Genomic DNA, 111,918 nt, shown 5'->3' on the forward strand with positions numbered 1-111,918 from the left:
AACGTCGTGCTCGAGAAGAAGTGGGGCGCTCCCACCATCACCAACGATGGTGTGAGCATCGCCAAGGAGATCGAGCTCGAGGACCCGTACGAGAAGATCGGCGCCGAGCTGGTCAAGGAGGTCGCGAAGAAGACCGACGACGTCGCCGGTGACGGCACGACGACGGCGACCGTCCTGGCCCAGGCCCTGGTCCGCGAGGGCCTGCGCAACGTGGCCGCCGGTGCCAACCCGATGGCCCTGAAGCGGGGCATCGAGGCCGCGGTCGCGAGCGTCTCGGAGGAGCTGCTGAAGCTCGCCAAGGACGTCGAGACCAAGGAGCAGATCGCCTCCACCGCCTCCATCTCCGCTGGTGACACCAGCGTCGGCGAGATCATCGCCGAGGCGATGGACAAGGTCGGCAAGGAAGGCGTCATCACCGTCGAGGAGAGCAACACCTTCGGCCTGGAGCTGGAGCTCACCGAGGGTATGCGCTTCGACAAGGGCTACGTGTCGGCCTACTTCATGACCGACCCGGAGCGGATGGAGGCCGTCTTCGACGACCCCTACATCCTGATCGTCAACAGCAAGATCTCCTCGGTGAAGGACCTGCTCCCGATCCTGGAGAAGGTCATGCAGTCGGGCAAGCCGCTACTGATCATCGCCGAGGACATCGAGGGCGAGGCCCTGGCGACCCTGGTCGTCAACAAGGTCCGCGGCACCTTCAAGTCGGTCGCCGTCAAGGCGCCGGGCTTCGGTGACCGCCGCAAGGCCATGCTCGCCGACATCGCCATCCTCACCGGTGGCCAGGTCATCAGCGAGGAGGTCGGCCTCAAGCTCGACGCCGTCGGCCTCGACATGCTGGGCCGCGCCCGTAAGGTCGTGGTGACCAAGGACGAGACCACCATCGTCGACGGTGCCGGCGACGCCGAGCAGATCCAGGGCCGGGTCAACCAGATCCGGGCCGAGATCGAGAAGAGCGACTCCGACTACGACCGCGAGAAGCTGCAGGAGCGCCTGGCCAAGCTGGCCGGCGGTGTCGCGGTGATCAAGGTCGGCGCGGCCACCGAGGTCGAGCTGAAGGAGCGCAAGCACCGCATCGAGGACGCCGTCCGCAACGCGAAGGCCGCCGTCGAGGAGGGCATCGTCCCGGGTGGTGGCGTCGCGCTGGTGCAGGCCGGCAAGACCGCCTTCGACAAGCTGGACCTGACCGGTGACGAGGCGACCGGCGCCCAGATCGTCAAGATCGCGCTGGACGCCCCGCTGCGGCAGATCGCCGTCAACGCCGGCCTCGAGGGTGGCGTCGTCGTCGAGCACGTCCGCAACATCGAGGCGGGTCACGGCCTCAACGCCGCGACCGGCGAGTACGTGGACCTGCTGGCCGCGGGCATCATCGACCCGGCCAAGGTCACCCGGTCGGCGCTGCAGAACGCGTCGTCGATCGCGGCGCTCTTCCTCACCACCGAGGCCGTCGTGGCGGACAAGCCGGAGAAGACCCCGGCTGCCCCGGCCGGCCCGGGCGGCGGGGACATGGACTTCTGAGTCCAGGCTCCACGAGACCGGGAGGGGCGGGCCGCGTCAGCGGTCCGCCCCTCTTCGTCATGTCGGCAACGGCCGTTGGTTGCGCCGCTTCTGCGCCCGGTCGTACGGCTGTGGCACCTGGACCGGCTCGTCCACCACCGTCGCCGGCTCGTCCGCCGGGGAGTCGTCGATGCCCTCCATCTCCGCCCGCTGTTCCGCGTCGCCGTAGTCGAGGCGGTCGAAGGGCAGTGGGCCGGGGCGTTCGTCGTCCGTGGTCATGGCGCCTCCTCTACCGAAACGGTAGGGGGCATCGATGGGCGACGGGGGCGAATGACGCTATCAGGTGATCTATCCTATTCGCCCGTTATCGATCCGCGAGTGTCCTCCGGTACAGGAAGAAGACCCGCTCGATCCGGGCACCCGCGCTGCCCGAGTAGAACCGGACCGGCCCCACCCAGCCGATCTGCGCCGCCGTGAACCCCGCCGCCCGCTGGTCGGCCAGGCAGCGGCGCAGCAGCACCCCGCCGATGCCGGTCCCCTCGGCCGCCGGCGCCGTGCCCATCGGCCCGAACCAGCTCGGCCGGGACGAGCCCCACGCGGCGAACCCGAGCACCTCGCCGTCGCGCTCCGCCAGGTGACAGCCCGCCAGCGCCCGGCCGACCGAGCCGGCCAGCTCCGCGTCCCAGGTGCCGCCGAACACCGACCGGGCGAAGGCCGCCAGCGCCGGCAGGTCCGCCGGCTCCGCGCGCCGCACGGTGACGCCCTGGCCGGCCAGCCGCTCCTCCGCCGGCACCGTCGAGCGCAGGGCGGGGCTGCCGTCGTACGACAGGTCGGCGGTCATGTTCCAGGCCGTGCGGTCCTGGGTGTAGCCGAGCGCCTGGGCCGCGCAGACCGCCGGCGTGTAGCGCACGTCGATGCCCGGCCAGGCGTAGTACGGCGGGTTGCCGGCCAGCAGCACCTCCACCGCGCCGAGCCCGGCGAGCTTCTCCTCGGCGTACGACAGCAGCGCCCGCCCGACGCCGCGCCGCCGGTGCCCGGGGTCCACCGCCACCAGGTCGACGTGTCCCTGCGTGCCGTCCCGTCCGGAGAGCGAGCCGATGAGCGCGCCGGTGAGGCGGCCGTCCCGGTAGGCGCCGAGCGCGACCACCGGCCGGTCGGCGGTGGCCCGGGGCCAGAGTACGTCCACGATGGCCGGTGCCTCGGCGGCGTCCTCCGGCAGGTCCAGCGACCGGCCGCACAACTCCACCACGGCGGCCCGCCGGTCCGGGCCCAACTCGACGATGTCGACCTCCATGGACGCCGACCCTAGGTCACCCGAGCGATTCTGTTAAGAAGGGGCCCTTTTACTACGCGAGGCGTTAAGAGGGGGCCCTTCCTTACCGCTGGGCGGCGCGGACGGCGGCGTACGCGTCGACGAGGCCGGCGCCGGTCACGTTCCGCTGGTCGCCGCACGTGTCGTTGCCGGGCACGGCCGGCGCCGCGGTCTCGGTCAGGATCCGCCGGGTCCGGGGGAGGTCACCGACCAGCGTCGGGTTCGCCGACCACATCAGCGCCGCCACACCCGCCACCTGCGGGGTCGCCATGGACGTGCCGCTCAGTTCGGCGTACCCGCCACCGGGCATCGCCGAGAGCACCTTGTCGCCGGGCGCCACCAGGTCGGGCTTGGCCGCTCCGCCGGGAGCCGGGCCGCGCGAGGAGAACTGCGCCACCCGCCGTTGCCGGTCGACCGCACCGACGGTCAGCACGTCGTCGTACGGGGCCGGCGGGTCGTCGACCGAGCGGCAGTGGGGCCCGGTGTTGCCGGCGGCGGCGACCGTCAGGATGCCGGCGGCGTCCAGGGCGGCGGTGGCCGGCCGCAGCGCACGCGGGTCGCAGCCCTCGATCGCCGGGCAGCCCCACGAGTTGGTGAGGATGTCGGGAGCGCGGTCCGGGCGGCCGTCGGTGAACGGATCCCCGCCGGCCGGGAAGGGCGCCAGCATGAACTGGAGGCAGCCCAGGTAGTAGGCGGGGTTGCCGAGGTTGCGGTCCAGGTTGACGCAGCCGGTCCAGGAGGCGCCGGGAGCCACTCCGACGCCGTTGCGGCCGACGGCGCTGCCCAGCGTGTGGGTCCCGTGCCCGCCCTGGTCGGTCGGGGTGGCGGTGGCGTCCCAGGGGTCGTACCAGGAATCGCCGCCGCCCCGGAAGCCGCCGGCGAGCGCCGGGTGCGCGCCGTCCACCCCGGAATCGGAGCTGCCCACCGTCACGCCCGCACCGGTGACGCCCAGCTCGGACCAGACCCGGTCGGCGCCGATCAGCCGGACGTTCCAGGTGGGACCGCCGGGTGCGGGGGCGCCGCCGCGGGCGGGGGCGGCCGGCGCGGGCAGCGGACGGATCCGCTGGCTGACCAGGACCCGGTCCACCTCGGAGCGGCTGGCGAGCCAGGCCCGCACCGCCGGCCCCCCGTCGACCTCGATCGCGTTGACCAGGTAGTACGGGGTGTGGTCCAGCCGGACGCGGCGCAGGTCGCGGCGCAGGTCGGCCTGCGTACGCTCGGCCGTCTCGACGAGCCGCCGGTAGACCTCCCGGGCCCGGGCGTCGCGGCCGGCGCGGCCGGTCGTGGTCGGTACGTCGCTCAGGTCGGCCTGCTCCCGCAGCACCACGAAGAGCCGCTCGCCGTGCAGGCCGGGCTGTCCCGGCCCCACGGCCACGAGCCCCGCCGTGAGCAGCAGGACGGCGGCGGCCACCGCGGCCACGGCCCGCCGGGGCGTGGCGGCGTGCCGCCGGGCGAGCAGGACGCCGTACCCGACGGCGAGCAGGACCGCGACGGCGAGCCCGGCGCCGGCGGCGACCGACACCCAGAACGGCACGTCGCGGGTGGCCGCCAGGACGACGCTGATCTCCTCGTCGTCGGTCCAGGCGAGTGGGCCGAACACGGCGAGCCCGACCAACCAGGCGGTCGCGGCCCCGCCGCCGGCCGCCGTGCGCCGCCCCGCCGCGGCCAGGGCCGCCAGCGCGAATCCGGCCGGGGGAAGGGTCAGCAGGAGCGGCAGTTGCGCGCCGGACTGCCCGACGCCCGCGCCGAGCGGCAGCAGTGCGACGCCGGCGACCAGGCCGCCGACCAGGACCAGGCGGGCCGGTCGCGGCGGTGTGCCGACGGCGAACCGGGACCAGAAGGCGTCGCCGAGCAACGCGGCGGCCAGTACGCCGACCGCCGCGGCGGCGAGCCCGGCGAGCAGCGTCTCCAGCAGCCCGCCGAGCGCACCGATCCACACCCAGGGCAGCAGCAGCGCGAGGCCGCCCGCGAACCCGAGCATCGTCACCGCAGCGGGACGCGACACCCGTCCCTGGGCCCAGGGCCGGTGCTCGTCCGCCCCGCCGTCGCTGCCGGCCGCCGGCCCTAATGCCGGCGGGGGTCCGTCCGGGGCGTTCGGTGCGGTCGGGGGTCCGGTCGCGACGCCCGGTGCGGCCGGCCGGCCCGGGGCAGCCGCGGTGGGTCCGCCCGGCGGCGCGGCGACGGGGGTGACCGCCGCCCGCCGGCGCAGCCGCCGCACGACGAGTGCGGCCAGCGCGGCCGTGGCGGCCAGCGCGGCCAGGTACGCCTCGTGGTGCACCGGCGGTAGCGCCCGGAGCAGGACGAACGCGCCGAACGCGAGCAGCCCGCCCAGCCAGACGCGACCGGTGGTGCGGACGGCGGCGGAGCGGGGCGCCAGGGCCAGGGCCAGGGCGGGTGTACCGGCCAGGAGCACGACGGCGACGGCCACCACGGGCCAGAGCCAGACCGCCCGGTCCAGCCCGGAGGCCAGCAGGATCTGGTCGGCCAGCCAGCCACCGAACTGGGACAGCACGACGAGCCCGACGATCCACAGCCCGGTGGCCACGGCGGCCACCACCGCCCAGGGGCTTCCCGGCTCTGCGCCGTGCGGAGTCGGAGCGAGATGTCCCGGGCGTTCAGGCTGCACGGGCAAACAGTACGTCGCCGTCACAAAGTCGGCAGGGGTGGCGGCCCGATCCGTGCCCGGGATGGGATCGTGGAAAGGAACGGCCCCGCGATGGGCCGAAAACTTGCAAGATCCCGAAGCGTCTCCGGGCGGGCGTCGTGGACGCCGCCGGCGTGGGCCGAGCGGTTACGGTGGAGGCGTGCGCGACCCCAACGTCTCCCGAGCGGCCGCCGGCCAGCTCTCCCCGCAGCGGCGGGCCGCCGACCTGCGCCGCCTGGCCGCGGAGCGCTTCGACGTCCTGGTGATCGGCGGCGGGGCGACCGGCGCGGGCGCCGCGCTGGACGCCGCCTCGCGTGGCCTCAAGGTCGCCCTGGTCGAGGCGCGCGACTACGCCGCGGGCACGTCCAGCCGGTCCAGCAAGCTGATCCACGGCGGCCTGCGCTACCTGGAGCAGCTCGAGTTCCACCTGGTCCACGAGGCGCTCACCGAGCGGGGGCTGCTCGCCACCCGCCTCGCGCCGCATCTGGTCCGGCCGGTGCCGTTCCTGGTGCCGCTCCCGGCCGGGCAGGGCCTGCGTGACCTGCCCGCCCGCGTCTTCCGTCGCTCCTACTACGGGGCCGGTGTGGCGACGTACGACATTTTCGCCGGGATCTTCGGCGGCGGCCGGGGGATGCCCCTGCACCGGCACCTGACCCGGGAGGGCGCCCGCCGGACCTTCCCCAGCCTCAAGGCGGAGGGCCTGGCCGGCGCCATCCGGTACTACGACGGCCAGGTCGACGACGCCCGCCTGGTGGTCACCCTCGCCCGGACCGCCGCCAGCCTCGGCGCGACCGTGGTGACCAGTGCCCGCGCCGTCGGTCTCATCCGGCAGGCGCGCGAGGTCACCGGGGTCCGTGTCCGCGACCTGGAGGCGCCGGCCGGCTCCCCGGACGCCGAGTTCGAGGTACGCGCCCGGACCGTCATCGCCGCCACCGGCGTGTGGAGCGACGACATGTCGCGGATGCTCAACGACGTCGGGCTGCGCCCCGGCCTCCGGGTCCGTGCCTCCAAGGGCGTACACCTGGTGGTGCCCCGGTCGGCGATCACCGGCGAGACCGGGCTGATCCTGCGTACCGCGACGAGTGTGCTCTTCGTCATTCCGTGGGGCGGGCACTGGATCATCGGGACCACCGACACCGACTGGCGGCTCGACCGGTCCCACCCGGCCGCCTCCGCGCGCGACATCGAGTACCTGCTGACGCAGGTCAACACCGTGCTGGACCGGCCGCTCACCACCGCCGACATCGAGGGCGTGTACGCGGGCCTGCGACCGCTGCTGGCCGGCGAGGCGGACTCCACGTCGAAGCTGTCCCGGGAGCACGCGGTTTTCGAGCCGATGCTCGGCCTGCTGCTGGTGGCCGGCGGGAAGTACACGACCTACCGGGTGATGGCCTCGGACGTGGTCGACCGGGCCGCCCACCGGATGGGGTCGGTGCGTCCGTCGCGCACCGCCGACCTTCCGCTGCTCGGCGCCGACGGGTACGCGGCGATGTGGCGGGACCGGGCCGACCTGGCCCGCCGGCACGCTGTTCCGGTCGGCGTGGTGGAGCACCTGCTGGAGCGGTACGGCACGCTCACCCTGGAACTGCTCGCCCTGGTCGACGTGGACCCGCTGCTTGCCTCACCGCTGGCCGGCGCGCCCGAGTACCTGGCCGCCGAGGTGACCTACGCGGCCCGCGCCGAGGGAGCGCTGCACCTGGAGGACGTGCTGACCCGGCGTACCCGGATCTCCATCGAGACCGCCCACCGCGGCCTGGAGTCCGCCGAGCACGCCGCGGAGCTGATGGGTGCGGTGCTCGGCTGGGACGCCGAGGTGCGGGCGCGGGAGATCGCGCACTACCGGGCGCGGGTGGAGGCCGAGCGGAACTCCCAGCTCATGCCGGACGACGCGACCGCCGACGCGGCCCGGCTCGGCGCGCCGGACGTCCGGGGCTTCGCCGCGGACCGCGGCGGGGACGGCGACTCGGTTGAACTTCCGTCCTCGTCCCGCTGACCGATCCACCCGGGGAACGTCCATCATCGATGCCCGACCGGTCGGCGGGTTACGTGCGCTACCTACGGTGGGGTAAGTTTCGGCGCGTGCTTTCCGCATCCTGGTCGCGTCCGGTTCAGCTCTCCGTCGCCACGCTGCTGGCAGTCGTGCTCGCCGGCTGCTCCGGAGCCGATGCGGGAGGCTCGCCGAGCCCGGACCCGTCGGCGCCGCCCCAGCAGCAACTCGGTAACGCGGCCACCATCAGCGAGGGCCGGGTCAGCCTGCTGCAGAAGCTGGGCGAGTCGGGGCCGCTGCGGACACTCAATGTGGAGGTCGACGGCCGGTGGGAGTGCGTGGACTGCGCCGGCGACGGGGTGACGTCGGCGGGCGCGCTCACCGCGGAGCAGCTCGCCCGCCTCCAGAGGTTGCTCGCCGACCCGGGTCTGGCGAAGGAAACCGATCAGGCCCGTCAGTACCGGGTCACCTGCATCGACGCGTTGACCTCCAGCCTGCTCACCGCGTCCGGCCTGATCACCTCCCAGGACTGCCCGGGCGAGGAGAAGCCGCCGATCGCCCACGAGATCCTGCTGCTGCTGACCCAGGCCACCCCGGCCGAGCCGACCTCCTGAAGCCGGCGCTGGACGGTACCCGGGTGGCGCGTCCGACGCGCGGGCCGGCGGGTCAGAGGACCTTGCCGGGGTTGAGCAGGCCGGTCGGGTCGAGCGCGGCCTTGATCGCCTGGTGCACCCGTACGCCGACCGGGCCGATCTCGCGGGCCAGCCAGTCCTTCTTGAGCAGGCCGACGCCGTGCTCGCCGGTGCAGGTGCCGCCCAGGTCGAGCCCCAGCCGCATGATCTCGTCGAAGGCCCGGCGGCCGCGTTCCAGGCTGGCCGGGTCCGCCCGGTCCACCACGATGTTGGGGTGCAGGTTGCCGTCGCCGGCGTGACCCACGACGCCGATCGGCACGTCGCACTCGGCGGCGATCCGCGCCACCCCGTCGAGCATGGCGGCCAGCGCCCCGCGGGGCACCGCCACGTCGTCGATGACCAGCCCGCCGTTGCCGGCCGGGTACGTGTCGGCGGCGAACTTTTCCATCGCCGGGTGCGCCAGCCGCCGCGCCTGGAGCAGCGCCGCCGCCTCCACCGCGTCGGTGGCCGCGTACACCTCGTCGGCGCCGGCCGCCTCGCAGACCGCCGCGAGGCCGGCCAGGTCCTCGGTGGCCCGCGAGCCGGTGTCCACGGCGGCCAGCAGGAGCGCCTGCGCGTCCGTCCGCAGCCCCATCGGGCGGTACGCCTCGATCGCCCGCAGGTGCGTCTGGTCGAGCAGCTCCAGCAGGCTGGGGGAGAGCCCCTGGGCGGCGATCTCCGCCACGGCGGCGCCGGCGGCGGTGGTGGAGGGGAAGACCGCGACCATGGTCAGCGACTCCGCCGGGGCGGGACGCAGCGCGACGGTCACCTCGGTGATCACGCCGAGGGTGCCCTCGGAGCCGACGAAGAGCCGGGTCAGGTCGTACCCGGCCACGCCCTTGGCGGTCCGCCGGCCGGTGCGCAGCACCTCGCCGGAGGCGAGCACCACCTCCAGGCCGAGCACGTACTCGGTGGTGACGCCGTACTTGACGCAGCACATGCCGCCGGCGTTGGTGGCGACGTTCCCGCCGATGGTCGACGACTCCCAGGAGCCGGGGTCGGGCGGGTACCACAGGCCGTGCTTGGCGACGGCGGCGGCGAGCGTCGCGTTGACCACCCCGGGCTGCACCACGGCGATCCGGCTGACCGGGTCGATCTCCAGGATCGCGTCCAGCGCCGCCGTGCTGATCACCACGGCGCCGTCGACCGCGTTCGCCGCGCCGGCCAGCCCGGTGCGAGCTCCCTGCGGCACCACGGGTACGCCGTGCCGGGCCGCCGTCCGGACGGCAGCCGCCACCTGGGCGGTGTCACGCGGACGGGTGACCACGAGGGGCGTGCCGGAGGCGCAGAGGTCCGCCTCGTCCCGTTCGTGCATCCGGAGCAGGTCCGGATCGGTCAGCACCGCGTCGACGCCGAGCGCGGCACGCAGTTCGTCGAGGAGGGGACCCATGCGCCGAGGCTACGACCCGGGTCAACTGATCATCAACCCGCTCCCCACCCTCACGATCTTGTACTTCCGGCCCCCAGATCCCCTCCTGACGACCTCGCCAGCGGTCGAGGAGACCGGTCCCGCCGGCGAGTCCGCCGCGTACCCTGAACGGGGACGCTTCGGATACCGCGGGGATTGGGACGGCTCGGCACGGGTAGTACCCGCCGTGGCCCGGAACGACCGACCCTCGATGGCGCAACGGTTCGGGTTGCGCGGGGGCGGCGTGGACGTCGACGGCGCGCGGATCGCCGAGGCGGTGAACCAGCTGCACCACCGTGGGAAGGCGACCCTGCACGACCGCCTGCACCGCGTCCGCATGGCGATGGGCCTCGCCGTCCAGGCCGGACTCGCCGCCGGGCTGTCCTGGCTCGCGGCGCACGAGCTGCTCGGCAACCCGCAGCCCGTCTTCGCGCCGATCTCGGCGGTCGGCACCCTGGCCGTCTCGGTGGGCCAGCGGTTCCGGCGGACGGTCGAGCTGATCGTCGGGGTGGCGGTCGGGGTGGCTCTCGGCGACCTCCTCATCTACCTGCTGGGCACCGGCGCCTGGCAGCTCGGTCTCGTCGTGACCTCGGCGATCATCCTGACCGTCTTCGCCGGGGCCAGCGTGGCCATCGTCATCCAGGCGGCGGCCACCGCCGTGCTGATCGTGACGCTCAGCCCGCAGACGGAGAACCTGGAGATACCCCGGTTCGTCGACGCGTTCGTCGGCGGTGGCATCGCCCTGCTGGTCACCGCGTTGCTGCTGCCGCTCAACCCGCTGCGGGTGCTCAACCGGGCCGCCCGCCCCGCGCTGGACCTGCTCGCCGCGCAGCTCGACGGCGCCGCCGACGGGCTGCGCGAACGGGACCGGGACAAGGTCCAGCGGGCGTTGGAACGGCTGCGCGACAACAAGGAGGAGCTGGCCGCGTTCGGCGAGGCGATCGAGGGCGCCAAGGAGACCGCCATGCTGTCGCCGGCGCGCTGGCACCGGCGCAACGAACTCGCGCACTACTCGGAGGCGGCCGAGCCGATCGACCGCGCGATGCGCAACAGCGGCACCCTGATCCGGCGCGCCGTCACGCTCATCGAGGACGAGGAGCCGATCCCCGCCCCGATGCCGGACGCGGTTGCTCACCTCGCCGAGTCGGTGCGGCTGCTCAAGCACGAGTTCGCCGTCGGGGAGGAGGCCGAGAAGGCCCGCGAGCGGTCACTGCGCGCGGTCAGCGAGGCCGGCCGCGCGTACGCGGAGGGCGTGGGCTTCTCCGGCAGCGTGGTGGTCGCGCAGGTGCGTACCACCGCGAGCGACCTGCTGGTCGCCTCCGGCATCAACCAGGAGGAGGCGAACCGCTGGATCCGTAGGGCCTTCGGCGAGCTGGAGCAGTCGCCGGGGCGGCCGGCCGAACCGGCGGAGGGCGGCCCGAAGCCGCCCACCGCCCCGCCGATCGGCTGACCGGAGGGTTCAGCCCAGCGTGGCGAGCGCGGCGAGCAGCGCGTCCACGTGCTCCTCGGTGCTGCCCAGGCCGATGCTGGCCCGGAGCGCCGTCGGCGGCAGGTCACGCCGGCCGCTGCGCCCGGCCGCCTCGGTGAGCAGGCGGCGGGCGAGCGGGTGGGCGCAGAACAGGCCGTCGCGTACCCCGATGTCGTGATGCGCGGCGAGGTGGGCCGCGACCTCGGCCGAGTCCCGGCCGGCCACCACGAACGAGGCGATCCCCACCCGCGGCGCGTCCGGGCCGAAGGTGCGCAGCTCCACCACGTGCGGCAGCGCCGCGATGCCGTCGCGCAGCCGGGCCAGCAGCGCCTGCTCGGCGTCGTGGAGCGCGGCGCGGTCGGCTCCGCTGAGCGCGGCGCACACCGCGGCGAGGGCCACCGCGCCGAGGAGGTTCGGGGTGCCGGCCTCGTGCCGGGCCGGCCCGGTCGCCCACCGGACGTCGTGGGTGGCCGCCCCGACGTGGCTGGTCGCCCCGCCACCCGCCAGGTACGGCGGTGCCGCGTCCAGCCAGTCGGCCCGCCCGACGAGGACGCCCGCGCCGAACGGCGCGTACAGCTTGTGGCCGGAGACGGCCAGGTAGTCGACGTCGAGAACGTGGAGGTCGACGGGGGCGTGCGGGGCGAGCTGGGCGGCGTCCACCGCGATCCGGGCCCGGTGCCGGCGGGCCACCCGGGCCAGCTCGGCGACCGGCCACCGCTCGCCGGTCACGTTGCTCGCCCCGGTCACCGCGACCAGCACCGGCAGGTCCCGGTCGGGGGTGGTGCCCCGGCGCAGCTCGCCGAGGGCGGCGTCGAGCGCGCGGACCGCCCCGGCGGGGTCCTCCGGCACCGGCAGCCGTACCGAGCCGCGCGGCCAGGGCAGCAGGTTGGCGTGGTGTTCCCCGCCGAACGTCACCACCGTGGCCCCGGGCGGCAGCGCCCGGGCCAGCAGGTTGAGCGCGTCCGTGGTGTTCCGGGTGAAGACCACGTGGTCGTCCGCCCGGGCGCCGACGAAGTCGCCGACCGTCTGCCGGGCCCGCTCGTAGGCCAGCGTGCAGCGCCGCGACAGCGCCCCGGCGCCCCGGTGCACGCTCGCGTACCAGGGCAGCAGCTCCGCCACCGCGTCGGCCGCGGCCCGCGCGCAGGGCGCGGTGGCCGCGTAGTCGAGGTTGATCTGACCGGGTACGCCGAGCACGTCGAGCGGCCCGGCCGCCGCCCGCGACGGCACCGGCGGGGGTACGAGAGTGAGGGTCATGCGGCACCTCCGGGTCCAGGGACCCCGGGTGGGCACACGGGCGGGGTCCGCGCTTGCCCAGCACACGGATCGGGCCGGGCCCGGTCATCACCCGGGGCACCCCACCGCGAACCTCGACGAGGGTTGCCGGCCAGCAAGCCGGGGCTTGACGCTGGCGCTCGTGACCTGCAGGCAGCATAGCGGTCCCCGGTGCGGCCGGTCCGGCCGGCCGGCGGTCCGGCCGGCCGGCGGTGCGGCCGGTCCGGCGGGCCGGCGGTGACTACGCTGACGGCATGGCCGACACCCCGCCCGGCGCGGCCCCGCCGCCGCCGACCGCCGCCCCTGTCCCCCCGCCGGCCGAGGGCCTGACGAAGGCCCCCCGGCGTCGGGTCAGCTGGGTACGCGCCCTGGTGCTGGCCGTGGTGATCCTCTTCATCGCCGGCTGTGCGGTCTTCATGGTCTGGACCCTCGGCGAGAGCCTCGGCGGCGAGGCGCTGCTGATCGGGGTCATCGCGGCGGTCCTGCCGGTTCCGGTGCTGGTGTCCTGCTTCCTCTGGCTCGACCGGTACGAGCCGGAGCCACTGAAGTACCTGATCTTCTGCTTCGCCTGGGGGGCGTTCGTCTCCACCGCCGCCTCCCTGACGGTGAACAACTTCGCCGCCGACTCGTTCGAGCGGCTGAACCTCCCGACCACGCTCACCGCGGTGCTGGTCGCGCCGTTCATCGAGGAGTTGACCAAGGCGCTCGGGCCGATCCTCCTGCTGATCTTCCGGCGCCGGGAGTTCTCCGGCATCACCGACGCCCTGGTCTACTGCGGGCTCTCCGCGATCGGCTTCGCCATGGTGGAGAACATCCTGTACCTCGGCGGCTACGGGTACGCGACCGGTGTGGAACGGTACGGCCCGGCAACCGGGACGCAGCAGGTCATCGCGATCTTCATCGTGCGGATCCTGCTCTTCGGGTTCGCCCACCCACTCTTCACGTCGATGACCGGCGTGGGCCTCGGCATCGCCGCCCGTGCGGCCGACCGGCGGGTACGGGTGCTCGCACCGGTCGCCGGCCTGCTGCTGGCGATGATGCTGCACGGCGCCTGGAACCTGCTGCCCACCCTCACCCAGGCCACCGGCCAGCCGCTGATCCTGCTGTACGGCTTCATCGGCGTGATGGTGCCGATCTTCTTCGGCATGGTGGGGCTCGCCGTCTGGCTACGGTCCTGGGAGGGGCGGCTCACCGAGCGCACCCTGCCGGACTACGTCCGGGCCGGCTGGCTCACCCCGCCGGAGGTGGCGGCGCTCAGCAGCCTCGGGCGCCGGCACGCGGCCCGGGTGTGGGCCAAGCGGGTGGGCGGCGACGCGGGCCTGAAGGCGATGCGCGGGTACCAGTTCGCGGCGACCCGGCTCGCGCTGCTCCGCGACGAGATGCGCCGCGGTCTGGACCGCCGGCCCGTCGACCGGGAGCGGGCGGCCGCGGAGGAGCGGCACCTGCTCCAGGCGATCGCCGGCTACCGGGCGTACTTCGTGGGCCGGGATCCGCAGGCGCCGGTCGGCGTCTGGGACGGGCACCGGTACCACCTGCGCTTCCCGGACGGCTCCCAGCGACCCGTGGACGCCCCGGACGAGCCGGTCGTCCCGATTCCCGTCGTACTGGCCCCGCCACCCCCCGCTTTCCCGCCCGGCTACGGCCCGCCGCCCGGCTGGTACGGCGTCCGCCCGCCGGCTCCGTGGCCGCACACCGGTCACTGAGCCGCCCGGGGCGGAGCGCCGGCGCTCAGGTCATCAGGCTGGTGAGGAAGTCCCCGAAACCCTGGAAGATCGCTACCAGGCCGGCGCCGATCGCCTTGAACATCTCCGCCGCGCCCTCGGGCCGGAACGCCATGAAATAGATCAAGAACGCGATGAAGCCCCAGAACAGCAATTTCTTGATCAACTCCGGCATCGTCCCTCCCCAGGGCCGCTGGTGCGGCTGGCTTCCCGGGAAGGAGCAGCGCAAACGGCCCCGGGGCCGGGTCGGCGTCCCGGCCGGCCCGCGGGACCGGCTCGACCGGGGACCTCGACGCAGGCTTCAGAGGTAGAGGCCGGTCGAGTCCGGTTCGACGCGTTCGGCGGCGACGGCGTGCACGTCCCGCTCGCGGAGCAGCACGTAACCGCGGCCGTGCAGCTCGACCTCCGAGCGGTCGTCCGGGTCGAAGAGCACCCGGTCACCGGAGACGATCGAACGGACGTTCGGCCCCACGCCGACGGCGGTGGCCCAGGCCAGGCGCTTGCCGACCGCGGCGGTCGCCGGGATCACGATGCCGGCGGTCGAGCGGCGCTCACCCTCGCCGCCCTCCATGCGCACCAGCACGCGATCGTGCAGCAGCCGGATCGGCAGGCCGGAGTCGAGATCCTTGTCGGCGGTCACGTCGCAGACGCTACCGTGTGCCGCCCGGCCGGCTCCGGCGTGGTTACGCGGCGGTGGGCGGGGGCAATGTGTGGCGGATCTGCCCTACGGTGGCAGGGTCGGACGTATCCTGTCCGACCTGACGCCCCGGCCGGTGACGGCTTCTCCCCAGGAGGTGCGCTTGAGCCGCTTCGAGCGGATGCGCGGACAGCTCCGCCGCGCGTACCAGTCGGGCCGGGAGTCGGTGCGCACCCGGCGCGCGGCAGCCGAGGCCCGCCGTACGCAGGACGTGCCCGAGCCGGCCGGCACCGCCTCGCCGGCCTCGCCGGGCCCGGTGGCGCCTCCGGCGGCGACCGTCGTCGGTACCGAACAGCCGGCCGCGCTGCACAACTCGACGACCAGCCGCGACGACGCGGACGTGCCGCACGGGCTGCGCATCGCCGCCGCCTGGTCGTGGCGGCTGATCGTGATCGGCATCGTCGCGTGGGCACTGCTGAGGATCGTCGGCCAGATCCGGATCGTCATCATTCCGCTGGCCATCGCCCTGCTCCTGTCGGCGCTGCTCGCGCCGGCGGTGGGCTGGCTGCTGCGGGCGCGACTGCCGAGGTCCCTGGCGACCGCCGTGGTGCTGGTGGGCGGGCTCGCCGGGGTGATCGGCACGCTGACCCTGGTGGTCAACGAGTTCATCCAGGGCGTGCCGAAGCTGAGCGAGAAGTCCTCCCAGGGCGTACGGCAGATCCAGGACTGGCTGAAGACCGGGCCGCTGCACCTCTCGGACGGCCAGTTGGACGCCTACATCGACGAGGCCGAGGCCTGGGTCGAGAGCAACACCCAGACCTTCACCAGCGGGGCGCTCTCCACCGCCGCCACCCTCGCCGAGGTGCTGACCGGCACCGTGCTGGTCCTCTTCGCGACGTTCTTCTTCCTCCGCGACGGCAACCGGATCTGGCGCTTCCTGGTGCGGCTGCTGCCGGTGGGTGCCCGCTGGAAGGTCGACGACGCCGGCCGCGCGTCCTGGCAGACGCTCGGCGCGTACGTCCGCGCCACCGTGCTGGTCGCCTTCATCGACGCGGTCGGCATCGGGATCTTCCTGGTCGTCTTCGACATCCCGTTCGCGTTCCCGCTCGCCGCGCTGGTCTTCCTCGCCTCGTTCATCCCGATCGTCGGCGCCACGCTGTCGGGCGGCGTCGCGGTGCTCGTCGCCCTGGTGGACAGCGGCCTGATCACCGCGTTGATCATCCTCGGCGCGGTGATCGGCGTGCAGCAGCTCGAGGGGCACGTGCTCCAGCCGCTGATCATGGGGCGGGCGGTGGCCATCCACCCCCTCGCGGTGATCGTCGGCATCGCCGCCGGTGTGGTGCTGGCCGGGATCACCGGTGCGCTGGTCGCCGTTCCGCTGATCGCCGTGCTGAACACGGCCGTCCGCCGGCTCGCCGCCCGTACCGTCCCGGACACCCCACCCGACGCCGTCGTGGTGGCGAGCCAGGCCCCCTGACCGGGGGCGCGGCCGGTCAGGACCTCGCGAGGCGTTCCAGGGCGCCGCGGGCCACGTCGGGGCGGGTCGTGTACCAGAACGGGGGCAGGGACCGGCGCAGGAACGGGCCGTACCCCCGGGCGGTCTCCAGCCGGGAATCGAGCACCGCGACGACGCCCCGGTCGGCGGTGGCCCGGATGAGCCGGCCAACCCCCTGCGCGAGCCGGACGGCGGCGATCGGCACGCTCACCGCCGCGAACCCCGACCCGCCGGTCGCGTCCACCGCCGCGGCGCGGGCGGCGGCGAGCGGCTCGTCCGGCCGGGGGAAGGGCAGCCGGTCGATGACCACCAGCTGGCAGGAGTCGCCGGGCACGTCCACCCCCTGCCAGAGCGACATCACCCCGAACAGGCAGCTCGCCCGCTCCTCGCGGAACCGGCGGACCAGCAGCGGCAGCGCCTCCTCGCCCTGGAGCAGCACCGGCAGGTCGGTGCGCGCGCGCAGCAGCTCCGCCGCCTGCTGGGCGGCCCGCCGGGAGGAGAAGAGCCCGAGCGTACGCCCACCGAGCGCCTCGACCAGCCCGAGCAGCTCCTCGCCGGCGGCGTCCGGCAGCCCGGAGGCGCTGGGCCGGGGCAGGTGTGCCGCGACGTACAGGATGCCCTGCCGGGCGTAGTCGAACGGGGAGCCCACGTCGAGCGACCGCCAGCCGGGCCCGGAGGTGACCGGCGCGGCCGGCTCGGCGGCGCGTCCCCCGCGGGCGGCGGTCGCGAGCGCGGCGGCGGCCGGTGAGGGCGGTGTGGTGGGAACGTCCAGGCCGAGTGCCCGGGCCACGGTGTCGAAGCGCCCGCCCAGGGTCAGGGTCGCGGAGGTGGCGACGACGGTGCGCTCCTCGTACAGGTGGGTGGCGAGGGTGCCGGCCACCGAGAGCGGGGCGACCACCAGCGCCCGCCGCCCGCCGGCGTCGTTCCGCTCCACCCACGCCACGTCGTGGTCGGCCTCCTCCAGCAGCCGCTGCGCCGTGGTCGACAGCTCGTCGAGCGCCGCCTTGGCCTGCTGCTTGCGGACCGGGTCCGGGTCGTCGGCCTTGACGTCCCCGATCGCGTCGAGCGCGGCCCGGGTGGCGGCGTCGAGCAGCGTGCACGCCTCCCGCAGCGGGCCCGGCAGCCCGGCGGTGAGCCGCCCGGCCGGCGCCTCGGCCAGCCCGACCGCCAGCGCGTCGCCGGCGGCGGTGAGCGCGTCGGCGGTCTCCGGCCGCAACAGCGGCCGCGCCCGCCGGGTGGACCGGTCGATCAGCTCGGGCACCAGCTCCGCCTGGGCGGCGGAGGAGACCCGGTCGGCCAGCTCGTGCGCCTCGTCCACGACGAGCAGCTTGTGCGGCGGCACGATCTGCCGTCCGGCCAGCATGTCCACCGCGAGCAGGCTGTGGTTGGTCACCACGACGTCGGCCTCGCGGGCCCGGGCCCGGGACGCCTCGGCGAAGCACTCGGCGCCGAACGGACAGCGGGCGGCGCCCACGCACTCCCGCGCCGGCATCGACACCAGCCGCCAGGCCTGGTCGTCGACGCCCGGATCCAGCTCGTCGCGGTCACCGGTGTCGGTCTTCTCGGCCCAGTCGCGCAGCCGCTGGACCTGCTTGCCGAGCCGGCCCGCCTCGCCGAGCCACTTGGTGCCCCCGGCGGGCCGGGGCGCGTCGAAGAGGGTGTCGCCGGGGTCCTCCTCGGTGGAGCTGTCCAGGCGGGCCAGGCAGAGGTAGTGGTGGCGCCCCTTCAGCACGGCGAAGGTGGGGCGCCGGCCCAGCAGCGGCTCGACCGCGTCGGCCAGCCGGGGCAGGTCGTGGTCGACGAGCTGGGACTGGAGCGCCAGGGTCGCGGTCGAGATGACCACCGGGCCGTCGACCGTCAGCGCGGGCGCCAGGTACGCCAGCGACTTGCCGGTGCCGGTGCCGGCCTGCACCAGGAGGTGCTCGCGGGCCGCCACGGCCGCCTCGATCGCCGTGGTCATCTCCTGCTGGCCGGGTCGCGCGGCGCCGCCCGGGACCGCGCCGACCGCCGCCGCGAGCAGCTCCGCAGCGGTCGCCCGGGCACCCGACCGCCGGCCACCGGAACGGGACGAGGGGCTGGCGGGGCCGGTGGCGGTGCGGGGCGGGGTCACCGTGCGACGGTACCCGTCGCCGCCGACAGGCGGCGTCCGCCGGGGCGGCGTGGCGTCGTCACGGTACGGCCGTGCCCGGTTACTTCCCTCCCGCGTCCGTTGAGCCGAATCGGCTAGGGTGCCAGACATGCCGAGCGACGTGGTCCGCGTGATCTACCGCAAGTACGACGGCAGCGCTCACCGTGACTACCCGGCCCGCCGGCTGACCGAGGACGACCTCGGCGTCTGGCTCGGGGTGACGGCCGGCACCCCCTCGGTCTACCACGGCCGCCCCTCCGTCGAGCAGATCCCGTTCGTGCTTCTGGTGCCGCACCACGCCTGGTGGACGGGCATGTTCAACCCGCCGCCGCGCACCAGTGAGGTCTACTGCGACATCGCCAGCCCGGCCCGCTGGGAGGACGACGACACCGTCCACCTGATCGACCTCGACCTCGACGTGGTGCGTCGGCGCGGCACCGGCCTGGTCGAGTTGCGGGACGAGGACGAGTTCGCCGAGCACCGCGAGCGGTTCGGCTACCCGGACGAGGTGGTCGTCGAGGCGCAGGCGGCGGCCCGCTGGCTGTTCGGCGCGCTCGGCGACGGCACCGAGCCGTTCGCCACCTCGTACCGGAAGTGGCTCGCCCTGGTGGTGTGAGCCGGCCGGGGCGGGTGCCGGCCGGCCAGGACCGTGCCGTCCCGCGGCGGCGTCACCAGCGCGGCGGCCAGGTGTCCTCGGGCCCGAGCGGCGCCAGGTCGCGGAGCTTGTCCGGGTTGAGCTGGTTGAAGATGCCGGTGACCCGGCCGTCCTCCACGGCGAGGGCACTGACGATGCGCAGCGGTCGCCCGTCCCGGAAGACGGTCTCCGACTGGAGCCCGAGCACCCCGTCGACCAGCACCGGGCGGGTCCGCAGGGTGGCGCCGTAGCGGCCGGCCTGGCCGAACACGCCCAGGACGAAGCGGCCGACCTTGTCGGCGCCGTACACGGGTCTGGTGCCGGCCGGGAAGTGCCCGCCGCCGTCGCCGATCAGCACCACGTCCGGCGCGAGGACCTTCAGCAGCGCGTCCAGCTTCCCGGACTCGGCGGCGGCGGCGAACGCCTCGACGACGCGGCGCTGCTCGGCCGCGTCCGCGGTCTGCCGGGGCGCCTCGGGAGCGCTGACGGCCCGGCGGGCCCGGGACGCCAGCTGGCGGGCGGCGGCGTCCGTGGTGCCGAGCACCTCGGCGACCCGGGCGAACGGGACGGCGAAGACGTCGTGCAGCACGAACGCGACCCGCTGCTCGGGGCTGAGCCGTTCCAGTACGACCATCAGGGCGGTGCCGACCTGGTCGGTGCGGACCGCCCGCTCGGCCGGGTCGGGGGCGAATCCGTCGCTGCGGGGAGGCGCGTCGAGCGGCGTCACCACCGGCTCCGGCAACCACTGACCGGGGTACGCCTCCCGGCGTACCCGGGCGGAGCGCAGCACGTCGAGGCAGATCCGCGCGCAGGTGGTGGTCAGCCAGGCGCCGAGCTGGCGGATCTCGGCGCGGGCCGCCGGGTCGGCGAGGGCGGCCGCGTACCGCAGCCAGGTCTCCTGCACCGCGTCCTCGGCCTCGCTGCGGCTGCCGAGCATCCGGTACGCGACCGCGGTCAGTCGCCCCCGCTCGGCCTCGAACTCGGTCACCAGATCCGTCACGCGCCCGCCTCTCTCCCCGCGGACATCGATTCTCCCGCCCCCAGGACGATCCGGCCGACCCGATCGTGACACGTGTTCCGCCGAGCGGAACGCTCGTCGAGCGCTCCGGGGTGAGCTGGGTGATGATCCGGGCATGAGTGGGATCGACGAGGTCGACGTGGTGCCGCCCGTGGACGGGCCGATGCGGGACCTCCTGCGGGTCGGCCCGGATGGTCTGGGCGCGGTCGATCCGGGGTCGACGCCCGGGCTGCCGGGGTGTGCGGTGACGGGAGAGGACCGCAAGGGCTGGGCCCGGGCGCAGGTCCGGCTGCTCGGTGACGATCTGGCCCGCCGGCAGGAGATGCTGTTCGCCAGCGCGAAGGCCCGGGCCGGCGCGGCGGCCGCAGCTTCGGGTGGTACGGAGGCCGTGGCGGGTGCGAGTGCCGGGGCGGCGGGCGCGCCCCGGGTGCTGCTCGTGCTCCAGGCGATGGACTGCGGTGGCAAGGACGGCACGGTGAAGCGGGTGGCCGGCGCGATGAACCCGCTCGGACTCCACATCCGGTCGTTCGGCCCGCCCACGCCCGAGGAACTGCGGCACGACTTCCTGTGGCGCATCCGGCGGGCGCTGCCGCCGCCGGGGTACGTGGGCGTCTTCAACCGGTCGCACTATGAGGACGTGCTGGTCGCCCGGGTCGAGTCGCTGGTGCCGGAGGCGACCTGGCGGGCCCGGTACGACGAGATCAACGCCTTCGAGCGGGAACTGACCGACGTCGGGATGGCCCTGGTCAAGGTGCTGCTGCACATCTCGTACGACGAACAGGGCCGGCGACTGCTGCAACGGCTGGACGACCCCCGCAAGCACTGGAAGTACGACCCGTCCGACCTCGACGCCCGGGCCCGCTGGGACGACTACCAGAGCGCGTACGCGGAGGCGCTGAGCCGGTGCGGCACGGACGCCGCGCCCTGGTACGTGGTGCCCGCGGACCGGAAGTGGTACCGGGACTGGGCGGTCGCGCACCTGTTGCGTGAGACGTTCGACACTCTCGCTCTCGGGTATCCGGCTGCCGATTTCGACGTCCAGCGGGAACGGGAGCGGCTGTTGGGGTTTGAGGAAACGAATGAAGGTGAACGGAAGGTGAACGAGCAGTGAATGCCGCCTGGCCAGTGGTAGGCCGGCGAATTCCTTGATCCGGGGACACCTAGCATTCCCAGGCGGGCGCCCCCGGGGCGGCCACCACCCTTCCACCGACACGACGAGGTCCCGGCTGTGAAGTTTTCCTTCCGCCCGAACGAGGGCGCCTTCTACGAGCTCTTCACCAGGGCCGCGCACAACCTGGTGCGGGGCACCGAGCTCCTCAACGAGCTGGCTCTCCCCGGTGTGGAGGTGCAGTCGGTGAGCGAGCGGCTGACCGAGGTCGAGCACGACAGCGACCAGATCACCCACGAGCTGTTCAAGAAGATCAACTCCACCTTCATCACCCCGTTCGACCGGGAGGACATCTACCGGCTGGGCTCCCAGCTGGACGACGTGATGGACCACCTGGAGGCGGTCGGCAACCTGCTCTACCTCTACGGCCTGACCAAGCTCCCGTCGCTGCCGCGGGAGATGCACGAGCTGGTCAACGTCCTCGACCAGCAGGCGAAGCTGACCGCCGAGGCGATGCCCCGGCTGAAGACCATGAAGGCCCTCGAGGACTACTGGATCGAGTGCAACCGACTCGAGAACGACGGCGACCAGGCGTACCGGATGCTGCTGGTCCGCCTCTTCTCCGGCGAGTACGACGCGCTGACCGTGCTGAAGATGAAGGAGGTCGCCGACGAGCTGGAGGCCGCCTGCGACGCCTTCGAGCACGTGGCGAACACCGTCGAGACCATCGCGGTCAAGGAGTCCTGATCCTGTGAGTCCCGAACTCATCGCCGTGCTGGCGGTGATCGCGGTGGCGCTGGTGTTCGACTACACCAACGGCTTCCACGACGCCGCCAACGCGATCGCGACCAGCATCTCCACCCGGGCGCTGACACCCCGGGTGGCCCTGGCCATGGCGGCGGTCGGCAACTTCATCGGCGCGCACTTCGGCGCCGAGGTGGCCAAGACCGTCGGCAGCGGGCTGGTCAAGCTACCCACCGGCCAGGCCAGCCTCGGCATCGTCTTCGCCGGTGTGATCGGCGCCATCGTCTGGAACCTGATCACCTGGTACTTCGGCCTGCCGTCGTCCTCCTCGCACGCCCTCATCGGCGGCCTGGTCGGCTCGACCATCGCCGCGTCCGGCACGGTGCTGTGGACCGGCATCGGCGAGAGCGTCATCATCCCGATGATCCTGTCGCCGATGGTCGGCTTCCTGCTCGGCTACATCGTGATGATCGCCGTGCAGTGGATCTTCCGGAAGGGGCACCCGGGCAAGCTCAACCGGGGCTTCCGCTGGGCGCAGACCGCCTCGGCCGCCGCCATGTCGGTCGGCCACGGCATGCAGGACGCCGCGAAGACCATCGGCATCGTGGTGCTCGCCCTCTACGTCGGCGGCTACCAGGACGACGCCACCTTCATCCCGGAGTGGGCGTTCTGGACCTCGGCCGCTGTCCTCGCCGCCGGCACGTACGCCGGTGGCTGGCGGATCATCCGGACGCTGGGGCGGAAGATCATCGACCTGCGCCCGCCGGAGGGCTTCGCCGCGGAGACCGTCGCCAGCTCGGTGCTGTACTTCAACGCGCTGGTGCTCGGCGCGCCGATCTCCACCACCCACACGATCACCTCGGCGATCATGGGTGTGGGCGCCACCAAGCGGCTCTCCGCCGTCCGATGGGGCGTCGCCGGCAACATCATCGGCGCGTGGGTGCTGACCTTCCCCGCCGCCGGCTCCATCGGCGCCCTGATGTACTTCCTGGCCCGCCCCCTCTTCAGCTGAGGGTTAGGAAGGGCCCCTTGTTAACGCCTCGCGTTGTGAAAGGGGCCCTTCCTAACACGTTCACACGAACTCGACGCCGATCCGGGCGCGGATGCCGTCCAGCAGGGCCATGACCTCGAGCGTCGTCGAGTGCGGGACCAGCGGGCTCTCCAGCAGGCCCTCGGCGAGGCAGCGCTGCACCTCGGCCGCCTCGTCCTGGTAGCCGTTGCCCACCAGCTCCGCGCCGATCGTCTCCGGTTCGGCGCCGGCCCGGTGCACGGTCACGAACCCCGGCCGGTAGAACGGCTCCGGCAGGTCCATCCGGCCGCCGGTACCGGTGATCGAGGCGGTCAGCGGCGTCACGCCGACCATGCCGCAGCTGAGCGTGGCGACCGCCCCCGACTCGTACCCGAGGACGATCCCGGTGTTCTCGTCCACACCTTCCGGGCTGATCTTCGCCCAGGCGTGGACGTGGTCCGGCACACCGAGCAGCAAGTGGGCCAGGCTGATCGGGTACACCCCGAGGTCCAGCAGCGCGCCGCCGCCGAGGGCGCGGGCCCGCATCCGGTGCTCCGGCGGGAACGGGCCGCTCACCCCGAAGTCGGCCCGCACGCTCGTGACCGTGCCGATCGCCCCGTCGGCGACCAGCTCGCACACCCGCCGGATCAGCGGGTTCGTCCGCATCCACATGGCCTCCATCAGGAAGACACCGGCCGCGCGCGCCGTCCCCACCAGCTCGCGGCTGGTGGCCAGGTCGAGCGTGAACGGCTTCTCCAGCAGCACCGCGCGCCCGGCACGCAGGCAGGTCAGGGCGGCCTCGTGGTGGGCGGCGTGGGGGGTGGCCACGTAGACCACGTCCAGGTCGGGGTCCGCCGCCAGTTCCGACCAGGAGGCGTACGCCCGGGGTACGCCGTGCCGGCGCGCGAACCGCTCCGCGCTCTCGGCCGTCCGTGAACCGACCGCGACCAGTTCGGCGCCCGGCACCAGCCGGAGGTCTTCGGCGAAGCGCCCGGCGATGTGGCCGGTGGCGAGGATGCCCCATCGAGTCATGGCGGCCACGCTAGCGAAGACCCGCCGAGCGGCTGACGGCCGTTCCGGCAGCCGGGAACCAGGTCGTGCCGGGGCGGTGCCGGCCCTGCCGGGCGGCCCGACGCAGGCCGGTGAGCGCTTCCGGGACATGCCCTAGGCTCGCCGCATGACGATCGACCCCGACGGCTTTCCCGCACCGCCGGCGCTCGTGGAGCACGCCCGCCGGTTCCACGCGGAGGGCGGCACCCCGGCGGTGCCCAGGGTGGCGGCCACCGTGCTGCTGCTCCGGCCGGCCGCAGCCGGCTTCGAGGTGTACCTGATCCGCCGGGTCGCCGCGATGGCCTTCGGCGGCATGTACGCCTTCCCCGGCGGCGGGGTCGACCCCTCGGACTCGCAGGCCCACGTGGGCTGGGCCGGGCCGGCCCCGGCCGAGTGGGGAGCCCGGCTCGGCCTGAGCCCGGAGGCCGCGCAGGCGGTGGTGTGCGCCGCCGCCCGGGAGGTCTTCGAGGAGGCGGGCGTCCTGCTCGCCGGCCCCGACGGCGACACCGTGGTGGGTGACGTCTCGGGGGACGACTGGGAGGCGGCCCGGGTCGCCCTGGAGGGGCGGCAGGTGGGCTTCGCCGACCTGCTCGCCGAACGCGGGCTCACCCTCCGGTCGGACCTGCTGCTGCCGTGGAGCCGGTGGATCACACCCGAGTTCGAGCCGCGCCGCTTCGACACGTACTTCTTCGTCGCCCTGCTCCCAACGGGGCAGCGGACGCGGCACGTCTCCGGGGAGGCCGACCGGACGCTGTGGATCCGACCGGCGGACGCCTGCGACCGGGCCGGGGACGGCGAGCTGACGATGCTCCCGCCCACGCTGGTCACCCTCGGCCAGGTCGCGGCGTGCGGGGACATCGACGGCGTCGTGGCGGCCTCGGCCACCCGCGACCCCGCCACCCCGGTCACTCCCCACCTCGACGTCCGCCCCGACGGCGAGGCCCGCTTCGTTCTCGGCTGAGCGGGCCTCGAACGGCGAAAGAGTGGCCGTTCCTCGCGGGAACGGCCACTCTTCCGTGGATCTGCGTGCGGGTCGTGGTGACCGGCAGTGCGGCTCAGCCGAAGCGGCCGGTGATGTAGTCCTCGGTCTTCTTCACGCTCGGGTTGCTGAAGATCTTCTGTGTGTTGTCGTACTCGATGAGGCGGCCCGGGTCGCCGGTCTTCTCGATGGAGAAGAACGCGGTCCGGTCCGACACCCGCGCGGCCTGCTGCATGTTGTGCGTGACGATGATGATCGTGAACTTGTCCTTGAGCTGGAACATCAGGTCCTCGATGGCCAGCGTCGAGATCGGGTCGAGCGCGGAGCAGGGCTCGTCCATCAGCACGACCTGCGGCTCGACCGCGATGGTGCGGGCGATGCAGAGCCGCTGCTGCTGACCGCCGGAGAGGCCGGCGCCGGGCTTGCCGAGCCGGTCCTTCACCTCGTCCCACAGGTTCGCCGAGCGGAGCGCCCTCTCGGCCGCCTCGTCCAGGATCGACTTGCGGCGCACGCCGTTGAGGCGCAGGCCGGCCACGACGTTCTCGTAGATGCTCATGGTCGGGAACGGGTTGGGGCGCTGAAAGACCATGCCGATCATGCGGCGGACGGCGGTGACGTCCACGTCGCGGTCGTAGACGTCCTGGCCGTCGATGGTCAGGCTGCCCTCGACGCGGGCACCGGGGAGCACCTCGTGCATCCGGTTGATGGACCGCAGGAAGGTGGACTTGCCGCAGCCGGACGGCCCGATGAGGGCGGTGACCGTCTTCGGCTCGACGGTCAGGCTGATGTCCTCGATCGCCTTGAAACCGCCGTAGTACGCGGTGACCTTCGAGGCTTCGATGCGCTTCGCCATGGTGGTGGTACCTCCGGGGTTCATCGGCTGAGCCGGTTACGGCGGGCCAGCAGCTTCGCCGCGATCGTCAGGATCAGCACGAGGGCGACCAGGGTGAGTGCCGCGGTCCACGCCCGTGCCGGCGCGTACCGGGACGCGTCACCGGCCTGCTGGTAGACGAAGAGGGCCAGCGACGACTGGTTGTTCTCGAACGGGTTGAAGTTGATCGCCGCGCCGCCGCCGGCGACGAGCAGCACCGGGGCCGTCTCGCCGGCCGCGCGGGCGATGGCGAGCATGACGCCGGTGACGATGCCCGGCAGCGCGGTCGGCAGGACGATCCGCAGGATCGTCTTCCACTTCGGTACGCCCAGGGCGTACGCGCCCTCGCGCAGCGGCGCGGGGACCAGGCGCAGCATCTCCTCCGTGGAGCGGACCACGGTCGGCAGCATCAGCACGCTCAATGCCAACGCGGCGGCGAAGCCGGAGAATCCCGGCCGCCCGGTGGAGCTGAAGTACGGCGAGACGATCAGCACCCAGAACGCCAGGATGAACAGGCCGGCGACGATGGACGGGATGCCGGTCATGACGTCGACGAAGAACCGGATCGCGAAGGCGAACTTGCCACGGCCGTACTCGACCACGTAGATCGCGCAGAGGATGCCGAGCGGCACGGTGATCAGGGTGGCGATACCGACTTGGATCAGGGTGCCGACGATGGCGTGGTACGCGCCGCCCTCCGGGTCCCGCGCCCCGATGTTGTTCATCGAGGTGAGGAAGAAGTTGGCGTCGAACCGCTCCAGACCCTTGCTGACCAGCGTCCAGACCACCGAGGCCAGCGGCAGCACGGCCAGCACGAACGCCGAGTGGATCAGGGCGCTCCAGGCGCGGTTGCGGGCCGACCGGCGACCCTCGACGGCGTTCGCCGCGGCGAAGAGCCCGGCCAGGTACAGCAGCGCGCCGACCACGACCACGAGGACCGGGCCGCCGATGCCGGTGCCGTACACGAGCGCGGCCGAGACCAGCAGCGCGGCGAGTGCGATGACCGGTGCCGCGTACTTCGGCAGCCGGCGGGCGCGCAGCGTCGGCGGCTGGGCCGGCGGGCGGGTGCGGTGCGAGGTGACGGTGGTGGTCATGCGGCCGACTCCGTGAACTCCCGGCGGCGGTAGATGATCGCCCGCGCGGTGATGTTGACGATCAGCGTGATGGCGAAGAGGACCAGACCGGAGGCGATCAGCGCGCCCCGACCCGTCTCGTTCGCCTCGCCGAACGCGTTGGCGATGTTGGCGGCGATCGTGTTGCCGCCGTTCTCGATCAGGTTGAACGAGATGCCGAAGGTGATGCCGAGGGTCAACGCGAGGGCGATCGTCTCGCCCAGCGCGCGGCCGAGGCCGAGCATCACCGCGGCGATGATGCCGGGGCGGCCGTAGGGGAGCACTGCGGTGCGCAGCATCTCCCAGCGGGTGGCGCCCAACGCGAGGGCGGCCTCCTCGTTGGCCGTCGGCGTCTGAAGGAACACCTCGCGCGAGAGCGACGTGATGATCGGCAACACCATGATGGCCAGCACCAGGGCGCCGAGCAGGATCGACCGCCCGAACGGCCCGTCGCCCCCGAAGAGCGGGATCCAGCTGAAGTATTCGTTCAGCCAGACCGAGAAGTCGCGAACCGGGTTGATGAACACCTCGCGACCCCAGAGGCCGAAGACGACGCTGGGCACGGCCGCCAGCAGGTCGATCAGGAAGCCGAGGGTGGTGCCCACCCGGCGCGGCGCGTAGTGCGAGAGGTAGAGCGCGATGCCCAGGGCGATCGGCACCGCGATGAGCAGTGCGAGTGCGGAGCTGAGCACGGTGCCGAAGGCGAGCGCGCCGATGCCGAACTTCGGCTCGGGGTCGTTGGGGAACCAGCCCTCGAACGTCCAGAAGTTCTCGGTGTTCGCCTGCAGGGCCGGCACGGCCTTGGCGATCAGGAAGACCGCGATCGCCGCGATGATGACGAGCACGGCGGTCCCGGCGGCCACGGTGAGACCGCGGAAGGCCCGCTCGGCGCCGAACCTGCGGGCACGCGGCAAGGCGCCGCCGCCACCCAGCCCCGGCCCGTCCGGGGTGCGAAGTGGTGCCTCGGCCACACGCGCCGAGGCACCGGCGGACCACCCGTGAGTGGTTCCGCCGGTGCCGGCGTTGGCCGAGCGGGGAGGGATGTCACCCATCAGCTCGCTCGCTCCGATTGAGATACGTGGTGGTGTCGGTCAGGTCAGGAGAGGCTCTTGACCGCGGTCTCGACCTTGGTGCGGACGCTGTCCGGCAGCGGGGCGTAGCCCAGCTCGGTCAGCTCCGACTGGCCCTCGGTGCTGGCCGCGTAGCCGAGGAAGCCCTTGATCAGCGGGAGCTTGTCGGCGGCGTGGCCCTTCTCGCAGACGATCTCGTACGTCACCAGGACGATCGGGTACGCCCCGGCCTCCTTGGTGTTGTAGTCGATCTTCATCTTGAGGTCGTTGCCCTGGCCCTCGACCGCGGCGCCCTGGATGGTCTTGCCGGCCGCCTCCGCGGTCAGCTCGGCGAACTCGCCGGCGCCGTTACCGATCTTGGCGATGCCCAGGCTGGCGTTCTCGGCGAACGACCACTCCATGTAGCCGATGGCGCCGTCGGCCTGCTTGACCGCGCTGGCCACGCCGTCCGAGCCCTTGGCGCCGGTGCCGCCCGGGGCCTTCCACTCCTTGGCCTTGCCGAAGGTCCAGTCGGCCTCGGCGGTCTTGGAGAGGAAGTCGGTGAAGTTGTCGGTGGTGCCGGACGAGTCCGACCGGTGCACGGTCTGGATGGTGGTGGCCGGCAGCTTGGCGTCCGGGTTGTCCGCCTTGATGGCCGCGTCGTCCCACTTGGTGATCTTGCCAGCGAAGATCTTGGCCAGGGTGGCCGGCTTCAGCTGGAGGTTGTCCACACCGCTGACGTTGTGGGCGACGGCGACCGGGCCGATCACCATCGGCAGGTTGATCGCCTTGCCGGTGGCGCAGCGGGCGTCGGCCTTGGGCTGCTGGTCCTCCTTCAACGCCGAGTCCGAGCCGGCGAAGTCGGCGGTGCCGGCGATGAAGGCCTCGATCCCGGCGCCGGAGCCGGAGGGCTCGTAGTTGATCGTGGTGCCCTGGCACTTCTGCTGGTACGCCTTGATCCACTCGGACACGGCGTTCTTCTGCGCCGAGGAGCCCTGGGCGTTCAGCGTGCCGGTGGCGCAGTCGGCCGCGGCGGACGACCCGGAGGCCGACGGGTTGGCAGGCTCGTTGTTGTCCGAGCCGCATGCACTGAGAGCGAGCGTCGCGGTAAGAGCGAGGCAGGCGAGAGTGCCGTGCCGCTGGAGCTTCACCTGAGGGGTTTCCCTTCACGTCTGACTGGCTTGGCGGCCCCGGGTTGGGGGCCGGGGAGCCGGCACGCTGACCGGCATGGCCCAAAAGCTAGGAGTGCCAGGTGACTGGTTCGCCGGTCACAAGTGAACGGAAGGTGAACACGTGCGACCCTCGTGGTGGCCGGTCGCTGAGGGTGAGTTGTCCGTTTAGTGAACTGGGGTGCCGCTGTCGGAAGTATGGGTATTTCTCCGGCAGGTCGTTACCGCGCCGAGTCGTGACCGTTATCCGGCGGTGATGCGCTGCATAGCCCCGGCGGCCCCCCGATCTCAGGAGATGCGGGCGACCTCGGCGGCCACCCGTCGGCGCAGCGGCTCGGGCAGCGGTGCGTAGCCGATCTCCGCGATGAGCCGCTGACCCTCAGCGCTGGCCGCCCACCCCAGGAAGCCGCGGACCAGCGGCACCTCGTCCGCGGCGAGTCCCTGCTGACAGAGGACCTCGAAGGTCACCAGCACGATCGGGTACGCCCCCGGCGCCGGTGTGGCGCTGTCGGACTCGACCTCCAGGTCTGCCCCCGGCTCCGGAATCGCCTTCGCCGCCGCCTCGCCGGACGGCGCTACGAACGCGCCCGAGGTGTTACGGATCCGCGTCACCGACAGCCCCTCGTTACGGGCGAACGACAGCTCCAGGTAGCCGATCGTGCCGTCGGTGTCGCCGACCGCCTCGGCCAGCCGCTCCGACCCCTCGACGCCGATGCCGCCGGTCGCCGGCCACTCCCGGTCCGAGCCCAGCGTCCACTCCGCCCGAGCTGCCTCCGAGAGGTAGGTGGTGAAGGTCTCCGTGGTACCGGATTCGTCCGCCCGGTGGACCGGGCGGATCGGGGTCGGTGGCAGCGCCACGCCCGGATTGTCCGCCCGGATCGCCGGGTCGTCCCACTGCTTGATGGCACCCGCGAAGATCCGGGCGAGCGTGGCCGGAGTCAACCGCAGCTCCGGGACGCCGAGCTGGTAGGCGACGGCCACCGGGCCGATCACCATGGGGAGGCTGACGGTTCGGCCGCCCGAGCACTGCGCGTCGGCCTGGACCTTCTCCTTCGGCTCCAGCAGGGACTCACTGCCGGCGAAGTCCGCCATGCCGGCGACCAGCGCCTTGATGCCGGCACCCGAGCCGGAAGCCTCGTAGTTGATGGTGGAGCCGGGGCACGACTGCTGGTACGCGGTGATCCACCGCACCATGGCGTTGTACTGGGCGGACGATCCCTGCGCGTCCAGGGTGCCGGCGGCGCAGAGTTCCTGCGGCACCGGCCCGTCCGGGCGGTCGGGCGCGCACCCGGCGAGCAGGAGTGCGAGCCAGAGGCCCACCAGGGCGCGGTGCCACCGATCGTTCACCGCTCAGCCCAGGTGGTAGTTGACGTGCGCGGACCAGCGGGCGAAGCCGAGCCGCTCGTACAGGGCCACCGCCGCGGTGTTGGACTCGTCGACGTAGAGCATCACCCGGTCCAGGCCGCGCCGGTCCCGCAGGTACGCGAGGCCGGCCGCGGTCAGCGCCTTGCCGAGCCCGCCGCCGTGGGCGCCCGGGTCGACACCCAGCACGTACACCTCGCCGATCGGGGCCGAGCCGGGCCGCTCGTGGACCTTCGTCCAGTGGAAGCCGAGCAGCTCACCCGTCGGCTCGGCCACGGCGAGCAGGAAACCGGCCGGGTCGAACCACGGCTCGCCGAGGCGTACCCGCAGGTCGGCGGCGGTCCAACGGCCCTGCTCGGGGTGGTCGGCGAAGGCCCGCGCGTTGAGCGCCAGCCAGGCGTCGTCGTCGGCGCCCGGCCGGTACGCGCGCAGCGTCACCCCGTCGGGCAGGCGCGGCTCGGGAACCGGGGCGGTGAGCGGCCGGCGCAGTTGCCACAGCACCCGGGCCCGCGCGAAGCCCAGATCCACCGCGAGGGCGGCGGCCGAGGGGTGGTCGCCGTGCGCCCAGGCGCGCAGCGGCCCGGTCGCCGCCGTCACCGCGCCGCGGGCCAGGGCACGTCCGGTGCCACGCCGGCGGTAAGCGGGATGGACCGCCATCTCCACGCCGGTGCCCGCCGCCGGGTCGGTGATGTCCAGGTGTGCGTACCCGGTGAGGGTGCCGTCGTCGGCGCGGGCCGTGAGGTGCGCGGCCGGCGCCCGCCCGTCCCGGAGCCGGAGCAGGACGTGCTCGTCGAGCGGGTCCGCGCCGTCGGCGTCCCCGGCGGCGCGGGCGAGGGCCAGCACGTCGGCGATCTCCGTCGGGTCGAGTCGGTCGGTCCGGTACATCCGGTCGCGCGCGGGTTCGGGGCTGCTCACCGGGTCACCGTAGCCCGTCCCCCGGGCCGGCTCCGGCGGACCGGGCGGCATCCGCAGCCGTCGCGCCGCCGGGGTGGCCGCCGATTCCGGCCACGCGGTCCCGGCACCGTCGCCCGCGCTCGTGGGCAGCATCGTCATGTCGGGTCGGGGGGCAGGGCCGCCACCTGGAACCGGCTGGTGAGGTCCGGCAGGATCCGGTACAGCGCGTCCACTGTGCCCTGCCGGTCGCCGCCGGCGTCGTGCAGCAGCACGACCGCACCCGGCTCCACGCCGGTGGTCACCGTCGACGCGATGTGGCCCGCGCCGGGCACGCGCCAGTCGGCCGGGTCGACCGTCCAGTGCAGCGGGATCATGCCGAGTTCCTGTGCCACCGAGACCACCGGGTACGTCCAGGCGCCGCCGGGCTGCCGGTAGTAGGCGATCGGCGCGTCCGGCGCCGCCGCCCGGATCGCCTCGGTCGTCCGGAGCAGGTCGGCCCGGATCCGATCCGGCGACCGGGCACCGAGCGTGACGTCGTGGTTCCAGGTGTGGTTGCACAGCGTGTGGCCGTCGGCCACGATCGCCTGGATCAGGTCGGGGTGGTTGCTCGCGTTCTCGCCGACCACGCAGAACGTCGCGGTGACGTTGAAGTCCCGCAGGATCGCGAGGACCTGCGGGGTGTAGCGGGGGTCCGGCCCGTCGTCGAAGGTCAGCGCCACCGTCGACGTGCCGGTCGTGCTGCGGGCGCCGTACGTGCGGATGCCGTCGACGATCTCCGCTTCGCCGGTGTCCTTCCGCGGGCCGGCGGGGTCACCCGACCGCGACGGGCGGGTGCCGGGCTCCCCGGACGGGGGCGGCTGGTCGCCGTAGTGCGGACCGGTGGCGCTGGTGGTGACGCCGGATCCCAGTCCGTCCGGCACGAGGCTGCGGGCGATCGCGTACGCCGAACCGAGCAGCGCGGTCAGCACCAGCAGCACGATGCCGAGGCTGCGGGCGGCCGGGGAGAGCCGCATCAGTCAGCCCGCCTGTGACGAACCGTCGCCCCCGTGGTCATTTCGCGCACCGCCGCCCCCTCTGACTGGCCAAACCTGGCAGTCAGAATAAAGTGAGCGATCCGCGCAAAAGGGGCGAATGCTCGAATGGGGCTCAGACCGGCAGTGGCGCGTGCTCGCTCTCCGGCAGCGACCGCGACGGCGGGACGACGAACTTGTAACCGACCTGGCGGACCGTGCCGATCATCGACTCGTACTCCGAGCCGAGCTTGGCCCGCAGCCGACGGACGTGCACGTCCACCGTGCGGGTGCCGCCGAAGTAGTCGTAGCCCCAGACCTCGCGCAGCAGCTGGTCGCGCGTGAAGACCCGGCCCGGGTGCTGCGCCAGGAACTTCAGCAGCTCGAACTCCTTGTACGTGAGGTCGAGCGGCCGGCCCTTGAGCTTCGCGGCGTACGTGTCGGGGTCGATCGTGAGCTCGCCCGCCCGGATCGAGCCACCGGCGCCGGCGGTCGCGTTGCTCAGCCGGCCCACCGCCAGGCGCAGCCGGGCCTCGACCTCGGCCGGACCCGCCGCGGCGAGGATGACGTCGTCGACGCCCCAGTCCGCGTTGAGGGCGATCAGCCCGGCCTCGGTGACCACGGCGACCAGTGGCACGCCGAGCCCGGTGGCGTGCAGCATCCGGCAGGTGGCGCGGGCCTCGCTCAGCTCGGAGCGGGCGTCGACCAGCACCGCGTCGGGGCTGGGGCCGGCGACCAGCGTGCGGACGTCGCGCGGCGCGGTGCGGACCGAGTGGGGCAGCAGGTCGAGCGCCGGCAGCACAGCGGACGGTTCGCCTGCTCGCGCGGTCACCAGCAGCAGGATCTCCACGATCACCTCCGTCCCGGCGGCCCTCGGCCGCGCGCGACCAGCGGCACACTCCTCGCGGGTGGCGCTGAGAACTTGCGTGGTCCCGGCGTCGCTGACGGGCGGGGTAACGGCTTGAGCGTAACCGATCGCCCCGGCCGGACCTCCGCGCCATTTCCCGTTTGCCCGATGTGCCCTTGATCGCGCCACAGCTTTTAACCTCGCCGAAACCGTGACCCCCGTGGCCGGGGCCGGGTCTGGCACGATCGGTGGGTGTTTCCCTCCAGCACGCCGGACACCGGCCGTGACCCCTGGCCCGACCAGCCCCCGGGCGGCCCGCCGAACGCGCCGCGCGCGGGCGACGACCAGGAGCGGGCGGAACGCGGTGGCCCACGCCGGGCCCGGCGCGACGGGGAGCCGGCGCGCCGACCCGCCATCGAACCAGGGGACGAGAAGGCCGAGGAGGTCACTCCGCCCGTCGAGGTGCGGCGGCCGCTCGCGCTGAGCGTCGCCGGCTTCGCCGCCCTGCTCGGAGCCGGTCTGGTGCTGGCGGCGCAGACCTCGGGGCCCGGTCACCGGCTGCCGTTCACGATCGTCGTCCTCAGCGTCCAACTGCTCTCGGTGCTGGCCTGGACGATGGCGGCGCGGCCGCCCGCGCTGGCGGTGGTCGCCGCGGTCAGCGCCGTCGCGGCGGTCGCGGCCGACACGGTTGCCGTGCAGACCGACGTCGCCCGGCTCATGCCCCTGGTGCAGATCCTCCTGGCGGGGCTGGTGGCCGCCGTACTCGGCCAGCTCGTCCGCCGCGTCGACCGGGTGCGGGTCACCGACTCGCTCCGGGGCACCGCGCTGATCGTGGCCGGCGTTGTGGCGTTCGGCACGCTGATCGTGCTGAGCCGGATCCCGGCGGGGACCCAGGCCATCACGGTCTGCCTCACCGCCGCCGGCGTCGCGCTCACCGTCGCCCGGGCCACCGACGCGTTCGCCGCCTGGCCCCGGCTGGCCCCCCAGGTCCCCCGGGGCGCGGCCGGCGTGGTCGGCGGCGCCATGGTCGGCACGCTCGTCAGCGCGCTCCTCGGCAGCTACCTGGTCACCCCGTTCACCCCGACCCGGGCCGCGATCATGGGCCTGGTCGCGGCCGTCGCGGCCGTCCTCGCCGACCTGGCGGTCGGGTACGCGGAGGCGGGCCGCCTGATGGCCGGCGAGCAGCCCACCATGTGGGTGGCCCGGCACATGCAGGGCCCCCTCGCCGGCTTCGCCCTCGCCGCCCCGGCCGCGTACGCCCTGTGCAAGCTCGTGCTCTGACCGGAGATTGAGAATTCGACCGTTCGGGTACCACCGGGGCGCCGCGACGCGGCAACGGTGAGGACGACAGGAGGCGGCGTGACCGACGAGTACGCGTACCAGGAGCGGCCCCGGCGGCGGGGGCGCCGCGCACTCGTCGTCCTCCTCGTCCTGCTGTTGGTCCTGGCCGGCCTGCTGGTCGTGGCCGACCGGGTGGCGGCCGGGGTGGCCGAGCGCGCGATCGCCGACCAGGTGCGGCAGGAGATCGCCAAGCAGGACGCCCAGTCGTCCCCGCCGGAGGTCGAGATCGGCGGCTTCCCGTTCCTCACCCAGGTGCTCGACGGCCGGTACGAACGCATCTCCATCGGGCTGCGCGAGGTGCGCGGCTCGGTGCAGGGCGACGCGGTCGCGCTGCCGACGCTCGACGTGGACGCCCGCAACGTGGCCGCCTCGCTGGACACCATCCGGTCCGGGCAGGGTGACGTGGTCGCCGAGACCGTCAACGGCACCGGCATCATCAGCTACGACAGCCTGACGGCGCTGCTCGACCGTGACGGGCTGCGGCTGGGCGAGCAGGGCGGCCGGCTCGCGGTGACCGCCCCGGTGGACATCCTCGGGCAGCGGCTGACCGTCACCGGCACCGCCGACATCACGGTCAGCGAGCAGGGAGCGGTGGCCCTGCGGTTCGACAACCTGACCGCCGAGGGGCTGCCCAACGTGCCGTTGGCGCGCACGCTGCTCAACAACTACGCGCAGAGCATCTCGATCGACGTGCCCCTGCCGGAGTTGCCGTTCCAGCTCGCGGTCCGCGAGGTCCGTCCGCTGCCCGAGGGGCTCCAGGTGACCGCGGACGCGAGCAACGTGCCGATCAACGCGGTGGGCTGACCGTCCGGGTGCGTCCCGGATGCTGGTCCGTCCGCTGGCGTCACCGGGGATCGCTGGTAGGCTCCCTGGCCATGGGGACGCTCCTCACCAAACGGCGCGCGGTCGACCTGTGCCGCGTGGCCACCTGCCTGTGTCGCCCCGTCATCTGACGGCGGGGCTGTCCTCGGCTGCCTAGCGGCCAACGGCACGCAGGAGCTTCTTTCTTCTCCCGTGCTCACTTTCAACGCCCGGCAGCGGCGCCGTCGCACGAACCCGTGATCCGTCCATACGGTGGATTCCGCGCGCGGTGCGATCCTCACATCTTTCGATGCCTCGTGCTGGTTCACCGTCCATCTTCACCAGGGAGTGATCTGATGAGTCGCGACACCGCACTCGTCTCGGCCGACTGGGCCGAGAAGAACCTCGACGCCCCGGGCGTCGTCTTCGTCGAGGTCGACGAGGACACCTCGGCCTACGACACCGGCCACCTGCCCGGCGCGATCAAGCTCGACTGGAAGACCGACCTGCAGGACCCGGTCCGCCGGGACTTCGTCAACAGGTCCCAGTTCGAGGCGCTCCTCTCGGAGCGGGGCATCGCCAACGACGACACCGTCATCCTCTACGGCGGCAACAACAACTGGTTCGCCGCGTACGCGTACTGGTACTTCAAGCTCTACGGCCACGGGGACGTCAAGCTGCTCGACGGCGGCCGCAAGAAGTGGGAGCTGGACGCCCGCCCGCTGGTCAAGGACGCGGTGACCCGTCCGGCGACCCAGTACGCGGCCCAGGAGCCGGACAACAGCATCCGGGCCTTCCGCGACGAGGTGGTCGCCGCCATCGGCGCCAAGAACCTGGTCGACGTGCGCAGCCCCGACGAGTACGCGGGCCGTCTCCTCGCCCCCGCGCACCTGCCGCAGGAGCAGGCGCAGCGCGCCGGCCACGTCCCGACCGCGATCAGCGTTCCGTGGTCGAAGGCGGCCAACGAGGACGGCACCTTCAAGTCCGACGACGAGCTGCGCAGGATCTACGCCGAGGCGGGGCTGGACGACAGCAGGGAGACCATCGCGTACTGCCGGATCGGCGAGCGCTCCTCGCACACCTGGTTCGTGCTCCAGGAGCTGCTCGGCCACCACAACGTGAAGAACTACGACGGTTCCTGGACCGAGTACGGCTCGCTGGTCGGCGTGCCGGTCGCGCTCGGTGACGAGCCGGGGGAGGCCTGAGTCATGACCGCACCCACCGCCGCCGGTTGCGCCGCACCGGACCAGGCCGCCCCGCTGCCCGCCAGCCTCGACCTGGAGAAGGAGACCGTCATCACCGGCGTCGTCCGCTCCACCGAGGGCGAATCGGTGCCGGGCGCGTACGTCCGGCTGCTCGACTCCACCGGTGAGTTCACCGCCGAGGTGGTCACCTCACCGGCCGGGCAGTTCCGCTTCTTCGCCGCCCCCGGCACGTGGACGCTGCGGGCGCTCTCCCGTCACGGCAACGGCGACACCGCCGTGACCGCCGCCCGGGGCATCAACGAGGTGGCCGTCACGGTCGCCAACTGACCCACGCTCTGCATCGACTCGCGGCCCGCCACCCCGTACGGGGCGGCGGGCCGCAGCCGTTCCTGCGAGGACGTGGGCCGCAGCCGAGTCGGCCGCCCGGAGGGCCAGGTGGACGACAAAGGGCCGGGACCGCCAGCCGCGCAGCGCCCGCTTGAACCGAGGTGATCGATCGTCACCACGGCAAGGGCGTCTTGTGACCGATCCGAAGACGTGGCTCCGAAAGCCCTGAGGGGCTCACTCGCCGTCGGGGGCAGGCGGCGCAGCGTCAGCGACTGGAACCGGTAGCCGCGGGCCGTCGGTCGCAACGTACCGTCACCTAGAAGGACATGGCTCACGCCTGGCTCCCTTTGGAGCTGATCCACCTGTGTCGTCAAGCAGCAGACGGTTGACGGGGCACCGATGTTGATGCATTGACGGCATCAGCTCCAAAGGAGCGACCGGAGTGGTTCTTCCGGCTGGGGTCGGCCGGAGCCTCGGTACAACGAGGCGCTCACCTCAGATGCCGGTCGCTCTCGTGCAGGGCGAGGAGGGATCGAGGGCGAAGTCGAGCGTGCCGACGAAGCCGGCCCGGACCCGGGTGCGCCGTACCTCGGGGACCCAGCCGTCCTTGGCGACGATCACGTCGTAGCGGCCCTTGGGCAGCCACCACGCGTACCGGCCGGACGCGTCCGCGGTCAGGGTGTAGCCGGCGCTGCCGCCGACCAGGTTCACCCGGACCGTCGCCGGTACGCCGACCGTCACGCCACCGCAGGTCACCCCGGTGACCGTGCCCAGGAGCTTGCCCCAGCTCGCCGGCGGCGACACGTTCATCTCGACGATCACCGGTGGCACCGGGTACGGCACGTCGGCCGCGAACGCCAGCTCACCCGCGTACCGTCCGGGCTGCGCGACTCCGGCGGCGGCCGTCGCGGTGAGCGTGACGGTCATCGTGCGGGACGCTCCCGCCGCCAGCGTGAAGCTGGTGGGCGAAGTGCCGAGCCAGGGCAGGTCCGCCTCCTCCGCGCACAGCTCCAGGCCACCCAGCCGCTCGCTCTGCACCGACCCGACGAACGAGGTGGGCGAGCCGCCGATCCGGTACGCCCCGCACGCGGCGGCGCCCCGGTACCGGGCGAACCCGGTGTTCGGCAGGTCCCGCCAGCTGCCGGTCGCCGGGTCGTAGCCGACCGTCCGGTTCGTCACCACGCTGGACCCGCTGGTCACGCCGCCGGCCAGCACGAGCATCCCGCCGGCCGCCGCGTACTGCGAGGCCCACATCTCCAGCGGCAGGTCGGCGATCCGGGTCCAGCCGTCCGAGGCCGGGTCGTACCGGTACGCGTCGGTGTACTCGGTGCTGCCGGTGCCCCCGGCGCAGTACACCTGGGCGCCGATTCCGCCGCAGCCCAGCCAGGCGACCGGGTGCGGGTAGGGTGCGCCGGTGGTGAAGGTTCCGGTCTTCGGGTCGAACGCCACCAGCCGGTCGGTCTCGGCGCACGCCCCGTCCGTGCAGCCGCCCACGAGGTAGACCTTGCCGCCCGCGACCGCCGTCCCGGCGGCGGCGACCGGTGTCGGGTTGGCCGCCCCGGCCAGCGTGCTCCAGCTGCCGGTGCCCGGATCGAACACGTCGACCGACGCGACGGTGTTCTCGTCGGCACCCCAGCCACCGAACACGTAGAGCTTGCCGCCGACCGCCGCGACGGCCGGCTTGGCGCGGGCGGTCGGCAGGTCGGGCAGCGCCGTCCAGGCCGCCGTGCCCGGGTCGTACGCCCAGGCCAGGCGCTCGGTCCCGGTTCCGCTGCCACCGCCGACCGAGTAGACCCGCCCGTCGAGCCACGCGGCCGCGTTGTCGAAGACCGCCGCCGGCAGGTCGGCGATCCGGGTCCAGGCGTCGTCAGCTGACGGGGTGGCCTCCGGCGCCGCGCCGCCGTACGCGGTCCCGGTGCGTGCCTTGCTGATCCCCTTCACCGTGACCTCGCGCAGCGGGGCTCCCGCCCGGTTGAGCAGGTCGAACCGTCCGGCCCGCTCCAGCATCTCCACCGTCGCCGGGGCGGTGCCGGTGTTCGTCACCGTGAGCCGCGTGCTCCGGGTGCTGCCGTACCGCTGGTGGGACTCCACCTGCCCCGGGGTGACCGTGAGTCGGCCGGCGGCCAGCGCGAAGTCGACCCGCCGCACGTCGCCGGCGACGACCGTGACATCACGGGTGGCCGGTGCGTACGGCCTCAGCGTCGCGGTGAGGGGGTGGGTCCCGGTGCGGCCGGAGAAGAGCCAGTAGAAGCCGTCGGGCTGGGTCGGGTCCTCGGGTGTGGCGGCCGAGTCGCCCCGGTCGGCGGGGCGGTCCACGCTGGTCACGGAGACCCCGTTCACCGGGGTGCCGGTGTTGCGGTCGGTCGTCCTGCCGACCACCAGGCCGCCGGGCACCGGCGTGCAGTCCCGGTTGACGAGGGTGACGTCGTCGACCTGCCACCACCAGGCGAACGTGCCCGTGAAGCGGAACCGCACGCGGACGTCGGACGCGCCCCCGGCCCCGGTCAGCGGCACCTCCTCGATGCGGGGCCCGCGCCGGCTGGACGTCTGGTGCCAGACGTTGGTCCAGTTGGCGCCGCCGTCGGTGGAGACGTCCACGTCGGCGGCGTCGTTCACCCCCACCGCGCGCCAGTCGCTGCGGAAGCGCAGGACGGGCGCGGGCGCGCCGGACAGGTCCACCGGCGGGGTCACCAGGTCGGTGTCCTGGGTGTTGCCGGAGCCCAGCGTGTCGCTGTCGACGATCGCGAAGCCACCGCTGCCGCCGGTGAGGTTGCCGCGAGCCCCGGGGTCGTCGAAGACCCAGCCGCCCTTGTCGGTGCGGTTGGCCACCGACCACCCCTGCGGTGCGGTCGTGCCGTCGAAGCCCTGCGTGAGCTGCGACGGGCCGAAGTTGCCGGTGTAGCCGGCGGCGGTGCAGGCCGGGTCGACCGGCAGCGCGACGTCCGCCGTGGCGGCGCCGTCGCCGACCGGCACGTCCCGCGTCACGGTGCGGTAGCCCGGGTACCGGGCCGTGACGGTGATCCGGTACCCGGTGTTCCCGGCCACGGTGGCCGACCAGCGGCCGGTCGCCGGGTCGGTGAAGACCGGGCCGCCCGGACGGCCGGCCACGTCGACGCGGGCGTAGAGCGGCCAGCCGTGCCCGGAACCGTCGGTGACCCGGCCGCCCAGGGTGACCGTCGGGCTCGCCGCCAGCGCGAAGTCCCGGGTGACCGCAGCGCCCTCGGCGACCGTGACCGTGGCCGACTGCGTGGCGAAGCCGTACGCGGAGACCGTCACGGTCGTCTCGCCGGCCGGCACGGTCAGGGCGTACCGGCCGTCGGGGCCGGTGGTGACGGTGCGGGTGCCGTCGCCGACGGTCGCCCCGGCAACCGGGTCCCCGTCAGCGGCCGAGGTCACCGTGCCGGTGATCCGGCCGACCGCCCCGCGCGGGGCGCCGCGCACCGCCTCGTACGCGTCGAGGCGCCCTTCACCGAACACGTTGTTGTCGGCGGCGGACCCGCCGCAGGTGGTGGCGTCGACGTCCCGGGCGGTGCGGTCCAGCAACGCCTCGGTGGCGGCGACGTCCCCGCGCAGGCCGGGGGCGGCCGACCAGACCAGGGCCGCCGCTCCGGCGACGTGCGGTGCCGCCATCGACGTGCCGTTGAAGGCCGCGTAACCGCCGCCGGGCACGCTGGAGCGGACGGCCACCCCGGGGGCGGCGACGTTCGGCTTCAGCGGGTCGGTGCCGGAGCCGCGACCGGAGAAGTCGGCGATGGCGCCGTTCGACGCGTACGCCCCGACGGCGTACGCGGTCGGGTGGTCGCCGGGCGAGCCGGCGCTGCCACAGGCCGGACCGTCGTTGCCGGCGGAGAAGACCGGGAAGATGCCGGCGGCCCGCCAGGCGGCGACGGTCTGCTGGTACCAGGGATCGCCCCCGTCGCCGCCCCACGAGTTGTTCACGATGTCCGGACGCAGGTCAGGCCGCGGGTTCTGCCCGTCCGGGTCGGTCGGGGCGAGGATCCACTGGCCGGCGGCGAGCAGCGAGGCGTCCGAACACGTGTTCGCCTCGCATCCCTTCGCGGCCATCCACCGCGCGCCCGGGGCGACGCCGATCTGGTTGCCCGCCCCGTCGTCGCCGACCATCGTGCCCATCACGTGGGTGCCGTGGTCGTTGTTGTCGCAGGGCGCCGGGCCGGGGCACACCCCGGTCGGGTCGTACCAGTTGTAGGCGTGGTCGAAGCTGCCGCCGAGGTTGCCCCGGTAGGAGCGCACCAGGGCGGGATGGTCGTACTGCACGCCGCTGTCGATGTTCGCCACCACGACGCCCTCGCCGCGGTCGCCGAACTCGTCCCACACCCGCGGCGCGCCGATGTCGGTGAGACCCCACTCGACGGCGGCGGTCCGGGCGCGGCCGACCGTGGCCGGCGTCGGCCGGACCAGCGGGTAGCTGCGGGTGGGTTCGATCCGGGCGACTTCGGGCCGCCTCGCCAGTTCGTCGATCAGGGCCCGGTCGCCACGGACGCGGAGGGCGTTCGCGATCCAGTACGACGTGTGCTCCACCTTGCGCCCGTCCAGCAGTTCGCGGAGGTCGCGCTGGGTGCGTTCGGCGGTACCGGTCAGCAGCCGGTGCACGGCGCGGGCCCGGCCGTCCGCGTCCCGCAGCTTCGCCGTGTCGGCGAGCGGGGCGGTCTCCCGCAGGTACACCAGGAACGTCGTGCTACCGGTGGCGGTACGGCCGTCGAGCAGCCCCGGCGCGACGGTCGCCCGGGCCGGGGTACCGGGCGGCGGCGCGGCGAGCGCGGGCTGGGCGGTCAGCCCGAGCACCAGCGCGCCGAGCGCGACGGCCACCCGCCGCAGGCGGGACCGTGTGGATGGTCGTACGAACACTGTTCCCTCCCGACGTCCGCGGTCCGGGCGGTTCCGGCCCCACGGAAGTCATGCTCGTAGGCCGGCAGAGGGCGATCAATGGAATGTTTCGGTCAGTACCTGGTCAGTGACGGGGCGCGATTCTGGCCATACGCTGACCGCGGGCCCCGCCGGGACGCGTCGGCGGGTGGGAGCGTTTCACGTCAGCGCGGGCAGCCGGGAGGCAGCGTGTCCGGTGGGGGAGTCCCGATAGTTGTCTGTGTCAGCCCCGACGTGGCGGTGCGCGAGCACGTGCTGCGCCGGCTCGACGGGGTGGGGCCGGTCCTGAGCTGCGCCGATCTCGCCGAGCTGCGCGCGATGCTCTTTCCCGAGCCGCCCGCCGGGCCGACGCCGACGCCGGTGCCGGTGCCGGTGCCGGGGGAAAGTCCGGTGACCTGCGGTGACCTGGTCGTCGACGGGCCGGGGCACCTGGTCACCTGGCGGGGGTGCCCGCTGGCGCTGACCCGTATCGAACGGGAGCTGCTGGCGCGGCTGGTCAGCCCGCCGGTCGTGCTCTGGAGCTACGAGCGGCTCTTCGCCTGCGTCTGGCGCGGCGCGTACCTCGGCGACACGGCGATCCTGCACTCGGCGATGAAGCGGCTCCGGCACAAGCTGCGCCTGCTTCCCGACGGCCCACGGGTGCAGACCGTGCGCGGTGTCGGCTACCGCTTCGTCCCCGCACCGGGCGACCCCGACGGGTGACCGCGTGGCGATGTCGGCGGCGACGCCCGGCCGCGGGGCCGGCCCGGGGGCGGCGCGCAGCCGATCGCGTCGGTTCTCCACCAGCCCGGGCGGGCCGCCGGGGTGACGCCGTCGGCGGGCGACGTGCCGGCGCGTGACACGATGGCGCGGTGAGTGCCGTCCACCCCGGGTACGCCCCGCCGACCGGTTCCGCCCGCCCGCCGGGCCGCCGCCGCGCCGCGCGTTGGTTGCTCGTCGTCACCGTGGCGTGGGCGGTGCTGCTGGCGGCGCTCACGTGGTGGTCGGTCCGCACCGACCCGCCGACCGTGAAGGAGCAGCGCACCATCGGCCAGGCCGCGCCGGTGGTCGAACGCGCGGTGGGCCGCCTCGTCGCCGCGATCGGCCCCGCGGCGGCGTGGGTCATGACGCCGGATTCGGTCGAGAAGGGGTGCCGGGTCACCCCGGTCAGCAGCGGCGCCGACCTGACCCGCGGCGTCGACGTGCTGCTCGCCGAGGGCGGGGAACGGCCCCTGCTGGACCGGGTCGCCGACGCGCTTCCCGAGCCCTGGCGGGCCGGGGTGCGGGACAGCGTGGACGGCCCCCGCCTGCGTGCCGACGCGGGTGACTTCGTCCTGGTCGAGGGCGAGGTGGCCGGCCCCGGCCGGGTCCGGTTCACGGTGGCGACCGGCTGCCGCCCGGCCGACGTGGAGTTCGTGGACTCGCTGCCGCTGCCCGCCGCCGGCCCGGCTCTGGACGAGGCGTCACGCGCCCTGGGCCGGCCGGCGACCGACGCCTCGCGGGTGGTCGTGGCCCGCTGCCCCGACGGCGGGAAGGCCTGGACCCGCTGGATGGACGCCGGTTCCGAGCCGGTGTCGCTGGCCGCGCTGGCGCCGCTGGCCGCCGGCGCCGTCCTCGTCGACACCCCCGAGGCGTACGCCTACCGGCGCGGCCCGGACATCGTCCTCGCCGACGCCACCGGCGAGGAGCTTCGGCTCGCCGCCTCCACCGGCTGCGCCGGTTGACCGCGCCGCCGCCTCCACCGGCTGACCGCGCCGTCCGGGCGGAACACCGCCCGACGGGTCAGTGGCCTCGGCTGGAGTCGTGCGGGCCGCGGCTGCGGCCGAGGGCGTCCACCCGACCCCACCGGCCCGGGATGTCGAGCAGTTCGACCCGGCCCATGCCTTCCGGCACGTTCGGGTCGATGATGAGGTGATCCCCCTGCGGCTCCAGGCCGAGGATGATCCGCAGCAGCAGCAGCGGGGTGCCGGCCGACCAGGCCTGCGGGCTGCATGCGGTGGGGTACTGCACCGGGTAGTCGGTGAGGTCCCGGTCGTAGCCGGCGAACGCCTCCGGCAGCCGGCCGGCGAAGAACCGGGAGGCGGCGAGGATCCCCTCGCAGACGAGCCCCGCCTCCTCGTGGAAGCCGTATTTCCACAGCCCCCAGGCGATGATCGAGTTGTCGAACGGCCAGACCGTCCCGACGTGGTAGCCGATCGGGTTGTACCGGCCCTGGTCGTCGGCGAGCGTCCGCACGCCCCAGCCGGAGAAGAGCCGGGGACCGAGCAGGTGCTGGGCGAGCCGCCCGGCGCGCGACTCGTCCACGATGCCGCTCCACAGAAGGTGGCCGATGTTCGAGCTGAGCGCATCCACCTGGCGGCCGTCGGCGTCGAGCGCGAGCGCGTAGTACTCCTTCTCCGGGATCCAGAAGTCCCGGTTGAACCGCATCTTCAGTTCGGCGGCCTCCCGCTCCAGCCGGTCGGCGTACGCGGGGTCGTTGAAGAACCGGCGGGCCAGCCGGGCGCCCCGCATCTTCGCGTCGTAGGCGTACCCCTGGAGTTCGCAGGTGGCGCGGGGGAAGCCCGGCAGGCGGCCGTCCCGGTACGAGATCGAGTCCCAGGAGTCCTTCCAGCACTGGTTCGCGAGTCCGGTGTCCGGGTTGCGGGTCCGGTACCAGACGTAGCCGGTCCCGAGCAGGTCGCCGTACGTGTCGATCCAGGCGAGGGCGGCGCGGATGTTGGACTCCAGCTTGATGATCAACTCGGCGTCGCCGGTCCACCGTTCGTACTCGTCGAGCAGGATCACGAACAGCGGCGTCGAGTCGGCGGACCCGTAGTAGGGGGAGTGGGGCTGCTCCTCGAAGCCGGCGGTCTCGCCGTACCGCAGCTCGTGCAGGATCTTTCCTGGCTCTTCGTCCCGGAAGTCGTCCAACCGGTGCCCCTGGAGACCGGCGAGGAGCATGATCGTCGACGGGATCAGGTCGGGCAGGAAGGGCACCACCTGCAACGACGTGAAGATGCTGTCCCGCCCGAAGAGGGTCATGAACCAGGGCAGGCCGGCGGAGATCAGCCGGGCGCCGAGTGAGATGGACTCGTAGCGGAGGGCCGCCAGGTCGTTGAGGCTGCGCCGGTACGCCCCGGCGAGCGGCTCGCAGTCGCAGCCGAGCTTCGGCGCCCGCTCGATCAGCTCGTTCTGCTCGGCCTCGATCGCGGCTGGGTTGCGGATGCCCCCGTACATCGGCAGGTTTGTTCGGATGTCTTCGCCCCGGGCGCCGTAGATGATGGTGGCCACGTGCAGCCGGGTCGTCCACTCCCCGTGCGGCGCGATCCGGATCCGGAACGTCATCCCGGCCACGTCGATCTCGCCGGGCGCGCTGGTCGAGACCACCGTCTCCCGGTGGAAGGCCTCCCGCCGGTAGACGAGCCGCAGCTCGTTCTCGCCGACGGTGGCGGTGGTGTGGCCGTGCTTCTGGCGGACGTTCTTGATCTCGAAGAGGTCGCTGAAGTCGGCGCCGATGTCCATCCGGAGGCTGAACTCCATCTCCTCGCCGGAGTGGTTGAGGACGGTCAGCTCCTCGTCGATGCTGCCGCCGATGGCCCGGCTGCGGATCACCGACACCTTCGCGTCCACGTAGTGGGTCGGCGCGCCCGGCACCAGGAAGAACCGCGTCTGGTACGACGCCGCGTCATCCACCGACAAGGCGTGCAGGCGCTCCCCGTCGAGGGTGAGCAGCCAGGTGGACAGGAACCGGGTGTCGAACGAGAAGAGCCCGGTGGGAAAGTCCAGGGACGGTTCGATGTCCCCGCGCCGATCGCTGACCAGGAAGGTGTTGCCGTCCAGGATGCTGATGAGCTGCTTCACGGCAGCCGCCCGGCCTGCTCACGGGCCACCTCACGAGGGTCCCGCGTGCCCGGCGGGTTCGGGAAGAAGCGGCGGAAGGCGAGGAAGAGCACCACGTTCCCGCTGAACGTGCACTCGTTGCGCAGCACCGCGGAGATGCCCTGGGCGCGTCCGGTGACGAGCCGGTCGAACAGGTCCTCGCTGCTGTACCAGATCGCGTCGGCCGGCCCGCGGTGGCGGCTCACCTCGATCGCGCCGGGCTGCATCCGGACCCGCCAGTGCTCGGTGCGGTTACCGCTGCTGAGTTCGATCTGGAGCGTCCCGCTGACCAGGCCGCGCAGGATCTCCGGGGCGCGCGCCGGCAGTGATTCGAAGAATCGCTCCGTCGCCTCGGTCACATCCGAATCGTAGGCATTAGCCCGAGTTGTCGGGTCGGTTCCGCTGCGCGCGCTCGCCAGGTATCCGTCGCCCGGAGCCCGGCCCTAGTAGACGAGCGCCCGGGCGTCCTCGGCCATGGTCTCCTCGACGAAGACCGCCGCGCCCGCGATCCGGACGCCCGGCAGCACGTCGCCCGGGCCGATGTCGCGCCGCGCCGCACACTGGGTGCAGGCCGTCACCCGGCCGGTGGTCAGGATCACGTGCAGCAGCTCCGCCAGCGGCGCCGAGTGCGGCAGCTCGAACTCCTGTGCCCGCCCGGGCAGCGCGAACCAGGTCGCCTCACCGGTCAACCAGAGCGAGACGTCCACCCCGGCCGCGGCCGCGGTGGAGGCGACCGTGAACGCCTGCGCGCACCGCTCCGGGGCGTCGGCGCCCGCGGTGGCCTTGACGACGAGGGTACGGGCCATGACGCCAGCATAGGATGGTCGCCGATGGTCACCGAGATTGGGTTCGTCAGCCTGTTGGTCGCCGGCCTGGGCGCGCTCGCCGGTGGCCTGGTCTATCTTGCCGTACGCATATCGAGAGGCCGTTGGTGAAGTCTGCGCCGACGGGAAGGGCGGAGTGAACCGGTGAGCGACGAGAATCCCCTGCAGCCACCGCCGTGGCTGAACGCGCCGCCGGTCGACCCGTACCCCTACGAGGAGAGCCACGACCTGCGGGTCGGTCCGAAGCTGCACCCGACGCTGGACGGCCTGCTGCCGTACGTCGGGGTGTGGCGGGGGCGCGGTCGGGGCGGCTACCCCACGATCGAGGACTTCGACTTCGCGCAGGAGATCCGGATCAGCCACGACGGCCGGCCGTTCCTGTTCTACGAGTCCCGCGCCTGGCTCCTGGACGAGCAGAGCCGGCCGGACCGCCCCGGCGGGCGGGAGGTCGGCTGGTGGCGGCCGGTGCTCGCCGATGACCGGGCGACCGACGAGCTGGAAGCGCTGATGACCACGCCCACCGGCGTGATGGAGCTGCACATCGGCAAGCGCACGGGCACGCAGATCGAGTTCGTGACCGACGCCGTCGTCCGCACCTCCACCGCCAAGGAGGTCACCGCCGGCCACCGCCTGTTCGGCATCGTCGAGGGCGCCCTGCTGTACGCCCAGGAGATGGCCGCCGTCGGTCACGGCCTGTCCCCGCACCTCTCCGCCCGGCTGATCCGCGTCGGCGGCTGAGCACCGGCCGGGGTCCGGGCCACGGACCCCGGCTCAGGCCGGCGGCACGGGGAAACCCACCAGGGCCTGCAACCGCCTGGTGTACGCGGACCGGGGCCGGTCGACTCCGTCGATCGCGCGGACCTCGACCAGGCCCCGGACCGACGAGGTGAACCAGACGCCCTCGGCGGCGTCCAGGTCGGCCGGCGTCGCCATCCGTTCGTCGGCGCCCAGCCCCGCCTCGTCGGCGTGGGCCAGCAGCCAGGCGGCGGTGGTGCCCGGAAGGATGCCGGTGTCGGCGGCCGGCACCGTGCAGAGGACGTCCCCGGCCAGCCACACGACGTTCGCGATCGGGCCCTCCAGCGCGTACCCGTCGGAGGAGATCCAGAGCACGTCGTCGACGCCCGCCCGGGAGGCCCAGCGGCGGGCGGCGGTGCTCACCGCGTACGACGTCGACTTGACCCCGGCGGGCAGCCAGTCCAGGTCGGCCCGGGCCCGGGCCGGCACGCCCAGCGGCAGCGTCGCCACGGTGACGGCGTCCCGGCGGGCGTTCCGCGCCGACGCCGGCACCTCCGCCAGCGTCGCGTACACGGTGGGCGGCCCGCCGCCCTCCGGCCCCCGGGTGCAGACCAGCCGCAGCGCCCCCTCGACGTCGACGGGCCAGCCGGCGGCGACCTCGTCGAGCAGGGCGACCAGCGCCTCGGCCGGGGGCAGGGGCAGCTCCACCGCCTTCGCCGACCGGGCCATCCGCTCCAGGTGGGCCTCCCGCAGCCAGGGCCGCCCGGACCGCAGGTGCATCGTCTCGAAGAGCCCGTCGCCGCGCAGGACGCCGAGGTCGTCGCCGCGCAGCACCGGCTCCCCCGCCGGCACCCGGCCGCGCCCGAGCACCGCCATTCTCGCCGCCACCATGACCGCCGAGCATAGGGCCTGTGCGGTGGTGGCCGGGGTTCCGCGCGTGGGCGAACTATGATCGGACGGTGTCCGAAACCTCCCTCGCGGAACTGCTCCGGGCCCGTGGCCTGCGGCTGACGGCGCAGCGTCAGCTCGTCCTCCAGGCGGTGCTCGACCTGGGCCACGCCACACCGGAACAGGTCCACACGGCCGTCCGTGAGGTGGCCGCGGGGGTCAACATCACCACCATCTACCGCACGCTGGAGCTGCTGGAACGGCTCGGCCTGGTGACCCACACCCACCTCTCGCACGGCTCGCCGACGTACCACGCGGCCGGTGAGGACCAGCACGTGCACCTGGTCTGCCGCGAGTGCGGCGCGATCGACGAGATCGATCCGGACCTGCTGCGCCCGCTGGCCGACCAGCTTGCCGAGCAGCGGGGGTTCTGTGTGGACATCGGCCACGTGTCGCTCTTCGGTGTCTGCGGACGCTGCCGGAACGGGGACCGGGAATGATCGACATCGAGGGTGCGGTGGCCGTCGAGAGCATCGACGAGGCCAGCCGCGACCAGCCGGAGCCGGCGCACGCGGCGGCCGGCGTACGGGGGGTGGCCGCACACTACGGCGACCCGCTGCGCGAGCAGCGCACGCTGGAGACCGCCGTCGGCCTGGTCGACCGCTCCCACCGGGGCGTGATCGCGGTCCCCGGTGAGGAGCGGACCGGCTGGCTGCACACGCTCACCACCCAGCACCTCGGGCAACTGGCCGCCGGGCAGGGCACCGAGTTGCTGGTGCTCTCCCCGCACGGGCACGTGGAGCAGCACGCGATGGTCGCCGAGGACGGCGTCACCACCTGGCTGGACACCGAGCCCGGAGCCACCGGCGGGCTGCTCGCGTACCTGGAGCGGATGCGCTTCTTCAGCAAGGTCGACCCGCGGGACGTGACACCGGACCACGCGCTGCTCTCGCTGGTCGGCCCGGAGGCGCCGGCCGCCCTGACGACCCTGGGCGTGAGCGGCCTCGCCGCGCCCGACGTGCTGGCGGTGCCGGGCCCCAAGTTCCACGCCGGCTCGGTGCCGCCCCGGCCCACCGTGCTCTACGACGTCCGCCCGCTGCCCGTGGGCGGATGGGCGCGCCGGGTGCCGTCGGGTGTCGACCTGCTGGTGCCCCGGGCCGCGGCGGCGCAGGTGGTGGCCGAGCTGCGCGGCGCGGGGGTGCCGGTGGCGGGCCTCTGGGCGTACGAGGCGGTGCGGGTGGCGGCCCGCCGCGCCCGGGTGGGCGTGGACACCGACCACCGCACCATCCCCGCCGAGGTGGATCTGGTCGCGCCGGCCGTGCACCTGGAGAAGGGCTGCTACCGGGGGCAGGAGACGGTGGCCCGGGTGCACAACATGGGCCGGCCGCCACGCCGGCTCGTCCTCCTGCACCTCGACGGGGTGACCACCGACCGGCCGCCGGCCGCGGGGACGCCGGTGACCCTCGACGGCCGGGCGGTCGGTTTCGTCGGCACCGCCGTGCTGCACCACGAGCTCGGCCAGGTCGCCCTGGCGGTGGTCAAGCGCAACGTCCCCGACGACGCCCGACTGCTCATCGGCGAAACCGCCGCCGCGATAGACCCGATGTAAGGAAGGGCCCCTTCTCAACGCCTCCGGTAGAGGAAGGGTCCCTTCTTAACGCTCGTTACGCCGGAAAACTTCCTGTCGACCGGCGCCGGGGCTGCCGTCTAGGATCCGGGCATGACGACAGGTACGTTGATCACGGTTGCCCCGACCGGCGCGGAGTCGGCCAAGGCGGAGGTGCCGGCGCTGCCGGTGACCCTCGACGAGCTGCTGCTGACCGCCAAGGAGTGCGAGGCGCTCGGCGCCGCCGTGATCCACGTCCACATCCGGGACGACGCGGCGAAGCCGACCCTCGACCAGGGCCGACTGCGTGACACCGTGGCGGCTCTGCGGGACGGCACCGATCTCGTCGTGCAGCTCTCCTCCGGGGGTGCGGTGACCGACCCGGAGGCCGACCGGCTCGCCGTCCTCGACGCCGGTCCGGACATGGCCTCCTGCACGATGGGCACGGTCAACTTCGGCGACGACGTCTTCCTGAACCGGTGGGAGTTCATCGTCGAACTGCACACCCGGATGCAGGAGCGGCGGATCGTCCCCGAGTACGAGATCTTCGACCTCGGGCACCTCACCGCCCTCCAGCGCCTGCTCGGGAAGTACGGCCTGCCGGCCGGCGGGCACGTGCACGTCGACTTCGTCATGGGCGTCCCCGGTGGCATGCCGGGCACCACGGCCACGCTGGTCGCCGCCCAGCAGATGCTGCGCGACCTGCCGGAGGGGACGACGTTCTCGGCGACCGGCATCGGTCGCAGCACGATCCCGGTGCTGCTGGCCTCGCTGTCGGCCGGCGGGCACCTGCGGGTCGGTATGGAGGACACGGTAACGTACGCCAAGGGCCAGCCGGTGGAGTCCAACATGCAGCTCGTCGCGCGCGCGGTCGGCTTCGCCCAGCTTGCCCAGCGCCCGCCGCTCACCACCGCCGAGGCCCGCGGGCTGCTCGGTGTGACCGCGGCCGGCCGGTAAGCGGCGGCGGGACGAGCATCCCTGTACGCCCCCGCGTCGCGTACCTGGTCACCCGCCCGGCGACCGTGATCGGCGGGCGGTACCGTCCACGTCGTGGGAAAGACGTACGAGGGCGGCGTGCCGCTCGCCGAGGTGGTCCGGTCCGGGTTCGTGGAGGGCGTGCACCGGGGGTCGGTGGTGGTGCTGGACGCCGCCGGGGGGCCGGTGGCCGCCGCCGGGGACGTGACCTCACCGGTGTTCCCCCGCTCGTCGAACAAGCCGATGCAGGCGGTCGGCATGGTCCGCGCCGGTCTGCCGTTGACCGACCCGGCCGACCTGGCCCTCGTCTCGGCCAGTCACGCGGGCGAGGAGTTCCACCTCGCCCGGGTCGGCGCGCTGCTGGCGCGGGCCGGGCTCGACGAGTCGGCACTGCACTGCCCGCCGGACCTGCCGGTCGGCGACGACGCCCGTGCCGCCGTGCTGCGGGCCGGCGGTGGCCCCACGCGTACGCAGATGAACTGCTCCGGCAAGCACAGCGGGATGCTGTTGACCTGCCGGGCCGCGGGGTGGCCGCTGGAGGGCTACTGGCGGCCTGAGCACCCGCTCCAGCAGCGCCTTCGGGAGGCGGTCGAGGAGTTCACCGGCGAGCCGGTGGCGGCGACCGGTGTGGACGGGTGCGGCGCCCCGGTGCTCGCCGTGTCGTTGACCGGCCTCGCGACGGCGTACCTCCGGCTGGTCTGCGCCGAGCCCGGGTCGGTGCCCCGCGTGGTGGCCGATGCGATGCGGACCCACCCCGAGATCGTGGGCGGTACGCAGGCCGACGACACCCGGCTGATGCGCGGGGTGCCGGGGCTGCTCGCCAAGGTCGGTGCCGAGGGCGTCATCGCGGCGGCGGTGCCCGGCGTCGGGGCGGTGGCACTCAAGATCGACGACGGTGCCGGCCGCGCCCGGATGCCCGTGCTCGTCTCCGCGCTGCGCCGGCTCGGGGTCGCCGCGCCGGTACTGGAGGAGTTCGCCGAGGTACCCCTGTTCGGCGGCGGCCTCCCAATCGGCTCCACCCGCCCCGTCTGGTAACCCCCCCCGCCCCCGCCCCCGCCCCCGCCGGCCCCCGCGTCGATCATGAAGGTGGCGGGTGGTCTGGCGATCAACTCACCCGTCAGCTTCATGATCAACAGGCGATGGCGACGGGTGGTGGGTGGCCCGGGGTGGTCAGGGGAGGAAGTCGAGCAGGGCGGCCGTCACCGGGGTCGGGCGCTCGAGCGGGAGCAGGTGGGCGGCGTCCGGCACGTCCGGTAGGCGGATCGCCCGGGGTGCCTCGGCGGCGATCCGGTCGGCCAGTCGGCTGATGTCCGGGACGTCGGCCGCCCCGGCGGTGACCAGGACGGGCATCCGCAGTTCGGCGAGGCGGCCGATGGCGGGCGGGTCGAGGTCGGCGGCGTCCACCGCGCTGAGCGCCTGCTCGGCGGCGAGCGCCCGCAGGTTCATCTCCTGTGCGAAGGCGAGCAGGTCCGGGTCGACGTCCTCCGGGCGGCGGCCGGGGCCGACCACCCAGAACCGCACCTCGGCGGCGGCGTTGGCGGGGAGGTCGTCGTCGTCCAGGTCGCCGATCAGGATGTCCCACAGGTCGTCTGCCTCGGCGGACCACTCGTTGCCGGAGACCGCCGTCCCGAGCAGGGCCAACGCCGTCACCCGGTCCAGGTGGGCGAGGGCGGTGTCGATCGCCACCGCGCCACCGAACGAGCAGCCCACCAGGGCGGCGCGCTCGACGCCCAGTGCGTCCAGCAGCCCCACGACGTCGTCGTGGTGGGCGAAGGGCGCGGGCGGCAGTTCCGACTCGCCGTAACCGCGCAGGTCGAGTGCGATCACCCGATGCCGGGACGCCAGCGCGTCGACCTGCGCCCGCCACATCCGGCGGTCGGCGATTCCGGCGTGCAACAGGACGACGGGCGTGCCATCGCCGGCGTCGTCGTACGCGAGTCGTGCCCCGTTAACCATGATCTCAGCCATCGCGGGCACGGTAGGGATCCGGACGGCGGGGGCGCAAGGGGATTGCTGAGACGCTGCTAACTCTGGCTAGCGTTCCGCTTGCAGGAGCTAGCGCCGGGAGATAGCGTCGAGGTATGGCTACTGGTAAAGACCTTCCCGACGTCGGCGGGTTCATTCGTGACCTGCGCCGGAACGCGAAGATCTCGCTCCGGCAGCTCGCCGAGCAGGCGGGGGTCAGCAACCCGTACCTGAGTCAGATCGAGCGTGGGCTGCGCAAGCCCAGCGCCGAGGTGCTCCAGCAGCTCGCCAGCGCGTTGCGGGTGTCGACGCCGGCGATGTACCTGCGGGCCGGGCTGCTGGACGACAAGGAGGGGCAGGGGGTCCTGGCGGCGATCGCCGTCGACCCGGACCTCACCATGGCGCAGAAGCAGTCGCTCACGCAGATCTACGAGACGTTCCGCCGGGAGAACGCGCGGCTCGCCGAGGCGACCGCGGCCGCCGGCGGCGCGACACCGACCACCACCGAGGAGGTGGCGGGCCCCGCGACGCCGCCCGGATCGGCTCCGGACCTGGCCAACGCCGCCGCCACCGGGCCGACGACACCGGAGGGCACGCCCACCGAGGCGGTCATCGAATCGGTCGCCGTCACGGAGTCCGGCTCCGCACCCGCCCCGACTCCCGCGAAGAAGGCCGTCCGCCGGGCGGCCCCGAAGGCCGCCGGTGCGGCCGAGGAGGAGAAGTCATGACCACCCAGCCGAAGACCAACCGCATCCCGGCCCCGCTCTACGCCGCCGCCGGCGCGGGCGAGCTGGCGTACCAGCAGCTGCGCAAGCTTCCCGCCGTGGTGGGCGGCCTGGGCACCCGGGTCGTCGCCGACCTCGGCGGCAAGGCCGTCGTCACCGGCGTCGAGCTGCGGCAGAAGGCCGACGAGACGCTGCGTACCGCGACGGTGACCGCCGAGGGCCTGCGCCAGAAGGCCACCACCGACCTGGACCTCAGCCGGCTCCGCGAGGCCGCCGACCTCAAGCGCGTCCGCGAGGCGGCCGACCTCAACCGGCTCCGTGAGGTGGCCGACCTGGACAAGCTGCGCGAGGTCGCCGTCCGCAACGCCGCCGTCGTGGTCGCCGGCGCGCACGCCGCGCAGGAGCGGGCGCTCGCCGCGTACGGTGCGCTGGTCGCCCGTGGTGAGCGGGTCGTCGGCGCCGGCGTGCTGGAGGCCGCCGAGACCGTGAACGCCGACATCGACGCCACCGAGGGCGCGACCGCCGCGCCGGCCGCCGCCGAGGTGCCGACCCCGGCCGAGGTCGCCGAGGTGGCCGAGGCCAAGCCGGCCGCCGTGAAGAAGCGGGCCACCAGGGCCACCGCCAAGCCGGCCACCCCGTCGGCGAAGCTGCCGCGCGCCACGAAGCGGACCCGCCCGGCCGCCGAGTGACCTGCCGGAGAAGTGACCCCGGGTACGTCCTGTCGGACGTACCCGGGGTCACCGGCATAAGCTTGCCGTCATGGCCACTGCCACGCCGATCTTCGCCTTCGCCGTCCGTGACGTGATCGAGCTGATCCTGCTCGTCTTCGCGCTGATCGTCCAGGGTGTAGCCCTGGTGCACGCCATCACACAACGGTCCGACGGGTTCACCACGATCGGCACCCTGCCCAAGGGTGGCTGGGTCGCGATCCTCGCTGTCTGCCTCGTGCTGACCCTGCTCGGCTTCGGCCCCATCAGCCTCTTCGGACTGATCGGCATCGCCGCCGGGCTCATCTACCTGCTCGACGTTCGGGTCGGCCTGCGCGACCTCAGCGACGGCCGAGGGTCCTGGTGAGGGGTTTCCGCTGGCCCCCACCGCCGGACGGCGGTCCCCGCACCTGGGGCCCCGGCCCGGGAGCTCCCCGCACCGGCCGTCCGGCGCTGCCCGAGCCGGAGACGGACCTGGTCACCACCCCGCACGGCGTACGCCTGGAACAGCTGGTCACCGGCGCGGGTGACCCGGTCACGGTGTTCGCGCACGGGCTGGGCAACGGCATCGCGACCACCCGGCCGTTCGGCAGCGGCGTGGCCGGCCGCAAGATCTTCTTCCAGTTCCGCGGTCACGGCCGCTCCGACGCGCCGGCCGGCCCGTGGAGCTACACCGACCTCGCCCGCGACCTGCGCGCGGTCGCCGACCTCGGCGGCGCCACCCGGGCGTTCGGCGCGAGTCTGGGCGCCGGTGCGCTCAGCCGCCTGCTCATCGAGAGCCCGCACCGGTTCGAGCGGCTGGTCTTCTTCCTGCCGGCGGTGCTCGACCGGCCGCGCGGCGAGGTGGCCCGGGAGCGGCTCACCGCGCTGCTCGACGCGGTCGAGAGCGGGGACGCCGCCATCCTCGCCGAGGTCGTCCAGGTGGAGCTGCCTCCGGCCGTGCGGAACACGCCCGCCGGCTGGGCGTACCTGCGGCAGCGCCTCGACCAGCTGCTGCGGGACGGTCTCGCGCCGGGCCTGGCCAGCCTGCCCGACTCGGTGCCGCTGCGGGACGCCGGGGCGCTGGCCTCGGTGACCGCGCCGGCCCTGGTGATCGGGTGCGCGGGCGACGACCTGCACCCGGTCGAGGTCGCCGAGCAGCTCGCGGCGGCGCTTCCCCGGGCCACCCTGCACGTGTACGACCGGCCGGGTGTCCTCTGGACCGACCGCGCCGACCTGCGGGAGCGCGTGTCGGGCTTCCTCAACGAGTAGCCTGCGATGGCATGGGCGTCACACATCACGGTCGTACGCACCGCCTCGACCTCGCCGACCCGACCCTGCGGGAGTGGGAGTGCACGGTGCTGCTCGCCGACCCGGAGCAGGGCATCGTGCTGGACCGCTCGGCCTTCTACCCGGGCGGTGGCGGGCAGCCGCCGGACCACGGGGTCCTGCTCTGGCAGGGCGTGCAGACCCGGATCGTCGGCACCCGCAAGGGCGACGACCTCTACCTGATCCCGGCCGAGGGTGACCCGCTGCCGCCGCCGGGCACGACCGTCACCGGCGCGGTCGAGGACGCGCGGCGCACCCGGCTGATGCGCACCCACTCCGGCCTGCACGTGCTCTGCGGGGTGGTCTTCCGGGACTTCGGCGCGCTGGTCACCGGCGGCAACATGGAACCCGGCGAGGCGCGGATGGACTTCAACCTCCCCGAGGTGCCGCCGGACTTCAAGACCCGCATCGAGGAACTGGTCAACGCCGAGGTCGCCGCGGACCGGGCGGTGGCCGTCCGGGTGCTGCCCCGGGCCGAGGCCCTCGTCCTGCCGGACATCATCCGCACCCAGTCCAACCTGATCCCGCCGGACGAGCAGGAGGTGCGGATCGTCGACATCGTCGGGCTGGACGTGCAGGCCGACGGCGGCACCCACGTGGCCTCGACCGCGCAGATCGGCAAGGTCCAGGTGGTCAAGGTGGAGAGCAAGGGCCGCGCGAACCGCCGGGTCCGCGTCCGGCTGGTCGACTGAGGACGTACGCGTAATGGCGATCTTGTCGAAAGGTTGCCATCAGGTGAACAGGTGGCGAGGATCTCCGAAGGATCGGTCCCCGGCCTCGCCGGCCGGGGCCCCGGCGACAAAGGAGTCCCCCGATGCCTGATCTTGACCGGCGTACGTTGCTGCGCGGCGCGGCCGCCGCGGCGGGCGGCGCCGTCCTCGGCGGTCCGTTCCTCGGGTTCGTGGCGCGTGGCGAGGCCGGCGCGGTCGGCCGGCGTCCGGCACCCGACCCGGTTCTCGGGCCGGTGCCGGACCTGCGCGACGGCACGGTCCGCCTGCACCTGCCCCAGGGCTTCCAGTACCGGTCGTTCCACGACACCGAGTTCCCGGTGGTCCTCGACGACGGCACCCGGCTGCCGGGCCGCCACGACGGCATGGGCGCGTTCCGCGGCCGTGGCGGCACGGTCCGGCTGGTCCGCAACCACGAGGTGAACAACCCCGGCCCCGCCTTCGGCGACGCGTCCACCGCGTACGACCCGATGGCGCAGGGCGGCACCACCACGACCGAGGTGACCCGGTACGGCGAGGTCCGCCGCTCCTGGACCAGCCTGAACGGCACGATGATGAACTGCTCCGGCGGCGTCATGCCCTGGGGCAGTTGGATCACCTGCGAGGAGACGGTCAACGGGCCGGACGTCGGCCCGGACTTCACCGGCACCTCCAACGTGCCGCTCACCCAACCGCACGGCTTCATCTACGAGGTACCCGTCGACGGGCGGTCGGACGGACAGCCGATCACCGCCGCCGGCCGGTTCGCCCACGAGTCGGTGGCGTACGACCCGCGGGGCGGGCACCTGTACCTCACCGAGGACAACTTCGGCTTCCCCTCCGGCTTCTACCGCTACACCCCGCCCCGGCACCCGAGGTCGTGCGGGCGGCTGATGGACGGTGGCCGCCTCCAGATGCTCGCGGTGCGCGGTCGACCCAACCTGGACCTCGCCGCGGCGCAGCCGCGGCACGCCGCGTACCGGGTGGAGTGGGTCGACGTCGACGACCCGGCACCCCGGTTCCCGTACACGCCGGGCGAGGTCGCGCCCACCACCAACGAGCAGGCGCTGACGTACGTCTCCCGGCAGGGCTGGGAACGGGGCGCCGCCTACTTCTCCCGGCTGGAGGGGTCGGCGTACGACGACGGCGTCGTGTACTTCACCGCCACCCAGGGCGGTGGCCCCGCCGAGACCTCGACCGGCCCGATCGCCGACGGGTACGGCGACGGGCACGGCCAGGTGTGGGCGTACCACTGCCGGTCGCAGGTGCTGCGGCTGGTGTACGAGTCGCCCGGGCCGGACGTGCTGGACTTCCCGGACAACGTGACCACCAGCCCGCGCGGCACGCTGGTGGTCTGCGAGGACAACGTGAACGACAACTACCTGCGCGGGCTGACGCCTCGTGGCGAGTTGTTCGACATCGCGCTGAACCGGCTGGTCAGCAGCACCGGCGCAGACCGGTCCAACGACGAGTTCGCCGGCTCCACGTTCAGCCCGGACGGGCACACCCTGTTCGTCAACATCCAGGCGAGCCGGGGCATGACGTTCGCGATCTGGGGCCCCTGGCGCCGGATCGGCGTCTGAACCACCGGTCGTGGGGGTGGCGGTTCCACCCCCACGACCGGGTCAGCCGCGCGGTTCGGCGGGCAGGTGGGCGGCGCGGACGTCGAGCAGCCACCGCTCGACGACAGCCTCGTCCGGGCGGTCCGGCAGCGGCGTCCGGATGCCGTCGAAGTCGCGCTCCGCCTCCGCCAGCAGCGCCCGGGCCGCCTCGATGTCACCGCCGGCCACCCGCTCGCCGAAGGCCCGGTACCACTGGGGATCCGCGAGCCGGATCTCCAGTACCCCGGTGGCGTAGAGGTGCCGGCCCTGGTGCACCAGCCGGGCCAGGTGCCGGGCGTGCTTCGCGGTCCGTCGCCGCACGTCGGACGAGAACGTCCCGTCGCCGCGCGACTCCAGCTTGCGGAACTGCCGGGACGCGTACCCGAGGAAGGCGTCGCGGACCCGGGGCGCGGACAGGAACGCCGACCGGATCGCGATGAGCCGCTCGCCGAACTCCGTCCGCTTCTCGTAGCAGTCGTCGGGCAGCCACATCAGCTCGGTGGCGGTCGGGTTGCCGCTGAGCGCCAACTTTGCGTACTTCCCGCATTCGTGCAGGGTGACGTCCGGGTCGGTGGTGACCACGGACTCCTTCGGCGGGTGCAGGCCGTGGAACGCGACGGTGGGCGCGGCGAACACGCCGATCCGGTCGACGTCCGAACCGGGGCCGGCCAGCCCGTACGCGACCGAGCCGACGATCCCGGAGAGCAGCAGGTGCATCCGGCGAGCATGCCGCACGGCACCCGGTCACGAAACCGGACTTCGGATGTCAGGTTTTCCTGACAGGGTCGGACGCATGACGACGAAACCGCTGACAGGGAAGGTCGCGCTGGTCGCCGGCGCGACCCGGGGCGCCGGCCGGCAGATCGCCGTGCAGCTCGGCGCCGCCGGCGCGACCGTGTACGCCACCGGCCGCAGCAGCCGCACCACCGGCCGCTCGGAGATGGACCGGCCGGAGACCATCGAGGAGACCGCCGACCTGGTGACCGCGGCCGGCGGCACCGGCATCGGCGTACGGGTGGACCACCTGGTCCCCGACGAGGTCCGCGCGCTGGTCGAGCGGATCGACGCCGAACAGGGCCGGCTGGACGTGCTGGTCAACGACGTCTGGGGCGCCGACCCGCTGATCAGCTGGGAGAAGCCGGTCTGGGAGCAGCCGCTCGACGACGGCTTCCGGGCCCTGCGGCTCGCCGTCGACACGCACATCATCACCAGCCACTTCGCGCTCCCGCTGCTGATCCGCCGCCCGGGCGGGCTGGTCGTCGAGATGGGTGACGGCACGAAGGCGTTCAACGAGGACCGGTACCGGCTGTCGGTCTTCTACGACCTGGCCAAGGTCTCGGTGACCCGGCTGGCGTTCGCCTGGGGGCACGAGCTGAAGCCGCACGGCGGCACGGCCGTCGCACTGACCCCGGGGTGGATCCGGTCCGAGGCGATGCTCGAGCACTTCGAGGTCACCGAGGAGAACTGGCGGGACGGCGCCGCCAAGGACCCGCACTTCCTCATCTCGGAGACCCCGGCCTTCGTCGGGCGCGCGGTCGCCGCGCTGGCCGCCGACGAGGACCGGGCCCGCTGGAACCAGGCCTCCGTCTCGGCCGGGGAGCTGGCTCAGGTGTACGGGTTCACCGACGTCGACGGCAGCCGGCCGGACGCCTACCGCTACATCGCCGAGGTGGTCGAGAAGGACCGGCCGGCGGACGTGACCGGCTACCGCTGACCGGTGCGTGCGGGCGGCCCGGCGTCACCCCGGGCCGCCCGCGTCGCCGATTTCGTCCGCGTAGAGCGCCGCGCTGCGCCGGGCGGCCTCGGCCAGCCACGCCCGCAGCTCGGGCGGATCGAGCACCTCCACCTCCGGTCCCATCCCGAGCAACTGGGTGTACGCGACCTGGGGCGACTCGACGGGCAGCCGGGTCACCACCCACCCCTGCCCGTCGGGCTCGCCGGCGGCGGCGAGCGCCTCGTCGTACCCGAAGGGAGCGTCGGCGAGGAAGCGGAGCCGGCGCAGGCCGGCGGGGCTCAACCGGATCGTCACCTCGGCCCGGAGCATGCTCCGCAGGAACGCCTCGGCCTGCTCCCGCCAGTACGCGGCCAGGTCGAAGCCGGCGTCCCGGTCGAAGGTCCCCGCGCCCACCTCGACGTGGGTGACCCGGTCCACCCGGTACGTGCGGTACGCGTCGCCGACCCGGCCGACCAGATACCAGACGCCGCTCTTGAGGACCAGCCCGTACGGGTGCGCCTCCCGCTCGACCTCCCGGTCGCCGCGCCGGTAGCGCAGCCGGACCGCCCGGTCCCGCCAGACCGCGCCGGCCAGCTCGCTCAACCAGGGCGGCGGCCCGGCCTCGCGGAACCAGCCCGGCACGTCCAGGTGGAACCGCTGCCCGGTGCGGACCGGCGCGTCGCGCAGGCTCGGCGGCAGCGCGGCGAGCACCTTCAGCTCGGCGGACGCCACCGCGTCGGCCAGCCCCATGTCGCCGGCCGGTCCCGGCAGCCCGGCCAGGAAGAGCGCCTCCGCCTCGTCCCGGGTCAGCCCGGTCAGCCGGGTGCGGTAGCCGCCCAGCAGCCGGTAGCCGCCGGCGCGACCCCGGTCGGCGTAGACCGGCACCCCGGCGGCGGACAACGCCAGCACGTCGCGGTAGACGGTGCGCTCGGAGACCTCCAGCTCGCGCGCCAGCTCCGCCGCCGTCATCGTCTCCCGCGACTGCAGCAGCAACACCAACGAGATCAACCGCGCCGCCCGCACCCGCCCATTGTGTAAGGAAGGGCACCCTGTTAACGCCTCCGGTAGAGGAAGGGACCCCTGTTAACAGGTGGACGGCTTCCGTGCGCCGGCGGGCGCTAGGCTCGGCGACCGTGAGCACACCCCGTGATCTCGGCGCCCCCGTGACCGGGGCCGCCGGTCGGTTCCTCGCCGGCGTCGGGCTGTTCCTGCGCGGGCTCGGCCTGTACGTCCGCAGCCCCGGCCTGATGCTGCTCGGCGTCGTACCAGCGCTGATCTCCGGGGCGCTCTTCGTCACCGCGTTCGCCACGCTGGTGTACTTCGTGGACGACCTGGCGGCGCTCATCACGCCGTTCGCCGACGGCTGGTCGACCACCTGGCGCAGCCTGGTCCGGGTGGCGGCCGGCGTGGCCCTGCTCGGGTTGGGTGGCCTGCTCGCGGTGGTCGCCTTCACCGCCGTCACCCTGGTCATCGGCGACCCGTTCTACGAGAAGATCTCCGAGCGCGTGGAGGAGCGCCTCGGCGGCACGCCGAACGCCGTCGACGTGCCGTTCTGGTCGTCGCTGCGCCGCAGCGTCGTCGACTCGCTGCGGCTGGTCGGGCTGTCGGTGCTGTTCGGCGTACCCCTGTTCGCCGCCGGCTTCATCCCGGTGGTCGGCCAGACCGTGGTGCCGGTGCTCGGCGCGGCCGTCGGCGGCTGGCTGCTCGCGATGGAGCTGACCGGCGCGCCGTTCTACCGCCGAGGGCTGCGCCTGCCGGACCGGCGGGCGGCGCTCAAGACCGACCGGCCGACCGCCCTCGGCTTCGGGACGGCGGTCTTCGTCTGCTTCCTGATCCCGCTCGGCGCGGTGCTGCTCATGCCGGCCGCCGTCGCCGGCGCCACGCTGCTGGCCCGACGTGTGCTCGGCCAGCCGACGGAGGGCTGACATGGAGATAACCCTGGTCGAGGGCGATATCACCGCCCAGCGGGTCGACGTCGTCGTCAACGCCGCCAACTCGTCGCTGCTGGGCGGTGGGGGAGTGGACGGTGCGATCCATCGCCGGGGCGGCCCGGCGATCCTGGCCGAGTGCCGGCAACTGCGGGCCACCCGGTACGGGCGCGGGCTGCCGACCGGGCAGGCGGTCGCCGCCGACCTGGCGCTGTTCCGCCTGCGGTATCGCCTGGCCCTGCTCACCCGCGAAGCTGCGCCTCCTCGGCGAGTACCGGAGATCGCACCGCCCTGCTGATCTACCTCGCCACCCTGAAGGCAGAGGCCGCCGAACATCTCATCGGATTGGGTGGCACCCTGCCGAACAACCTGGCCGACCGCTTCATCTACTGGGCCCGCGCTCGGTAGATCAGGCCGTCTCGCGGAGGCAGCTCCACTGGGAGGCGACCGGGCGGTAGCCGAGGCGCTCGTTGATCGCCAGCATCGGGGCGTTCGCCTCGTCGTTGCCGGTGTACGCGACGGTCACCCCGTTCGCCGCGGCCCGGTGCAGGGCGGCGATCTTCGCGGCGCTGGCCAGCCCGCGTCCCCGGTGTGCCGGGACGGTGCCGGTGTAGTCCGACCACATCCGCGCGCCGTCCCGCTTGACCAGGCTGATCGCGGCCAGCACGCCGTCGACCTCCGCGCCCGTGCTCGCCTCGCGGTCCAGCCCCAGGTTGTCCCACACGTCGGCCCGCCAGTGCTCGTACGTCATGGCGTCGGAGTCGACGTCGTTCGGCTCGTCGGCGCTCGCGGTCAGCTCCACCTCGTACACCTGATGCGGGTCGACCTCGGACAGGGACACCAGCCGGACGCCGGCGGGAGTGGCGGGCAGCGGCGGCAGGGACGCCAGATCCAGCGCGGAGAAGCGTTCCTCCCGGCTCGGCGTGAAACCCCGTCGCTGCGCGTACGGAAGCGACTCGGGCAGCGCCCGACCGCGCAGGCGCGGAAGCCGGAGCGGGGCGAGGTGGTCCAGCGCTGCGGCCAGAAGCCCGCTGCCGATGCCGCGTCCCCGATGCTCGGGGTGGACGTGCAGGAGCGAGATCTCGCCGACCGGTCGGGTCGACGCGGCGTTGCGGAACGCCGACACCCAGCCGACGACCTCGCCGTCGACCTCGGCCACGAACGCCGTCCAGAGCTGGTCTCTCGGTGGTTGGGCGATCATCTGCCGGGTCGACGGGACACCGCGCACCAGGTGCGGCAGGACGTGGGTGCGCAGCGCGACGACGGCGGGCGCGTCGTCCGGGACGGCGGGGCGGACGCGCACTCAGCCCTCCGCCGGTACGGCGGCGACGGCCTCGACCTCGACGAGCTGGTCCGGGTAGCCGAGGACGGCCACGCCGAGCAGGGTGCTGGGCGGGTCGTGGTCGCCGAAGGCGTCCCGGACGACCTGCCAGACCGCCACCAGGTCGGGGCGGTGCCCCGACGCGACGTACACCGTGGTCTTGACGACGTCGGCGAGGCCGGCGCCGGCCGCGGCGAGCGCGGTCTCCAGGTTGGCCATCACCTGCCGCGCCTGGGCGACGTGGTCACCGGGGGCGACGGCACGGCCGTCGGTGTCCAGCGGGCACGCGCCGGCGGTGAAGACGAGACGCGCCGGCGGCTCGACCGTGGCGACGTAGGCGTACTCGGCACCGGCGAGCGCGGGAACGTGAAGGAGATGGGGCACGGCCCGACGCTAGCCCCGCCCCGGCGGACGCTCGACCCAATTTCGAGGTGTTAACAGGGGGCCCTTCCTCTACCGGAGGCGTTAAGAAGGGGCCCTTCCTTTCACGCGGACTCGCGGAGGATCAGCTCCGTGGGGAGGATTACCGCGGGGTCGATCGGGTCGCCGGCGGCCAGGCGCAGCAGTTGCCGGGTCATCTGCCGCCCGATCTCCTGGATCGGCTGACGGACGGTGGTGAGCGGCGGCTCGGTGTACGCGGCGGTCTCGATGTCGTCGAAGCCGATCACCGCGACGTCGTCCGGCACCCGCCGCCCCGTCTCGCGCAGCGCCCGCATGGCGGCGTGGGCCATCAGGTCGGACGCGGCGAAGACCGCGTCCACATCCGGCTGCTCGGCGAGGAGCTGCCGCATCGCGGCCGCCCCGGACTCGCGGGTGAAGTCACCGAGGGCGATCATCTCGGGTAGGCCGGCGGCGGCCACCGTCTCGCGGTAGCCGGTGAGCCGCTCGATACCGGCCACCATGTCCTGCGGGCCGGCGATGGTGGCGATCCGCCGCCGTCCGCCGTCGATCAGGTGCCGCACCGCCCGGCTCACCCCGCCGACGTGGTCGACGTCCACGTACGGCACGTCCTCGTCGCCGAGCGGACGGCCGCTGCACACCACGGGGATGCCCAGCCGGGCCAGCCGGCCGGGCAGCGGGTCGGCACCGTGCAGGGAGGCGAACAGCACCCCGTCCACGTGCCGGCCGGTGGTGTACCGCTCCACCCGCTCGTGCCCGGCCGGCGAGCCGGCCAGCATCAGCACCAGCTGCTTGTCGGCCGCCTCCAGTTCCTGGGCCGCCCCCCGGATGATGCCGGGGAAGACCTGGTCGTCGGAGAAGACCCGGGTCGCCGCCTCGGGCATGACCAGCGCGATGGAGTCGGTCCGCTGGGTGACCAGGCTGCGCGCGGCCAGGTTCGGCACGTACCCCAGTTCGGCGACCGCGCGGCGTACGGCCTCGCGGATCGGCTCGGCGACGGTGGTGGAGCCGTTCACCACCCGGGAGACGGTGGCCCGGGAGACACCCGCCCGGCGGGCCACCGCCTCGAGCGTCGGTCGTTGCGCCGTCGTCATCGCCGTACCCCCGCTCGTCACAGCCCGTTCCGGGAGATCACCTCCTGGTACCAGCGGGCGCTCGCCTTCAGTGTGCGCCGCTGGGTCAGGTAGTCGACGTGGACGATCCCGAACCGCTTCCGGTACCCCTCGGCCCACTCGAAGTTGTCCAGCAACGACCATACGAGATAGCCGCGCAGGTCCACCCCCCGGGCGATGGCCTCGTGCGCGGCGCGCAGGTGCCCGTCCAGGTACGCGATCCGGTCGGTGTCGACGATCTCCCCGGCCGGGTCGCTCCCGGTCTTGTCCGGGTACGCCGCGCCGTTCTCGGTGACGAGCAGCGGCACTCCCGGATAGTCGGCGGCGAGGCGTTCCAGCAGCCGGGTGAGCCCGGCCGGCTCGATCATCCAGCCCATGTCGGTGAGCGGGCCGGCGGGCGGCAGGAACTCGACCGCGCCGTCGGTGCCCGGGTACGCCTCGTTCCCGGCGCCGTCCGGCCGCCCGGCGACGTAGGTGGGCGAGTAGTAGTTCACCCCGAGCAGGTCGATCGGCGCCGCGATCAGTTTCTCGTCCCCGTCCCGGAGGAACGTCGGCTCGACGATCCGTGCGACGTGGTCCAGCACGTCGTCCGGGTAGGCGGCGCGCAGCAGCGGGTCCAGGAAGATCCGGTTCTGCAGGCCGTCGACCAGGCGCACCGCGGCGGCGTCCGCCGCGCGGTCCGGGTCGGCCGGGCGGATGTCGCCGGTGTTCAGCGTGATCCCCACGGTCTCCGCGCCCGCCGCCCGCAGGGCCCGGGCCGCGAGGCCGTGCCCGAGCAGCAGATGGTGTACGGCGGTGAAGGCCGCGCCCGCGTCCCGCACCCCGGGTGCGTGCACCCCGTTGCCGTATCCCAGATAGGCCGAGCACCACGGCTCGTTGAGCGTCGTCCAGGTGCGCACCCGGTCGCCGAGCCGGGCGTGCACGACGGTGGCGTACGTGGCGAAGTGTTCGGCGGTTTCCCGCGCGGTCCAGCCGCCCCGGTCCTCCAGCGCCTGCGGCAGGTCCCAGTGGTAGAGCGTGACCAGCGGGTCGATGCCCCGGGCGAGCAGCGCGTCCACCAGCCGGTCGTAGAAGTCCAGGCCGCGCGGGTTGACCGGGCCGGTGCCGTCGGGCTGGATCCGGGGCCAGGCCACCGAGAAGCGGTACGTCCGCAGCCCGAGTTCCGCCATCAGGGCCACGTCGTCGGCGTACCGGTGGTAGTGGTCGCAGGCGACGTCACCGGTGTGGCCCTGGTGGACCTTGCCCGGCGTACGGCTGAAGGTGTCCCAGATCGACGGGCCGCGGCCGTCGTCGCGGACCGCGCCCTCGATCTGGTACGCCGCGGTGGCGGCGCCCCAGCGGAAGCCCTCGGGAAATCGCAGCTCACTCACGCCTTGACCGCACCTTCCATGATCCCGCCGATGATCTGGCGGCCGAACAGGACGAAGGCCAGCAGCAGGGGCAGCGTCGCGATGGCCGTGCCGGTGAACACCTGCGACATGTCCTGGTAGTACCCGTCGGACAGGGCCCGCAACGACAGTTGCACGGTCGGGTTCTCCGGGTCGTTGAGCACCGCGTACGGCCAGAGGAAGTCGTTCCAGGTGGTCATGAACGTCAGCAGGCCGAGGACCGCGGCGGCCGGGCGGAGCGCCGGCAGCACCACGTTCCAGTAGATGCGGGCCGTGCCGCAGCCGTCGACCCGGGCGGCCTCGATCAGCTCGGTGCTGACCGCCTGCGCCGCGTACTGGCGCATCATGAACACCCCGAACCCGGTGACCAGCGCGGGGACGATCACGGCCGGCAGCCGGTCGTTCCAGTTCAACTTGGTCATCAGCAGGTACAACGGGATGACGCCGAGCTGGGTGGGCACCATCATCGTCGCGATGATGACCATGAGTAGGGCGTTGCGCCCCCGGAACCGCAGCTTCGCGAAGGCGAACCCGGCCAGGGTGGAGAAGAAGACCACCGACACGGTGACGGTGGTCGCCACGATCGCCGAGTTGATCAGTCCGGTGAGGAAGTACGCGTCGGTGTTGGCGAACAGCCGGGAGATGTTCGCGCCCAGGTTGCCGCCGGGGGTGACCGGTGGCGGGAGTTGGCCCATCGCGTCGCTGGACCGGCTCGCCACGACGAACATCCACCAGATCGGGAAGATCGACGAGAACGCGGCGACCACCAGGGCGCCGTACGTGAGCGGGCTGGCCCGCCAGAGCCGGCTCATCCCCGGCCTCCCTTCCGGCCGCCCGTGCGGGGTCCCGCGCCGGTGCCGAGCCGGCGGATGATCAGCACGTTCACCACCGCCACGACGGCGATGAGCGCGAACAGCAGCCACGCCACGGCGGAGCCGTACCCGAAGTTGTAGTACGGGGCGAACGCGTTCTCGAACATGTACATCGTCACCGTCTGCGACTCCCGGGACGGCCCGCCTCGGATCGCGTTGGTCCCGGCGTGGAAGAGGCGGGGCTCGGTGAAGAGTTGGAGCCCGCCGATGGTGGAGATGATGACCGCGAAGATGATCGTCGGGCGGAGCAGCGGGACGGTGATCGACCAGAACTGTCGGGCCCGGCTCGCCCCGTCGATCGCCGCCGACTCGTACAGGTCGCGGGGGATGGCCTGCATGGCGGCGAGGAAGATCAGCGCGTTGTAGCCGGTCCACCGCCAGTCCACCATCGTGGAGATGGCGACCCAGGAGGCGACGCGGTTGGCCTTCCAGTTGATCGCGTCGACGCCGACCAGGTCGAGCAGCCAGTTGACCATGCCGAACTCGCGGCCGAACAGCACCCCGAAGACGATCGCCACCGCGGCCGTGGAGGTGACGTTGGGGACCAGCACGGCCATCCGCCAGCCGGTCCGGGCGCGGAGCTGCCGGTTGAGCAGGTTGGCCAGCCAGAGCGCGGCGAGCAGCTGCGGGATGGTGGAGATGACGAAGATGCCCAGCGTGTTGACGACCGCGTGCCAGAAGTCCGGGTCGGCCAGCAGCCGGGTGTAGTTCTCCGCGCCGACGAAGGTCGGCTCGGTGCCGAGCAGGTCCCACTCGTGCAGGGAGACCCAGAGCGTGTACGCCAGCGGGTACGCCCCGAAGACCGCGAAGAGCAGGAAGAACGGGGCGATGTAGAGGTAGGGCGACCACCGCGCGTCGAACCGGCTGAGCCGGTAGGAGCGGGTGGGCTGCTCGGGTGGTGCCGCCGCCACGGGCGGCCGGGCGTCAAGCTGAACGCTCATGCCCGGGTACTCCTTTCCACGCCGCCCGCTCCCCACCGGCCCGGCGCGACGGTTCGGGGGCCGGTGGGGCAGCGGGGAGCGGTTACTTGGCGGCGGCCTTCTTCGCGTTCGTCACCGCGTCGGTCCAGCCCTGTTCCGGGCTGCGCTGGCCCAGCTCAACGGTGCGGACGGCGTTCTCCACCTCGGTGCGGACGGCCTGGTTCTTCGGGCCCATGTAGACCGGCTTCAGGCTCTTGGCGCCGGCGGCGAAGATCTGGCCCACCGGGGCGTCGGAGAAGTACGCGTTGGTGGCCCCGGCGATGGCCGGGTCGTCGAGCGCCTGCGGCGAGGACGGCAGCGGTCCCTTGGCCTTGAACGCGCCGATCTGGCCCTTGGCGCTGGTCAGGAACGTGGCCAGCTTGACCGCCTCGTCCCGGTGCTTGCTCTGCTTCGGTACGGCGAGGTAGGAGCCGCCCCAGTTGCCGCCGTTACCGGGGACGCGGGCGATGTCCCACCTGCCCTTGGCCGCCGGGCCGGCGTGGCCCTCGATGACGCCGGTCATCCAGGCCGGGCAGGCGATGGTGGCGAACTTGGCCTGCTTGAACGCGGAGACCCACTCCTCGGACCACGCGCCGTACTTGCCGGACAGGCCGGAGTCGATGATGTCCATGGTGGTGTCCCAGGCCTGCTTCACCGCCGGGTTGGTGTCGACCACCAGGTTGTCGCCGGTGTCGTAGTAGTGGTAGCCCGAGCTGTTGCCGGCGGTCTGGAGCACGATCGTGTTGAACGTGTTGGTGGCGGCGTCCAGGAACGACGCCCCGGTCTTCGCCGCGGTGAACCGCTCGCCGACGCGGACGTAGTCCTGCCAGGTCGGCCAGAGCGCCGACACGGCGTCCCGCTCGGTCGGCAGGCCGGCCTTGGCGAACAGGTCCTTGCGGTAGCACATCGCCATGCCGCCGACGTCGGTGCCGAGGCCGATGAGCTGCTTGCCGTCGGCGGTGAGGCCGGCGTTCCACTTCCAGTCGAGGAAGTTGCCCTTCAGTTCGGCCGCGCCGTGGTCGAGCAGGTTGACGAAGTTGCCCGGGTTGGCCTTGTACTCGACGAGCAGGCCCTCCTCGATGGCGACCACGTCACCGGCGCCCTTTCCGGCGGCGAGCCACTGGGTGAGCTTCGGCGAGTACTCGTCGAGGTTGCCGCCGGTGCCCCGCTCGACGATCTTCACGCCGGGGTTGGCGGCCATGTACTCCTTGTACAGCTCGTCGTAGCCGAACTGGCCGAACACGTCGACGGTCAGCGTGACCGTGCCGTCACCGGCGTCGTCGCCGTTCCCGCCGCAGGCGGTGGTGGCGAGCAGGGTGGTGGCGGTGAGAAAGGCGACCGCCGCGAGGCGGCGGCGCGAGGTGGCACCCATGTCTCGGACCCCTCTCAGGTCGGGTGGGTGGTGGTCGGTGGAACTGAGAGAGCGCTCTCTCACAGCCTCGCCCGACGCTGCGCCCACTGTCAAGAGAGCGCTCTCTCAACCCCGTGGCCCCACGCCGCAGGAAGCGGTACACGGCGAAAGAGTGGCTGTTCCGCGCGGAACAGCCACTCTTTCGGAGAAGGTCGCGCCCTACCGGACGGCGGAGGGTCAGCCCACGCGGAGGCCGTCCAGGAGGTGCCGGTCACCGGTGGCGGTCAGGGTGTCGAAGCTGACCCGGCCCCACAACGCCAGCAGCAGATCGCTCGCCGTGCCGACGACGTGGACGCGGGCGTGGTGGTCGTCGTGGTCGAAGATGGTCGCCGTGTCCAGCAGGGCGACGCCCTCGCCGCGCAGCCGCAGGAACCACTCCTGCGCCGCGTCCGGAGCCGACAGGTGCACCACCCCGTGCCAGGGCCCGCCCGGCCGGCGCCGCCCGGCGGGCAGCCACGTGTCCAGCACCTCGCTCACCCCGTCGGCCGCGAGCTTCGCCTCGATCGGCTCACCGGCGGCGATGGCGAGCTGGGCGTCCCAGCGGTGCACGGCCGTCTCGTGCGCCATCCGACGCGGCCAGAACCCGGCCTTCTTCGGCTGGGGAGCCCAGTTCCACGCCGGCGCCTCCGGGTCCAGCGTGTCGAAGCGGGCCATGAGCTGGTCGTACGCCTGCTGCCAGAGCTGGAGCGGAGTCTCGCCCGGCCCCGCCTCGACCGGCCGGGGACGATCGGCCGGCGCGGTGGTGCCGGGCGTCCCCGCGACGCCGTGCACCCAGCGGTAGATCCCGGCGAGGTGCAGCGTCAGGTCGGCCACCGTCCACCCGGGGCAGGACAGCACCGGCGTCTCGGGCGGCGCCTCCGCGACCGCCGCGGCGAACGCCCCGCCCTCCGCCCGGAGTGCCCCGATCCAGAAGTCCTTCGTGCCGTGCAGTCTGCTCATCGCCATCCTCCCGGGGGTGACCCGGCTACCAGTGGGTGCCGCGGCTACCCCTCAGCCTAGGGTGAGGGGCGTGTCAGACGTCCATACCCAGCCGACAACTGGCGCCGAACCGGACGCCGGGTTCCACCTGGCGCCGTACACGACACTGCGCCTGGGCGGCCTGGCCACCCGCGTGGTCACGGCCACCACCGCCGACGAGATCATCCACGCCGTCCGGGAAGCGGGGGAGCGGGACGAGAAGATCCTGATCCTCGCCGGAGGCAGCAACGTGGTGATCGGGGACGCCGGCTTCCCCGGAACCGTGGTGCTGGTCCGCTCCCGGGGCGTCCAGGTCGTCGCGGAGGACGCCGACACGGTGACCGTACGCGTCGAGGCCGGCGAGCCGTGGGACGACTTCGTCGCCACCACGGTGGCCAACGGCTGGTCCGGCCTCGAGTGCCTCTCCGGGATCCCCGGCTCCACCGGCGCCACCCCGATCCAGAACGTCGGCGCGTACGGGCAGGAAGTCGCCGAGACCGTCACCGGCGTGCAGGCCTACGACCGGGTCGCCGGCACCACCGACCGGATCGCCGCCGCCGACTGCGGTTTCATGTACCGGTCCAGCATCTTCAAGTACAGCGACCGGTGGGTGGTGCTGTCGGTCGACTTCCGGCTCGCGCGGTCGCCGCTGTCCGGCCCGGTCCGGTACGCCGAACTGGCCCGGGCGCTCGGCGTCGACGTCGGTGACCGCGTTCCGCTGGCCGACGCGCGGGCCACGGTGCTGCGGTTGCGGGCCGGCAAGGGCATGGTGCTCGACGCCGCCGACCCGGACACCTGGTCGGTCGGGTCGTTCTTCACCAACCCTGTGCTCGACCGGGCCGCGTACCAGCGCCTGCGGGAACGGGCCGCCGACATCGGGGAACCACCGTCCTGGCCCGGCGCGGGGGACACGGTGAAGGTCAGCGCGGCGTGGCTGATCGACAAGGCCGGCTACGGCAAGGGCCACCCCGGCCCGGACGGCGCCGTCACCATCTCCACCAAGCACACGCTGGCCCTGACCCACCGCAGCGGCACCGCCCGGACCGCGGACCTGGTGGCGCTGGCCCGCGAGATCCGCGCCGGCGTGGAGTCCCGCTTCGGCGTGACCCTGCACCCGGAACCCATCCTGGTGAACTGCGCCCTGTAACCCGTCAGCGCGGCGCTACGGCGTCCCAGGGCAGAGTCAACCGGCCGTGGCGCCAGTCGGCTGGCCGGTCGAGGACCGGCCAGCCGGCCTCGCGGACGGCGGTGACGGTCCTGAGCCAGCGTTGGCGGGGGCCGTAGGGGGCGTACGGGGCCGCCGACCGCCAGGCGGCCCCCAGGGCCGTGAGCAGGGCGTGCACGGGTTCGCCGGGCACGTTGCGGTGGATCAGCGCCTTCGGCAGGCGTTCGGCGAACTGGGCGGGACCCTCCAGGGTGGCTAGCTTCGCGGCCAGGGTCAGCGAACGCGGGCCGCCCGCGTCGAGCAGCACCCACGCGCCGAGCCGGCCCAGCTCGTCGCAGGTCCCCTCGACCAGCCGGCCACCCGGGGCGAGCGCCCCGGTCATCGTCGCCCAGGCGCCGGCGACCTCGCCCTCGTCGTACTGGCGCAGCACGTTGAACGCGCGGACCAGGGCGGGACGGAGCCCGGCCAGCTCGAATCCGCCCCGGGCGAAGGCGAGCCACGGCGGGTCGGCGGCGGGCTGGGCGGCGGCCACGCGTACCGGATCGATCTCCAGCCCGACCACCCGCACGTCGGCGCGGACCGCGGCGGCCAGCCGGGCCCGCAGTTCGACGGCCGTGACCGGGGTGGCGCCGTAGCCGAGGTCCACGACCAGCGGGTCCTCGGCGGTCCGGAGAGCGCCCCCGCAGGCGTCGACGATCCAGTTGTCCACCCGGCGCAGCCGGTTGGGGTTGGTCGTCCCCCGGGTGACGACGCCCTGCGGCCGCCGCGCCGACCCTGCCATCAACCCACCCGGTGCACCTTGTGCTGGGCCGCCTGCGCCAGCGGGCGGACCACCAGCCGGTCCACGTTGACGTGGTGCGGGCGGGTGGCGCACCAGGCGATGCAGTCGGCCACGTCGTCGGCGACCAGCGGGTCGGGCACCCCGGCGTAGACGGCGGCCGCCCGGTCGGTGTCCCCGTCGAAGCGGACCAGCGAGAACTCGTCCGTCCGCACCATCCCGGGGTCGATCTCGACGACCCGGACCGGCCGGCCGCACAACTCCAGCCGCAGCGTGCCGGCGACGGCGGTCTGCGCGTGCTTGGCGGCCGCGTAGCCGCCCCCGCCCTCGTACACGGTGAAACCGGCGGTCGACGACACGACGACGATCGTCCCGGCGCCGGAGGACTCCAGGGCGGGCAGCAGCGCCTGGGTCACCCGCAGGGTGCCCAGCACGTTCACGTCGTACATCCACTGCCAGTCACCGACCGAGCCGCTCGCCACCGGGTCCAGGCCGCGCGCACCGCCGGCGTTGTTCACCAGCAGGGTGACCGGCCCGGGCGCCGCCGCGGCCGCCGCGGCGAGCCCGGCCACCGACTCGTCGGAGGTGACGTCGCAGGCCACCGCGGTGGCCGAGCCCCCGGCGGCCGCGATCTCCGCGACCAGGTCGGCGAGCCGGTCGGTACGGCGCGCGGCGGCCAGCACGTGGAAACCCTCGGCGGCGAGGCGGCGGGCCGTTGCCGCACCGATCCCGCTGGACGCTCCGGTGACGACGGCGACTGAGGTCATCCGCTCATTCTCACCCCCGGCCGGGGCCGGTGGCGTGATGAGGTCCGTCACGCCCGGGGCCGCCGGGAGGCATTACCGATCCCCGATCGGGAAGATGACATCCGGCGTCGGGGTTGACCGAGAAGCGCCGGTCGTGCGGAACGGCAACAACCGTGACAGAGGGAGCGGGACGTGGCGGAACAGCACACCGGTGTCGGTCGTCAGCGGGGTGCCCGCCCGTGGCCGCGGCCCCGCCGCATCGCCACCCTCTCCGTGCACACCTCACCGCTGCATCAGCCGGGCACCGGCGACGCCGGTGGGATGAACGTCTACATCGTCGAGGTCGCCCGGCGGCTGGCCGAGGCGGACGTCGAAGTGGAGATCTTCACCCGGGCGACCGCCGGCGACCTGCCCCCCGTGGTCGAGATGGTGCCCGGCGTCCACGTCCGGCACATCACCTCCGGTCCCCTGGAGGGGCTGACCAAGGAGGAGTTGCCCGGCCAGCTCTGCGCGTTCACCGCCGGGGTGCTGCGCGCCGAGGCCTCCCGCCCACCGGGCCACTACGACCTGATCCACTCGCACTACTGGCTCTCCGGTCAGGTCGGCTGGCTCGCCAAGGAACGCTGGGGCGTGCCGCTCGTGCACAGCGCGCACACCCTCGCCAAGGTGAAGAACGCGCAGCTCGCGGTCGGGGACCGGCCGGAGCCCAAGGCCCGCGTCATCGGCGAGGAGCAGGTCGTCGCCGAGGCCGACCGCCTGGTCGCCAACACGAAGGTGGAGGCCGGCGACCTCATCGACCGGTACGACGCCGACCCGACCCGCGTCGCCGTCGTGGAGCCCGGCGTGGACCTGGCCCGCTTCCGGCCCGCCGCCGGTGACCGGGAGCGGGCCCGCGCGGACGCCCGCCGCCGGCTCGGCCTGCCCGCCGACGGGTACGTGGTGGCGTTCGTCGGCCGGATCCAGCCGCTCAAGGCACCCGACGTGCTGATCCGCGCGGTGGCCGCCCTGCGGGAGCGGGACCCGGCGCTCGCCGACGAGGTGACCGTGGTGATCTGCGGCGGCCCCAGCGGCAGCGGGCTCGACCGGCCGACCGCACTGATCGAGCTGGCCGCCTCGCTCGCCGTCACCGACCGGGTGCGCTTCCTGCCGCCGCGGACCGGTGACGCCCTGCCCGCCCTGTACCGGGCCGCCGACCTGGTGGCGGTGCCGTCGTACAACGAGAGCTTCGGGCTGGTGGCGCTGGAGGCGCAGGCCTGCGGCACGCCCGTCGTGGCGGCCGCGGTCGGCGGCCTGGTCACCGCCGTCCGCGACCAGGTGAGCGGCGTCCTCGTGAGCAGCCACGACCCGGTCGACTGGGCCCGTACGCTGGCGCGGCTGCTGCCGGACGCGGGCCGCCGGACGGAGCTGGCCCGGGCCGCGGAACGGCATGCCCGCAACTTCTCCTGGGACCGCACCGTCGCCGGCCTGCTCGACGTCTACGGCGAGGCGATGTCCGAGCAGCGCGCCCGCCTGACGTCCGAGCTGGTCACCTGCTCCTGGTGAACCGGTGCCGCGCGGGGCGGTCGGGGCGACCGTAGAGTGGGTGCGATGAGCGGGAAGAGCGATCTCGGGGCGTTGATCGAGTCGGTCTGCGACGAGCGGGACCTGGCCTGGGAGTCCACCGGCCCGAACTCGTACGCGGTCACCCTGCCCGGCACCCACAAGCTCAAGACCGTCTGCAACCTGATCGTCGGCGAGCACGCCCTGCGGGTCGAAGCGTTCGTCATGCGCCAGCCGGACGAGCGCCGCGAGGAGCTCTGGGCGTGGCTGCTCCAGCGCAACGCCCGCATGTACGCGGTCTCCTTCTCCATCGACGCCGTCGGCGACGTCTACCTGACCGGCCGGGTCAACCCGGCGGGCGTCGACGCCGACGAGCTTGACCGGCTGCTCGGAGCGGTGCTGACGTACGCCGACGAGTCCTTCGACACGATGCTGGAGATCGGCTTCGGCACCTCGATCCGCAGGGAATGGGAGTGGCGGGTCAAGCGCGGCGAATCGACCGCGAACCTCGCCGCGTTCGCGCACCTCTTCGAACCCTCCGCCGCGAGCACCGGCCCGGTTGCCGCAGACAACGGCCCGGCCGCCGGAGGTTCGGACCGGTCCTGACGGGTATGCCGCACCGCGCGGTGCGGCACTTGGGACCCGCCGCGTGCCGAGGACGGACTGTCGAGGAGCGTGAGCGTCCCATGGCTCAGCGAAGCAGCTCAGGTCGCGGTGGGACTGCGACCCGGACCGGACGGCAGGCGGGGAACCAGACCCCGAACACACCGGACATCTCCGAGACCGCGATCTCCCGCATGAAGGTGGACGAGATCCGCGGGCAGTTGCGCCGGCACGGCGTGTCCGGCGTCTCCGCACTGCGCAAGCCGGAACTGGTGAAGACCCTGGCGAAGGCGTTGCGGTCGGCGCGGCGCGGTGGCGGGGCGGCCCGGACGGGCACCGGCCCCGCCGGCCGGGCGGCCGGCACGAAGGCGTCGGCGGGCCGCGCGGCGGCGACGAAGAAGGCGGCCGGGCGTACCGCGAAGGCGGCACCGGCCCGCGCGAAGGCCGTGCCCGCCAACAAGGCCGCGCCCGCGAAGAAGGCCGCGGTGAAGAGGGCCGCGGCTCGCAAGGCGGCGCCGGCGAAGAAGACGACGGCGGTGAAGAGGGCGGCACCGGCGAGGAAGGCGGCACCGGCGAAGAAGGCGGCGGCCGCGAGGAAGGCGGCACCGGCGAAGAAGGCGCCACCGGCGAGGAAGACGGCGGCGGCGAAGAAGGCGGCGCCGGCCAGGAAGACGACGGCGGCGAAGAAGGCGCCACCGGCGAGGAAGACGACGGCGGCGAAGAAGACGGCGCCCGCGAGGAAGACGGCGGCGGCGAAGAAGGCGGCACCGGCGAGGAAGACCACGGCGGCGAAGAAGACGGCGCCCGCGAGGAAGACCGCGGCGGCGAGGACCGCGCCCGCGACGAAGGCGGCAGCGGCCCCGTCCGGCCGGGGTACGGGGGTGCGGACCGGGCGGACCACGTCCCGGTCGGTCCTGTCCTCGCAGGTCATCTCCTCGCCGGCCGATCGGCCCGAGCGGCCCGGCCGCAGCCTGGTCACCACCAACCACGCCGTCATCCGACAGTGGGCCCAGCAGCGCAACGCGAGACCGGCCACGATCGCGGGCACCGAACGGGAGGGCCGCGCCGGCGTGCTGACGTTCAACATGCCGGGTTACCGCGAGAGCAGCCGGGTACGGGAGATCACGTGGGACGAGTGGTTCCAGACCTTCGACCAGCGGAAGCTGAACCTGATCTACCAGGAGCAGATGCGGGACGGCCGGCAGAGCAACTTCTTCCGGACCGAGTCACCCGATCGGGAGGACGCCTGAGGTGTTTGCGGGAATGAGTCACGGGTATGCGCTGTTGGCCACAGCAGGACCCGTGACAGCGGACACCCCGGGTGGGACACCGGTGCTGTGACCGGCGAGACAGCCGGTTCAGGTTGAATCCGCAATCCGGGCGAACTAACTTTATTGCACCGCGCTGCGCTCGGTTCCGTTCGGGGGAGCGGAGGATCGATCAGATCCGTGCAACGAGCGAGGCGCGGGGGACGGGTGGACCAGCACCGTTGGGGGACGGTGGCCACCTGTTTGGACCGGCGGCGCGAGCGGGTGCCGCTTACGGGGGTGAGTGCCGCCCGCCGCCGCCGGTCATACGCGCGAAACGCCCATCACGATGTCGTCGTGGTGGGCGTTTCGCGCGCGCGGCAGCCGCGACGATCACCCCCTCGCGCCTGCCAAGATCCGGACAACTTCGGGAAAGAGTGCCCTGCCAGCGCGTCGAGGCCACTCTTTCCCCGAAGTTGCGCCGCCAGGTCAGGGCGGCGGCGCGGGAGGGGCGGTCAGCGGTCCGTCGCCAGGGCGGGCTCGCGGCGGGTCGCCAGGGTCCGGCGCAGGGCGGCGACGCGGCGCTCGCGCGGTGGGCCGGCGAGCAGGTGACAGCCCGCGGCGAGCAGGCCCAGGGCGCCGACGATCAGCCAGTGCCGCTCGCCGAGGTACTGGAGGCTCACGCCGCCGAGGGTGGGCGCGACGAACGACGCCGCCGGGAACGCGAGGTAGAAGACCGACTGGTACCGGGCCCGCAGCTCGGGCGGGGCCAGGTCGGCGTTGATCTGCGCGTTGGGCGGGGCGGCAAGCATCTGGCCCACCGTCCAGACCACCGCCGCGGCCAGGTAGACCCAGAGCTCGTCGGCGACGGCGAGGGCCGCGAAACCCGCCGCCAGCAGCGCCGTCGAGACGGCCAGCACGTGGTCCTTGCGGTGTCGGTCGATCAGCCGGGGTACGAAGAGCTGCCCCACCACGATGAGCACCCCGCCGAGCGCCACCACGGCGCCGTACGCCGAGGGGCGCAGCCCGTCCGCCCGCATGGCGAGCGGCATGATCGTGGAGGTCTGCATGGTCAGCACGGCCAGCACGAAGGTCAGCCCGACGAAGGCCAGGAACACCCGGTCGGTCAGCGCCGTGTGCAGCCCCGGCCGCCGTACCCGCCCGGGCCGGTCCGCCCGCCCGGCCTGATCCGCCCGCCTGAGCTGGTCCGCCCGCCCGAGATGATCCACCGGCCGGCGCGCGCGGCGGGCGTCCGGCAGCGTCTCGGGCACCTTCGCGGCGATCACCAGTGCCGCGATCAGGGTCGCCCCGGCGTCGACCAGGAAGAGCGCGAGGAAGCTCGCCTCGGCGAGGACGCCGGCGAGCAGCGACGCGACCGCCATGCCGAGGTTGAATGCCCAGAACTGGAGGTTGAAGGCCCGCGACCGGCGCTCCTCGGGCACCACGTCGACGATGGCGGCGACGAAGGCGGGGCCGGGCATCGAGTGGGCCACCCCGACCAGGGCGCTGAGCACCGCGATGACCAGCAGGTGCCGGCTGAACGCGAGCGCGACCATCAGCGCTGTCGTCGCCAGGTGGGCGGCGAGCAGGGTGGCCCGCCGCCCCCAGCGGTCGGCGAGCACCCCGCCGAGCAGGACGCCGGCCGCTCCACCCAGCCCGTACGCCCCGACCACCGCTCCGGCCAGGCTCTCGCTCGCCCCGCGTGCCGCGGTGAGGTAGAGCGAGAGGAAGAGCATGGCGAAGGCGCCGGCGCGGTTGATCAGAAGGCCGGCCCAGAGGTACCAGAAGGTGGCGGGAAGCCCGCCGACGGTGTCGTGCAGCCAGCGGCGCAGCACGTGCCCTCCGAACAGTCTTGTCTCCTGAGCGAACCGTTCCCGACCGTAGGAAGGTCAACCCGCCCGCGCCAGCGTGTCGCGCGTCACGCCTTAACCGGTGGTGACCGTGCTGGTGCGCGTACCCCCGTCGGCCGCGCCCGGGAGCGGAGCGGCCGGTGCGGTCGCCGCCGCCTCCGCCGCCTCCGGTGCGGGCGGGCGGAGCGCGACGGCCGGGACCACCGGCGCCGCCGTGCGGAGGGCGGTGGCGCGACGCTCACGGGCCGGCCCGGAGATCAGGTGCGCCACCGCCATCAGCCCACCGATCACGGCGCAGCCCAGCCACAGCGCGGTGTTGCCCGCCTGCTCCCGGACCAGGCCGCCGAGGATCGGCGCGACGGCGCCGGCCACCTGCCAGGACAGCGAGAAGACGCCCTGGTAGCGGCCCCGCAGTTCGGTGGGGGAGAGTTCGGCGATCAGGGTGGCGTTGGACGGCGAGTTGAGCATCTCGCCGACGGTCCAGATCAGCACGGTCAGGCCGTAGAACCAGGCGGTCCCGGCGAACGCGGTCAGGCCGAACCCGACGCCCATCACCACCGCCGCCAGGGCGAGCACGTGCGAGCGGCTACGCCCCTTGATCAGCCGCGGGACGAAGAGTTGACCCACCACGATCAGCACCCCGTTCAGGGCGATCACCGAGCCGAACGTGGCCGGGCTGAGACCCGAGTCGCCCATGGCGATCGGCAGCATCGAGATGTGCTGGAGGAACACCAGGGCACTGAAGAGGTTCAACGCCACGAAACCGAGGTAGACGCGGTCGCCCAGGATGGTGCGCAGCGCCCCGACCGGTGCCGCCGGCCGTCCGGCGAGGGCCACCACCGGCCGGCGGGTCTCCCCAACCTTGAGGAAGATGATCAGCGCGGTGACCAGGGTGGTGGCGGCGTCGACCACGAAGAGCAGCAGGTAGCCCGCCTCGGCCGCGACGCCGGCGAGCACGGCGGCGCAGGCGAAGCCGAGGTTGATCGCCCAGTAGTTCAGGGAGAAGGCGCGCAGCCGGTCCTTCTCCGCGACGACGTCGATCATCATCGCGCCGAACGCGGGACGCGCCGCCTCGGCGAAGAGGCCGAGCAGGAGGGCGCCGAGCCCGACCGCCCACAGGTCCCGGGCGAAGCCGAGACCCAGCATCATGGTCGCGGCGCCGAGGTGGGCGGTGAGCAGGGTCGGGCGGCGGCCCCAGCGGTCGGTCAGGGTGCCGCCGACGGTGCTGCCGACCGCGCCGCCGACGCCCCAGAGGCCCAGCACCAGGCCGGCCTGGGAGGCGGAGAAGCCCCGCTCCTGCGTCAGGTAGATGGCGAGGAAGACCAGGACGAACGAGCCGAGCCGGTTGATCAGGGTGCCGGCCCACAGGTACCAGAAGGTCCGGGGCAGTCCGCCGGCCGTGTCCTGTAACCAACCCCGCATCGTCCGCACGTCGGCGCCCCCGTATTCGTAATGACCGGTGTCATGACAGCGCCTTACAACCTAGTGTCGCCGCCGGGCGGTGGTCACCGGAATTTCCACGTGGTGGTCGTCACGACCCTTCGCGCGCGGGCCGGACGCCGGTGCGGCAGGATGATCGGCATGACTGCTAGCGATGGGCCCACCGTCGGGACGCTGGTCCTGCTGCGGCACGGCGAGAGCGACTGGAACGCGAAGAACCTCTTCACCGGCTGGGTCGACGTCGACCTGACCGCCAAGGGCGAGGCGGAGGCGCGCCGCGGCGGTGAGCTGCTGCGCGAGCACGACCTGCTGCCGGACGTGGTGCACACCAGCCTGCTGCGGCGGGCGATCCGCACCGCCGAGCTGGCGCTGAACACGGCCGACCGGCAGTGGATCGCCGTACGCCGCTCGTGGCGGCTCAACGAGCGCCACTACGGCGCCCTGCAGGGCAAGAACAAGAAGCAGACCCTCGACGAGTACGGCGAGGACCAGTTCATGCTGTGGCGCCGCTCGTACGACACGCCGCCGCCGCCCATCGCGGACGACGACGAGTGGTCGCAGGTCGGAGACCCGCGCTACAAGCTGCTGCCGCACGAGCTGATGCCGCGCACCGAGTGCCTGAAGGACGTCGTCGAGCGGATGCTGCCGTACTGGTACGACTCGATCGTGCCGGACATCCTGGCCGGTCGGACGGTGCTGGTGGCGGCACACGGCAACTCGCTGCGCGCCCTGGTCAAGCACCTCGACCAGATCAGCGACGAGGAGATCGCCAAGGTGAACATCCCGACCGGGATCCCGCTGCGGTACGACCTCGACTCCGAGCTGCGACCGCACAAGCTGGGCGGCACCTACCTCGACCCGGAGGCGGCGAAGGCGGCCGCCGCCGCGGTGGCCAACCAGGGCCGCTGACGCGTTCGAGTGTTAACAAGGGCCCCCTCCACAACGGCAGGCGTTGAGAGGGGGCCCTTCCTTGCGCCTCAGGCGGAGGGTGTCGGCTCGCCGGTGATCAGGTAGACGACGTGCTCGCCGGCGTTCACCGCGTGGTCGGCGAAGCGCTCGTAGAAGCGCCCCAGGAGGGTCGCGTCGATCGCGGTCTCCACCCCGTACGGCCAGTCGTCGCCGAGCAGCACGCCGAACAGGCCCTTGTGCAGGTCGTCCATGGCGTCGTCGTCGCGGTCCAGTTCGGCCGCCAGGTCGGCGTCGGGCTTGGCCAGCACGGTGGCGATCTTCGCGCCCATCCGGTCCGCGATGCCGGCCATGTCGGTGAAGATCGGCCGCAGCTCCGCCGGTACGGCCGGCGACGGGTGCCGCCGCAGCGCCGTCTTCGCCACGTGGTCGGCCAGGTCGCCCATGCGCTCGAGGTCGGCGGCGACGTGCAGCGCGGTGATCATCATCCGCAGGTCGGACGCGACCGGCGCCTGCCGGGCGAGCAGGTCGCACACCCGCTCCTCGACGTGGCGGTAGAGGTCGTCGATCTCCGCGTCCCCTTGGATCACCGTCTCCGCAGCCGCCCGGTCGGCGGTGAGCAGGGCCCGGGTGGCCTGCCGCATCGCGGCGCGGACCCCCTCCGCCATGTCCACCAGCAGCTGGCTGACGAGCTGCAGATCGGCCCGGAACTCCTCGCGCATGATCACGTCCTGTGGTCGGTGCCGCCGGCCGGCGCCGGCGGGGTGGCAGTCAGGTGCGCGGCCCACGGTAGGTCGGACGGGCGGACCGCAGATGAACCCAGGTGAACGACGCCGGACGCATCGGTGAACTTTCCCGGAAGCGAGGGGGGTTCGTCCCGTTCTGGGAGGTCGCCAGGTTAACAATGACCCTACGATCGCCGCGTGGAGTGGGCGGTGACGGTCGCGGTGGCCGTGGGCGTGGTGGCCGGGCTGGCGGCCGGGGTGCTGCTGTCCCGGCTCGTCCCGGCGCTGGGCGTCCGTGCCGCCTCGACGGGGAGCCGCTGGTCCGGCTTCCTCTGGAGCAGGGGGAGGCGCGCGATCGCCGAGGATCCGCAGTCCGGCCTCGGCCGCCGGACGATCGACTCCCTCCGGGCCGGTGTCGTCGTGCTCGACCCCGACGACGTGCCCGTCCTGGTCAACCCGGCGGCCCGCGCGATGGGGCTGCTCCGTACGGGCGCCTCGCCGGGTTCGATCGCCGCCCACCCGTTGATCCGTACGCTCGCCGGTCAGGTCCGGCGCACCGGCGTACGGCGCGAGATCGAGCTGGACCTGCCCCGGGGGCGCGACAACGCGGGGGAGAACCCGCTGGGCGTGCACCTGCGGGCGATGGGGCTCGGTGCCGGTTACATCGCGGTCGAGGCCGCCGACGTGACCGAGTCGCACCGCGTCGCCCGGGTCCGGCGCGACTTCGTGGCCAACGTGAGTCACGAGCTGAAGACCCCCATCGGTGCCCTGCAACTGCTGGCCGAGGCGCTTCTGGACGCCACCGAGCCCGGCGGCGAGGGGCAACCGGACCTCTCCGAGGACCTGGTCGCGGCGCGCCGGTTCGCCGAGCGCATCCAGCACGAGTCGACCCGGCTGGGGCGGCTGGTGCAGGAGTTGCTGGAGCTGACCCGGCTCCAGGGCGCCGAGCCGCAGCCGGCTCCCGAGCCGGTCGCGGTGGACTGGGTGGTCGCCGAGGTCATCGACCGTACGCGGACCAGCGCCAGCTCCCGTCGGATCGACGTGGTGGTCGACGGCGAGCGGGGCCTGACCGTCTACGGCAGCGACACCCAACTCGCCACGGCGGTGTCGAACCTGGTCGAGAACGCCATCAACTACTCGGGAGAGGACACCACCGTCCGCATCACCGCCCGGGCGGACGACGACCATGTCACGATCGCCGTCGCCGACCAGGGCATCGGCATCGCCCCGACCGACGTCGACCGGATCTTCGAGCGGTTCTACCGCGCCGACCAGGCCCGGTCCCGTGCCACCGGCGGCACGGGTCTCGGGCTCGCCATAGTCAAGCACATCGCCAGCAACCATGGCGGAAGGGTCGAGGTGTCGAGCACTCTTGGTGGGGGGTCGACGTTCACCCTCCGGCTGCCCGCCCGTCCACCGGACGACCTCCTGGCGACACTGCCCTCCGCTGGGATCGAGGCCGGTCCGGCCGAGCTCCGGCAGGTCCGACAGCAATGAAAGGAAACATCCGTTGAGCCGCGTTCTGGTGGTGGAGGACGAGGAGTCGTTCTCGGACGCCCTGTCGTACATGCTCCGTAAGGAGGGCTTCGAGGTCTCCGTCGCCGCGACCGGCCCCTCCGCCCTCACCGAGTTCGACCGGACCGGCGCCGACATCGTGCTGCTCGACCTGATGCTGCCCGAGATGTCGGGCACCGAGGTGTGCCGCCAGCTCCGGCAGCGCTCGCACGTGCCGATCATCATGGTCACGGCCCGGGACAGCGAGATCGACAAGGTGGTCGGCCTGGAGATCGGCGCCGACGACTACGTCACCAAGCCGTACTCGCCGCGGGAGTTGGTCGCCCGCATTCGGGCGGTGCTGCGCCGGCAGAGCGCCGAGGCCACCGAGTCGGGGGCGCCGACGCTGGCCGCCGGCCCGGTCCGGATGGACATCGAGCGGCACGTGGTGACCGTCGACGGCGGTACCGTGCAGCTGCCGCTCAAGGAGTTCGAGCTGCTGGAGCTGCTGCTGCGCAACGCCGGCCGGGTGCTCACCCGGGGCCAGCTCATCGACCGGGTCTGGGGAGCCGACTACGTCGGCGACACGAAGACCCTGGACGTGCACGTCAAGCGGCTGCGCTCCAAGATCGAGCCGGAGCCGTCCGCTCCGCGCTACATCGTCACGGTCCGCGGCCTGGGCTACAAGTTCGAGCCGTGACCTGACGGACCCGGAACGGGGGCCCGCGCCGATCGCGCGGGCCCCCGTTCCGTCAGCGGACGGTCTCACCTCGAAGACCGAGTGCCCAGCGCCGGTCAGAACAGTTTGCGCAGGGCGGCGGCGATGTCGTCGACCTCCGTCAGTCGACTTTCCGTGACGCTGATGACCAGGTCGTATGCCACGTCCTGGTCAACCCCGTCCAGTTGGGCGACGGCCACGACGCGGTTCTGGAGCAGGAAGGTGATCGCCACGATCCAGCCGATCCGCTTGTTGCCGTCCAGGAACGGGTGGTTGTTGACCAGCGAGTGCAGCAGCGACGCCGCCTTGGTCCAGAGGTCGGGGTAGGCGTCGGCGCCGAACACGCTCGTCTGTGGTCGCGCGACGGCCGATTCGACGAGGCCCACGTCCCGGACGCCGACACCCAGCTTTCGAGCTATCCCGGCAACGTCGGCGAGAGTGGGGTAGTACGTCTCCGTCATCACTCGGCCAGGCGGGCCAGGAGAGTGGCGTGGCGCTCGATGACCTCGTCGGCGAGGTCGCTGAACTGTCGAGCGTTCCGCCGGGCGAGGTAGTCGTCGATCGCGGTCACGACGACGGCGTGCATCGACCGATCCTCCTCGTCGGCTACGAGACGGAGTTGACGTTCGCGATCGTCGTCCAGCCGGAGCGTCATGGCCATGACCAAGATGGTAGCAACAGTGCTACCAAGATCACGTCGCCTGGGTCAGGTCGGGTCGGCCGGGTGGGGGGCGACGAGGCCCTGGCGCAGCCGGGCCGCGCACAGCTCGGCGAGCCTGGCGTACGCGGCGGCGCCGATCAGGGCGGTCAGCTCCGGACCGTACGAGACGTACATCGGCTCGGTGCCGACGTGCGCGTCGGTCGACGAGGTGCACCACCAGTCCAGGTCGTGCCCGCCGGCGCCCCAGCCCCGGCGGTCGAACTCCCCCAGCGTCGACACCAGCACCTTGGTGTTGTCCGTCCGCTTGACCCACTCCTGGTCCCGGCGGATCGGCAGCTGCCAGCAGACGTCCGGCTTGTACTCCAGCGGGTGCACCCCGTCCCGCAGCGCCTGCGCGTGCAGGGCGCAGCCGCCCCCAGCCGGGAAGTCGGCGTCGTTGAGGAAGACGCACGGGCCGTCCGCGTCCCGGGTGGCCGTCCGGCGGGCCGGCGTCTTGCCGTCGACGGTGTCGTCGGCGGTCCAGTTCTTGAAGCCCCTCCGGTGGTGCTGCCAGGTCTCCGGCGTCAGCCGCTTCACCGCGGCGCGGACCCGCTTCTCGTCGTCCGAGTCGGTGAAGAACGCGCCGTGCGAGCAGCAGCCGTCCGCGGCCCGGCCGGCGATGATGCCGTGGCAGCCGCGACCGAAGACGCACGTCCAGCGGGACAGCAGCCACGTCAGGTCGGCCCGGACCACGTGCTTCTCGTCGGCCGGGTCGACGAACTCGATCCACTCGCGGGGGAAGTCCAGCGCGACCTCGCGGCTGCGGGGGTCGGCCGGGTCGTCCACCAGCACGTGGAGCTCGATCTGCCCTGTCACCCGGCCCAGCGTACGCGCGGAGTCGCGGCCGGGCCGGCGAGCCGGGCGAACGTGTTGGCCCTAGTGTTCTCATCATGCGACTGGGTGTCCTCGACGTCGGGTCCAACACGGTGCACCTCCTGGTGGTCGACGCCCACCGGGGCGCCCACCCCTGGCCGGCGCACTCCGAGAAGGCGGTGCTGCGCCTGGCCGAGCAGATCGGCCCGGACGGCGCGCTCACCGACGCCGGCGCGGACGCCCTGGTGAAGGCGGTCGCCACGGCGAAGGAGGCCGCGGCGGGGCTGGACGCCGACGACCTGATGGCATTCGCCACCTCAGCGGTCCGCGACGCCACCAACTCCTCCGAGGTGCTGGCCCGGGTCCGCGACGAGGCCGGCGTACGCCTGGAGGTCCTCTCCGGTGCGGACGAGGCCCGGATGACCTTCCTCGCGGTGCGGCGCTGGTTCGGCTGGTCCGCGGGGCGCCTGCTGGTGCTGGACATCGGCGGCGGTTCGCTGGAGATCGCGGCCGGCATCGACGAGGAGCCGGACGCCGCCGTCTCGCTGCCGCTGGGGGCCGGCCGGCTCACCCGCGACCGCCTGCGGGTCTCCCCGGACAGCGCCGCGCCGCCGTCGGCCGAGCTGGTGGAGGAGCTGCGGGCGTACGTGGACGGCCGGCTCGACAAGGTGGTCGAGCAGCTGACCGAGGTGGGCTGGGATCGGCCGGTCGCCACCTCCAAGACCTTCCGTACGCTGGCCCGGCTCGCCGGGGCGGCCCCCTCCGGAGCGGGATTGTGGGTCCGCCGCCAACTGACCCGCTCCGGGTTGCGGCAGGTGCTCGGCTTCATCCGGCACATCCCCCCGGCGCAGCTCGTCGAGCTGGAGGGGGTCAGTGTGGGCCGCGCCCACCAGCTCCTCGCCGGCGCGGTCGTCGCCGAGGCGGTGATGCGCCGCCTCGACGTCGACGCCTTGGACGTCTGCCCCTGGGCGCTGCGGGAGGGCGTCATCCTGCGCCGGCTGGATCAGCTCGCGCCGATGTGACGTGCGCGGAGGCGCTGCGGAGTTTGCGGACACTCGTCCTGAAGGTCCCATCGACGCCCGCTACCCTCGACGGTGTGACTTCCCGCGTCCCGGTGCTCCTGTCCACGTCGTCGGTCTTCCCCGAGCGGACGGCGGCGGCGTTCCAGCTCGCCGCGGCGCTCGGCTACGACGGCGTCGAGGTCATGGTCTGGACGGACGCCGTGAGCCAGGACGCCGGGGCGCTCGCCGGGCTCGCCAAGCACTACGGCGTGCCGGTGCTCTCCGTCCACGCCCCGTGCCTGCTGGTCACCCAGCGCGTGTGGAGCGCCGACCCGTGGGAGCGGCTGCGACGCTCCGGTGAGCTGGCCGAGACCCTCGGCGCCCCGACGGTGGTGGTGCACCCGCCGTTCACCTGGCAGCGGGAGTACGCGCGCACCTTCGCCGAGGGCCTGCACGAGGTGACCGAGCGGTTCGGCGGGCTGCGGTTCCCGGTGGAGAACATGTACCCGGTCCGGATGGCCGGCCGGCAGTTCGTCCCGTACGTGCCCGGCTGGGACCCGACCGAGACCGGCTACCCGTCGTACACCCTCGACCTGTCCCACTGCGCCGCCTCGCACACCGACTCGCTGGAGATGGCGGACCGGATGGGCGCTGGCCTGGCGCACGTCCACCTGGGCGACGGCACCGGCGAGGGACGCGACGAGCACCTGGTGCCGGGCCGGGGCACCCAGCCGTGCGCCGAGCTGCTGCGGTCCCTGGCCGGCCGGAACTTCACCGGCTCGGTGGCGGTGGAGGTGTCGACCCGGGGGGCGAAGAGCCGCGCCGACCGCGAGGCCGACCTGCGGGCCGCGCTCGAGTTCGCCCGGCAGCACCTCGGCACCCCGTCCCCGGTCGACGCCTGAGCGTCGGCCAGTCCGGCCGGCGGTTGCCGGCCGGACGGGACGTCGAGGTCAGCTGACCGGCGTCAGGGAGTCGGCCGGGGCGGTGGGCTGGGCCGCCACCGGGACCTGCTCGCCGACCGCCGCCCGCTTCCGGGCGCGGTGCGCGGCCACGTGGGAGCGGGTGGCGCAGCGCTCGGAGCAGAACCGCCGGCAGCAGTTCGACGAGGTGTCCAGGTAGACGTTGCCGCAGCGCTCGTCGGCGCACACCCCGAACCGGGCGCTGCCGTACTCGCAGAGCCAGACCGACAGGCCCCAGACGGCACCGGCCAGGAACTCCGCGCTCACCGAGGCACCGCGGCTGGTGACGTGCATGTGCCAGTCGCTGGAGTCGTGGCCGGAGATGCGGGGCTGCACCGGGTACGCCTCGAGGAGCGTGTTCAGTTCGGCCACCGCCTGGGCGTCCCGCCCGGAGGTGCCGTACTCGAAGACGTCGCGCAGACGCTTCTGCGCCCGCCGGAAGATCGCGAGGTCCCGCTCCGACACCTCGTCGCGCATCCACGCGTTGTCGTCGGGGAAGAGGGCCCGCAGGGCGTCGAGGTCGTCCAGCCGCGCGTTGACGAGATCAACGCCGGTCCGGGCGTACGCGTCGAAGTTCACCCCACCAACGGTAGACGACTCACGAGCCGCGTGGCGCGTCGATGTAGCGCGGCAAGAACCACACGTAGCCGTCGGTGATCAGACTGGCAGGTGCAAGGAAGGGCCGCCTCTTATCGCTTTGTGAGGGTGGAAGGGACCCTTGTTAACGCCGCCGTGGGTGCCCCGCCACACCCCCGGCCGCCGACCGGCGCGGCTCGCCGTGCTGGCGTTACGCTCAGCTCATGCTCCGTTCCGTCATCCTCGCCGCTTCCCGGTCATCCCAGGTCGAGCGGCTCGTCGCGACGGCCCCGTTCACCCGGGACGTCGTACGCCGGTTCGTCGCCGGCGCCAAGACCGACGACGCGTTGCGCGCGACCCGCGTACTCGTCGACGACGGTCTCGCGGTCACCCTCGACAACCTCGGCGAGGACACCGTCACCCCCGAGCAGGCGAACGCCACCCGGGACGAGTACCTGAAGCTGCTGGGGATGCTCTCCGCCGCCGGCCTCACCCCGGCCGCCGAGGTGAGCGTCAAGCTCTCCGCGCTGGGCCAGATGTTCGACGAGCAGCTCGCGTACGACAACGCGCGGGCGATCTGCGCGGCGGCCGACGCGGCGGGCACCACGGTCACCCTGGACATGGAGGACCACACCACCACCGACTCGACGCTGGACATCCTCGCCAAGCTGCGCAAGGACTACCCGTCGACCGGGGCGGTGCTCCAGGCGTACCTGCGGCGCACCGAGTCGGACTGCCGCGAGCTGGCCGGCGCCGGCTCCCGGGTGCGGCTGTGCAAGGGCGCGTACAAGGAGCCCGAGTCGGTGGCCTACCAGTCCGTTCGCGAGGTGGACAAGTCGTACGTCCGCTGCCTGAACATCCTGATGTCCGGTGACGGGTACCCGATGCTCGCCACCCACGATCCCCGGCTGATCGCGATCGGTGAGGACCGGGCCCGTTGGTTCGACCGCGGCCCGGAGCGGTTCGAGTTCCAGATGCTGTACGGCATCCGGCCCGAGGAGCAGAAGCGTCTCGTCGGCGAGGGCTACACCGTGCGCACCTACGTCCCCTACGGCGACGAGTGGTACGGCTACCTCATGCGCCGTCTCGCCGAGCGCCCCGCCAACCTGGCGTTCTTCGCCCGCGCCCTGGCGTCGAAGAAGTAGCGTCGCGACACCGTCGACGGGCCGGTGGTGACCTCCTGGTCGCCACCGGCCCGTCCGTCTTTTCCGGGGGTCGCTTGACGGGCGGTGGTTAATGGCATCAGCCTTCCAGCTATGACTGTTAGCTTTGTGGGGCGCCCGGGCGGACGGATCGCGTACGAGGTGCACGGGCAGGGCCCGCTGGTCGTGCTCTCGCACGGCATGGGGGAGAATCGCGGCGCGTTCCGGCACCTCGTGCCGCTGCTGGTCGAGGCGGGCTACCGGGTGGCGGCCGTGGACGTGCGCGGGCACGGCGCGTCCAGCGCCGGATGGCCCACGTACGCCCCGGCCGAGGTCGGCGCCGACCTCCTCGCGGTCGTCCGCGACCTCGGCGGCGGACCGGCCACCCTGGTCGGCAGCTCGTCCAGCGCGGCGGCCGTGGTCTTCGCCGCCACCGACGCCCCGGAGCTGGTCAACGGCATCGTGCAGATCGGCGCGTTCGTCGGTGAGGCCAAGCTGAACCCGGTGCTGCGGCTGGCTCTGTTCGCGGTGCTGCGCAGCCCGCGGCTGTTCGGCGCGTTCCACCGCACGCTCTTCCCCGTGCGCCGGCCGGCCGACGACACCGCGTACCGGAAGGCGATGGTGGCCACGCTTCGCGAGTCCGGCCGGATGGCCGCGACCCGGGGCGTCATCGTGCCCGTCGAGCCGCACTGGACCGCCCGGGCGCCGCAGGTCAGGCAACCCGTGCTGGTGCTGATGGGGACCAGGGACCCCGACTTCCCCGACCCGGGCGCGGAGGCGCGCGCCGCCCGCCGGCTCTTCGCCACCGCCGAGGCGCGGATGATCGACGACGCCGGCCACTACCCGCACGCCGACAGCCCGCAGGCGACCGCCGCCCCGCTCGTCGAGTTCCTGGCGGTGACCGCCGGTGCCTAGGGCCGGCCTCACCCCGGACACCGTCGTGCGGGAGGCGGCCCGGCTCGCCGACGAAGTAGGCCACGACCGGCTGACCCTCGCCGCCCTGGCCACCCGGCTCGGCGTCGCGCTGCCGAGCCTCTACAAGCACGTCCGGGGCGCCGACGCGCTCGCCCAGCGCCTCTCCGCGCTGGCCACCGCCGAACTCGCCGACGAGATGACCGCGGCCGCCGCCGGGCACGCCGGCGCCGACGCGCTCCGCGCGGTCGCCACCGCCTACCGCGCGTACGCCCGCCGGCACCCCGGCCGCTATCCGGCGGCCCAGCGGGTGCCCGACCCGGCGGATCCGGAGCACCGGGCCGCGGGGGAGCGCGCGGTCGGCGTCGTCTACGCCGTCCTCCGGGGGTACGGGGTGACCGGCGAGCCGGCCGTCGACGCCGTACGCATGTTCCGCAGCGCCGTGCACGGCTTCGTGTCCCTGGACGCGGCGGGCGGGTTCGGGCTGCCGCAGGACGTGGACCGCTCGTTCGAGCGGTTGCTCGACGGTCTCGACGCCGCGTTCCGTTCCTGGCCGACGCGCTGACCCGTCTCGCGCTGCCCCCGGTGGGAGCCGGTGGCCGGTGTGGGGCGTCCTCGGCGTCACACCTTCTGCCCGTTCCCTTTGCTCTGCTTCAACCAACGCAATGGAATCCGCCGGAATCTGTTGCGCGGGTTGAAGCAGAGCAAAGGCGGCGAGGGAGGGTCGCCCGGGCGGGGGTGAGACGTGCTCGCGGGGCCGGCTGACGGGGCCGTACCCTTCGGCGGTGACTGAGGGCACACCCGTGACCGACGGTGCGGCGGCGGCCGTGCCGGATGCGGCATGCCAAGGCAACGCCGGGTCGGGAGAACCCGACCCGCCGCAACCCGCCTTCCGGGTGCCGGCCCCGCCCGGCGAGACCCCGGTCGGGGAGGGCGCGGTCGGGGAGGGCGCGGTCGGGGACGGCGCGGAGCGGGCGCCGGTGGCCGTACCCCTGACGTCACCGCGCCGGTCGCGCCGCTGGGCGCTGTGGACGGCGCTGGCGGCCGTGGTGGTGCTGCTGGCCTGCGGCCTGCCGGTGGCGCTGGTGGCCGATGGGCGGGGCAGCAACGTGCCCGCCGTGGCGGCCGTCGATCCGGCGACCGTCGTCGCCCGCCAGTTCGCCGAGCGGGTCGACGCGCAGCTCGACCGCCAGTCGGCCGCCCTGCTCCGCGGCGACCGGGCGGGTTGGCTGGCCGTCGCCGAGCCGGCCGTCCAGGCCGAGTTGCGGCGTCGCTTCACCGCGCTGCGGGCGCTGCGGGTCACCGGTTGGCAGGCCCGGCCGGACGGCCTGCCGACGCCGGTCGAGGGCCGGCCGGGCGAGTGGCGGGTGATGGTCGAGTTCCGGTACTGCTTCGCCGTGCCGGACTGCCGGACCAGCCCGGTGCTCGCCGCCACCCGCTGGCGGGACGCCGCACAACCCCGGCTGCTCGCCGTCGAGCCCTCCGCGTCGAGGTCGGCCGGCACTCGGCCGTGGGAGGTCAGCGACCTGGTCGTGGCGGTCGGCGAGCGTACCGTCGTCGCCACCACGCCGGCGCAGCGTGAGCGGCTGCCCGACCTGTTGGCGCGGGCCGAAGCAGCCGCCCGGATCGCCGACACCTACGCAGTCGACGGGCGGACGCCGGACCGGTACCGGATCTTCCACGCGGGGCGCGCCGAGTGGAAGCGCTGGTACGGCGGCGGTCGGGCCGGTTGGACGGCGGGGTACGCGGTCACCGTCGGTGGCGGCCACCACGAGGTCGTGCTGAACGCCGACAGCGTCACCGAGACCGGACTCGACGACCTGCTCCGCCACGAGCTGACCCACGCCGCCACCATGCCCGAGGCCGGCTATCCGGGCGCGCGGACGTGGTGGCTGGTCGAGGGGGTGGCCGAGTACGCGGGCGTCGACGGCCGGCCGGTCGACCGGTACGACGGACTGGCGGACGTCCGGCGGCTGGTCACCGGAGACTGGTCCGGGCGGCTCGACCGCCTCGCGCCGGCTCACAACGCACCGGCCGACCGGGTCTCCGGCAGCTACGGGCTCGCCTACCTGGCGGTCCAGCACCTGGTGGACCGGTTCGGCGTCGAGCGGTTGCTCGCATTCTTCCGGGTGGTGGCGCACGAGGGACGGTCGCTCGACGAGGCCGCCGACGAGGTGTTCGACACCCCCTGGAGCGTCCTGCACGACGAGTGCGTCGGGTACGCCCGCTCCGTCACCTGAGTCGCATCGTCGTCCGTCGACGTGCCCTCGTAGCATGGGGCTCGTGCGCCGCCCCGACCCGCCGCGGCTGCCCGCAGCCACGCGCTTCCGCCCCCGCCTGTTCACCGCTCTCCTCGCGGTCGTCGTCCTGACCGGCGCCACCGCCGCCTCGTGCGGTGGGGAGGAGTCACCGGTCGCCCTGGCGGCCGCCGGCCGGGCCGCCGTCGCCGAGGTCGTCGACGCGCCGGCCACCGTGACCGCCCGCGCCGCCGCCACCCTCACCGCCGCCGCCGACGGGACGCTGGCGAGCCTCCGCGTGCAGCCCGGCCAGCGGGTCCGGCGCGGGCAGGTGCTCGCCGTCATCGACTCACCGCAGGCCGAGGAGCGGCTCCGCCAGGCCCGCGAGGCGCTCGCCGCCGCGAGGCGGGCCGGGCGCGGTGGTGGCGGGGGTGGCCTGACCGGGGGGCTGCGGGGCACCGACCGCGCCGCCGACGAGACGTACGCGGCGGCCCGCGCCGCGGCGGCGAAGATCGGTGACCCGCAGCTGCGGGAGGCGCTGCTGCTCCAGGTCCGGGACGCCCAGCAGCGGTACGAGAACGCCGCGCGCGCCGCCGACCGCGCCGTGCGCGCGGTGCAGCGCGGCGTGAGCAACCTCAACGCGGCCGTCGGCGCGCTCGCCACCGCCCAGCGGCTCCAGGCCCAGCAGGCGTACGACCTGGCGAAGGCGACCGTCGACGCGCTGACGCTGCGCGCCCCGATCGGCGGTGTCGTCCAGGCGGGCGGCACGACCACCGGGGGCGGTGTCCCGCCGGACGCGCTGGCCGGGCTGCTCGGCGGGGGTGCGGCGACCGGCCTGGACCCGTCGGCGCTCCGGCCCGTGCCGGCCGGCCCGCCGCCCGGTGTGGACGTCGCCGTCCCGGTGGGCGGTCTGGTCACCGCCGGCACGCCGGTGCTGACCATCGTCGACACCGGCCAGCTCGGGCTGCTCGCCGAGGTGGACGAGACCGACGTCCTGCTGGTCAAGGCTGGGCTGGCCGCGACCGTCGAGTTGGACGCGGTCCCCGGCGCCACGTACGAGGCGACGGTCCGCTCGGTCGACGTCCTGCCCACCACGTCGGCCCGTGGTGGGGTGGGTTACCGGGTGCGGCTGGCCCTCGGCGCGGGCCGGTTCGGCGAGGGCGAGCCGGCGCCGATCCCGCGACCCGGCATGAACGCGGTGGTCCGCCTCCAGGTACGGGAGGCCACCGACGCGGTCACCGTGCCGGCGTCGGCCGTCTTCTCCGCCGACGGGCGGGACGTGGTGTGGGTGGTACGCGACGGCCGGGCCGAGCGGGCGGCGGTGACGGTGGGGGTCCAGGGCCAGGACCTGGTGCAGATCGTCCGCGGGGTGCAGGCCGGCGATCGGGTCGTGGTCCGGGGCGCCGACCAGGTCCGCGACGGCCAGGAGCTGGGATGACCGCCCCGGCGATCGAGGCCGTGGACGTGTCGCGCACGTACCAGCTCGACGGCGTCTCGGTGCCGGCGCTGCGCGGCGTGTCGCTGACCGTCGCGCCGGGCGACTACGTGGCGCTGGTCGGGCCGTCCGGTTCCGGCAAGTCCACCCTCATGCACCTGCTCGGCGGGCTGGACCGGCCGACCGCCGGCCGCCTGGCGATCGGCGGCCGGGAGGTGGGCCGCCTCTCCGCCGGGGACCTCGCCGCGCTGCGCAACGAGACCATCGGCTTCGTCTTCCAGGCGTTCCATCTGCTGCCCCGTACCTCCGCGGTGGACAACGTGGCCCTGCCCCTGGTCTACCGCGGGGTGGGCGCCCGGCAGCGGCGGGAGCGGGCCGCCGCCATGCTCGGCCGGGTCGGCCTCGGGCACCGCCTCGACCACCGACCGAACCAGCTCTCCGGTGGCGAGCAGCAGCGGGTGGCGATCGCCCGCGCCCTGGTCACCGATCCGACTGTGCTGCTGGCCGACGAGCCGACCGGCAACCTCGACAGCGTCACCGGCGCGGCCGTTCTGGGGCTGCTGGAACGGCTCAACGCCGAGTCCGGCGTGGCACTCGTGATGGTCACCCACGACAACGAGGTGGCCGCGCGGGCCCGCCGGCGGATCGCGATGCGCGACGGGGTGGTCGTGGCGGACAGCGCCGACGAGCGTCATGATCCACCGGTGTCGGGAGACGCCGGGGCGCCTGACACACTGGTGCCCGCTCCCAGCGCGGAGTCCCGGTCCGCGTCCGGAAGCGGTCCGGGGCACCCGTCCGGTGGCACCGGTGGCGCCGCCGGCGCCGCCGGGCGCCGCGCGGGTGCGGCGCCGGCGGGTGGGGGGCCCGGTGTGCCGGCCGGCGAGGGGGCCGCCCGGTGAGGCTGGCCGAGGCCTGGCGGGTGGCGCTGGACGCGCTGCGCGCCAACCGTCTGCGCAGCGTCCTCACCATGCTCGGTGTGATCATCGGCGTCGCCTCGGTGGTGATCCTCGTGGCCATCGGCACCGGGACCAAGCAGACGGTCGAGCAGCAGGTCGAGGGGCTGGGCTCGAACCTGCTGCTGGTCGTACCCGGCCGGATCGACGTGGGCTCCGCGCCCGCGCTCTCCCCGCTGACCCTGGACGACGTCGACGCGGTGTCCCGGGTGGTCGGTGACCCCGACCGGGTGGCCGTCACCGTGGCCTCCGGCGCCACCGTCCGGGCGGGCGCCCGGTCGGACTTCAGCACGGTCCAGGGCGTCCTGGAGACCACCCCGTCCGTGTTCACCCGCGAGCTGGCCCGGGGCCGCTACCTGACCGGGTCCGACGTGGACACCAGCCGCCGGGTGGCGGTGCTGGGCGCGTCGGTGGCGCGGGCGCTCTTCCCCGACCGCGATCCGGTCGGGCAGCAGGTCACCGTCTCCGGGGTCCGGTTCCGGGTGATCGGGGTCTTCGCCCCGCTCGGCCAGAGCCTCGGCGTGGACCGGGACGACGAGGTCCACGTGCCGGTCACCGCGGCGCAGCGGCTCTACGGCACGCAGCGGGTCGACGGCATCGCGGTGAAGGCGCCGGACCGCGAGCGGATCGACGAGTTGGGCGCGCGGATCGTCGCCGAGTTGAGCCGCCGGCATCCGGGGACCGAGTTCAGCGCGGTCACCCAGGAGCAGATCCTCGGTGTCCTCGGTGACATCCTGGGCATCCTCACCGGGGTGCTGACCGCGATCGCCGGCATCTCGCTGCTGGTCGGCGGCGTCGGTGTCTCCAACATCATGCTGGTCTCGGTCCGCGAGCGGACGAGGGAGATCGGGCTGCGGAAGGCGGTCGGCGCCCGGCCGCGCGACATCGGCGTGCAGTTCCTGCTGGAGGCGGTGCTGCTCACCTCGATCGGCGGTCTGACCGGCATGGCCCTCGGGGTCGGTACGGCCCTGACCGTGGCCGCCGTGTCGCCGATCCCGGCCGCGGTGACGTGGTGGTCGCTGGCGCTGGCGTTCGGCGTCTCGGCGGCGGTGGGGATCGTGTTCGGCGTGGTGCCGGCCCAACGCGCCGGGCGGCTCGATCCCGTGGTGGCCCTGCGCTCAGAGTGACTCCGCGACCCGGACAAGGTGCCGCGATCCGGCACGAGTGGCCCGCGAAGTCGGTAAACGATGTAACAGGCGGTCGGACACCCGTGCGAATTATGATCAGTTGTACGAAGGGATCGCGCCGGTCACAGCGGCCCCGCTACCGTACTGGTAACACGCGCGTCGCCGGTCCGGTCGGAGGCTCCCCGTCGGATGGGGCGCGCCGGGCATGGGATGGGTCGGTGAGCCATGGCCGGGTCGCAGTCCGACGGTCGGCTGTCGGAGGTCAAGTTCCTGACCGTCGCCGAGGTGGCGACGGTCATGCGGGTGTCGAAGATGACGGTCTACCGCCTGGTGCACAGCGGTGAACTCACCGCGGTCCGGGTCGGCCGGTCGTTCCGCGTCCCCGAGCACGCCGTGCACGAATACCTGCGCGGTGCCTTTCAGGAAACCGCCTGAGCCGCCGCCGGCGCAGGCGGACCAGCCGGCGTGACGGGCATCGAGGGGCCGCGTTGGTCCTGCTGAGCCTCTCCGGCTACCCTGGACCCCGACCGTGACCGCAGGTGCGCTCCGCCGCCTCTCCCGCTGGTCCGGTCCGTTGTCCGCAAGCGGTCGCCGGTGTCACCCGTGGCGTCATCCGGTCCGCCCCGCACGTTGCATCGAAAGGCTGTCGTATGGGCTCGGTGGTCAAGAAGCGCCGCAAGCGCATGGCTAAGAAGAAGCACCGCAAGCTGCTGCGCAAGACCCGCGTCCAGCGTCGCCGTCTCGGCAAGTGACCGGTGCCGGGCCCGGCCCGGCACCGTCGTCACCCGCCAACTGTCGACCCTCGGAGGCTCAGGTGATCAGGCCGTGGACGTCCCGGCTCGATCCCGCCTGCCGGGGGAGGTGCGAGACATGACCCCCGGTGGCACCCCTGGTGCTCCGGGGGTCGTCGTCGTGACCGGGGTGAGCCGCTACCTCGGTGCCCACGTCGCGGCCCGGCTCGCCGCCGACCCGCGGATCGAACGCGTCATCGGCGTCGACCCGCCCGAGCCCGGCACGGACCTGGCCGACCTGCTCGACCGCGTCGAGCGTGTCCGCGTGGACGCCGGCTCGATCGGTGGCCTGCTCACCGACCTCGACGTGGACGCCGTCGTGCACCTCGCGCTGGTCAGCGCCCCGGACCCGCAGCACGGCGGCCGGGCGGCCATGAAGGAGCAGAACGTCATCGGCACGATGCAGCTGCTCGCCGCCGCCCAGCGCGCTCCCCGGCTGCGCAAGCTCGTCGTCCGCTCGTCGACCGCCGCGTACGGGGCCTCGTTCCGTGACCCGGCCGTCTTCACCGAGGAGACCGAGCCGCGCGAGGTTCCGCGCGGTGGTTTCGGCCGCGACATCCTGGACATCGAGGGGTACGTGCGAGGTTTCCGCCGCCGCCGGCCCGACGTGACCGCCACCGTCCTGCGCTTCGCGCCGTTCATCGGCTCGACCGCCGACACCACGCTGACCCGCTACTTCTCGCAGCCGGTGGTGCCCACTGTCTTCGGCCGCGACCCGCGCCTGCAGTTCCTGCACTTCGACGACGCGCTGGAGGTGCTGCACCGGTCGATCGTCGAGGACCATCCCGGGACGTACAACGTCGCCGGTCCCGGCGTGCTGGCCCTCTCCCAGGCGATCCGGCGGGCCGGCCGCGTCGCGATGCCGGTCCTCGAACCGGGCCTGTCCGGGGCGGCGGCGCTCGCGCGCAGCTTCGGCTTCGGTCGCATCGGGCTCGACCAGGTCGACCTCTTCGTGCACGGCCGGGTCGTCGACACCGGCCGGCTGGAGCGGGAGTACGGCTTCACGCCGCGCTCCACCGCCGCCGCGTTCGACGACTTCATCCGGGCGCACCGGGGCGGGGTCGTGGTGACCCGGGACCAGCTCGCCGCCGCCGAGCGGCTGGTGCTGGACGGGATCCGGCAGGTCCGGGCCGCCGCCCGGGAGCGGTCGTGACCGGCCGGCCCCGGCGCGAGCCCGCCGGCGGCGACGGCCGGTACGACGTACCACTGGCCGTGCCGGACCCGGCGGCGGAGCCGGCGCGGACCAACGGCCACCGGCCCGTCGCGGCGACCGGGTCGATGGCCATGCCCGACGAGCTGGACCCGGCCGCGACCGACGAGCCCCTGGTGACGCCGGATGAGCCGCTGGCGACGGACGAGCCGGCGGCGGTGCCGGACGAGCTGGACACGGCGGCGACCGACGAGCCGGCCGTGACCGCGGCCGGCGACCCGGCCGGTGCCGGGAGCACCGGTGCCGACGAGCGCGCCGCCGCGGTGCCGGGTGGGCCGGCGGTACCGGACCGCCCGGGCGACCACTGGGACCGCAAGGTGGCCAACGGGCTGGCGTTCCTGCGCCGGCGGCTCGCCGGGGAGTACGAGGTCGACGAGTTCGGCTTCGACCCGCAGATCACCGAGGCGGTGTTCCACCCGCTGCTGCGACTGCTCTACCGGGACTGGTTCCGTACCGAGGTCAGCGGCCTGGAGAACGTGCCCGCCGACGGCGCCGGCCTGGTCGTGGGCAACCACTCCGGCACCGTCGCCCTCGACGCGCTGATCCTCTCGGCCGTGCTGCACGACCGGCACCCGGCGCACCGGTTCCTCCGCCTGCTCGGGGCGGACCTGGTCTTCCGGATGCCGGTGGTGTCGGAGATCGCCCGCAAGACGGGTGGCACGGTGGCCTGCAATCCGGACGCCGAGCGCCTGCTCGGCACCGGGGAGCTGGTCGGCGTCTTCCCCGAGGGCTTCAAGGGCATCGGCAAGCTGTACGCGGAGCGCTACAAGCTGCAACGCTTCGGCCGGGGCGGCTTCGTGTCGGCGGCGCTGCGCACCGGCACGCCCATCGTGCCGGTGGCGATCGTCGGGGGCGAGGAGATCTACCCGATGCTCGCCGATGTCAAGCCGCTCGCGCGGCTGCTCAAGCTCCCGTACTTCCCGATCACCCCGACCTTCCCGTGGCTCGGCCCGCTGGGCATGGTGCCGCTGCCCAGCAAGTGGCTGATCGAGTTCTGCCCGCCGATCCCCACCGCGCACCTGACCGACTCGGCCGACGATCCGCTGGTCGTGTTCAACCTCGCCGACCAGGTGCGGGAGACCATCCAGCAGACCCTGCACAAGCTGCTGGAACGCCGGCCCGATCCGTTCGGCCCGTAGGAGACGGGGGACACCCCGCCGGTAATGCGGGTGCGCCACCACCTCCGGGCGTCGTACGGTCCTGGGTTTGTGAGCAGGGTGGTCGAGGCCGTCGTACCGGCCCGGTTGGGGCGCGGTTTCCGCTGGTTGCTGGCGTCGTCGTGGGCGACGAACCTCGGCGACGGGGTGGCGGTGGCGGCCGGGCCGCTGCTGATCGCGTCGTTGACCGACAACCCGTTCCTGGTCTCGCTGGCGGCGCTGCTGCGGTGGGCCCCGCCGATGCTGTTCGGCCTGTACGCGGGCGTGCTCTCCGACCGGCTCGACCGGCGCCGGATCGTGATCGTGGCGAACGCCGTCCGGGTCGGCGTCCTGGGCGTGCTGACCCTGGCCCTGGTCACCGACCGGCTCTCGGTGTTCGGGGCGCTGCTGGCGCTGGCGCTGCTCGCCACCGGCGAGGTCTTCGCCGACAACACCACCGGAACGCTGACGCCCATGCTGGTACGCCGGGAGGACCTGGCGATCGCCAACGCCCGCGTTCTCGCCGGGTTCATCACGCTCAACCAGATGGCCGGCCCGGCGGTCGGTGCGGCGCTCTTCGCGGCCGGCCGGGCCTGGCCGTTCGCCGCCGAGGCCCTCCTCGCGGCCGCCGGACTGCTGCTGGTGTCCCGGGTGTCGTTGCCACCCCGCGACGCGGCCCCGACGGAGGAAACCCGCAGCGTGCGGCGGGACATCGTCGAGGGACTCCGCTGGACCGTCCGCCACCCGGCCGTCCGGACGCTCTGCCTCACCATCCTGGTCTTCAACATCACGTACGGCGCGGCCTGGTCGGTCCTGGTGCTCTACGCGAGCGACCGCCTCGACCTGGGCGCCGTCGGCTTCGGCCTGCTCAGCACGGTGACGGCGGTCGGCGGGCTGCTCGGGACCGTCGGGTACGGGTGGCTGACCCGCCGGGTGAGCCTGGGCCAGATCATGCGGATCGGGCTGATCATCGAGACCCTCACCCACCTCGGTCTCGCCGTCACGACGTCGTCGTGGGTCGCCTCGGCGATCCTCTTCGTCTTCGGCGCGCACGCCTTCGTCTGGGGGACCACCTCGCTGACCGTCCGGCAGCGGGCCGTCCCCGCCCAGCTCCAGGGGCGGGTCAACAGCATCAACACCATGAGCACGTACGGCGGTCTGGTCGTCGGTTCGGCGGTGGGCGGCCTGCTGGTGACCCCCTTCGGGGTGACCGCGCCGTTCTGGTTCGCGTTCGCCGGCTCGGCGGTCCTCGTCGCCCTGCTGTGGCGGGAGTTCACCCGCATCGCGCACGAGGACGAGCCGGCTCCGGCGCCGGCCGTGGTGACCGGCTGACAGCCGCCGGGCGTCAGGAGCCGCGGTGGCGGCGTCGGTGCAGCGCCAGCCCGGCGGTGACGGCACCGGCGACGAGCCCGGCGGCGGCCGTCGACGGTACGGCGATCTTCACCGTCCGGCGACCGGTGCGGAAGTCCCGCACCTCCCAGCCGCGCTGGCGGGCTTCCCGCAGCAGCACGCTGTCCGGGTTGACCGCGACCCCCCGACCGACCGTGCTGAGCATGGGCAGGTCGTTGGACGAGTCGCTGTACGCCGTGCAGCGGGACAGGTCCAGGCCCTCCACCGCGGCGAGCTGGGTGACCGCCTCGGCCTTCGCCGGCCCGTGCATCAGGTCGCCCATCAGCCGTCCCGTGTACGCCCCGTCGACCACCTCGGCAACGGTGCCGATGGCGCCGGACAGCCCGAGCCGGGCGGCGATGATCCGGCCGATCTCCACGGGTGCCGCGCTGACCAGCCAGACCCGCTCGCCGGCGTCGAGGTGGCCCTGGGCGAGGCGGCGGGTGCCGGCCCAGATCCGCGGGGCCATCAGCTCGTCGAAGATCTCCTCCGCGAGCCGCTCCACGTCGTCCACCCGCCAGCCCTCGATGAACGCGAGGGCGGTCTCCTTGGCCTGGGACATGTCACCCGCGTGCTCGGTGGCCAGCACCCGGAACCGGAGTTGCTGCCAGGCGAACCGGAGCAGGTCCCCGGTCGTGAAGTAGTTGCGCGCGGCCAGCCCACGGGCGAACCAGTAGATCGAGGCGCCCTGCATCATCGTGTTGTCCACGTCGAAGAAGGCGGCGGCCGTCGGATCCGGCGCCGGGGGCGCGGCGTCCGTCTCGGCCCAGCCGGACGTGTGACCGTGGGTGTCGGTGCTGACCGTCACCTTACGGCTGCGGGCCACCCGTCCTCCCTCCGCTCGATCGGCGCGCGGTGCGCCACCTCGCGAGGGTAGCCGGGAGCGTGGCCGGTCCGGGCGTACCTCGGGTCAGCTGTGGCGTGTACGGCTCTCACGCACCGTGGCTCCTAGCGGTCGGCGGGGCAGGTGGCCGGGGCCGGGCCGAGGGCGTCACTGCCGAGCGGGGCGGGCAGGCCGCAGGTGATCGCGGCGCGCAGCGCGTCCGAGCGCTTGCGGACGGCGTCCAGCAGGGCGAGCGAGCGGCGGGTGCGGTCCCGCTCGGCGCGTGTCCCTTCGTCGAGCAGGGCGCTGACCGCCCGCTGCTGCGCGGTGACGAAGGTGTTGACCGCGTCCAGCGGCGCCGGGTCGGAGCGCTGCGCGGCGGCTCCGGTCAGCAGGCGTACGCCCTGGCGGGTGTCGGCGTCCATGTCGTCCAGGACGCCGCTGTACCCGGCCCGGTCGCCCCGGAGTTCCGCCGCCTCGCTCAGCCGGGTGCGGGCGAAGCCCAGGAAGAGCTGCCCGCGGCTCACGTCCGAGCTGGTGAGCGCGAGCTGGGCGCGCTCGGTCGAGCGCTTCATGCCGTACAGCGCGTCGCCCGGTACGGCGTTCTCGCTGGCGGCCGAGATGCCGGAGAGGGCCACGGCCCCGGCCGCGATGCCGACGAGGATGGCGCCCCGGGCGCGGGCCCGTCGGGCGGTGACCGGCGGCAGTAGTGACGGGCGGAACGCCCTGGTGCGGCGCGTCGTCGGGCCGGTCGCGGTGTCGGCGGCGGGTGCGCCGATGCCCTCGCGTTCGGCGGTGGCCAGCAGCATCGCCCGCAGGCCGGTACGGAACTCCGGGTCCACGTCGACGGCCGGGGGGCCGGCGCTGAGCCGCTGTCCGACCGCGACGAGGGCGATGAGTTCGTCGTCCAGACGGGACCGCTTGTGGTGCCGCCGGCCGCCGTTGGCCTCGTCGAGAAGCTGAGCGAAGCGTTCGGCGCGCCGACGGGAGAAGAGGTCGCTGTCCACCGTTGGGCACCTCCTCTCGCTGGTCACGGCCGGTCGGCCGCGGTCGTCACCGGCGACCGGTGACGGCGGCACACCACAGGGAGGCTCGCGGCCGGCGGGAATGCCGGATCTGAGGAGCCCGGGGGGACGCCGGGACTGCCAACGGTCGCACCCGGAGAAACGCGCCGCGCAGGGTAAGGGTTACGGGGCGGCCGGGGGAGAAATCACGGAAAGTGATGGTTCTCACCGGGCGGTTACCGCCGCCGAGCTGCGCCGACGTTGCTCGGGACGCCCGGGGGTCACGGTTGGAAGCCGTCGGGCAGCAGCCGCGCCAGCGCGCGTACCGCTCGGTACTGCAAGGCCTTGATCGCGCCCTCGTTCTTGCCCATCGCCCGGGCCGTCTCCGCGACCGAGAAGCCCTGGAGAAAGCGGAGCACGATGCACTCCTGCTGCTCGGGGTTGAGCTGCTTGACGGCGCTGAGCAGGGCGACGTTCGTGATGTGCTCGACCACCGCCGCCTCCGGGCTGCCTTCCGGCCCCCGGTCCTCACGGTCGGCGTCGAGGACGTCCCCGGTGGTCACCTCCAGCCGGTACCGGCCGGACTTGAAGTGGTCCGCGACGAGGTTGCGGGCGATGGTCACCAGCCACGCCCCGAGGTCCCGGCCCTGCCAGGTGAAGCTGCCGATCCGTTTCAGCGCGCGCAGGAAGGTGTCGGACGTCAGGTCCTCCGCCAACTGGCGGTTGCCGACCCGGAAGTAGACGAACCGGAAGACCGTGTCGACGTACCGGTCGTAGATCAGACCGAAGGCCTCGGCCTCACCGGCCTGCGCCCGCTCGACCAGCGCCCAGACCTCGGTGGCCGGGTCGGACGGGTCGGGGCGGCTGGGGAAGCCGGTCGTGGTGCCCGGCGTGGCGGCGGACACCGCCGGCAGCACCGCGGTCTCGGTGGTGGACGGGTCGGCCGTGGCCGGCGGGTCGGCGGCCCGTCGGCCCTGCACCGGCATCGTCGGTCGGGCCGGTGTCGCGACCCGGCCCCCGATCGGCTTGGCGTTCCCGCCCGGTGTGGCCGGTCTCGCCGGCGCCTCGTTGTGGTGTGGTCGGTTGCGCACGCGGCTCGACGCCCCGTCGCCACGCGTGGTGAGGTTTCCGGTGTCCTCCACCGGGCCGCGGGCGACCGGCCGTTCGTTCATCACGGGGCGCGGGGCCGGACCGGTCAGACCGAGCGGGCGGTCCGCGTAGCCGAAGGTCGTCATCGGGCCACCTCCGTCCCGCCGGTCACGCGCCGCGTGCCGGGTGCGACCGGTACGCGGGGGTCGGGCAGGGCGGGTCGGGGGTGTGCCGACGGGCGGCAGATCCCCTTGAGGTGCTGGTCCAATGCGCTCACGGGCACGGGGGCCTCCTCGGGCTGAGGGGTGTCGACTCACGGCAAATGGGGTGAGCCGACCCGAGTGATGATAGGGCCAACGTCACCCGCGCGTGGCAAGTCCGTTACACAGGGCCAAAGTATTTCCCGCTGTGTCGCACGGATGGCGGACCGGTTGTCCGTCGTGTGCGGTTGACTTTCGGATTTGCCGGTGGTCCGCAGTGGATTCCCAGGTGGAGAGGGTTGCGGCGAGCCGACTCGGCGGTCCGCTCGACCCGGTCGGCCGAGGGTGGGTCGGTGTGTCGGCCGGTCTGGTGTTGTCCTGTGGACGGGACCGGGGGACGTCACAGGTGGTGTGAAGCATCGGTCCCGTCGGCGGGACCGGGCCGGGGTGGCCGTCGAGGACGGTCGATGGCGACTGTCCGACGGGCCGACCCGGCGTGGCTGGCCGTCGTGGCATGGCCGGCCGACCCCGGCTGTGCCAGACTCAGCGACCGTGCAGGACGCAGCAGGAAACACCGTGTCGACCCTCGCCGACCGGCTCCGCCGGGCGGCCACCACCCGCGGCGACCGTCCCGCGCTGCACTGGCGCGACGAGACCCTGACCTGGTCCGAACTGGACGCCGCCGTGACCGCCGTCGCGCACGCGCTGGCCACCCAGGCGGTCGCCGCCGACCGGCACCCGCCCCGGGTCGCGATCGCGCTCGGCAACACGCCGGACTTCGTGGTCAGCTACCTGGCCACGCTCCGCGCCGGCCTGGTCGCGGTGCCGGTCAACCCCGCCTTCACCGCCCGCGAACTGACCCACGTCCTGGCTGACTCCGGTGCGTCCGTGCTGATCGGCACCCCGCCGGTCCGCGACCGGGTCGCCGACGTGGCCGGTGAGCTGCCGGCCCTCGCCGCCGTGCACACCGCGCCCCCGACGGGGGACGGCGACGGCGGCTTTCCCGCCCGGGGCGGTGACGACCTCGCCGTGCTGCTCTACACCTCCGGCACCGAGGGGCGGCCGAAGGGGGCGATGCTGTCGCACCGCGCCCTGGCGGCCAACCACGAGCAGGTCGACCGCATCGAGCCGCCCGTCGTGGGCCCGGACGACACGCTGCTGCTCGCCTTGCCGCTGTTCCACGCGTACGGGCTCAACTCCGGGCTCGGTGCGGTCGTCCACCATGGCGCCACCGGTGTGCTCGTCGACGACCTCGGCGGCGACGCGGGGCTGGCGGAGATCGCCCGGCACCGGGTGACCGTGCTGGTCGGCGTACCGTCCATGGTCGCGGCCTGGTCCACGGCGGACGCCGGGACCGCCACGGCGGCGCTGGCGTCGGTGCGGGTCGCGGTCTGCGGCGCGGCGCCGCTGGAGCCGGCCGCCGCGGCACGCTTCAGCGAGGTCACCGGGCTGCCGGTGCACGTCGGGTACGGGCTGACCGAGACCGCTCCGGTGCTCACCTCCACCCTCGTGGGTGGGGAGCCGAAGCCCGGCTCGATCGGCCGTCCGCTGCCCGGCGTCGACCTGCGCCTGGTCGCCCCGGACGGCACCGACCTGTGGCGGGACGGTGTGGCGGTGCCCGACGACGACACCGACGAGCTGGACATCGCCGACACCGCACCCGGCACCGACCCGGGCCAGATCGTGGTGCGCGGGGCCAACCTGTTCTCCGGTTACTGGCCGGACGGGCGGGGCGGGCCCGACGCCGAGGGCTGGTGGGCGACCGGGGACGTGGCGTACGCCGACGACGACGGCGACCTGTTCCTGGTCGACCGGATCGGCGAGCTGATCCTGGTCAACGGCTTCAACGTCTACCCGCACGAGGTCGAGCTGGTGCTCGCCGCGCACCCGGGCGTGGCGGAGTCGGCGGTACTGGGTGTGCCGCACCCGCGGACCGGCGAGACTGTCCAGGCGTACGTGGTGCCGGAGCCGGGGCGGGCGGTGACGGTGCAGGACGTGCTCGCCCACTGCGCCCGCAACCTCGCCCGCTTCAAGTGCCCGACCGCCGTCGAGTTCGTCGACGAGTTGCCGTACTCGGCGATCGGGAAGGTCCGCAAGACGCTGCTCCGGCCACCGGCCGGGGCGACGCCCGCGCCGCCGGCCCCGACGGCGCCGGCCAGCCACCCGCCGGTCCGGACCGGCGCGACGGAGGAGACCGATGCGTGAACCCCGCCTCACCCTGATCACCCGGCCGGACTGCCACCTCTGCGAGGACGCGAAGGCCGCGCTGGACCGGGTGGTGTCGGTCACCGGGGACCGGTGGATCGAGAAGGACGTGACCGGCGACATCGAGCTGGAGCGGGAGTACGGCGACCGGTTGCCGGTGGTGCTGCTCGACGGCAAGGAGCACGGCTACTGGCGCGTCGAGGAGGAGCGCCTGCTGCGCGACCTCACCACCCCGCAGCTCTGACCGCCGGCGCGCGGTAGCGAACCCGCGCCGGCCGTGGCCGGGTCGATAGGGTTCGGTCCATGACCCCTGCGCACCCCCACCTGGTATGGGACTGGAACGGCACCCTGCTCAACGACCTGGACCTGGTCGTGGCGTCCACCAACGCGGCGTTCGCCAGCGTCGGCGGGCCGGCGGTCACCGCCGACGAGCACCGGGTCCGGTTCCGCCGGCCGATCGCGGACTACTACGCGGAGGTGCTCGGGCAGGCGGTCGACGAGGACGCGTTCGGCCGGCTCGACAGGATCTTCCACGACGCGTACCGGGACGGGCTGACCACCTGCGCGCTGGCCCACGACGCGGTCGAGGCGATGTCGTCCTGGCCGGGCGGGCAGTCGCTGCTGTCCATGTGGTTCCACGACGAGCTGGTGCCGGCCGTCCACACGTACGGGTTGACCGGCCGCTTCCTGCGGGTCGACGGGCTGCGGGCGACGGTCGGCGGTGACCGCAAGGCCGAGTCGCTGGGCCGGCACCTTGCCGGGCTGGGAATCGACGGCCGGGACGTGGTGCTGGTCGGCGACTCCCTGGACGACGCCGACGCCGCCCTGTCCGTGGGTGGCCGCGCGGTCCTCTACACCGGCGGCTTCACCGATCCGGCCCGGCTGAGGTCCTCCGGCCACCCGGTGGCCGACACCCTCACCGAAGCGGTGACCCTGGCCCGCACCCTGTAACCCGCCCGCGGGGGGCGTCAGGTCCGGAGGTAGGTCAGGACGGCCCGGACCCGGCGGTGCTGTTCCGTGTCGGGCGGCAGGTCGAGCTTGGTGAAGATGTTGCGGACGTGCTTCTCCACCGCACCGTCCGTCACCACCAGGGCGCGGGCGATGGCGGTGTTGGAGTGGCCCTCGGCCATCAGGGCGAGCACCTCCCGCTCCCGCGGCGTCAGGCCGCGCAGCGGGTCGTCGCGGCGGCGCCGGGCGAAGAGCTGGCCGATCACCTCGGGGTCGAGCACGGTGCCGCCCCGGGAGACCCGCTCCAGCGCGTCGAGGAACTCACCGATCGCGGCCACCCGGTCCTTGAGCAGGTAACCGATCCCGGCCCCGGTGGCGAGCAGGTCGTCGGCGTACGACACCTCGACGTACTGGGACAGCACCAGGATCGGGGTCCGGGGCACCAGCCGGCGGGCCTGCACCGCCGCCCGCAACCCCTCGTCGGTGTGCGACGGGGGCATCCGGACGTCGACGATCGACACGTCCGGGCGGTGCGCCACCACCGCCGCCACCAGGGCGTCACCGTCGCCGACGGCGGACACCACCTGGTGTGCGCGTTCGGTGAGCAGCCGGACCAGCCCCTCCCGGAGCAGGACGGCGTCGTCGGCGATCACGATCCGCATGGACCTGTTGTCTACCACGTCGGTGCCGGACCCGGCCGGCTCGTCGTCCGCCGGTCGCCGCCGCGGCTCACCGCGGGAGGTCCGCGCGTACCTCGGTGGGGCCGCCGGGCGGGCTGGTCACGGTGAACCGGCCCCCGGCCGCCCGGACGCGGTCGGCGATCCCGGCCAGCCCGTGGCCCTTGGCCAGGTGCGCGCCGCCGTCGCCGTCGTCCGCCACCGCGACCCGCAGCAGCGGCCCGTCCCGTTCCACGGTGACGCGGCACTCGGTGGCCCGGCTGTGCTTCGCCACGTTGGTCAGGGCCTCCGCGACGACGAAGTACGCCGTGCTCTCGACCGCCGGGTCGAGCCGACCGCCGGACGCGCCGAGCGCCGGGTCGACCCGCAGCTCGATCGGGATCAGCCCGCGCCCGGCGAGCGCGGCGAGGGCGCTGGGCAAGCCCCGGTCGACCAGGATGGGCGGCGCGATGCCCCGGGACAGGGCGCGCAGTTCGGCGAGGGTCTCGCGGGTCTGGCCGACCGCCTCGTCCAGCGTCCGGCGGGCCGCCTCCGGATCGGAGGCGAGCTGCTCGCGGGCCCGGCTGAGGTCCATGGCGAGGCGGACCAGGCGCTGCTGCGGCCCGTCGTGGATGTCGCGTTCCAACCGGCGCAGCGCGCTCGCCTCGGCGGACACCGCGGCGCGCTTCTGCTCCTCGAGCGTGGTGATCCGGTTGCGCATCTCGGCGACGCCGGTCAGCAGGGAACGGGCCAGGCCGGCCTGGAGCCGGGCGCAGGCGCGGGCGACCAGTGGCAACGTGAACAGGAAGAACACGCCGATGGCGGTGTTCAGGAAGATCCGTGCGGCGGTGCCGTCGCCCATCCCGAGGAGCTGGCTGAGGTCCTGGTCGTCCGGGCCCCGCGGGATCGCCCAGTCGTACGCCCCGTAGAGCGTGCCGGCGACGCCGACCGCCCACCAGACGATCAGCACGACCACGGTCGGCAGCGCCACCAGCAGCTTGCCGAAGGCGTGCAGCAGGTCGAGCCAGGACTGGAGATCGCGCAGCGGCACCACGACGCGGCGCCAGAACCGCGCGTCCGGGGCGGGCGTCAGGTAGTCCGGGCGGACGCGGGGAAGGTGCAGCACGGCGGGAAGCCGGAGCCGTTCGAGGTCGGCCAGGGCCCGGGCCGCGTACAGGGTGCCGGCGAGGACCGGCAGGCCGAGCGTGGTGACCAGCAGGGCGGCGGTGAGTGAGATCCCGGCCACGGTCAGCACGAAGCCGACCAGCGCGAGCGGCAGGCCGAACAGCACGTAGCCCGAGTCGCGCAGGACCTGGCGGGCGAGGCTGTGGACGGGCGTGGCGGGGGCCGGCGCGCTGCCCACTGGTACGGCGGTCATGCAGCGAGGCTATGGGCCGGTGGCCGTCCGGCCCATCCCGTACACCGCCCTCCGGGTGGTGGGGCTGGCCCTACCACGTTCGACCCCGGGTGTGACGCGCCGCGCGCGATTGGTCAGAGAAGTCGCAATTGAGCAATAATCGGCGGGCGGCGCCGGCCGGAGGCCGCCGGATCGATCTTGCGGAATGGAGGGCCTGGTGGAGCCGCGTCGGGCGCGATCAAGATCGCGATTTGTGCGTGTCTTCACAAGCGCCTACCCTGTAGTTCCGACGCGCCCTGCTAGCACAGCCGGCAACCTCGGTCGCCAGCGGGAGTCCCGAAGCGGCCGACCGGCGGAGTTGGCCCAGGATCGCACCGCACGGAGTCTCATGAGTCAGCACCGCCACCCGGGCGCGCCCGACCGCCCCGGCGCCGTCCCCGCGCTGCCGGACCTGCCCGAGGCGACCGTCGCGCGGCTCCCCGAGTACCTCCGTGCCCTGCACAACCTCGCCGAGAGCGGCCACGAGACGGTGTCCAGCGAGGGGCTCGCCAGCGTCGCCGGGGTGAACTCCGCCAAGCTCCGCAAGGACCTGTCGCACCTGGGGTCGTACGGCACCCGGGGCGTGGGCTACGACGTGGCCCTGCTGATCGACCAGATCGAGTACGTGCTCGGGCTCACCCAACGGCGGTCGGTCGCCCTGGTCGGGGTGGGTAACCTCGGTCACGCCCTGGCCGGTTACGACGGCTTCGCCACCCGTGGCTTCCGCATCGCCGCCCTCTTCGACGCCGACCCGTCCCGCGTCGGCGAGGAGATCAACGGCCTGGTCGTCCAGCACGTCGACGAGCTGCCCCGGATCGCCGCCGAGGAGTCGATCGCGATCGGCGTGATCGCCACCCCCGCCGCCGCCGCGCAGCGCGTCGCCGACCAGCTCGTCGCCGGCGGCGTCACCAGCATCCTGAACTTCGCGCCCTGCGTGCTCTCGGTGCCCGACGGCGTCGACGTGCGCAAGGTCGACCTCGCCATCGAGCTGCAGATCCTGTCCTTCCACGAGCACCGCAAGGCGTCCCTGACCGCGCTCCCCGCCACCGGCGGGTCCACCCTCACCGCCCTTCCCGGCGGTCTCGCGGTCACCGACTCCCAGGAGGCGATCGGCACGTGAAACTGCTCGTCGTCGGCGCGTCCTACCGCACCGCTCCGGTCGCCACGCTGGAGCAGCTCGCGGTCGCCCCCGCCGACCTCACCCGCACCCTGGACCGGCTGGTCGCCCAGCCGTACGTGAGCGAGGCCGTGCTCGTCTCCACCTGCAACCGGGTGGAGGTCTACGCCGCGGTGTCCGGCTTCCACGGCGGCCTCGGCGACATCTGCGCCGTCCTGGCCGAGCAGGCCGGCTGCCAGCCGGCGGCGCTCGCCAACCACCTGTACGTGCACTTCGACGCCGCCGCCGTCGACCATGCCTTCCGGGTGGCCACCGGTCTCGACTCGATGGTGGTGGGCGAGGCGCAGATCCTCGGCCAGCTCCGTGACGCGTACCACTGGGCGTCCGGTGCCGACACGACCGGCCGGCTGATGCACGAGCTGATGCAGCAGGCGCTGCGGGTGGGCAAGCGCGCCCACTCCGAGACCGGCATCGACCGGGCCGGGCAGAGCGTCGTCACCGCTGCCCTCGACCTCGCCGCCGAACTGCTCGACGGCGACCTGACCGGCCGTCCGGCGCTGGTCGTCGGGGCGGGGGCCATGGGGGCGCTCGGCGTGGCGACCCTCTCCCGGCTGGGCGCCGGGCCGATCACCGTGACCAACCGCGGCGCCGACCGGGCGGTCCGGCTGGCCGAGTCGTACGGCGCCACCGCCGCGCCGCTGGCCGAGCTGACCGCGACGCTCTCCACGGTGGACATCGTGGTGGCCGCCACCGCCGCCACCGAGCCGGTCCTCACCCGCGAGGTCGTGACCCGGGCGCTCGCCGACCGGGACCCGGCCCGCGGCCCGCTGGTCCTGCTCGACCTGGCCGTCCCGCGTGACATCGAGGTCGGCGTCGCCGACCTGCCCGGCGTCGAGGTGATCGACATCGACCGGATGGCCGCCGTGATCGCCGACGGGCCGGCCGCCGCCGACGCCGCCGCCGTCGAGCGGATCGTCGGCGGCGAGGTCGACGCCTTCCTCACCTGGCTGCGGGGCGCCGACGTCGCGCCGACCGTGGCCGCCCTGCGGGGCCGCGCCGACGACGTGGTCAGCGCCGAGCTGCGCCGGCTCGCCCAGCGCCGCCCCGACCTCACCGACGACCAGCGCGCCGAGGTGGCCCGGACGGTGCACCGCGTCGTCCAGCGCCTGCTGCACCAGCCGACCGTGCGGGTCCGCCAGCTCGCCGCCGAACCCGGCGGCGACCAGTACGCTGCCCTGCTGCGCGAGCTGTTCGACCTCCAGGTGCCGCAGACCTCACCGGTCGACACCGTTCCCGACGTGGTGGAGCCCGAGGCGGTCCCGCCGCTCGACGGCGCCGCCGGCCTTCCACCGCTCGACGGCGCCGCCGGCTTCACGCCGCGCGGCCACGTCGCCGACGTCCCACCCACCGGAGGTGAGCGATGAGCACCGCCCCCCTGCGCCTCGGCACCCGCGGCAGCGCCCTGGCGATGGCCCAGTCCGGGCACGTCGCCGAGGCACTGACCGCTGCCACCGGCCGCCCGGTGGAACTGGTCGAGGTGGTGACCGCCGGCGACCGGTCCAACGCCCCGGTGCACCGGCTCGGTGTCGGGGTGTTCGTGTCGGCGCTGCGTGACGCCCTGGCTGCCCGCACCATCGACTTCGCGGTCCACTCGTACAAGGACCTGCCCACCGCGGCGGCGCCCGGCCTGCACATCGCGGCCGTCCCGCCCCGGCAGGACCCGCGTGACGCGCTCGTCGCCCGGGACGGCCGTACGCTCGCCGAGCTGCCGCCCGGCGCGCGGATCGGCACCGGCGCCCTGCGCCGGATCGCCCAGCTGCACGCCCTCGGGCTGCAACTGGAGGTCCAGCCGATCCGGGGCAACATCGACACCCGCGTGGCGCGGGTGCTCGGCCCCGAGGCCGACCTGGACGCCGTCGTCCTGGCCCGGGCGGGGCTGGCCCGGATCGGCCGCACCGATGTGATCACCGAGACGCTCGACCCGATGCTGATGCTGCCCGCGCCCGCCCAGGGGGCGCTGGCCGTGGAGTGCCGGATCGACGATCCGGACCTGGTGGAGCTGCTCGCCGTGCTCGACCACGCACCGTCCCGCGCCGCCGTCGTCGCGGAGCGGGCGCTGCTCGCCACCCTGGAGGCCGGGTGCAGCGCACCGGTCGCCGCCTACGCCGAGCTCGCCGAGGGCGACGCCGGTGAAGAGATCTACCTGCGCGGGGCGGTGATCAGCCCGGACGGCACCCGTGACCTCCGGCTGTCCCGCACCGGAACGCCCGCCGACGCGGCGGAGATCGGCAAGGCACTCGCCGCCGAACTCCTCGACCTCGGCGCCGACTCGATCCTCGGCCAGAACGGACACACCGGCCCGGGGACCCAGCAATTTGGGAGCACAGAATGACCCGCACCCGTAAGCCCGTAGGCCGTATCGCGTTCGTCGGGGCCGGTCCCGGCGACCCGGGCCTGCTGACCCGCCGGGCGCACGACGCCCTGGTCGACGCCGACCAGGTGGTGTACGACCGGGGAGTCCCCGAGTCGCTGCTCGACGTCGTCCGCGCGGAGGCGAAGGAGGACGCCCAGTTCACTCCGGCCGAGGGCGCGCCGGGTGACGTGGCGAAGGTGCTGATCTCGGCGGCCCGTTCCGGGCTGAACGCGGTGCACCTGGTCGCCGGGGACCCGTTCGGCCACGAGTCGGTGGTCAAGGAGGTGCAGGCGGTCGCGCGTACCGCCGCGCACTTCGAGGTCGTCCCGGGTGTCGGGCAGGCCGAGGGGGTGGCCACCTACGCGGGCGTGCCGCTGCCGGGGGTCCGCACGGTGGCCGACGCGGAAGACGTCACCCTGCTGGACTTCGACGCGCTGGCCGCAGCCGTCTCCCGCGGCTCGCTGGCGCTCGCGGTGGACGCCGGCGACCTCGCCGCGGTCCGGGACGGGTTGCTCGCCGCCGGTGTCGACGGGGCCACAGCCGTCGGTGTGACCGGCGACGGCACCGGCGAGACGCAGTACACCACCACGTCGACCGTGGACTCGTTCGTCGCGGCGGCGCTCGGCTTCACCGGCCGGGTGGTGCTCACCGTCGGCGACGGCGTCGGCCAGCGGGACAAGCTCAGCTGGTGGGAGAACCGCCCGCTGTACGGCTGGAAGGTGCTCGTCCCCCGGACCAAGGAGCAGGCCGGTGCGATGAGCGCGCGGCTGCGGGCGTACGGCGCCATCCCGTGCGAGGTGCCGACCATCGCGGTCGAGCCGCCGCGCACCCCCGCCCAGATGGAGCGCGCGGTCAAGGGCCTGGTCGACGGCCGGTACGCCT

The 111,918-nt window shown here is 73.6% G+C and carries 107 protein-coding genes, 4 pseudogenes and 1 riboswitch (2 of these 112 only partly in view); of the genes and pseudogenes, 63 read left to right on the plus strand and 48 right to left on the minus strand.

What is annotated here, in order from left to right; all coding sequences use genetic code 11:
- On the plus strand, positions 1 to 1,518 hold the 3' portion of the coding sequence (gene groL / locus AB0873_RS02465; protein ID WP_155330032.1) for a chaperonin GroEL. 105 nt of this gene lie to the left of the window's left edge; the window shows 1,518 of its 1,623 coding nt (coding positions 106–1,623); its start codon lies beyond the left edge, outside the window; it ends in the stop codon at positions 1,516 to 1,518.
- 57 nt (positions 1,519 to 1,575) lie between these two features.
- Here groL and AB0873_RS02470 read toward each other — a convergent pair whose 3' ends face one another.
- From AB0873_RS02470 to AB0873_RS02480, 3 genes are all read right to left on the minus strand, one after another.
- On the minus strand, positions 1,576 to 1,776 hold the full coding sequence (locus tag AB0873_RS02470) for a hypothetical protein (protein WP_155330033.1): 201 nt from the start codon (positions 1,774 to 1,776) through the stop codon (positions 1,576 to 1,578).
- Between the two features lie 85 nt (positions 1,777 to 1,861).
- Positions 1,862 to 2,791 (minus strand): GNAT family N-acetyltransferase, encoded by a 930-nt coding sequence (locus AB0873_RS02475; protein ID WP_366598110.1) that lies wholly within the window; start codon positions 2,789 to 2,791, stop codon positions 1,862 to 1,864.
- Between the two features lie 82 nt (positions 2,792 to 2,873).
- On the minus strand, positions 2,874 to 5,366 hold the full coding sequence (locus tag AB0873_RS02480; RefSeq protein ID WP_366598284.1) for a S8 family serine peptidase: 2,493 nt from the start codon (positions 5,364 to 5,366) through the stop codon (positions 2,874 to 2,876).
- Between the two features lie 247 nt (positions 5,367 to 5,613).
- Here AB0873_RS02480 and AB0873_RS02485 point away from each other — a divergent pair, with 247 nt between their 5' ends.
- Positions 5,614 to 7,446 carry a glycerol-3-phosphate dehydrogenase/oxidase gene (locus AB0873_RS02485; protein WP_366598111.1) on the plus strand — a complete coding sequence of 611 codons (1,833 nt, stop codon included), beginning with the start codon at positions 5,614 to 5,616 and terminating at the stop codon, positions 7,444 to 7,446.
- Between the two features lie 86 nt (positions 7,447 to 7,532).
- Positions 7,533 to 8,054 carry a hypothetical protein gene (locus AB0873_RS02490; protein WP_155330036.1) on the plus strand — a complete coding sequence of 174 codons (522 nt, stop codon included), beginning with the start codon at positions 7,533 to 7,535 and terminating at the stop codon, positions 8,052 to 8,054.
- A gap of 52 nt (positions 8,055 to 8,106) precedes the next feature.
- On the opposite strand, the gene AB0873_RS02495 is transcribed toward AB0873_RS02490, so the two are convergent.
- Positions 8,107 to 9,501 (minus strand): FAD-linked oxidase C-terminal domain-containing protein, encoded by a 1,395-nt coding sequence (locus AB0873_RS02495; protein ID WP_366598112.1) that lies wholly within the window; start codon positions 9,499 to 9,501, stop codon positions 8,107 to 8,109.
- A gap of 262 nt (positions 9,502 to 9,763) precedes the next feature.
- Between AB0873_RS02495 and AB0873_RS02500 the strand changes: the two genes are divergently transcribed.
- Positions 9,764 to 10,969 (plus strand): FUSC family protein, encoded by a 1,206-nt coding sequence (locus AB0873_RS02500; protein ID WP_366598286.1) that lies wholly within the window; start codon positions 9,764 to 9,766, stop codon positions 10,967 to 10,969.
- A gap of 9 nt (positions 10,970 to 10,978) precedes the next feature.
- On the opposite strand, the gene AB0873_RS02505 is transcribed toward AB0873_RS02500, so the two are convergent.
- Positions 10,979 to 12,241: an aminotransferase class V-fold PLP-dependent enzyme gene (locus AB0873_RS02505; RefSeq protein WP_366598113.1), complete on the minus strand. Its 1,263-nt coding sequence runs from the start codon at positions 12,239 to 12,241 to the stop codon at positions 10,979 to 10,981.
- Between the two features lie 44 nt (positions 12,242 to 12,285).
- Positions 12,286 to 12,407, minus strand: a riboswitch (SAM riboswitch).
- Positions 12,408 to 12,513: 106 nt separating this feature from the next.
- On the opposite strand from AB0873_RS02505, the gene AB0873_RS02510 reads away from it, so the two are divergent.
- Positions 12,514 to 13,962, plus strand: coding sequence for a PrsW family intramembrane metalloprotease (locus AB0873_RS02510; RefSeq protein ID WP_366598115.1), 1,449 nt, complete (start codon positions 12,514 to 12,516; stop codon positions 13,960 to 13,962).
- Between the two features lie 25 nt (positions 13,963 to 13,987).
- On the opposite strand, the gene AB0873_RS02515 is transcribed toward AB0873_RS02510, so the two are convergent.
- Both AB0873_RS02515 and AB0873_RS02520 read right to left on the minus strand, forming a co-directional pair.
- Positions 13,988 to 14,155, minus strand: a complete 168-nt coding sequence (locus AB0873_RS02515; RefSeq protein WP_196255831.1) for a hypothetical protein — start codon at positions 14,153 to 14,155, stop codon at positions 13,988 to 13,990.
- Positions 14,156 to 14,281: 126 nt separating this feature from the next.
- Positions 14,282 to 14,620, minus strand: a complete 339-nt coding sequence (locus AB0873_RS02520; protein WP_155330041.1) for a co-chaperone GroES — start codon at positions 14,618 to 14,620, stop codon at positions 14,282 to 14,284.
- Between the two features lie 178 nt (positions 14,621 to 14,798).
- On the opposite strand from AB0873_RS02520, the gene AB0873_RS02525 reads away from it, so the two are divergent.
- Entirely contained in the window at positions 14,799 to 16,094 is a 1,296-nt protein-coding gene (locus AB0873_RS02525; RefSeq protein WP_366598288.1) for an AI-2E family transporter, read from the plus strand.
- A gap of 16 nt (positions 16,095 to 16,110) precedes the next feature.
- On the opposite strand, the gene AB0873_RS02530 is transcribed toward AB0873_RS02525, so the two are convergent.
- Complete coding sequence (locus tag AB0873_RS02530; protein ID WP_366598116.1) at positions 16,111 to 18,222, minus strand: ATP-dependent DNA helicase; 2,112 nt, start codon at positions 18,220 to 18,222, stop codon at positions 16,111 to 16,113.
- 127 nt (positions 18,223 to 18,349) lie between these two features.
- On the opposite strand from AB0873_RS02530, the gene AB0873_RS02535 reads away from it, so the two are divergent.
- Positions 18,350 to 18,856: a DUF402 domain-containing protein gene (locus AB0873_RS02535; RefSeq protein ID WP_155330044.1), complete on the plus strand. Its 507-nt coding sequence runs from the start codon at positions 18,350 to 18,352 to the stop codon at positions 18,854 to 18,856.
- A gap of 52 nt (positions 18,857 to 18,908) precedes the next feature.
- On the opposite strand, the gene sigJ is transcribed toward AB0873_RS02535, so the two are convergent.
- Entirely contained in the window at positions 18,909 to 19,874 is a 966-nt protein-coding gene (gene sigJ, locus AB0873_RS02540; RefSeq protein WP_366598117.1) for an RNA polymerase sigma factor SigJ, read from the minus strand.
- A 133-nt stretch (positions 19,875 to 20,007) separates the two neighbouring features.
- Between sigJ and AB0873_RS02545 the strand changes: the two genes are divergently transcribed.
- From AB0873_RS02545 to AB0873_RS02555, 3 genes are all read left to right on the plus strand, one after another.
- Positions 20,008 to 21,003 (plus strand): PPK2 family polyphosphate kinase, encoded by a 996-nt coding sequence (locus AB0873_RS02545; RefSeq protein ID WP_366598118.1) that lies wholly within the window; start codon positions 20,008 to 20,010, stop codon positions 21,001 to 21,003.
- 117 nt (positions 21,004 to 21,120) lie between these two features.
- A complete protein-coding gene (locus AB0873_RS02550) occupies positions 21,121 to 21,747 on the plus strand; it encodes a DUF47 family protein (protein ID WP_155330046.1) in 627 nt (208 codons plus the stop codon).
- A 4-nt stretch (positions 21,748 to 21,751) separates the two neighbouring features.
- Positions 21,752 to 22,756, plus strand: a complete 1,005-nt coding sequence (locus AB0873_RS02555) for an inorganic phosphate transporter (protein WP_155330047.1) — start codon at positions 21,752 to 21,754, stop codon at positions 22,754 to 22,756.
- 60 nt (positions 22,757 to 22,816) lie between these two features.
- Here the strand turns inward: AB0873_RS02555 and AB0873_RS02560 are convergent, their stop codons facing one another.
- Positions 22,817 to 23,785: a Gfo/Idh/MocA family oxidoreductase gene (locus tag AB0873_RS02560; RefSeq protein ID WP_366598119.1), complete on the minus strand. Its 969-nt coding sequence runs from the start codon at positions 23,783 to 23,785 to the stop codon at positions 22,817 to 22,819.
- 145 nt (positions 23,786 to 23,930) lie between these two features.
- Between AB0873_RS02560 and AB0873_RS02565 the strand changes: the two genes are divergently transcribed.
- The gene (locus tag AB0873_RS02565; RefSeq protein ID WP_366598120.1) at positions 23,931 to 24,764 is read left to right on the plus strand and encodes an NUDIX hydrolase; all 834 of its coding nucleotides are present in this window, start codon (positions 23,931 to 23,933) and stop codon (positions 24,762 to 24,764) included.
- Between the two features lie 94 nt (positions 24,765 to 24,858).
- On the opposite strand, the gene pstB is transcribed toward AB0873_RS02565, so the two are convergent.
- From pstB to AB0873_RS02605, 8 genes are all read right to left on the minus strand, one after another.
- A complete protein-coding gene (pstB, locus tag AB0873_RS02570; RefSeq protein WP_155334021.1) occupies positions 24,859 to 25,635 on the minus strand; it encodes a phosphate ABC transporter ATP-binding protein PstB in 777 nt (258 codons plus the stop codon).
- Positions 25,636 to 25,655: 20 nt separating this feature from the next.
- Positions 25,656 to 26,747 (minus strand): phosphate ABC transporter permease PstA, encoded by a 1,092-nt coding sequence (gene pstA / locus AB0873_RS02575; protein WP_155330050.1) that lies wholly within the window; start codon positions 26,745 to 26,747, stop codon positions 25,656 to 25,658.
- Entirely contained in the window at positions 26,744 to 27,817 is a 1,074-nt protein-coding gene (gene pstC / locus AB0873_RS02580) for a phosphate ABC transporter permease subunit PstC (RefSeq protein ID WP_155330051.1), read from the minus strand. The genes pstA and pstC overlap by 4 nt, the downstream gene beginning before the upstream one ends.
- A gap of 44 nt (positions 27,818 to 27,861) precedes the next feature.
- Positions 27,862 to 28,965: a phosphate ABC transporter substrate-binding protein PstS gene (gene pstS, locus AB0873_RS02585; protein ID WP_155330052.1), complete on the minus strand. Its 1,104-nt coding sequence runs from the start codon at positions 28,963 to 28,965 to the stop codon at positions 27,862 to 27,864.
- A gap of 306 nt (positions 28,966 to 29,271) precedes the next feature.
- Complete coding sequence (pstS, locus tag AB0873_RS02590) at positions 29,272 to 30,330, minus strand: phosphate ABC transporter substrate-binding protein PstS (protein ID WP_366598121.1); 1,059 nt, start codon at positions 30,328 to 30,330, stop codon at positions 29,272 to 29,274.
- 3 nt (positions 30,331 to 30,333) lie between these two features.
- On the minus strand, positions 30,334 to 31,260 hold the full coding sequence (mshD, locus tag AB0873_RS02595) for a mycothiol synthase (RefSeq protein ID WP_366598122.1): 927 nt from the start codon (positions 31,258 to 31,260) through the stop codon (positions 30,334 to 30,336).
- Positions 31,261 to 31,394: 134 nt separating this feature from the next.
- The gene (locus AB0873_RS02600) at positions 31,395 to 32,252 is read right to left on the minus strand and encodes a polysaccharide deacetylase family protein (RefSeq protein ID WP_366598123.1); all 858 of its coding nucleotides are present in this window, start codon (positions 32,250 to 32,252) and stop codon (positions 31,395 to 31,397) included.
- A gap of 133 nt (positions 32,253 to 32,385) precedes the next feature.
- Positions 32,386 to 33,105, minus strand: coding sequence for a response regulator transcription factor (locus AB0873_RS02605; RefSeq protein ID WP_196255832.1), 720 nt, complete (start codon positions 33,103 to 33,105; stop codon positions 32,386 to 32,388).
- A 243-nt stretch (positions 33,106 to 33,348) separates the two neighbouring features.
- Between AB0873_RS02605 and AB0873_RS02610 the strand changes: the two genes are divergently transcribed.
- The 5 genes from AB0873_RS02610 (at position 33,349) to AB0873_RS02630 (ending at position 36,770) form a co-directional block, all read left to right on the plus strand.
- Positions 33,349 to 34,377 carry a hypothetical protein gene (locus tag AB0873_RS02610; RefSeq protein WP_366598124.1) on the plus strand — a complete coding sequence of 343 codons (1,029 nt, stop codon included), beginning with the start codon at positions 33,349 to 33,351 and terminating at the stop codon, positions 34,375 to 34,377.
- A 78-nt stretch (positions 34,378 to 34,455) separates the two neighbouring features.
- Complete coding sequence (locus AB0873_RS02615) at positions 34,456 to 35,241, plus strand: DUF2993 domain-containing protein (protein ID WP_366598125.1); 786 nt, start codon at positions 34,456 to 34,458, stop codon at positions 35,239 to 35,241.
- Between the two features lie 71 nt (positions 35,242 to 35,312).
- On the plus strand, positions 35,313 to 35,390 hold the full coding sequence (locus AB0873_RS02620; protein ID WP_311202345.1) for an Ms5788A family Cys-rich leader peptide: 78 nt from the start codon (positions 35,313 to 35,315) through the stop codon (positions 35,388 to 35,390).
- Positions 35,391 to 35,594: 204 nt separating this feature from the next.
- Positions 35,595 to 36,443 (plus strand): sulfurtransferase, encoded by an 849-nt coding sequence (locus AB0873_RS02625; RefSeq protein WP_366598126.1) that lies wholly within the window; start codon positions 35,595 to 35,597, stop codon positions 36,441 to 36,443.
- A 3-nt stretch (positions 36,444 to 36,446) separates the two neighbouring features.
- A complete protein-coding gene (locus tag AB0873_RS02630; RefSeq protein ID WP_366598127.1) occupies positions 36,447 to 36,770 on the plus strand; it encodes a DUF1416 domain-containing protein in 324 nt (107 codons plus the stop codon).
- A 495-nt stretch (positions 36,771 to 37,265) separates the two neighbouring features.
- Here the strand turns inward: AB0873_RS02630 and AB0873_RS02635 are convergent, their stop codons facing one another.
- Complete coding sequence (locus AB0873_RS02635; protein WP_366598128.1) at positions 37,266 to 41,636, minus strand: S8 family serine peptidase; 4,371 nt, start codon at positions 41,634 to 41,636, stop codon at positions 37,266 to 37,268.
- A gap of 207 nt (positions 41,637 to 41,843) precedes the next feature.
- Here AB0873_RS02635 and AB0873_RS02640 point away from each other — a divergent pair, with 207 nt between their 5' ends.
- Together AB0873_RS02640 and AB0873_RS02645 are read left to right on the plus strand one after the other, a co-directional pair.
- Positions 41,844 to 42,356, plus strand: coding sequence for a winged helix-turn-helix domain-containing protein (locus AB0873_RS02640; RefSeq protein ID WP_366598129.1), 513 nt, complete (start codon positions 41,844 to 41,846; stop codon positions 42,354 to 42,356).
- Between the two features lie 149 nt (positions 42,357 to 42,505).
- Positions 42,506 to 43,357: a hypothetical protein gene (locus tag AB0873_RS02645; RefSeq protein ID WP_366598130.1), complete on the plus strand. Its 852-nt coding sequence runs from the start codon at positions 42,506 to 42,508 to the stop codon at positions 43,355 to 43,357.
- A 58-nt stretch (positions 43,358 to 43,415) separates the two neighbouring features.
- Here AB0873_RS02645 and AB0873_RS02650 read toward each other — a convergent pair whose 3' ends face one another.
- The 3 genes from AB0873_RS02650 to AB0873_RS02660 all read right to left on the minus strand — a co-directional run bounded on the left by AB0873_RS02650 (position 43,416) and on the right by AB0873_RS02660 (position 46,297).
- Positions 43,416 to 45,473 (minus strand): glycogen debranching N-terminal domain-containing protein, encoded by a 2,058-nt coding sequence (locus AB0873_RS02650; protein WP_366598131.1) that lies wholly within the window; start codon positions 45,471 to 45,473, stop codon positions 43,416 to 43,418.
- Positions 45,470 to 45,850: an SCP2 sterol-binding domain-containing protein gene (locus AB0873_RS02655; RefSeq protein ID WP_366598132.1), complete on the minus strand. Its 381-nt coding sequence runs from the start codon at positions 45,848 to 45,850 to the stop codon at positions 45,470 to 45,472. The genes AB0873_RS02650 and AB0873_RS02655 overlap by 4 nt, the downstream gene beginning before the upstream one ends.
- Before the next feature lie 84 nt (positions 45,851 to 45,934).
- Positions 45,935 to 46,297, minus strand: coding sequence for a DsrE family protein (locus tag AB0873_RS02660; RefSeq protein WP_167999889.1), 363 nt, complete (start codon positions 46,295 to 46,297; stop codon positions 45,935 to 45,937).
- 24 nt (positions 46,298 to 46,321) lie between these two features.
- On the opposite strand from AB0873_RS02660, the gene mtfM reads away from it, so the two are divergent.
- Together mtfM and AB0873_RS02670 are read left to right on the plus strand one after the other, a co-directional pair.
- Positions 46,322 to 46,426 (plus strand): small membrane protein MtfM, encoded by a 105-nt coding sequence (gene mtfM / locus AB0873_RS02665; RefSeq protein WP_267897534.1) that lies wholly within the window; start codon positions 46,322 to 46,324, stop codon positions 46,424 to 46,426.
- Positions 46,427 to 46,459: 33 nt separating this feature from the next.
- Complete coding sequence (locus AB0873_RS02670; protein WP_366598133.1) at positions 46,460 to 47,053, plus strand: FABP family protein; 594 nt, start codon at positions 46,460 to 46,462, stop codon at positions 47,051 to 47,053.
- A 33-nt stretch (positions 47,054 to 47,086) separates the two neighbouring features.
- Here the strand turns inward: AB0873_RS02670 and AB0873_RS02675 are convergent, their stop codons facing one another.
- Positions 47,087 to 47,941, minus strand: a complete 855-nt coding sequence (locus AB0873_RS02675; protein ID WP_366598134.1) for an aminotransferase class IV — start codon at positions 47,939 to 47,941, stop codon at positions 47,087 to 47,089.
- Positions 47,942 to 48,009: 68 nt separating this feature from the next.
- Between AB0873_RS02675 and AB0873_RS02680 the strand changes: the two genes are divergently transcribed.
- The 4 genes from AB0873_RS02680 (at position 48,010) to AB0873_RS02695 (ending at position 51,554) form a co-directional block, all read left to right on the plus strand.
- Complete coding sequence (locus tag AB0873_RS02680; protein ID WP_155330067.1) at positions 48,010 to 48,438, plus strand: Fur family transcriptional regulator; 429 nt, start codon at positions 48,010 to 48,012, stop codon at positions 48,436 to 48,438.
- Positions 48,435 to 49,547, plus strand: a complete 1,113-nt coding sequence (locus tag AB0873_RS02685) for a folate-binding protein (protein WP_366598135.1) — start codon at positions 48,435 to 48,437, stop codon at positions 49,545 to 49,547. The genes AB0873_RS02680 and AB0873_RS02685 overlap by 4 nt, the downstream gene beginning before the upstream one ends.
- A gap of 111 nt (positions 49,548 to 49,658) precedes the next feature.
- On the plus strand, positions 49,659 to 50,501 hold the full coding sequence (locus AB0873_RS02690) for a 3-keto-5-aminohexanoate cleavage protein (protein WP_366598136.1): 843 nt from the start codon (positions 49,659 to 49,661) through the stop codon (positions 50,499 to 50,501).
- A gap of 93 nt (positions 50,502 to 50,594) precedes the next feature.
- Complete coding sequence (locus tag AB0873_RS02695) at positions 50,595 to 51,554, plus strand: asparaginase (protein ID WP_366598137.1); 960 nt, start codon at positions 50,595 to 50,597, stop codon at positions 51,552 to 51,554.
- A 135-nt stretch (positions 51,555 to 51,689) separates the two neighbouring features.
- Here the strand turns inward: AB0873_RS02695 and AB0873_RS02700 are convergent, their stop codons facing one another.
- Positions 51,690 to 52,487, minus strand: a complete 798-nt coding sequence (locus tag AB0873_RS02700; RefSeq protein ID WP_366598138.1) for an alpha/beta hydrolase — start codon at positions 52,485 to 52,487, stop codon at positions 51,690 to 51,692.
- Positions 52,488 to 52,600: 113 nt separating this feature from the next.
- Between AB0873_RS02700 and AB0873_RS02705 the strand changes: the two genes are divergently transcribed.
- The 6 genes from AB0873_RS02705 (at position 52,601) to AB0873_RS02730 (ending at position 57,514) form a co-directional block, all read left to right on the plus strand.
- Positions 52,601 to 53,212: a helix-turn-helix transcriptional regulator gene (locus AB0873_RS02705; RefSeq protein WP_155330072.1), complete on the plus strand. Its 612-nt coding sequence runs from the start codon at positions 52,601 to 52,603 to the stop codon at positions 53,210 to 53,212.
- Complete coding sequence (locus tag AB0873_RS02710; protein WP_155330073.1) at positions 53,209 to 53,898, plus strand: hypothetical protein; 690 nt, start codon at positions 53,209 to 53,211, stop codon at positions 53,896 to 53,898. The genes AB0873_RS02705 and AB0873_RS02710 overlap by 4 nt, the downstream gene beginning before the upstream one ends.
- Before the next feature lie 70 nt (positions 53,899 to 53,968).
- A complete protein-coding gene (locus AB0873_RS02715) occupies positions 53,969 to 54,283 on the plus strand; it encodes a DUF2516 family protein (RefSeq protein WP_366598139.1) in 315 nt (104 codons plus the stop codon).
- The gene (locus AB0873_RS02720; protein ID WP_366598140.1) at positions 54,280 to 55,167 is read left to right on the plus strand and encodes an alpha/beta hydrolase; all 888 of its coding nucleotides are present in this window, start codon (positions 54,280 to 54,282) and stop codon (positions 55,165 to 55,167) included. The genes AB0873_RS02715 and AB0873_RS02720 overlap by 4 nt, the downstream gene beginning before the upstream one ends.
- 11 nt (positions 55,168 to 55,178) lie before the next feature.
- Positions 55,179 to 55,916: an alanyl-tRNA editing protein gene (locus AB0873_RS02725; protein ID WP_366598141.1), complete on the plus strand. Its 738-nt coding sequence runs from the start codon at positions 55,179 to 55,181 to the stop codon at positions 55,914 to 55,916.
- Positions 55,917 to 56,038: 122 nt separating this feature from the next.
- A complete protein-coding gene (locus tag AB0873_RS02730; protein WP_366598142.1) occupies positions 56,039 to 57,514 on the plus strand; it encodes an alkaline phosphatase PhoX in 1,476 nt (491 codons plus the stop codon).
- Between the two features lie 42 nt (positions 57,515 to 57,556).
- Here the strand turns inward: AB0873_RS02730 and AB0873_RS02735 are convergent, their stop codons facing one another.
- Positions 57,557 to 58,249, minus strand: coding sequence for a nucleotidyltransferase domain-containing protein (locus tag AB0873_RS02735; protein WP_366598143.1), 693 nt, complete (start codon positions 58,247 to 58,249; stop codon positions 57,557 to 57,559).
- 76 nt (positions 58,250 to 58,325) lie between these two features.
- Here AB0873_RS02735 and AB0873_RS02740 point away from each other — a divergent pair, with 76 nt between their 5' ends.
- On the plus strand, positions 58,326 to 59,246 hold the full coding sequence (locus AB0873_RS02740; protein WP_366598144.1) for an SDR family oxidoreductase: 921 nt from the start codon (positions 58,326 to 58,328) through the stop codon (positions 59,244 to 59,246).
- Positions 59,247 to 59,270: 24 nt separating this feature from the next.
- Here AB0873_RS02740 and AB0873_RS02745 read toward each other — a convergent pair whose 3' ends face one another.
- Complete coding sequence (locus tag AB0873_RS02745; protein ID WP_366598145.1) at positions 59,271 to 60,269, minus strand: YafY family protein; 999 nt, start codon at positions 60,267 to 60,269, stop codon at positions 59,271 to 59,273.
- A gap of 110 nt (positions 60,270 to 60,379) precedes the next feature.
- Here AB0873_RS02745 and AB0873_RS02750 point away from each other — a divergent pair, with 110 nt between their 5' ends.
- The 3 genes and pseudogenes from AB0873_RS02750 (at position 60,380) to AB0873_RS02760 (ending at position 61,582) form a co-directional block, all read left to right on the plus strand.
- The gene (locus AB0873_RS02750; RefSeq protein ID WP_366598146.1) at positions 60,380 to 61,171 is read left to right on the plus strand and encodes an EI24 domain-containing protein; all 792 of its coding nucleotides are present in this window, start codon (positions 60,380 to 60,382) and stop codon (positions 61,169 to 61,171) included.
- A gap of 1 nt (position 61,172) precedes the next feature.
- A pseudogene (locus tag AB0873_RS02755) lies at positions 61,173 to 61,316 on the plus strand (macro domain-containing protein); the annotation flags it as partial.
- An 85-nt stretch (positions 61,317 to 61,401) separates the two neighbouring features.
- Positions 61,402 to 61,582: pseudogene (locus AB0873_RS02760) on the plus strand (flavin reductase).
- Position 61,583: 1 nt separating this feature from the next.
- Here the strand turns inward: AB0873_RS02760 and AB0873_RS02765 are convergent.
- The 8 genes from AB0873_RS02765 to AB0873_RS02800 all read right to left on the minus strand — a co-directional run bounded on the left by AB0873_RS02765 (position 61,584) and on the right by AB0873_RS02800 (position 69,575).
- A complete protein-coding gene (locus AB0873_RS02765) occupies positions 61,584 to 62,477 on the minus strand; it encodes a GNAT family N-acetyltransferase (RefSeq protein ID WP_366598147.1) in 894 nt (297 codons plus the stop codon).
- On the minus strand, positions 62,478 to 62,879 hold the full coding sequence (locus AB0873_RS02770) for a RidA family protein (RefSeq protein ID WP_366598148.1): 402 nt from the start codon (positions 62,877 to 62,879) through the stop codon (positions 62,478 to 62,480).
- 101 nt (positions 62,880 to 62,980) lie between these two features.
- Complete coding sequence (locus tag AB0873_RS02775) at positions 62,981 to 63,988, minus strand: LacI family DNA-binding transcriptional regulator (protein WP_366598149.1); 1,008 nt, start codon at positions 63,986 to 63,988, stop codon at positions 62,981 to 62,983.
- 17 nt (positions 63,989 to 64,005) lie between these two features.
- Entirely contained in the window at positions 64,006 to 65,376 is a 1,371-nt protein-coding gene (locus AB0873_RS02780; protein ID WP_366598150.1) for a GH1 family beta-glucosidase, read from the minus strand.
- A complete protein-coding gene (locus tag AB0873_RS02785; protein WP_366598151.1) occupies positions 65,373 to 66,206 on the minus strand; it encodes a carbohydrate ABC transporter permease in 834 nt (277 codons plus the stop codon). Before AB0873_RS02785 ends, AB0873_RS02780 begins: the two co-directional genes overlap by 4 nt.
- The gene (locus AB0873_RS02790) at positions 66,203 to 67,207 is read right to left on the minus strand and encodes a sugar ABC transporter permease (protein ID WP_366598152.1); all 1,005 of its coding nucleotides are present in this window, start codon (positions 67,205 to 67,207) and stop codon (positions 66,203 to 66,205) included. Before AB0873_RS02790 ends, AB0873_RS02785 begins: the two co-directional genes overlap by 4 nt.
- A gap of 82 nt (positions 67,208 to 67,289) precedes the next feature.
- A complete protein-coding gene (locus tag AB0873_RS02795) occupies positions 67,290 to 68,597 on the minus strand; it encodes an extracellular solute-binding protein (RefSeq protein ID WP_366598153.1) in 1,308 nt (435 codons plus the stop codon).
- 216 nt (positions 68,598 to 68,813) lie between these two features.
- On the minus strand, positions 68,814 to 69,575 hold the full coding sequence (locus tag AB0873_RS02800; protein ID WP_155330093.1) for a maleylpyruvate isomerase family mycothiol-dependent enzyme: 762 nt from the start codon (positions 69,573 to 69,575) through the stop codon (positions 68,814 to 68,816).
- A gap of 70 nt (positions 69,576 to 69,645) precedes the next feature.
- Between AB0873_RS02800 and AB0873_RS02805 the strand changes: the two genes are divergently transcribed.
- Positions 69,646 to 70,740: a UDP-N-acetylmuramate dehydrogenase gene (locus tag AB0873_RS02805; RefSeq protein WP_366598154.1), complete on the plus strand. Its 1,095-nt coding sequence runs from the start codon at positions 69,646 to 69,648 to the stop codon at positions 70,738 to 70,740.
- Positions 70,741 to 70,744: 4 nt separating this feature from the next.
- Here AB0873_RS02805 and AB0873_RS02810 read toward each other — a convergent pair whose 3' ends face one another.
- Together AB0873_RS02810 and AB0873_RS02815 are read right to left on the minus strand one after the other, a co-directional pair.
- Positions 70,745 to 71,539, minus strand: a complete 795-nt coding sequence (locus tag AB0873_RS02810; RefSeq protein ID WP_366598155.1) for a class I SAM-dependent methyltransferase — start codon at positions 71,537 to 71,539, stop codon at positions 70,745 to 70,747.
- The gene (locus AB0873_RS02815) at positions 71,539 to 72,303 is read right to left on the minus strand and encodes an SDR family NAD(P)-dependent oxidoreductase (RefSeq protein WP_366598156.1); all 765 of its coding nucleotides are present in this window, start codon (positions 72,301 to 72,303) and stop codon (positions 71,539 to 71,541) included. The genes AB0873_RS02810 and AB0873_RS02815 overlap by 1 nt, the downstream gene beginning before the upstream one ends.
- 171 nt (positions 72,304 to 72,474) lie before the next feature.
- Between AB0873_RS02815 and mshA the strand changes: the two genes are divergently transcribed.
- From mshA to AB0873_RS02835, 4 genes and pseudogenes are all read left to right on the plus strand, one after another.
- Complete coding sequence (gene mshA / locus AB0873_RS02820; RefSeq protein ID WP_366598157.1) at positions 72,475 to 73,824, plus strand: D-inositol-3-phosphate glycosyltransferase; 1,350 nt, start codon at positions 72,475 to 72,477, stop codon at positions 73,822 to 73,824.
- 45 nt (positions 73,825 to 73,869) lie between these two features.
- A complete protein-coding gene (locus tag AB0873_RS02825; RefSeq protein ID WP_366598158.1) occupies positions 73,870 to 74,427 on the plus strand; it encodes a YbjN domain-containing protein in 558 nt (185 codons plus the stop codon).
- A gap of 167 nt (positions 74,428 to 74,594) precedes the next feature.
- Positions 74,595 to 74,813 (plus strand): annotated as a pseudogene (locus AB0873_RS02830) (hypothetical protein); the annotation flags it as partial.
- A 492-nt stretch (positions 74,814 to 75,305) separates the two neighbouring features.
- Complete coding sequence (locus tag AB0873_RS02835) at positions 75,306 to 75,674, plus strand: hypothetical protein (RefSeq protein WP_366598303.1); 369 nt, start codon at positions 75,306 to 75,308, stop codon at positions 75,672 to 75,674.
- 512 nt (positions 75,675 to 76,186) lie between these two features.
- On the opposite strand, the gene AB0873_RS02840 is transcribed toward AB0873_RS02835, so the two are convergent.
- On the minus strand, positions 76,187 to 77,503 hold the full coding sequence (locus AB0873_RS02840; RefSeq protein WP_366598289.1) for an MFS transporter: 1,317 nt from the start codon (positions 77,501 to 77,503) through the stop codon (positions 76,187 to 76,189).
- Positions 77,504 to 77,596: 93 nt separating this feature from the next.
- Entirely contained in the window at positions 77,597 to 78,952 is a 1,356-nt protein-coding gene (locus tag AB0873_RS02845; RefSeq protein WP_366598159.1) for an MFS transporter, read from the minus strand.
- Positions 78,953 to 79,102: 150 nt separating this feature from the next.
- Between AB0873_RS02845 and AB0873_RS02850 the strand changes: the two genes are divergently transcribed.
- Positions 79,103 to 79,870, plus strand: a complete 768-nt coding sequence (locus tag AB0873_RS02850) for a phosphoglyceromutase (RefSeq protein WP_155330101.1) — start codon at positions 79,103 to 79,105, stop codon at positions 79,868 to 79,870.
- Positions 79,871 to 79,938: 68 nt separating this feature from the next.
- On the opposite strand, the gene phoU is transcribed toward AB0873_RS02850, so the two are convergent.
- Entirely contained in the window at positions 79,939 to 80,589 is a 651-nt protein-coding gene (gene phoU, locus AB0873_RS02855) for a phosphate signaling complex protein PhoU (protein ID WP_366598160.1), read from the minus strand.
- Positions 80,590 to 80,790: 201 nt separating this feature from the next.
- On the opposite strand from phoU, the gene AB0873_RS02860 reads away from it, so the two are divergent.
- The gene (locus tag AB0873_RS02860; protein WP_366598161.1) at positions 80,791 to 82,089 is read left to right on the plus strand and encodes an ATP-binding protein; all 1,299 of its coding nucleotides are present in this window, start codon (positions 80,791 to 80,793) and stop codon (positions 82,087 to 82,089) included.
- Between the two features lie 13 nt (positions 82,090 to 82,102).
- Positions 82,103 to 82,786, plus strand: coding sequence for a response regulator transcription factor (locus AB0873_RS02865; protein ID WP_366598162.1), 684 nt, complete (start codon positions 82,103 to 82,105; stop codon positions 82,784 to 82,786).
- A 95-nt stretch (positions 82,787 to 82,881) separates the two neighbouring features.
- On the opposite strand, the gene AB0873_RS02870 is transcribed toward AB0873_RS02865, so the two are convergent.
- From AB0873_RS02870 to AB0873_RS02880, 3 genes are read right to left on the minus strand one after another with little or no spacing between them, the layout of a single operon-like run.
- On the minus strand, positions 82,882 to 83,265 hold the full coding sequence (locus AB0873_RS02870; RefSeq protein ID WP_366598163.1) for a Fic family protein: 384 nt from the start codon (positions 83,263 to 83,265) through the stop codon (positions 82,882 to 82,884).
- The gene (locus AB0873_RS02875) at positions 83,265 to 83,465 is read right to left on the minus strand and encodes a CopG family transcriptional regulator (RefSeq protein WP_155330105.1); all 201 of its coding nucleotides are present in this window, start codon (positions 83,463 to 83,465) and stop codon (positions 83,265 to 83,267) included. Before AB0873_RS02875 ends, AB0873_RS02870 begins: the two co-directional genes overlap by 1 nt.
- Positions 83,466 to 83,510: 45 nt before the next feature.
- Positions 83,511 to 84,320, minus strand: a complete 810-nt coding sequence (locus AB0873_RS02880) for a hypothetical protein (RefSeq protein ID WP_366598164.1) — start codon at positions 84,318 to 84,320, stop codon at positions 83,511 to 83,513.
- Positions 84,321 to 84,394: 74 nt separating this feature from the next.
- Here AB0873_RS02880 and AB0873_RS02885 point away from each other — a divergent pair, with 74 nt between their 5' ends.
- Positions 84,395 to 85,339, plus strand: a complete 945-nt coding sequence (locus tag AB0873_RS02885) for a Ppx/GppA phosphatase family protein (protein ID WP_366598165.1) — start codon at positions 84,395 to 84,397, stop codon at positions 85,337 to 85,339.
- A 74-nt stretch (positions 85,340 to 85,413) separates the two neighbouring features.
- Positions 85,414 to 86,220 (plus strand): sugar phosphate isomerase/epimerase, encoded by an 807-nt coding sequence (locus AB0873_RS02890; protein ID WP_155330108.1) that lies wholly within the window; start codon positions 85,414 to 85,416, stop codon positions 86,218 to 86,220.
- Positions 86,221 to 86,268: 48 nt separating this feature from the next.
- Here the strand turns inward: AB0873_RS02890 and AB0873_RS02895 are convergent, their stop codons facing one another.
- Complete coding sequence (locus tag AB0873_RS02895) at positions 86,269 to 86,856, minus strand: CGNR zinc finger domain-containing protein (protein ID WP_366598166.1); 588 nt, start codon at positions 86,854 to 86,856, stop codon at positions 86,269 to 86,271.
- A gap of 221 nt (positions 86,857 to 87,077) precedes the next feature.
- Here AB0873_RS02895 and AB0873_RS02900 point away from each other — a divergent pair, with 221 nt between their 5' ends.
- From AB0873_RS02900 to AB0873_RS02955, 12 genes are all read left to right on the plus strand, one after another.
- Entirely contained in the window at positions 87,078 to 87,998 is a 921-nt protein-coding gene (locus tag AB0873_RS02900) for a proline dehydrogenase family protein (protein ID WP_155330110.1), read from the plus strand.
- Positions 87,999 to 88,109: 111 nt separating this feature from the next.
- Entirely contained in the window at positions 88,110 to 88,910 is an 801-nt protein-coding gene (locus AB0873_RS02905) for an alpha/beta hydrolase (RefSeq protein WP_366598167.1), read from the plus strand.
- Entirely contained in the window at positions 88,903 to 89,472 is a 570-nt protein-coding gene (locus AB0873_RS02910; RefSeq protein WP_366598168.1) for a WHG domain-containing protein, read from the plus strand. Before AB0873_RS02905 ends, AB0873_RS02910 begins: the two co-directional genes overlap by 8 nt.
- Positions 89,473 to 89,692: 220 nt before the next feature.
- Positions 89,693 to 91,147, plus strand: a complete 1,455-nt coding sequence (locus AB0873_RS02915; protein WP_366598169.1) for a hypothetical protein — start codon at positions 89,693 to 89,695, stop codon at positions 91,145 to 91,147.
- A gap of 34 nt (positions 91,148 to 91,181) precedes the next feature.
- Positions 91,182 to 92,582, plus strand: a complete 1,401-nt coding sequence (locus AB0873_RS02920; protein ID WP_366598170.1) for an efflux RND transporter periplasmic adaptor subunit — start codon at positions 91,182 to 91,184, stop codon at positions 92,580 to 92,582.
- Positions 92,579 to 93,478 carry an ABC transporter ATP-binding protein gene (locus AB0873_RS02925; protein WP_366598171.1) on the plus strand — a complete coding sequence of 300 codons (900 nt, stop codon included), beginning with the start codon at positions 92,579 to 92,581 and terminating at the stop codon, positions 93,476 to 93,478. The genes AB0873_RS02920 and AB0873_RS02925 overlap by 4 nt, the downstream gene beginning before the upstream one ends.
- A complete protein-coding gene (locus AB0873_RS02930) occupies positions 93,475 to 94,659 on the plus strand; it encodes an ABC transporter permease (RefSeq protein WP_366598172.1) in 1,185 nt (394 codons plus the stop codon). Before AB0873_RS02925 ends, AB0873_RS02930 begins: the two co-directional genes overlap by 4 nt.
- A 225-nt stretch (positions 94,660 to 94,884) precedes the next feature.
- Positions 94,885 to 95,094 (plus strand): helix-turn-helix domain-containing protein, encoded by a 210-nt coding sequence (locus tag AB0873_RS02935; protein ID WP_007465625.1) that lies wholly within the window; start codon positions 94,885 to 94,887, stop codon positions 95,092 to 95,094.
- Positions 95,095 to 95,309: 215 nt separating this feature from the next.
- Positions 95,310 to 95,411 (plus strand): AURKAIP1/COX24 domain-containing protein, encoded by a 102-nt coding sequence (locus tag AB0873_RS02940; RefSeq protein WP_007465623.1) that lies wholly within the window; start codon positions 95,310 to 95,312, stop codon positions 95,409 to 95,411.
- Between the two features lie 118 nt (positions 95,412 to 95,529).
- A complete protein-coding gene (locus AB0873_RS02945) occupies positions 95,530 to 96,603 on the plus strand; it encodes an NAD-dependent epimerase/dehydratase family protein (RefSeq protein ID WP_366598173.1) in 1,074 nt (357 codons plus the stop codon).
- Positions 96,604 to 96,923: 320 nt separating this feature from the next.
- On the plus strand, positions 96,924 to 97,799 hold the full coding sequence (locus AB0873_RS02950; RefSeq protein WP_366598290.1) for a lysophospholipid acyltransferase family protein: 876 nt from the start codon (positions 96,924 to 96,926) through the stop codon (positions 97,797 to 97,799).
- Positions 97,800 to 97,868: 69 nt separating this feature from the next.
- Positions 97,869 to 99,128, plus strand: a complete 1,260-nt coding sequence (locus tag AB0873_RS02955) for an MFS transporter (RefSeq protein ID WP_366598174.1) — start codon at positions 97,869 to 97,871, stop codon at positions 99,126 to 99,128.
- 13 nt (positions 99,129 to 99,141) lie between these two features.
- On the opposite strand, the pseudogene AB0873_RS02960 reads toward AB0873_RS02955, so the two are convergent.
- The 3 genes and pseudogenes from AB0873_RS02960 to AB0873_RS02970 form a co-directional block, all read right to left on the minus strand.
- Positions 99,142 to 100,049, minus strand: a pseudogene (locus tag AB0873_RS02960) (HAD-IB family hydrolase).
- Positions 100,050 to 100,133: 84 nt separating this feature from the next.
- Positions 100,134 to 101,015 carry a DUF5667 domain-containing protein gene (locus AB0873_RS02965; RefSeq protein ID WP_366598175.1) on the minus strand — a complete coding sequence of 294 codons (882 nt, stop codon included), beginning with the start codon at positions 101,013 to 101,015 and terminating at the stop codon, positions 100,134 to 100,136.
- Between the two features lie 278 nt (positions 101,016 to 101,293).
- Positions 101,294 to 102,247 carry an ECF subfamily RNA polymerase sigma factor, BldN family gene (locus AB0873_RS02970; RefSeq protein ID WP_366598176.1) on the minus strand — a complete coding sequence of 318 codons (954 nt, stop codon included), beginning with the start codon at positions 102,245 to 102,247 and terminating at the stop codon, positions 101,294 to 101,296.
- A gap of 606 nt (positions 102,248 to 102,853) precedes the next feature.
- Here AB0873_RS02970 and AB0873_RS02975 point away from each other — a divergent pair.
- From AB0873_RS02975 to AB0873_RS02985, 3 genes are read left to right on the plus strand one after another with little or no spacing between them, the layout of a single operon-like run.
- Positions 102,854 to 104,506, plus strand: a complete 1,653-nt coding sequence (locus AB0873_RS02975; RefSeq protein WP_366598177.1) for an AMP-binding protein — start codon at positions 102,854 to 102,856, stop codon at positions 104,504 to 104,506.
- On the plus strand, positions 104,499 to 104,750 hold the full coding sequence (locus tag AB0873_RS02980; RefSeq protein ID WP_155330121.1) for a glutaredoxin family protein: 252 nt from the start codon (positions 104,499 to 104,501) through the stop codon (positions 104,748 to 104,750). The genes AB0873_RS02975 and AB0873_RS02980 overlap by 8 nt, the downstream gene beginning before the upstream one ends.
- Before the next feature lie 59 nt (positions 104,751 to 104,809).
- Positions 104,810 to 105,457 (plus strand): HAD hydrolase-like protein, encoded by a 648-nt coding sequence (locus tag AB0873_RS02985; protein ID WP_366598178.1) that lies wholly within the window; start codon positions 104,810 to 104,812, stop codon positions 105,455 to 105,457.
- Between the two features lie 17 nt (positions 105,458 to 105,474).
- On the opposite strand, the gene AB0873_RS02990 is transcribed toward AB0873_RS02985, so the two are convergent.
- Positions 105,475 to 106,116, minus strand: a complete 642-nt coding sequence (locus AB0873_RS02990) for a response regulator transcription factor (protein WP_366598179.1) — start codon at positions 106,114 to 106,116, stop codon at positions 105,475 to 105,477.
- Between the two features lie 67 nt (positions 106,117 to 106,183).
- The gene (locus AB0873_RS02995; protein WP_366598180.1) at positions 106,184 to 107,488 is read right to left on the minus strand and encodes a sensor histidine kinase; all 1,305 of its coding nucleotides are present in this window, start codon (positions 107,486 to 107,488) and stop codon (positions 106,184 to 106,186) included.
- 367 nt (positions 107,489 to 107,855) lie between these two features.
- Between AB0873_RS02995 and AB0873_RS03000 the strand changes: the two genes are divergently transcribed.
- The 4 genes in view from AB0873_RS03000 to AB0873_RS03015 are tightly spaced (each overlapping or abutting the next) and all read left to right on the plus strand, a layout consistent with a single transcriptional unit that may run on beyond the window.
- The gene (locus tag AB0873_RS03000; RefSeq protein ID WP_366598181.1) at positions 107,856 to 108,626 is read left to right on the plus strand and encodes a redox-sensing transcriptional repressor Rex; all 771 of its coding nucleotides are present in this window, start codon (positions 107,856 to 107,858) and stop codon (positions 108,624 to 108,626) included.
- On the plus strand, positions 108,623 to 110,047 hold the full coding sequence (locus tag AB0873_RS03005; protein ID WP_366598182.1) for a glutamyl-tRNA reductase: 1,425 nt from the start codon (positions 108,623 to 108,625) through the stop codon (positions 110,045 to 110,047). The genes AB0873_RS03000 and AB0873_RS03005 overlap by 4 nt, the downstream gene beginning before the upstream one ends.
- A complete protein-coding gene (hemC, locus tag AB0873_RS03010) occupies positions 110,044 to 111,015 on the plus strand; it encodes a hydroxymethylbilane synthase (RefSeq protein ID WP_155330127.1) in 972 nt (323 codons plus the stop codon). The genes AB0873_RS03005 and hemC overlap by 4 nt, the downstream gene beginning before the upstream one ends.
- On the plus strand, positions 111,012 to 111,918 hold the 5' portion of the coding sequence (locus tag AB0873_RS03015; protein ID WP_155330128.1) for a uroporphyrinogen-III synthase. The gene runs 674 nt beyond the window's last position; only the first 907 of its 1,581 coding nucleotides appear in the window; its start codon is at positions 111,012 to 111,014; its stop codon lies off the right edge, out of view. Before hemC ends, AB0873_RS03015 begins: the two co-directional genes overlap by 4 nt.

It is taken from the genome of Micromonospora sp. NPDC047707, assembly GCF_040704235.1.
Classification (GTDB): Bacteria; Actinomycetota; Actinomycetes; order Mycobacteriales; family Micromonosporaceae; genus Micromonospora.

What these genes read in the sequence shown, in the direction of transcription:
- AB0873_RS02470 (WP_155330033.1), bottom strand. Translation starts at nt 1,776, where the DNA reads ATGACCACGGACGACGAACGCCCCGGCCCACTGCCCTTCGACCGCCTC.
- AB0873_RS02475 (WP_366598110.1), bottom strand. Translation starts at nt 2,791, where the DNA reads ATGGAGGTCGACATCGTCGAGTTGGGCCCGGACCGGCGGGCCGCCGTG.
- AB0873_RS02495 (WP_366598112.1), bottom strand. Translation starts at nt 9,501, where the DNA reads ATGGGTCCCCTCCTCGACGAACTGCGTGCCGCGCTCGGCGTCGACGCG.
- AB0873_RS02505 (WP_366598113.1), bottom strand. Translation starts at nt 12,241, where the DNA reads ATGACCCTCACTCTCGTACCCCCGCCGGTGCCGTCGCGGGCGGCGGCC.
- AB0873_RS02510 (WP_366598115.1), top strand. Translation starts at nt 12,514, where the DNA reads ATGGCCGACACCCCGCCCGGCGCGGCCCCGCCGCCGCCGACCGCCGCC.
- AB0873_RS02515 (WP_196255831.1), bottom strand. Translation starts at nt 14,155, where the DNA reads ATGCCGGAGTTGATCAAGAAATTGCTGTTCTGGGGCTTCATCGCGTTC.
- AB0873_RS02525 (WP_366598288.1), top strand. Translation starts at nt 14,799, where the DNA reads ATGCGCGGACAGCTCCGCCGCGCGTACCAGTCGGGCCGGGAGTCGGTG.
- AB0873_RS02535 (WP_155330044.1), top strand. Translation starts at nt 18,350, where the DNA reads ATGCCGAGCGACGTGGTCCGCGTGATCTACCGCAAGTACGACGGCAGC.
- AB0873_RS02545 (WP_366598118.1), top strand. Translation starts at nt 20,008, where the DNA reads ATGAGTGGGATCGACGAGGTCGACGTGGTGCCGCCCGTGGACGGGCCG.
- AB0873_RS02560 (WP_366598119.1), bottom strand. Translation starts at nt 23,785, where the DNA reads ATGACTCGATGGGGCATCCTCGCCACCGGCCACATCGCCGGGCGCTTC.
- AB0873_RS02565 (WP_366598120.1), top strand. Translation starts at nt 23,931, where the DNA reads ATGACGATCGACCCCGACGGCTTTCCCGCACCGCCGGCGCTCGTGGAG.
- pstB (WP_155334021.1), bottom strand. Translation starts at nt 25,635, where the DNA reads ATGGCGAAGCGCATCGAAGCCTCGAAGGTCACCGCGTACTACGGCGGT.
- pstA (WP_155330050.1), bottom strand. Translation starts at nt 26,747, where the DNA reads ATGACCACCACCGTCACCTCGCACCGCACCCGCCCGCCGGCCCAGCCG.
- pstC (WP_155330051.1), bottom strand. Translation starts at nt 27,817, where the DNA reads ATGGGTGACATCCCTCCCCGCTCGGCCAACGCCGGCACCGGCGGAACC.
- AB0873_RS02600 (WP_366598123.1), bottom strand. Translation starts at nt 32,252, where the DNA reads ATGCGGCTCTCCCCGGCCGCCCGCAGCCTCGGCATCGTGCTGCTGGTG.
- AB0873_RS02620 (WP_311202345.1), top strand. Translation starts at nt 35,313, where the DNA reads ATGGGGACGCTCCTCACCAAACGGCGCGCGGTCGACCTGTGCCGCGTG.
- AB0873_RS02625 (WP_366598126.1), top strand. Translation starts at nt 35,595, where the DNA reads ATGAGTCGCGACACCGCACTCGTCTCGGCCGACTGGGCCGAGAAGAAC.
- AB0873_RS02630 (WP_366598127.1), top strand. Translation starts at nt 36,447, where the DNA reads ATGACCGCACCCACCGCCGCCGGTTGCGCCGCACCGGACCAGGCCGCC.
- AB0873_RS02660 (WP_167999889.1), bottom strand. Translation starts at nt 46,297, where the DNA reads ATGGCCCGTACCCTCGTCGTCAAGGCCACCGCGGGCGCCGACGCCCCG.
- mtfM (WP_267897534.1), top strand. Translation starts at nt 46,322, where the DNA reads ATGGTCACCGAGATTGGGTTCGTCAGCCTGTTGGTCGCCGGCCTGGGC.
- AB0873_RS02675 (WP_366598134.1), bottom strand. Translation starts at nt 47,941, where the DNA reads ATGGTGGCGGCGAGAATGGCGGTGCTCGGGCGCGGCCGGGTGCCGGCG.
- AB0873_RS02685 (WP_366598135.1), top strand. Translation starts at nt 48,435, where the DNA reads ATGATCGACATCGAGGGTGCGGTGGCCGTCGAGAGCATCGACGAGGCC.
- AB0873_RS02690 (WP_366598136.1), top strand. Translation starts at nt 49,659, where the DNA reads ATGACGACAGGTACGTTGATCACGGTTGCCCCGACCGGCGCGGAGTCG.
- AB0873_RS02700 (WP_366598138.1), bottom strand. Translation starts at nt 52,487, where the DNA reads ATGGCTGAGATCATGGTTAACGGGGCACGACTCGCGTACGACGACGCC.
- AB0873_RS02705 (WP_155330072.1), top strand. Translation starts at nt 52,601, where the DNA reads ATGGCTACTGGTAAAGACCTTCCCGACGTCGGCGGGTTCATTCGTGAC.
- AB0873_RS02710 (WP_155330073.1), top strand. Translation starts at nt 53,209, where the DNA reads ATGACCACCCAGCCGAAGACCAACCGCATCCCGGCCCCGCTCTACGCC.
- AB0873_RS02715 (WP_366598139.1), top strand. Translation starts at nt 53,969, where the DNA reads ATGGCCACTGCCACGCCGATCTTCGCCTTCGCCGTCCGTGACGTGATC.
- AB0873_RS02725 (WP_366598141.1), top strand. Translation starts at nt 55,179, where the DNA reads ATGGGCGTCACACATCACGGTCGTACGCACCGCCTCGACCTCGCCGAC.
- AB0873_RS02730 (WP_366598142.1), top strand. Translation starts at nt 56,039, where the DNA reads ATGCCTGATCTTGACCGGCGTACGTTGCTGCGCGGCGCGGCCGCCGCG.
- AB0873_RS02735 (WP_366598143.1), bottom strand. Translation starts at nt 58,249, where the DNA reads ATGCACCTGCTGCTCTCCGGGATCGTCGGCTCGGTCGCGTACGGGCTG.
- AB0873_RS02740 (WP_366598144.1), top strand. Translation starts at nt 58,326, where the DNA reads ATGACGACGAAACCGCTGACAGGGAAGGTCGCGCTGGTCGCCGGCGCG.
- AB0873_RS02775 (WP_366598149.1), bottom strand. Translation starts at nt 63,988, where the DNA reads ATGACGACGGCGCAACGACCGACGCTCGAGGCGGTGGCCCGCCGGGCG.
- AB0873_RS02785 (WP_366598151.1), bottom strand. Translation starts at nt 66,206, where the DNA reads ATGAGCCGGCTCTGGCGGGCCAGCCCGCTCACGTACGGCGCCCTGGTG.
- AB0873_RS02790 (WP_366598152.1), bottom strand. Translation starts at nt 67,207, where the DNA reads ATGAGCGTTCAGCTTGACGCCCGGCCGCCCGTGGCGGCGGCACCACCC.
- AB0873_RS02795 (WP_366598153.1), bottom strand. Translation starts at nt 68,597, where the DNA reads ATGGGTGCCACCTCGCGCCGCCGCCTCGCGGCGGTCGCCTTTCTCACC.
- AB0873_RS02800 (WP_155330093.1), bottom strand. Translation starts at nt 69,575, where the DNA reads ATGAGCAGACTGCACGGCACGAAGGACTTCTGGATCGGGGCACTCCGG.
- AB0873_RS02810 (WP_366598155.1), bottom strand. Translation starts at nt 71,539, where the DNA reads ATGGCAGGGTCGGCGCGGCGGCCGCAGGGCGTCGTCACCCGGGGGACG.
- AB0873_RS02815 (WP_366598156.1), bottom strand. Translation starts at nt 72,303, where the DNA reads ATGACCTCAGTCGCCGTCGTCACCGGAGCGTCCAGCGGGATCGGTGCG.
- AB0873_RS02825 (WP_366598158.1), top strand. Translation starts at nt 73,870, where the DNA reads ATGAGCGGGAAGAGCGATCTCGGGGCGTTGATCGAGTCGGTCTGCGAC.
- AB0873_RS02850 (WP_155330101.1), top strand. Translation starts at nt 79,103, where the DNA reads ATGACTGCTAGCGATGGGCCCACCGTCGGGACGCTGGTCCTGCTGCGG.
- phoU (WP_366598160.1), bottom strand. Translation starts at nt 80,589, where the DNA reads ATGCGCGAGGAGTTCCGGGCCGATCTGCAGCTCGTCAGCCAGCTGCTG.
- AB0873_RS02870 (WP_366598163.1), bottom strand. Translation starts at nt 83,265, where the DNA reads ATGACGGAGACGTACTACCCCACTCTCGCCGACGTTGCCGGGATAGCT.
- AB0873_RS02875 (WP_155330105.1), bottom strand. Translation starts at nt 83,465, where the DNA reads ATGGCCATGACGCTCCGGCTGGACGACGATCGCGAACGTCAACTCCGT.
- AB0873_RS02885 (WP_366598165.1), top strand. Translation starts at nt 84,395, where the DNA reads ATGCGACTGGGTGTCCTCGACGTCGGGTCCAACACGGTGCACCTCCTG.
- AB0873_RS02900 (WP_155330110.1), top strand. Translation starts at nt 87,078, where the DNA reads ATGCTCCGTTCCGTCATCCTCGCCGCTTCCCGGTCATCCCAGGTCGAG.
- AB0873_RS02905 (WP_366598167.1), top strand. Translation starts at nt 88,110, where the DNA reads ATGACTGTTAGCTTTGTGGGGCGCCCGGGCGGACGGATCGCGTACGAG.
- AB0873_RS02920 (WP_366598170.1), top strand. Translation starts at nt 91,182, where the DNA reads ATGGGGCTCGTGCGCCGCCCCGACCCGCCGCGGCTGCCCGCAGCCACG.
- AB0873_RS02925 (WP_366598171.1), top strand. Translation starts at nt 92,579, where the DNA reads ATGACCGCCCCGGCGATCGAGGCCGTGGACGTGTCGCGCACGTACCAG.
- AB0873_RS02935 (WP_007465625.1), top strand. Translation starts at nt 94,885, where the DNA reads ATGGCCGGGTCGCAGTCCGACGGTCGGCTGTCGGAGGTCAAGTTCCTG.
- AB0873_RS02940 (WP_007465623.1), top strand. Translation starts at nt 95,310, where the DNA reads ATGGGCTCGGTGGTCAAGAAGCGCCGCAAGCGCATGGCTAAGAAGAAG.
- AB0873_RS02945 (WP_366598173.1), top strand. Translation starts at nt 95,530, where the DNA reads ATGACCCCCGGTGGCACCCCTGGTGCTCCGGGGGTCGTCGTCGTGACC.
- AB0873_RS02970 (WP_366598176.1), bottom strand. Translation starts at nt 102,247, where the DNA reads ATGACGACCTTCGGCTACGCGGACCGCCCGCTCGGTCTGACCGGTCCG.
- AB0873_RS02980 (WP_155330121.1), top strand. Translation starts at nt 104,499, where the DNA reads ATGCGTGAACCCCGCCTCACCCTGATCACCCGGCCGGACTGCCACCTC.
- AB0873_RS02985 (WP_366598178.1), top strand. Translation starts at nt 104,810, where the DNA reads ATGACCCCTGCGCACCCCCACCTGGTATGGGACTGGAACGGCACCCTG.
- AB0873_RS02990 (WP_366598179.1), bottom strand. Translation starts at nt 106,116, where the DNA reads ATGCGGATCGTGATCGCCGACGACGCCGTCCTGCTCCGGGAGGGGCTG.
- AB0873_RS02995 (WP_366598180.1), bottom strand. Translation starts at nt 107,488, where the DNA reads ATGACCGCCGTACCAGTGGGCAGCGCGCCGGCCCCCGCCACGCCCGTC.
- AB0873_RS03000 (WP_366598181.1), top strand. Translation starts at nt 107,856, where the DNA reads ATGAGTCAGCACCGCCACCCGGGCGCGCCCGACCGCCCCGGCGCCGTC.
- hemC (WP_155330127.1), top strand. Translation starts at nt 110,044, where the DNA reads ATGAGCACCGCCCCCCTGCGCCTCGGCACCCGCGGCAGCGCCCTGGCG.